This window comes from Rhizobium sp. CFBP 13644 (assembly GCF_014842165.1).
Lineage (GTDB): Bacteria > Pseudomonadota > Alphaproteobacteria > Rhizobiales > Rhizobiaceae > Agrobacterium > Agrobacterium tumefaciens_C.
Map to the genome: position 1 here is coordinate 1 of NZ_JACYVF010000012.1, position 84,408 is coordinate 84,408.

At 54.6% G+C, this 84,408-nt stretch carries 65 protein-coding genes and 4 pseudogenes; 49 read left to right on the forward strand and 20 right to left on the reverse strand.

Going from position 1 to position 84,408, the window contains the following annotated elements; all coding sequences use genetic code 11:
* Positions 1-240 precede the first annotated feature (240 nt).
* Positions 241-573, reverse strand: a complete 333-nt coding sequence (locus tag IFT53_RS21595; RefSeq protein ID WP_192067897.1) for a hypothetical protein — start codon at positions 571-573, stop codon at positions 241-243.
* A gap of 962 nt (positions 574-1,535) precedes the next feature.
* Between IFT53_RS21595 and IFT53_RS21600 the strand changes: the two genes are divergently transcribed.
* The 3 genes from IFT53_RS21600 to IFT53_RS21610 all read left to right on the forward strand — a co-directional run bounded on the left by IFT53_RS21600 (position 1,536) and on the right by IFT53_RS21610 (position 4,875).
* The gene (locus IFT53_RS21600; RefSeq protein WP_192067899.1) at positions 1,536-1,922 is read left to right on the forward strand and encodes a hypothetical protein; all 387 of its coding nucleotides are present in this window, start codon (positions 1,536-1,538) and stop codon (positions 1,920-1,922) included.
* 907 nt (positions 1,923-2,829) lie between these two features.
* A complete protein-coding gene (locus tag IFT53_RS21605; protein ID WP_192096962.1) occupies positions 2,830-3,360 on the forward strand; it encodes a hypothetical protein in 531 nt (176 codons plus the stop codon).
* A gap of 810 nt (positions 3,361-4,170) precedes the next feature.
* Positions 4,171-4,875 carry a hypothetical protein gene (locus IFT53_RS21610; RefSeq protein ID WP_192067903.1) on the forward strand — a complete coding sequence of 235 codons (705 nt, stop codon included), beginning with the start codon at positions 4,171-4,173 and terminating at the stop codon, positions 4,873-4,875.
* A 1,075-nt stretch (positions 4,876-5,950) separates the two neighbouring features.
* Here IFT53_RS21610 and IFT53_RS24105 read toward each other — a convergent pair.
* The gene (locus IFT53_RS24105; protein ID WP_192067905.1) at positions 5,951-7,021 is read right to left on the reverse strand and encodes an NAD/NADP octopine/nopaline dehydrogenase family protein; all 1,071 of its coding nucleotides are present in this window, start codon (positions 7,019-7,021) and stop codon (positions 5,951-5,953) included.
* A gap of 913 nt (positions 7,022-7,934) precedes the next feature.
* Here IFT53_RS24105 and IFT53_RS21620 point away from each other — a divergent pair.
* The 5 genes from IFT53_RS21620 to IFT53_RS21640 all read left to right on the forward strand — a co-directional run bounded on the left by IFT53_RS21620 (position 7,935) and on the right by IFT53_RS21640 (position 17,054).
* A complete protein-coding gene (locus IFT53_RS21620; RefSeq protein ID WP_192067906.1) occupies positions 7,935-9,941 on the forward strand; it encodes a hypothetical protein in 2,007 nt (668 codons plus the stop codon).
* Between the two features lie 1,011 nt (positions 9,942-10,952).
* Positions 10,953-12,296 carry an MmgE/PrpD family protein gene (locus IFT53_RS21625; RefSeq protein WP_192067908.1) on the forward strand — a complete coding sequence of 448 codons (1,344 nt, stop codon included), beginning with the start codon at positions 10,953-10,955 and terminating at the stop codon, positions 12,294-12,296.
* 280 nt (positions 12,297-12,576) lie between these two features.
* Positions 12,577-12,732, forward strand: coding sequence for a hypothetical protein (locus IFT53_RS21630; protein WP_192067910.1), 156 nt, complete (start codon positions 12,577-12,579; stop codon positions 12,730-12,732).
* A gap of 1,266 nt (positions 12,733-13,998) precedes the next feature.
* The gene (locus IFT53_RS21635; RefSeq protein WP_192067912.1) at positions 13,999-16,143 is read left to right on the forward strand and encodes an AAA family ATPase; all 2,145 of its coding nucleotides are present in this window, start codon (positions 13,999-14,001) and stop codon (positions 16,141-16,143) included.
* Positions 16,143-17,054 carry an HNH endonuclease gene (locus tag IFT53_RS21640; RefSeq protein WP_192067913.1) on the forward strand — a complete coding sequence of 304 codons (912 nt, stop codon included), beginning with the start codon at positions 16,143-16,145 and terminating at the stop codon, positions 17,052-17,054. Before IFT53_RS21635 ends, IFT53_RS21640 begins: the two co-directional genes overlap by 1 nt.
* A 493-nt stretch (positions 17,055-17,547) precedes the next feature.
* On the opposite strand, the gene IFT53_RS21645 is transcribed toward IFT53_RS21640, so the two are convergent.
* The 3 genes from IFT53_RS21645 to IFT53_RS21655 all read right to left on the reverse strand — a co-directional run bounded on the left by IFT53_RS21645 (position 17,548) and on the right by IFT53_RS21655 (position 19,123).
* The gene (locus IFT53_RS21645; RefSeq protein WP_192067915.1) at positions 17,548-18,453 is read right to left on the reverse strand and encodes a DUF4238 domain-containing protein; all 906 of its coding nucleotides are present in this window, start codon (positions 18,451-18,453) and stop codon (positions 17,548-17,550) included.
* 205 nt (positions 18,454-18,658) lie between these two features.
* Positions 18,659-18,829: a restriction endonuclease gene (locus IFT53_RS24220; RefSeq protein ID WP_192067917.1), complete on the reverse strand. Its 171-nt coding sequence runs from the start codon at positions 18,827-18,829 to the stop codon at positions 18,659-18,661.
* A 42-nt stretch (positions 18,830-18,871) separates the two neighbouring features.
* Positions 18,872-19,123: a hypothetical protein gene (locus IFT53_RS21655; RefSeq protein WP_192067919.1), complete on the reverse strand. Its 252-nt coding sequence runs from the start codon at positions 19,121-19,123 to the stop codon at positions 18,872-18,874.
* 512 nt (positions 19,124-19,635) lie between these two features.
* Between IFT53_RS21655 and IFT53_RS21660 the strand changes: the two genes are divergently transcribed.
* Positions 19,636-27,180: a CHC2 zinc finger domain-containing protein gene (locus IFT53_RS21660; RefSeq protein ID WP_192067921.1), complete on the forward strand. Its 7,545-nt coding sequence runs from the start codon at positions 19,636-19,638 to the stop codon at positions 27,178-27,180.
* A 124-nt stretch (positions 27,181-27,304) separates the two neighbouring features.
* Here the strand turns inward: IFT53_RS21660 and IFT53_RS21665 are convergent, their stop codons facing one another.
* The gene (locus IFT53_RS21665) at positions 27,305-28,465 is read right to left on the reverse strand and encodes an RHE_PE00001 family protein (RefSeq protein ID WP_192067922.1); all 1,161 of its coding nucleotides are present in this window, start codon (positions 28,463-28,465) and stop codon (positions 27,305-27,307) included.
* A gap of 188 nt (positions 28,466-28,653) precedes the next feature.
* On the opposite strand from IFT53_RS21665, the gene IFT53_RS21670 reads away from it, so the two are divergent.
* Positions 28,654-29,802 (forward strand): tyrosine-type recombinase/integrase, encoded by a 1,149-nt coding sequence (locus IFT53_RS21670; RefSeq protein WP_192067924.1) that lies wholly within the window; start codon positions 28,654-28,656, stop codon positions 29,800-29,802.
* 719 nt (positions 29,803-30,521) lie between these two features.
* Entirely contained in the window at positions 30,522-31,295 is a 774-nt protein-coding gene (locus tag IFT53_RS21675; protein WP_192067926.1) for a restriction endonuclease, read from the forward strand.
* Positions 31,296-31,698: 403 nt separating this feature from the next.
* On the opposite strand, the gene repC is transcribed toward IFT53_RS21675, so the two are convergent.
* The 3 genes from repC to repA form a co-directional block, all read right to left on the reverse strand.
* A complete protein-coding gene (repC, locus tag IFT53_RS21680; protein WP_192067927.1) occupies positions 31,699-32,913 on the reverse strand; it encodes a plasmid replication protein RepC in 1,215 nt (404 codons plus the stop codon).
* Between the two features lie 171 nt (positions 32,914-33,084).
* Positions 33,085-34,044, reverse strand: coding sequence for a plasmid partitioning protein RepB (gene repB / locus IFT53_RS21685; protein ID WP_192067929.1), 960 nt, complete (start codon positions 34,042-34,044; stop codon positions 33,085-33,087).
* A gap of 102 nt (positions 34,045-34,146) precedes the next feature.
* Entirely contained in the window at positions 34,147-35,343 is a 1,197-nt protein-coding gene (gene repA / locus IFT53_RS21690; protein ID WP_192067931.1) for a plasmid partitioning protein RepA, read from the reverse strand.
* Between the two features lie 366 nt (positions 35,344-35,709).
* On the opposite strand from repA, the gene traI reads away from it, so the two are divergent.
* From traI to trbI, 12 genes are read left to right on the forward strand one after another with little or no spacing between them, the layout of a single operon-like run.
* On the forward strand, positions 35,710-36,345 hold the full coding sequence (traI, locus tag IFT53_RS21695; protein WP_192067933.1) for an acyl-homoserine-lactone synthase: 636 nt from the start codon (positions 35,710-35,712) through the stop codon (positions 36,343-36,345).
* The gene (gene trbB / locus IFT53_RS21700) at positions 36,342-37,313 is read left to right on the forward strand and encodes a P-type conjugative transfer ATPase TrbB (protein WP_192067935.1); all 972 of its coding nucleotides are present in this window, start codon (positions 36,342-36,344) and stop codon (positions 37,311-37,313) included. Before traI ends, trbB begins: the two co-directional genes overlap by 4 nt.
* On the forward strand, positions 37,303-37,707 hold the full coding sequence (gene trbC, locus IFT53_RS21705; protein ID WP_192067936.1) for a conjugal transfer pilin TrbC: 405 nt from the start codon (positions 37,303-37,305) through the stop codon (positions 37,705-37,707). The genes trbB and trbC overlap by 11 nt, the downstream gene beginning before the upstream one ends.
* Positions 37,700-37,999, forward strand: coding sequence for a conjugal transfer protein TrbD (locus IFT53_RS21710; RefSeq protein ID WP_192067938.1), 300 nt, complete (start codon positions 37,700-37,702; stop codon positions 37,997-37,999). The genes trbC and IFT53_RS21710 overlap by 8 nt, the downstream gene beginning before the upstream one ends.
* A 9-nt stretch (positions 38,000-38,008) precedes the next feature.
* Positions 38,009-40,471 carry a conjugal transfer protein TrbE gene (locus IFT53_RS21715; protein ID WP_192067940.1) on the forward strand — a complete coding sequence of 821 codons (2,463 nt, stop codon included), beginning with the start codon at positions 38,009-38,011 and terminating at the stop codon, positions 40,469-40,471.
* A complete protein-coding gene (gene trbJ, locus IFT53_RS21720) occupies positions 40,443-41,252 on the forward strand; it encodes a P-type conjugative transfer protein TrbJ (RefSeq protein WP_192067942.1) in 810 nt (269 codons plus the stop codon). The genes IFT53_RS21715 and trbJ overlap by 29 nt, the downstream gene beginning before the upstream one ends.
* Positions 41,249-41,476, forward strand: a complete 228-nt coding sequence (trbK, locus tag IFT53_RS21725) for an entry exclusion protein TrbK (RefSeq protein ID WP_192067943.1) — start codon at positions 41,249-41,251, stop codon at positions 41,474-41,476. Before trbJ ends, trbK begins: the two co-directional genes overlap by 4 nt.
* On the forward strand, positions 41,470-42,660 hold the full coding sequence (gene trbL / locus IFT53_RS21730) for a P-type conjugative transfer protein TrbL (protein WP_192067945.1): 1,191 nt from the start codon (positions 41,470-41,472) through the stop codon (positions 42,658-42,660). Before trbK ends, trbL begins: the two co-directional genes overlap by 7 nt.
* A gap of 17 nt (positions 42,661-42,677) precedes the next feature.
* Positions 42,678-43,340, forward strand: coding sequence for a conjugal transfer protein TrbF (locus IFT53_RS21735; RefSeq protein WP_192067947.1), 663 nt, complete (start codon positions 42,678-42,680; stop codon positions 43,338-43,340).
* A gap of 17 nt (positions 43,341-43,357) precedes the next feature.
* The gene (gene trbG, locus IFT53_RS21740; RefSeq protein WP_192067948.1) at positions 43,358-44,212 is read left to right on the forward strand and encodes a P-type conjugative transfer protein TrbG; all 855 of its coding nucleotides are present in this window, start codon (positions 43,358-43,360) and stop codon (positions 44,210-44,212) included.
* Positions 44,209-44,685, forward strand: a complete 477-nt coding sequence (gene trbH / locus IFT53_RS21745) for a conjugal transfer protein TrbH (protein WP_192067950.1) — start codon at positions 44,209-44,211, stop codon at positions 44,683-44,685. The genes trbG and trbH overlap by 4 nt, the downstream gene beginning before the upstream one ends.
* An 11-nt stretch (positions 44,686-44,696) precedes the next feature.
* The gene (gene trbI, locus IFT53_RS21750) at positions 44,697-46,019 is read left to right on the forward strand and encodes an IncP-type conjugal transfer protein TrbI (protein ID WP_192067952.1); all 1,323 of its coding nucleotides are present in this window, start codon (positions 44,697-44,699) and stop codon (positions 46,017-46,019) included.
* 78 nt (positions 46,020-46,097) lie between these two features.
* Here trbI and IFT53_RS21755 read toward each other — a convergent pair whose 3' ends face one another.
* Positions 46,098-47,750 carry a Na/Pi cotransporter family protein gene (locus tag IFT53_RS21755; protein WP_192067954.1) on the reverse strand — a complete coding sequence of 551 codons (1,653 nt, stop codon included), beginning with the start codon at positions 47,748-47,750 and terminating at the stop codon, positions 46,098-46,100.
* A gap of 253 nt (positions 47,751-48,003) precedes the next feature.
* Between IFT53_RS21755 and IFT53_RS21760 the strand changes: the two genes are divergently transcribed.
* The 12 genes and pseudogenes from IFT53_RS21760 to IFT53_RS21815 all read left to right on the forward strand — a co-directional run bounded on the left by IFT53_RS21760 (position 48,004) and on the right by IFT53_RS21815 (position 59,108).
* Entirely contained in the window at positions 48,004-48,813 is an 810-nt protein-coding gene (locus IFT53_RS21760) for a DeoR/GlpR family DNA-binding transcription regulator (RefSeq protein ID WP_192067956.1), read from the forward strand.
* Between the two features lie 57 nt (positions 48,814-48,870).
* Positions 48,871-50,436 carry an ABC transporter substrate-binding protein gene (locus tag IFT53_RS21765; RefSeq protein WP_192067957.1) on the forward strand — a complete coding sequence of 522 codons (1,566 nt, stop codon included), beginning with the start codon at positions 48,871-48,873 and terminating at the stop codon, positions 50,434-50,436.
* A 58-nt stretch (positions 50,437-50,494) separates the two neighbouring features.
* Entirely contained in the window at positions 50,495-51,442 is a 948-nt protein-coding gene (locus tag IFT53_RS21770) for an ABC transporter ATP-binding protein (RefSeq protein WP_192067959.1), read from the forward strand.
* Positions 51,439-52,455 (forward strand): oligopeptide/dipeptide ABC transporter ATP-binding protein, encoded by a 1,017-nt coding sequence (locus IFT53_RS21775; protein WP_192067961.1) that lies wholly within the window; start codon positions 51,439-51,441, stop codon positions 52,453-52,455. The genes IFT53_RS21770 and IFT53_RS21775 overlap by 4 nt, the downstream gene beginning before the upstream one ends.
* Positions 52,455-53,372: an ABC transporter permease gene (locus IFT53_RS21780; protein WP_192067963.1), complete on the forward strand. Its 918-nt coding sequence runs from the start codon at positions 52,455-52,457 to the stop codon at positions 53,370-53,372. The genes IFT53_RS21775 and IFT53_RS21780 overlap by 1 nt, the downstream gene beginning before the upstream one ends.
* A 1-nt stretch (position 53,373) precedes the next feature.
* Positions 53,374-54,240, forward strand: a complete 867-nt coding sequence (locus IFT53_RS21785; protein WP_192067964.1) for an ABC transporter permease — start codon at positions 53,374-53,376, stop codon at positions 54,238-54,240.
* A 15-nt stretch (positions 54,241-54,255) separates the two neighbouring features.
* Entirely contained in the window at positions 54,256-55,059 is an 804-nt protein-coding gene (locus IFT53_RS21790) for a glycerophosphodiester phosphodiesterase (RefSeq protein WP_192067966.1), read from the forward strand.
* The gene (locus IFT53_RS21795) at positions 55,052-55,858 is read left to right on the forward strand and encodes an inositol monophosphatase family protein (protein ID WP_192067968.1); all 807 of its coding nucleotides are present in this window, start codon (positions 55,052-55,054) and stop codon (positions 55,856-55,858) included. The genes IFT53_RS21790 and IFT53_RS21795 overlap by 8 nt, the downstream gene beginning before the upstream one ends.
* 80 nt (positions 55,859-55,938) lie before the next feature.
* Entirely contained in the window at positions 55,939-56,469 is a 531-nt protein-coding gene (locus IFT53_RS21800; RefSeq protein WP_192067969.1) for an NUDIX hydrolase, read from the forward strand.
* A 37-nt stretch (positions 56,470-56,506) separates the two neighbouring features.
* Positions 56,507-57,496 carry a DUF4432 family protein gene (locus IFT53_RS21805; RefSeq protein WP_192067971.1) on the forward strand — a complete coding sequence of 330 codons (990 nt, stop codon included), beginning with the start codon at positions 56,507-56,509 and terminating at the stop codon, positions 57,494-57,496.
* 100 nt (positions 57,497-57,596) lie between these two features.
* A pseudogene (locus tag IFT53_RS21810) lies at positions 57,597-57,977 on the forward strand (hypothetical protein); the annotation flags it as partial.
* Between the two features lie 393 nt (positions 57,978-58,370).
* Positions 58,371-59,108 carry a response regulator gene (locus IFT53_RS21815; protein WP_342365859.1) on the forward strand — a complete coding sequence of 246 codons (738 nt, stop codon included), beginning with the start codon at positions 58,371-58,373 and terminating at the stop codon, positions 59,106-59,108.
* Positions 59,109-59,573: 465 nt separating this feature from the next.
* Here IFT53_RS21815 and IFT53_RS21820 read toward each other — a convergent pair whose 3' ends face one another.
* Positions 59,574-61,595, reverse strand: coding sequence for a sensor domain-containing protein (locus IFT53_RS21820; protein ID WP_192067974.1), 2,022 nt, complete (start codon positions 61,593-61,595; stop codon positions 59,574-59,576).
* 245 nt (positions 61,596-61,840) lie between these two features.
* Between IFT53_RS21820 and IFT53_RS21825 the strand changes: the two are divergent.
* Together IFT53_RS21825 and IFT53_RS23870 are read left to right on the forward strand one after the other, a co-directional pair.
* A pseudogene (locus IFT53_RS21825) lies at positions 61,841-62,561 on the forward strand (DDE-type integrase/transposase/recombinase); the annotation flags it as partial.
* Between the two features lies 1 nt (position 62,562).
* Positions 62,563-62,763, forward strand: a pseudogene (locus IFT53_RS23870) (integrase core domain-containing protein); the annotation flags it as partial.
* Between the two features lie 110 nt (positions 62,764-62,873).
* Here IFT53_RS23870 and IFT53_RS21830 read toward each other — a convergent pair.
* The gene (locus IFT53_RS21830) at positions 62,874-64,568 is read right to left on the reverse strand and encodes an ATP-binding protein (RefSeq protein ID WP_192067977.1); all 1,695 of its coding nucleotides are present in this window, start codon (positions 64,566-64,568) and stop codon (positions 62,874-62,876) included.
* Between the two features lie 458 nt (positions 64,569-65,026).
* Between IFT53_RS21830 and IFT53_RS21835 the strand changes: the two genes are divergently transcribed.
* The 6 genes and pseudogenes from IFT53_RS21835 to IFT53_RS21860 all read left to right on the forward strand — a co-directional run.
* A complete protein-coding gene (locus IFT53_RS21835) occupies positions 65,027-65,398 on the forward strand; it encodes a hypothetical protein (protein ID WP_206758584.1) in 372 nt (123 codons plus the stop codon).
* A gap of 4 nt (positions 65,399-65,402) precedes the next feature.
* Entirely contained in the window at positions 65,403-66,791 is a 1,389-nt protein-coding gene (locus IFT53_RS21840) for a VirB4 family type IV secretion/conjugal transfer ATPase (RefSeq protein WP_192067981.1), read from the forward strand.
* Positions 66,788-67,267: a type IV secretion system protein VirB5 gene (locus IFT53_RS21845; RefSeq protein WP_192067982.1), complete on the forward strand. Its 480-nt coding sequence runs from the start codon at positions 66,788-66,790 to the stop codon at positions 67,265-67,267. The genes IFT53_RS21840 and IFT53_RS21845 overlap by 4 nt, the downstream gene beginning before the upstream one ends.
* 148 nt (positions 67,268-67,415) lie before the next feature.
* Positions 67,416-68,303, forward strand: coding sequence for a type IV secretion system protein (locus IFT53_RS21850; protein WP_192067984.1), 888 nt, complete (start codon positions 67,416-67,418; stop codon positions 68,301-68,303).
* A 430-nt stretch (positions 68,304-68,733) separates the two neighbouring features.
* A complete protein-coding gene (locus IFT53_RS21855; RefSeq protein WP_192067986.1) occupies positions 68,734-69,792 on the forward strand; it encodes a pilus assembly protein TadG-related protein in 1,059 nt (352 codons plus the stop codon).
* A gap of 70 nt (positions 69,793-69,862) precedes the next feature.
* Positions 69,863-71,116 (forward strand): annotated as a pseudogene (locus tag IFT53_RS21860) (lactate dehydrogenase); the annotation flags it as partial.
* Positions 71,117-71,315: 199 nt separating this feature from the next.
* Here IFT53_RS21860 and IFT53_RS21865 read toward each other — a convergent pair.
* Positions 71,316-71,705, reverse strand: coding sequence for an XRE family transcriptional regulator (locus IFT53_RS21865; protein WP_192067988.1), 390 nt, complete (start codon positions 71,703-71,705; stop codon positions 71,316-71,318).
* The gene (locus tag IFT53_RS21870; RefSeq protein WP_192067989.1) at positions 71,698-72,069 is read right to left on the reverse strand and encodes a type II toxin-antitoxin system RelE/ParE family toxin; all 372 of its coding nucleotides are present in this window, start codon (positions 72,067-72,069) and stop codon (positions 71,698-71,700) included. Before IFT53_RS21870 ends, IFT53_RS21865 begins: the two co-directional genes overlap by 8 nt.
* Before the next feature lie 936 nt (positions 72,070-73,005).
* Here IFT53_RS21870 and IFT53_RS21875 point away from each other — a divergent pair.
* Positions 73,006-73,314, forward strand: a complete 309-nt coding sequence (locus IFT53_RS21875) for a DUF736 domain-containing protein (RefSeq protein WP_037102212.1) — start codon at positions 73,006-73,008, stop codon at positions 73,312-73,314.
* A 43-nt stretch (positions 73,315-73,357) separates the two neighbouring features.
* Here IFT53_RS21875 and IFT53_RS21880 read toward each other — a convergent pair whose 3' ends face one another.
* The 5 genes from IFT53_RS21880 to traC all read right to left on the reverse strand — a co-directional run bounded on the left by IFT53_RS21880 (position 73,358) and on the right by traC (position 76,945).
* The gene (locus IFT53_RS21880) at positions 73,358-73,636 is read right to left on the reverse strand and encodes an HU family DNA-binding protein (RefSeq protein ID WP_192067993.1); all 279 of its coding nucleotides are present in this window, start codon (positions 73,634-73,636) and stop codon (positions 73,358-73,360) included.
* A 44-nt stretch (positions 73,637-73,680) separates the two neighbouring features.
* Positions 73,681-73,986, reverse strand: coding sequence for a WGR domain-containing protein (locus IFT53_RS21885; RefSeq protein WP_192067994.1), 306 nt, complete (start codon positions 73,984-73,986; stop codon positions 73,681-73,683).
* Positions 73,987-74,471: 485 nt separating this feature from the next.
* Complete coding sequence (gene traG, locus IFT53_RS21890) at positions 74,472-76,442, reverse strand: Ti-type conjugative transfer system protein TraG (protein ID WP_192067996.1); 1,971 nt, start codon at positions 76,440-76,442, stop codon at positions 74,472-74,474.
* On the reverse strand, positions 76,429-76,644 hold the full coding sequence (gene traD, locus IFT53_RS21895; RefSeq protein WP_192067998.1) for a type IV conjugative transfer system coupling protein TraD: 216 nt from the start codon (positions 76,642-76,644) through the stop codon (positions 76,429-76,431). The genes traG and traD overlap by 14 nt, the downstream gene beginning before the upstream one ends.
* A 4-nt stretch (positions 76,645-76,648) precedes the next feature.
* Entirely contained in the window at positions 76,649-76,945 is a 297-nt protein-coding gene (traC, locus tag IFT53_RS21900) for a conjugal transfer protein TraC (RefSeq protein WP_192067999.1), read from the reverse strand.
* 269 nt (positions 76,946-77,214) lie between these two features.
* On the opposite strand from traC, the gene traA reads away from it, so the two are divergent.
* The 5 genes from traA to IFT53_RS21925 all read left to right on the forward strand — a co-directional run bounded on the left by traA (position 77,215) and on the right by IFT53_RS21925 (position 83,487).
* A complete protein-coding gene (gene traA, locus IFT53_RS21905; protein WP_192068001.1) occupies positions 77,215-80,517 on the forward strand; it encodes a Ti-type conjugative transfer relaxase TraA in 3,303 nt (1,100 codons plus the stop codon).
* Positions 80,514-81,041 (forward strand): conjugative transfer signal peptidase TraF, encoded by a 528-nt coding sequence (traF, locus tag IFT53_RS21910; protein ID WP_192068003.1) that lies wholly within the window; start codon positions 80,514-80,516, stop codon positions 81,039-81,041. The genes traA and traF overlap by 4 nt, the downstream gene beginning before the upstream one ends.
* Before the next feature lie 16 nt (positions 81,042-81,057).
* Positions 81,058-82,227 (forward strand): conjugal transfer protein TraB, encoded by a 1,170-nt coding sequence (locus IFT53_RS21915; RefSeq protein WP_342365860.1) that lies wholly within the window; start codon positions 81,058-81,060, stop codon positions 82,225-82,227.
* Positions 82,228-82,240: 13 nt separating this feature from the next.
* Positions 82,241-82,867 carry a TraH family protein gene (locus tag IFT53_RS21920; protein WP_192068006.1) on the forward strand — a complete coding sequence of 209 codons (627 nt, stop codon included), beginning with the start codon at positions 82,241-82,243 and terminating at the stop codon, positions 82,865-82,867.
* A gap of 314 nt (positions 82,868-83,181) precedes the next feature.
* The gene (locus IFT53_RS21925; protein WP_192068008.1) at positions 83,182-83,487 is read left to right on the forward strand and encodes a transcriptional repressor TraM; all 306 of its coding nucleotides are present in this window, start codon (positions 83,182-83,184) and stop codon (positions 83,485-83,487) included.
* Between the two features lie 60 nt (positions 83,488-83,547).
* Here IFT53_RS21925 and traR read toward each other — a convergent pair whose 3' ends face one another.
* Positions 83,548-84,252, reverse strand: a complete 705-nt coding sequence (gene traR / locus IFT53_RS21930; protein WP_192068009.1) for an autoinducer-binding transcriptional regulator TraR — start codon at positions 84,250-84,252, stop codon at positions 83,548-83,550.
* Between the last annotated feature and the right edge of the window lie 156 nt (positions 84,253-84,408).

Genomic DNA, 84,408 nt, shown 5'->3' on the forward strand with positions numbered 1-84,408 from the left:
GGAACACCGGTTACCCATCACCCGCACTTGGCCTACCCTCTGCAATCCCGGCCAGCGCCGGGCAGGCCAAGCGCTGATCGCATACAGGGGGTCAAAATTGGACGCCGATACGGGGTCAATATTCAACGCCGATTGACAGCTAAGCCACTAGTCTGACCTGGCGCCTCGGCAGATATGTATGTGAAACTGCGCATCCCGGATAAAACTGCCAACATTCGAAAATGCTATTCTAAGCGATGATTACAACGCGTCAGCTGCGCTGCACAGCCACTCAATCACCCTCTCGACATTTCTGACATTGCTATCCCTCACATCCATCACATGTCCCTGCTCAACCGAAACATTGAAGTCTTCCGGGTCAAGACCAAATGCCTTCGAAACGACGACAAGATGATATCTCTTCTTCCACTCTCGCAAACTCTTAACAGCATTGAACGCTTCCAGGTATCGCTCTGCCGTATCAGTGCTAGAAAGCCTCAACAGCTCTGAACCTCCATCACGACCAAAGGTCTCCAAATTATCTGCAATAACATGCAGAAAGAGGTTCGCTCCCTGTCCAAGGAGATGGGACATGGTCTCAGTCGTGTAGCAAGCGACGGAGACATTCGCGTCATTTTGAAGTCGCTCTAGGTCCACCTTCTTTCGGCTGCTCTGCAGCAAATTGAAAGGTAAAATGCTTATGACCAACTATCACACATCAGATCGTGAAAAATTGTCGTCCCAGACAACTTACATTTCCCTGCGACAACGCAGCAAGCACACGCCGGCAGACAGCCTCATCGAAGATTTTTTTGCCGTCCATGATCGTAGAATTGGTGACCGTTTCTTCTGGTATAGGTCGGTGACAGTAGTGTGAAGGTCAGATGTGATCTGAGCTTCCAAAGGCGATTGCGCATGTGGTTTTATATTGCACTGTGCCCTGCCTCATGCCGCATCGAGAGCGCATGCGTGATCCAGAAAACTGCGCCAATACGAGCTGATACGAGGTCCCTTAACCGATCGTATGATTTCCTATTAGAACTTGGCAGATGAAAGGCTGTGTTCAGCCAAATACCTGTTTTTATTTTTCTTTTCGTCATAATGTGCTCACTGTTTGGAACACTGAGCGAGATGATCAAAGCGCCAAGAAATTTAGCGCCTTCGCCGTATCTGCAACCTATCAATATGCCGCAGGCAGCAGCTGAAAACTAGGCAGCAGCGCCGGAATCAGAATGATAGGCACGCTCAAAATCGCGCATCGAACCAGTCCCATTTCCACAATCCATATGGCGGCCACATTACTGAGACCGATATGCGCTTAGAGCAGAAATAAAGACCAGGATACAATCCGCAAGCCCGCACCCGCAAATCTTCGCATCACCTGTATCCGTCCTCTCTCTCACCGTCAGAATGGCTCGCAACACCGAAGAACTCGTACAAGACTTTATAATGCGGGAGTTTTTAAATGAGGTTCAACTCAGACAGATAGTCAGCGATCCGACGAAGGTACGTGATTACGACAATTCCTCAGATGTCCGCTGACAATACAGGTCCTTTTGGTCATCGAGGACGAACTGTTTGACAAAGACAAGGGAAGCCATGAAGCAGTCAAAGCTTGCGCCATCGAATACCCTTCCCACATTGTGATCTTCAGCGATAAGGACCGAAAATTCGTTGGATTCCCGAATGTCATCGCGGATCACGGAGCGACACAACGCTACGCCGGCGTTAATCAAACGAATATTCCTCGCAGAACAGCAAAGGCACACTACATCAAAGAACACTACCCATCAGATGCGATCGTGGTGTTTCTCCACCAGTCCGAGATCGAATTTCCGCGTACTACGTTTGACTGTTGGATGCAGGGATATGACAGCTTGGAGTACTTTTTTAACTGGCTGGTCGAGCTCAAAATTTCGAGCGAGGGGAGCTCGAGCGGATAAATAGTTTTAGCTATTTTAGAAGTCTGTTCGCGTGCAATCCTTACCCATACATCCACTGGGTCTAGTTCCCTTCTCTCGTGACATGTTGGGCGGCCATTAGCCAAGCTGGCGATGAATGAACGTGAACGGAAGCGTCGTCCGCTTGGCATTAGTCTATTGGTTTGGCACCGCTAGTGCTGTCGTATTGTTTCGGAACGCAAGTCACAGTTTTCAGCTCTGCTTGGCTTTCCTTCCTGTCCGTTACCATGATAACGGCACGCCACCATAACGGAAGCGTCGACTGCTTCGGGTCAGACTATTGGCTTGGCACTTGCTAGTGTCGTCGTGACATTTCCGCCAGGCACGCCACAGTTTTCAGCTCCGCTTAGCTTTCCTCCCTGTCCGTTACTATGCAACCATAACGGAAGCGTCAACTGCTTCGCGTCAGACTATTGGCTTGGCACCTGCTAGTGTCGTTGTGACTTTTCCGCCAAGGACGCCGCAGTTTCCAGCTCCGCTTGGCTAACGGCTAATCTCTTTCAGTCGGAACGACTTTAGCCCGACATAGTCTATATAAGCAGCTCTGCGTTCGGTGGGAAAACCCCTTATCATCAAACTCAACTCAGTGAATCAAGGGCTCATACTCGATCATGGCCTACCGGAGCACCACACCATACCCGCGTGTCCACCACACTGTGGACGAATGGGATTACGAAAACACCAGCGAGACAGACGACCACAGCTTTGTTATGGACTTGAAATTGCTTTCAGAATCGAAGAACCTCAAAGAACTTATTAGGTCGAAAGAAGTGAGTACCATTCTAGAGCCACAGAATCTCGTACCCTAACACTGCACTAGATCTATCTTCATGCTTCTGGATCCGCATTCTGGCCTGCTCACACACCGTTCCCTGCAAAGGAAATGAAGGTGCTACTTCAATCACTCCATCCATGCGCCTACTTCCAACAAACAACTTTCATCGGCCAAGTCTGCGCAGCATTTTTCAAGGTCGTTGTGAGCCAAAGTGGCTATGGATTCGAGTACTGCAAGGATGAGACGTACGCAAACGATGTACCCGCCCGTCCAGACGGCTACCGAGGCTATGTCGAGGCATACAGAGACTACGAGATCCGAGCGCAGGACTATCAGAGAAAGGTCCACATCGCCGTCATCACTCACCCTGAGTACAGATCACTCATGAAGATAGCTGACATCTCAATTGTCTTGTGCACCCTCCCGCCTGACGACGACAAGTACAAGCAAATCCACTTACCCCATGACGTTCCTGCGTGGGCGGTGTTTTATAAGGTTCACGAAATGGTGGCTGAGGCACGGGCAGAAGTAAAAGCAGAAGCAGGAGACGCACTGGAGAACTTGAAGAAGGGTCTTAAGGAATTCCTACCTTTCATGCAGCTAAAGGGAAAGGACGAGGACGTGAAAGAGAAGATTGAGCAGTAGATACTTTGAGTGCTGTCGGAACCAATTTTCATTTTTGTTTGAGATGCGTCCATAGGTGAATGTTGACGGAAGATTTGAGAGAAAACCTTTTAGTGCCCTATACGACTATCTTTAATTTCCCACATAACCAAAAATACATCTGTATACATGACTTCAAGTAAGTGCCCAAGCACAGTGCCAAGAATGCCAATGAGCTAATGCACGCCAAGGACTTATGCCAAGTTTGACACGTCAGCTAGGGCAGATATTCCCTCCGAAAGCTGAGACATGACGCACTTGGTGACGCGTGGTGGGTTTCTATCTCCGTGGTGTGACGCCCTCACATGAAATGTGTGACGCATCTGGCTTGGCAGCTGACCGAGTTTTATTGATCTCTGCATGCAGTCATCTGCTCTGCTCGTTACTGCCTAATCTCAGTTTCACGGCTTGCGCCTAGTAGGGTGCCGATAGGTCAAACCAGTGGGCAAAGCCGCTATGTGGCTTGGACCCTTCGTTTTTTGGATGGCGTTTGAAGATCGTGAGCGCATTATGACGAAAAGGCTGCGAAAACAGGTTTGTGCTGAACACAGCCCCTCAGCTCGCAAAATTCCTGCACATGGAATGTGTAACGCATCTGGCTTGGCAGTTGACCAGTTTTATTGGTTTGCGCATGGATGTGACGTATTTAAGTGTGTGTCGCTGCTGCCTAAAAAGTGGATGTTTACCCACCTTCCCATTGCCATTTAAAACTGCACCTCCTGCGACCTCTCCTTGATAAACTTCGGTGACTTCCTCCCGTGAGCACTTTGACTAAATTATCACGATCAGACAATGGCTCGGACAAAGCAAACGGTACGATATGTCTCTCTCAGTGTGTATGCATATTCTAATCAGTCAAAGCGTGTTTACCACGTTAAGAATCTTACCGCGGTCCTCCGCAAGCGCTCTGGAAATACGGTTCTGGAAGCGCTGAAAACGATCCGCCGTCACCGCCGCCACCCGCTTGTCCTTCACTTGAGCTCAGAAGAGCCACAGCCATCGAAAGCATGGCTCAAGCAGTTCAACTGCGTCGTCGACGAAAGTGACCTCGATGCCGCCCGCTCAACGTTTCGCGCTTTCGTTCACGATCATCAGCAATCTGCTGTCTGGTGTGAGGAGGCTGAGGACGACTGCAAGCTCGTATTCGATACGCTTCGGGGCTCGCAGCAATTCACGGAGCTGTTTTTCGAGGCGCGAGAAGTGGCAGCACACCTTATAGGCGAAAAAACTGGACTCATTCTGGAGGAGAAGGCTGATTATCCGCAACAACGCACCCTCTGCGTCAGAATGAAGAGTTGGCGTGAGCTACACGCTAGCAAGCGATGGAAGGGGTACTCCAGCATCTGGGTTCGGGGAGATCACTGCAAGGACAGTGGCCCTGGATATGGCTCGCTCTGCCTTGCTGACCAATCGATGGAGAATCTGGCACAGTTAGCGAAAAAAATTGAGGAAGGTAGACCGTGGATGGCTCGGCGAACGCGCCCAACGAAGAATTGAAATTTTGGTATTTGGTATTTCCGCAATGAACAAAGTTCTCAATCCATCACAGTTAAAAATGCATCGTTGACATTATTATTTCATATGGTTTCAGGGTGATTTAAGTGCATTTTTACCTAGATGTTTTATGTAGCGTACGTGACAATATTTTAGGGCTCGGATATATTCTAGCTAAATAAAAATGCATTTTGTCACGGCCCCTGGCTTGCCTCCAACGAAATTTCGAGTTCCACTAGACAGTTAAACAAATGCAGCAAAATATCGTTGCCCTGCATCCAACAGTCGAGCGTAGCATTCGGAAATTCTGTCTTCGACTGGTGGAGGACATCATGATTGCAACAAATAAGGGTTTTCCTTGATGTAATGGGCCTTTGCAGTACTACGGGGTATGTTTTTTTGATCCACCCTATTATGCCGTCGCGTTGATCCATGTTCTGCTATGATCCTTGGAAACCTTTCGAATTGTTGATTTTGATCGCTGATGATCACGATGTGAGAGGCAACTTCCGATTGGCCATCATTGCTATGCGCCAGGGTGATACGTGGCCTACAAATGGATTGTGAGACATATGTGGCTCGGCAAAGGCAGGCTTAGTTCGAGTGTTTACGTAGTCATTTATTCTAAGCGCTGCTGCCTAGTTGCAGACTCACGTAGCCTGCGCCTTCCATGGCACGTCGAACAGGTAATCTTAGGAGGCATATATAGGACAAATTTAAAGTATTCTATCTTGTGATAAAATTATTACTTATGTTGCCGACCCAGCTTTCATTCTGATTTCATTTATGTTGGTTTGACCTGCCGATATAATCACGAGTAGTTCTCGGAATTGAATGTTTATCGACTAACTTATTAGAATAATAGTAAGTAATGTATGCATTTGTGAGTTTCAAATACCGTGAAATGACAATTGGATCTTCAAGATCGCGGTGTTAATAATCAATTCACTATGTAGCATTTTTTATAGCGGTAAAGACAGTGATATATATTTTCTATTTATGATTTCAACGAAAAGAACGTGAACATTAGACGGAACGGAAGGCCAGGTTTTTCGTAACTGCAGTAGCTCTGACAAACTCAGGCGACGATGCCCAGAATCTCATCAACCGAGCAGCCCTGGATGCCCAAGGCGGTGAGGTTGCGTCCATCGTGTATGTAGTTGGCATTGTTGCCAGTCGATGCGAGGAGAATGAGCGCATCGATGTTTGGGGTTGCGATGTTGGCTTTCTTTCCGAACTCTGCCCAAGGAACTAGGAGGAAGGGAATGTCTTCGATGATGTAGCGATGCTTCATGTGGGTTGGGGCGCCTTTGGTCTGGTTATGGGGAACAGTGTCGTGGGCAAAAGTCGAATACTTCTCGGCGTTCATGTCGTACCAAAGGTTCAAGACCTCGATGACAGAGGGTACGGCGATGCCGTATGCTCGTGCAACCGCGCGGCGTTCTTCGTCGACGGCTTCGGTAATTTCTCCAACAAAAGGGGTCATGCCTTCACGGTAAAAGTGGAAGTCGCCTTGGGTTGATTCGATGCGCCCTGCATTGAGGATCGCAGCAGGGGGATGTCCGACACCATTGGTGCACATGAAGCCAATCTCGAGTACATTCTTGCGCCAATCAAGGGGCTGAGGGAAGACGGCTGCGGCGGCAGTTTTCTGGTCATCACGAATAGCGGGGGGAAAAGCGGCGATTTGAATGACGCGCTTGGTGCTCTTGACGAAGACTTTGTCGTCGACCAGGCGGCATCCATACGGAGAGGTAGCTGTCTCGAGGATCATCCCAGCTTGCAGCCCGTCCTTCCTCGCTGCGAGCGAGAAAAAGGTGCCTGGGACAGTGATGAGCATATGCTTGCTCAGGTCGTATGGCTTGAGAGCGCTGATGATCTCATCGTGGCCGCTGGCCGGGACTGTAACAAGGAGGATTGCCGCAGAGTTAACGCAGTCGGCTATGCTGGCAGTCGTTTCGGGTTCGAAAGTTCCCTGCACAACGGACTCCTTGATGTTTTCCAGACGACCGCTGGCTTGGATCTTGTTGAACATGGACCGATGATCCTCGTGCGCCCACATGATCACCTCGTGCCCGCGGGCCATGAGATCAACAGCAAACGAACAACCAAGGTTGCCAGTGCCGAGAATTGCGACGCGGATAGACACTAATCGCGGGTTAGTAAATCGTTAATGTGTTTAGAAAGTCTGCTTACTTTTGAAGGCTTGCGTGTTTGGTGAAAGGTATTGAAAATGTAGTATCGATGGTATCAAGGTTTGCGATGAAGTGTGTTTGGTTGACAAAGTATGGGCTGTTCAGGCCATCTATTTAAGCTCTACGGCTTTGGTTCATTTGAGGAGTTGACAATGCGTTGAGACAACGTGTCATTTCTTGAACAGCCAGTGTTCGCTGCGGCTTTTTTTTAATTGGTCCACGTAATCGAATGGGCTGCTGCCTAACCTTGGCACGGAGGCAATACGACGCCAAGCTGCGGCTGACTTGAGGGGTTGACAATGCGTTGAGATAGCGTGTCATTTCTTGAACACCCACTATTCACTGCGGCTTTTTTTTAATTGGTCCACGTGATCGAATGGCTGCTGCCTAACCTTGGCACGGAGGCAATACGACGCCAAGCTGCGGCTGACTTGAGGGGTTGACAATGCGTTGAGACAACGTGTCACTTCTTGAACAGCCAGTGTTCACTGCGGCTTTTTTTTATTGGTCCACGTAATCGAATATGTTGCTGCCTAACCTTGGCACGGAAGGAATACGACGCCAAGCTGCGGCTGAGGTGATGCGTGACGCATTCACCCACTCCCTCGCAAGATCGAGATTAGCGCACGCTACCAATGGATCAACGAAAACCATTGTGTGGAGCAGTTTCGTAAAATTTAGGAATAACGGAGCAATTTTGGTCCGATGGGTAAGTTCCATCATCAAGCTTGAGCTACAAATAGTTTGTTAATTCATTCACATTCTTTCCTCATTATTTGCTCCATTCAATCCATTCACAAACAGCCCATATCCCTAATTCCAATCAATCTCGTTCGTGCTCTCAACGTACGCTCTTCATCAATCATCATGTCTTCGGTCGATGCCAACGCCGTCAAGCCTTTCGAGGTTCTTCAAAACATCCTCAATAAAGCTGCTCAGCTCGTCATCAACGCAGCGACTGATACCACCCACATTGACGATGCGAACCCATTCCAAACCAAAGCGTTCTGCGACCTGCTTAAGCCGAAGGCTGATACGAAATTCAACCCGAAGCTGAGAGCGATCATGAGCACTTATTTCGGAGACCTCAAACCTGAGGATGAAACCACTGTTGCTGCCCTGATCGCCTATTTTGACGGTGACAACGAAGAATATCTCAACGAACAAGCGCGCATTCAATATCGCGCTCTCGACGCTCTGCACCGAAAGCTTCAAACCATCGTTGACAAGATCCCACAAGGCTCGCCCCAACACGCTAATGTGCAGCAATTCATTGCCAGCCACATTGATGCAGTCGAAGCTGACCTTGCCTCCATTGAAGAAGGTCCGTCATTCGCTCTGAAGGCCGGCTCGACAAGCCTTGGTGTCATCATAATTGCTTGGCTCCAATTCATCGCTGTCAACAAGCGGGACACCTCGTTTCAACCTCTCCGCATTCCAAGCAACAACCGCACGATCAGCGTTTTTTTGGGCATGATCTACAGCCGGACGGCCAATTGGAAGACGCTTGCCGACATGTTTGTGCAGCGAGTGATTGTCCCCGCCCCGACCCAAGTCCTCTACACGGTAGCCATCTTCGAGGAAGCCTTTTACGGAACTTCGACGTATAAGGGGATAAATTTGGGGAGTTCGATTGCTCTCGTTCTTGGTGTAATGGGACTCCAAGAGTTCCAGGAACACGGCGAGAAACAAAAGCGAGAGAAAATCGCAGGTCTTCTTCGTGAAGCCGGAAATGACCCTGAGGCCGGCAACCTTCACCGGATCGCCCAAGAGCTGGATATCGAGATTAGTGACCTCAAGAAGCTAGTCGAAATGCTGACTTTGTTGAAGGCGGAATTCAAGGTCGATCACGCTACTGGTTCGCTCTTTGCACGACTGATGGGCGAGTTCAGTCAGCTCATTGCGGGCCTAACAACCGTCGCTGGAGACGATTCTTCCGCGGATGACAAGGACGACCCTGATCGAATGGAGAAGATTGGCGTCACTACGTTGGGCGGGATCATAGCAGTCATTGTTACATCCTCAACTGGTGACAACGATGCTGCCCTGGGGATCAATGTCACGTGGGCAATCTACTTCCTCTACCGTTTGATTAAGTCAACTTGCAATAGGAAGCACGACACTGCCCAGACGATGCATATCCTCTCGCAAGCTGGTATCAACGTGATCTTCAATATTTTTTTTCACTCGATCCCATTGTTTGCTGGGGGCTCTGGTGTCTTCGACAATCAACGACTGCAAACGGCGATGACCGTCATCCTTTCTGTGCTCGCCGGGACGATAGCCCACAAGACGGGTCCATTCCTGGTGCCATACATCATGCCAGTCATTCGCAGCGTTTTTGCAATGATCCACATGCTGAAAGCCAAGCTTCCGTCCGTTCGATCTCACGCACGCGACAAGGCTGACACCAAGTCATCGAAAGTGCAAAAAACGGATGCGTTCATCTTGCTCATGACAGCTCATCGCCATCAGGACGAAGTCACCGAAGCGGGCGACCGTGATTTTCAGGAGCCAGAGTGGGACAGCCTGTATGATGTGTTCTTGCAAGGGCTCGATCTACTGGAGGAAGTGGACCGAAGCCACTTAAGTAGCGGAAACCTTGGGGCAATCCCTCAGTGCGCTAAAGCCGACGCCTTTCTAGCGTTGTCTGGAATGGATCGGTCAAAGCTGACATCATACGATCCTAATGTCCGAGCCAACATGGCGGATATGTTTTCTGCCATGGACATTTCAGAGGATGTAAGCAAGCTCGGGACCCCCGCATCCTTGGATCGTTACAAGGCTTTCGATCTATGGATCTCGCGTCTGGTTGCTTCTGACGGGTTCCGTGGTTTCCTTAGGCAGACGGCAATGGTTGGATCTTCGATGTAATGGGAAGTCGTAGGTATTTTGAGATAGTATCTTGTTTTCAAATCTAACATTGGTTCCAATAATAATTTTTTCATGACCCAAAATTGAAAATGTATTGACGATTAATAATCGCTTTTTATCACTGAGCAGGAAAATAAGGGTGACCGCTAAGTACCTGAAAATAAAAGTTCTTTACAATTCAACTGAATGTTACGTTGAGGGTTGGCGTCCTGGCAATGATCCTTAAATACGTCATGCATACATCGACCATGGCACACACTTAATGCATCGGTTTCTGTTTGAACTAATGAGAGGGAACAAGCGATCACTGCAATTTCGGCGATCCCGACGCGTGGTGGAGAAATCCGCACTATTGATATCATCATCATCGACCCACCCGATCCTGCAAATCATAAAACTGGTGGTGCCCTTACGAGCGAAGTAACGCAGTCTTTCTGGGCGCCGTCATTCTTGGTGGAAGATCTCGTTTTAAACCTGCAAATGAAGCCTGCTCACCGTTCTTTACATTTGGAACCATGAGAATCGCCACGTAAACTTGTCTCAGCTCAGCTTAAACATCCACTCTCATCGAAGAGAAATCCCGCAAACTTGCTCAGTTGCAGCTCTCGCCGAGCCACTAACAACGCTACTCATTTCCGATGATACGAAGAGGGGAGCCAACGTATCACTAGCTTGACGCCTTCATTGCTTGGAAGGCAAATCGGCGAAACGCATCTGGTACAATGACGACGCGCCGAGCATTGTTGTCTCAGACTACCTCGGGCATCCAATCGTATCACATAGAAATCCCGCAAACTTGCTCAGCTGCAGCGCGAATAATTGCGCCCTAACCGGTTGCTCCTAGCGGAATTCTTCAAGACTTTCTCTGTTCTGATTGAGTGCCACTGATAAAGGTGGTCTCGCTTATGTATATAAACCACACACCTCGCCGCTCATGAAGCTCGTTTTTCAATCATCATATTTTCTGAAAAACTCTTCCTATTCAACATTTCATACCAGCACTATCACACCATGTCTGAAACGTTTTTCCCCCACGTCACGGAGCTCGCTAGCTATGTTGTCACTGCGGGCAAAAGTGCTCCTTTAAAGTCTGCTAGGGACGCCGCTCTGCAATGCGTATTCGATCTCATCATAGCAGCCGCAGTCGGTACTAAGGACGTTGGCCCGACCGCAATTCGCACCGTTTCGTCAACAATCTTCGGACCTGGAGAAGTTGCTATCTGGTTTACCGGCCAAACAAGCTCCGTTATCGGCGCTGCGTGGGCGAACGCTTCTTCTTCCGCGGCCCTTGATCTTGATGACGGCAATCGTTTTGCTCGCGGCCATCCAGGCGCTGCAATTATCCCGGTCGCGTTTGCAGTCGGTCTTGAAGTCGAGGCGACTTTCGAACAGATCCTCAACTCCATTGTGGTCGGCTACGAAGTCGGCGTTGCTGTAGGAAGTGCTAGAACGACTTACGGTAGCTCTGGAACCTGGACCGCCTATGGCGTTGTTGCGACCGCGGCCGTCCTTCGAAGCACACCGTTGGAACAGATTGAACACGCGTTTGCCATCGCTGGGGAAAGCGCTCCAATTCAAGCCTTTGCAGGTGGGCCTTCTCCAAGGGTTCCCGCCCCAGAGGGAGCTGCTGTCAAAGAAGGAATTCCCTGGTCCGTAGTTACGGGGTTGACCGCTCTCTACATGGCTGAAGCAGGTCACACTGGCCCACGCAACATACTCGAGAGCGCACGGCACTACACCTTTCCAAAGAAACTCGCGCTTGGCGAGGCTCTGCATATCTGCCAGACCTATTTCAAGCCGTATGCCTGCTGTCGCCACATCCACGCACCTCTCGAAGCGTTGCGCCAGCTCTTAATGCAACACAACATCAAGGCGACTGAAATCGACTCGATCGAAGTCAGAATTCATGGTGATGGAATGCGCATCTCCAACCGACCGCGTCCTGGAAATCTCATCGATGTGCAGTACAGCATTCCGTACTGTCTTGCCGCCGCGGCTCTACACGGATTCGAAGTTCTCACGCCTGTCACCTTCCATACGATTAAGTTGGAAGGTGCTAAGGAACTTGCCGCTAGAGTCTCTCTCTTCCTCGACGAACAACTACACAACCTTTACCCCAAGAAGATACTGGCTCAGGTCACCGTCGTCTGTGGGGATAAACGGTATGAATCCAAGCCGACTGCCCCGAAAGGTGAGCCGTTGATGAAGTGGGATGAACTTGAACAGAAGTTTCGTTCTGCAACGAGGTTTGTTGGCGATGAGGAGTGGCAGGACACTTTGATCGCTGCAATTCACGACACCCGTCGAGGCAGCTTTCGTCAACTGCAGAACTGCCTGGCGGCTACCAATTTGTGAGTTTCGAGTTTGATAAATCAATTAGGTTGATCAAGCGAAGGGAGGCGCGTGCGGCGAGAGTATCACACTCTTTTGAGGAAATACTCATGGCCGTTGTTCCGCCTCATGGCGAATTCCGGTCATTTCCCTATTAGGCTAGCTCAATCAATCTTCGCAAAATTGCGAAATTGCAATTCTTACCTTACTGTTAAAATCGTCGTGCGTTATTCAGTTACCCAGTCCAAAAATGCGAGCATCATTGAATAACCTCAGAACGTCAGTGATATACAAGCTTGCCCAGATGGTTAATCTCGTTGCAAGCCATGGTAAGCGTATCATCACCTTTGCCAATGGTCGCCGCAGCATTATTAAGCTGCTCAAGGCGATGCAGCCCGACTTCATCATATGCGAGCAGACGGGTGGCTCCGAGCTCATGCTCCTGAAAGCATGCCTCTAGGCAAGCATCGCCTACCAACGTGCCGATGTGATGAAACTCAAAGCCTCCATCCGTTCACTCGGATCCTTGAGCAAAAGCGAGGCCATCGACGCGGCAAATATGGCCGCTTATGGCTATGGGCGCTGGGCAAGACTGACGTTATGGCATGCACCAGCCCAAGTTGAATTTTCGCCGCTTGCGCGGCGCCGGCCGATCTTGTGGCACTCAAAGTCGCAGAGCAGAACAGGGCACCTGCGTTCGAAGCGCAAAAATTGTGACGATTAACGCGATGAAAGCAGACAAAACGACACAAGCGAGATCATGTCGTTGTTCTAAAAATCGAGCTAATAGTAAACAATTGGAGTGATTCTGCCCAAAAGAACGGCGACGCCAAACGAGCCTTCGCACCATAATGATCCTAAAAAAAATCAGAGCTAAAAACGAGCTTCGGCGCCTGCGAATCAAATGTTTACATCACTATATATCCTGCCACCCTAATCAAAGTTTCGACCAGATGACTCAAGCTCCGAGAATACCGCTACACTCAGCGGCACCAACGCTGATCCCGACCCTGAAGCCACCGGGATCGACTTCGTCGGAAACAATCTGCGCGGATAGGACACCCAATACGCGATAACCAACAGTTTTGGTTTTGGCGGGGTCAATGCAGCGAAATTTTTAAGCGGTAACCCAGTAGAGGTGTAAGTCGCTGAACTCCATCGGCTGATGAACATCTTCGCTTGCCGCAAGCAAGCCGACTTCATCGCCTTGAAAGGATTCGAACCGCTGTCTGCGGAGCCGAGTTCATAAGCTGTTGATTCACTTGAAAATTGTAAGCCTTCAAGAGCCAATGAGACGTCTTAGCAACTTTTCGATTTTGCTCGGCTAGATTGGGTTTCGGCGTGGTCTTTAACCCCGGCGCCGAAGGCTGACCCCAGTCAACCAGAAGACATGGCAATTTGATCAGCGCGTTAACTAGGTTCGACCGGGGTCATCCTTCCACCCAGAAAGGGGTCAAACTTCAACGCTCAACCACACTCGTTTGAGTTAATGGGAGGATGCTTGCCGCGTATGCCTGGAAAAGAGATGCGCGCTCAACCATAGGACTGTGACGTCGGCCTTCTCTACAGGTGACAGAGAACCGACTAAATTGCTTGGGCGATCCGGCCGCGTGCCTTGCACAATGAAATCAATCTACTCTTAATTGCGAATTAATTGAACCGATTGTATCCACAGGCCGGGAAGCATTCGGTTCGACTTAGTAGGTTCGATTATAGGGGATGGTACATGCGTTACGTCGACAGGAGCCGGTCCCCGATCCCAGAGATCCTAACCTCTGAGCGCGCCAAGGTTGCGCTCGATCAAGTTCATCAATTCTTGAAGCTGACCGACGTCGAGAGGGCGCAGCGGCGCGCACCATACGATGAGCGAATCATCTTCCGAACCGATGTTCGTCCGCGCTTGGAAGTACTTTTCTCGCACAAGTGCGCCTACTGCGAGAGTCGTGCCCCCTCGACAATCGACCATTTACGTCCGAAGTCGCTATATCCGTGGCTGGCCTACGATTGGGACAACATCTATCCGGCCTGTGCGGACTGCAACAATCGTAAAGGTGGTCACTTTCCAACCGCAGGTCTAAGATCGTTTCCGTATTCTACAGTACAAGAGGCACGATCAACCGAACAGGCACTTTTGGTAGATCCATGTTATGACGATCCAAGTGCCCATATTCACATTCAACGTGACGGGAGTTATCGAGCACTCTCGGAGAAAGGCCTCTGCACAATCAAAGTCTTTGGGCTCAATCGATCGCATCTATGTATTGATCGCCAAGAAATCATTCAGCAGATCGAGACAGAGCTCCAGCGGCAACCCGTTGCGCGGTACATTGAGACCTTCATTGATCCTAACGCGCGTTTTGCCGGAGCAGCGGCCCAATTTTTGGGCTCCGTGCTCAAGGCGGCGACCGGAATGCGCCCCCGCGGGAACATAGTAGGTCCATCTATGAAGGTTATAGAAAGCATACTGCGTCTCAGCCCTGCGGTCATATACGACGCACTGAACAAGCTCACAGCCGATCAAGTAGATGAGGCGCGAGTCCCTGAACGTCAGAGTGGTGGTTCCAAGCAAACATATATTCCCTCTACTCCGTCGCCAGCCGCGGTCAGTCAAATTGAAATCAGCAATTTCAAAGGTATCAACCGCCTTAAGCTGAAAATACCATCGCACAGACATGAAAGCGGATCGGCTGGTGCGCTGATGCTGTTGGGCGAAAACGCTGCGGGAAAGAGTTCCGTGTTGGAGGCCATAGCGCTAGCGATTTTGGGTGCTCGCGATGGTTCGAACCTTGTCTTGGCGGAAGATCTTCTTCGTCGAAAGGGCCGCCAGAGACTTGAGTTGGTCGACACTGAGGCGGCCACGGTCAAGATTACGTTCCACGACCGCACCGAACCCGCGACGCTCCACATCGATCCTCTTGTGCGCCGCCTGATAAGCACGCCGCAACCCCGGTCGGTCATTATCGGATATGGGCCGCGCCGATACTCAAAGGACGGCGCACGTTGGTCTAAAGTTAAATCCGCGCGCGTCCGAAGCCTTTTTCGTCCAGCCGTCGCTTTGCCGGACCCGACGGTCTGGCTACGCGACATTGCTATGAATGACTTGGCTCGTTTCAATGCGGTAGCTCGAGGACTTAGAGAAATCCTCGCTCTTCGGATGAGCGATGACCTTGTTCTCGATGACGAGATCGGCGTCTGTGTTCGAGTTCAAGGGCGACTTGAGCCTGTCAGTCGTCTGAGCGAGGGCTATCGTTCGCTCTTCGCCATGGCCGTCGACATAATGCGCGAGCTATTGCGTGATCAGCCTGAACTGGAAAGCGCTTGCGGCGTGGTCCTGATAGACGAGGTCGAGACACACCTTCATCCGCGTTGGAAGATGCGCGTGATGTCGGCGTTGCGACGTGCGATGCCCAACGTCACTTTCATCGCCACCACTCATGACCCTCTTTGTCTAAGGGGCATGGTCAATGGAGAGGTTGCCGTTTTGGTTAAAGACGAAATGCATCATGTCAGCGTGCTGGATGACCTTCCGGACATTACGGGCATGCGGGCTGAACAGCTTCTTACATCGGATTACTTCGGTCTCAATAGCACAGCGGCGCCCGAGGTTGAAGCGGATCTCGCCGACTATGTGGCCGCGCTTATCCAGGCTAAAGCCGGCGACCCGACTGCTGCCACCGAGGCGAAGCGCTTGGGCGATGGACTGCTTGGCACTTTGGTTCTAGGAAATTCTGCCGCCGATCAGGTTGCCCAACAGGCACTCGGCCGCTACCTCGCAGATCGTGAGGAGCTGCCCTCGATCGAACGATCAACTTCACGGAAAGAAGTCATCGAACGTATGCTCGACGCGCTTCGTAGACCGTTGGAGGACTAATGCGGTACGTCGACCGTTCCACCACTACTGCGCCAACCAGCCTTATGTCAGAGGACTGTGCGGGCGTCACCGAATACCGAAAAGCAAAGGCCTACTACGCGCAGGTGCCCGCACCTGACAAGGCTTATCCATTCAAGGCTTACAAAGGTGACGAGGTCAAACAAGCGCTACGCAACCTCTTCCATGGTAAATGCGCCTACTGCGAGTCGCGCTACGAAGCCGGCCAACCGGTGGATGTCGAACACTACCGACCAAAGGGCGGCATCCAAGAAAGACACGATCACCGAGGATACTGGTGGCTCGCCGCGGATTGGAACAACCTCTTACCGTCGTGCATCGACTGCAACCGACGCAGAGGGCAGGTCTCAGCGCCGCTAGGAATGTCGCTAACCGAGCTCGAAGCCGCCCTATCTAGTGTCGGAGACACAGAACCGGTGGGAAAGCAAAACTCCTTTCCCACCTTAAACGCCACTTGGGCCGATCCAGAAACGGATCCAAACACGATCGAGAGTCCTGCTCTGATAGATCCTACTCGGTCGGACCCAAAAAATCATCTCGTCTGGCCTCATGCCGAGGTTTCGGTCGTTTTGCCTCGGATCGATAGCCATGGTAACGAGTGTCCCCGAGCAACCGCGTCTATTCATATCTACGCTCTTAACCGGCTCGGCTTAGTGCAAAGTCGGCTTGAGATACGTCAGAAATTGGACGCTCACATACAGTCAATCAGGAAGCTAGCTAGGAATTCCATGAAGCTGAATGGTGACGATCGCGAGGAGGCGATGAAAGACCTCGATGATGAAATAATCGCACTTCGAACTCAGGCCGGAGCGAAGCACATCTTTTCAGCGATGGTGGGCGCGCGCCTTGCAGCATTCGAAGCTGAGCTTCAGGAGATTCTAACCGCAGGCTAGGTTTGGAGGGCTAGGAGCCTATCCGTCTCTCGATGGGGGGCTGCAGATTGAAGGTCTTACAGAAAGTCTTCACGACGATTTTCATTTACTTCCGCCGCGGCCAGACGATGGCTTTGGAGACAAAGTTGATGTCATTGATAGCCGTATCACGCCGCACAAGGCGAAGGTTGTACTGACAAATCGCGGATGCAGGTTTTCAGCTTCGTTCTCTTATAGCCAAGAGCAACTTCCGAACTGGCAGTGTGGCGTGCATATCAGTCGGGTTTGTTAGCGTTGAGTATAGAGCTGAGAACCGACCTGCGACCGCAAAAACGTTCAATGCTGCAGCCCGGTGAGACGAAGTCCGACGCGCTCGAATTCAGTCTCTCTTTTACCTCTGTCACGTAGATTTTGCACAAGGCAGTGACCAGACCTTCAAAGCTCTTGAACCAATATGAACCCTCGAAACTCAGATTTTTTGTTAGAATATTGATATGAAAGGTCTTTTCAGGTTTCATTCGTCCGTGGATCCCCCCCTGTTTTCGGCGGCCCTAAGCATAGGGGCCAGAATAGTAGGTGGGGGCTGTTTTCCCATTTCGCGCCGGACGTCAGCCAGATGAGCGCCGTCGACAGCATAAACGTATTTCCGCGCCTGCCCTACGATCAGCTTATTGATTTCTCGCACAATTTTACCCGGGCGCAAATCTGCAAATTGCTGAGCAAAATCAACAGTCGTCGCCGCGAGGAATAGCCGTGTTGGACTTATCGGAAGTGCATAATGCCCTGCATACTGCAACATGCCTTGCGTCAGCATCACTGGCCGATCCGATGTCATCAGCCGTCGTTTCACAGAGCTGGTATCAATAATCATCCAATGCATCCTTTGGAGAAGACGCAGGACTGGTGGGTGTTCGATGAAGGTCGTGATAGCGAACATCGCCGACCGTTCGACGTGCGTCGCATCATACTGCACCATCCAATCTTCAAAGAGAGCCGGGTCTTGCTCCTGTTTGATTGCGGCGTATTTCGACTGAAATTCCCGCTGTGGCGTCAAAATGAGGTCGGTGTAACTTTTCTTGAACGCGGCGACTTCTTCCGGATTGCGCAGCATCAGAGACAAGACAAATCGCGCCCAAGCGTTGCGGGTTCTCCCGCCTGCTGGCGTAATGTCCCCCAAGAGCAGATCACGAGCGTGGACTGCTTCATCATCGATAGGCGCCATGAAAGCGCTTTCCATTTTATGCTCGTCGGCGAAAGAGACACCCGGAAGCTTATATAAATCTACCGCATATCCTGTGGCTTTACGATGCATGCGCTTGCTAACGATGAGGCCATCAGTTCGCCGGTGAAATACTTCAAGCTTTCCATCGGCGCCTTGCCACGGCTTGAGGTAAAACTGCGGAATGTAGTGATGTTTCATAGTGCGCCATGCTCAACAAATTCTGTTAGTTGCTCCGTCTCGTGCTTAGTGCAAGGAGTTCGAAGACATCGAAACTCTGACAAGTAATCGTGTGGCTTCGGTACCTTCAAATCAATGCTTTCACTCCCTGCTCGGCGATTTGGCAGTCCGTCGAGCACAGACCCGATTATATGATCGGCACTCGCGCTGTATTCTTCGGAAGCTATTACGAAGAAGGCGGAAAGATGATCCTTGCCTCGGTCCCTATCTCCTGAAGCAGATAGAGCAGCCAACCGCCGTCAATTAGTTCGATCGGCTTATCCGATGCGAAATTGAATGCATCGGGCCCGTACCCGCTGGTAGTGACAAGAATGCCTCTGTTGGCCCCTTCGCTCATCGTAGTGGCATACCCTGGTTTTGCGCGAGGAGGATCAAGCGTCTAAAGGGGGCGACGCAGCAAAAGATCGATCACATTTAGACAATCCGGAAACGCTTCAACCGTCATTGAAGCAACTTCCGTCAAAGGAAAAAAATCGAGCGCCACTGATGTATCAGATGATACCTTGAGAAAGACCGGTCGGTTCAAATCGACCGAGATGTCAGCCAAGACACCCAAGTGAAAAACTGTCGGATTGTTAAAGCAAGCACCGTGAATGATCGTGCCGCATCCAAATGCTTCAATGTTGCGCACGAAAAACGGGATCCAACCGGATTTGTCCCAAGCTGTAGGCAAACTCCGCATTCGAGTTTTACCAGACCGTGTGAAAGGTGAATACTCGGGAGGCTTGTCCGTACAGGGATGTTTTGGCCACGGTGGACCAAAGCGGTCGAAATATGCTCCCCCACCTGATCTGAATGGAATAAAATACACATCCTTTCGACATTCGGGACATGTCGCATTTGGGCCGTTGAAATAGCCGGCCGCGGATTTAGGTTTCCAACTCTTCCAAACGAAACTTCGTGCTCGCGGCAAACCGCCATTCCCAAAGTTGCATTGACAGTTGCTAGCGTGGTTATTGCCATTGCATGTCATATAGGAACCGTCCGAAGGCGCGAATCAGGGCTTCTGCTGCTTGTAGATTGACATTACATCAAGATATCTGCGGATATCAGTTGCCGCGCGATCTCCCCCCTTGTTTTACACTCTGAAATCCGGGAAGCTCAACCCCCGGTATTTTACGCGCATTGATGGAACAGCATTGCATGTCAGCGAAGCAGCACGGCAACACGTTGGATGACCTTTTTGACCGTGCTCAAATTGTTGATCTCGCGCAAAGGCTCGGCCTACAGGTTGCTCGGCAGAAAACGGTACCAGTTAAAGCCATCTGCCCCTTCCACAAAGACAGTACTCCTTCCTTAAACCTCTATGAGCAGAGCTCACGTGTCGATCGAGCTCACTATCACTGCTTTTCATGTGGTGCGCATGGAGATGTAATAGACCTCGTGCGTGGCGTTAAGGGCTTAGATTTCCGTGGTGCCATCGAATGGATTGCTGAGGAAATTGGCGCACCGATACCCACGGCTGACAAGACAAGAGTTGATAAAAGATCGGCGACTACCAGGCTAACCGAGCTTCTAAAAAAACCGTCTCAAAAATTTAGAAATTTTGCCAAAAGCCGCGGCTTTTCCGAAGACTTCCTTCGCGAGAGAGGCATAGGGGTCGCTAAGCTCGATAGCCTTATAGAAGCTGGAAGGCATGATCGAGTGTTTGCAGAAGCATTACTCGAAGCTGGCTTTGCGACCGCGTCACAAGGGCCACAGACGCAATCCCCCGAATTGATTGCGAATCCTCTGAGAGGATTTTTCGCAGGAGAACGAGTAGTCTTCACAATAGAGGACGAACGCGGAGATGCTGCTGGTATAGCTGCTCGGTCGATTGGAGAAGAAAAGCCAAAGTATCTTTTCTCCCGGGGATTCTCGCGCTCTAGCACAATGTATGGCGCAAACGCAGCGATGAAGCGCGCGGCGGCCTTGCCAGTTGATAAGCAGAACGTTTTCGAAATCTTCGTCGTTGAGGGCATTCTCGATGCATTGAGATTGGAAAGCCTTGGCTTCGTTTCCGTTGCGATTTTGGGGTCGCAACTAACAAAAGAGCAAGCCAATCTTCTGGGGCGGATTCTTAAAAAAGCGGAGCAGCAATGGCCGCTCCGACGTGTGAACCTCTTCCTTGATCCAGATGAAGCTGGGCGCCAAGGCACAGATAAAGCGCTGCTCGAACTAATCGCCATTCAAAAAGAGAATGGCCCCTTTGATATCGAAGTTATATTACCTCGATCAGACACAAACTCAGATACCAAGTTAGATCCAGACGCCTACTTGCGCGAGATCGCCGCGCCCGATGCAAGCTTGCTGCTTCAATCACGCACCGATGCGATCTCAGCTCTAGTTGCTCGACGTGTTGGTCAGGAGCCCGCCAGCCTACAACTTAGTATTTTGCCTCCATTGGAGCGGGCGTCTGCCGCACGCCGCATTGTCAATGACGTAGACCCTATAGGCCTAACGATACTGCTGGATTTTACGCCAGACCGACACACTGATGCGTATGGTTGGAAGGAATTTCAGGCCCTAGTTCGCCGTTATATCTCAATCAAGGAAGGAGGGCGGCCTGAGATCACAGCAGTAGTCGGCGATCCTTCACCGGGAAAAACACCTACAAACGACGCCGCGTTAGTCAGATCATTGGAGTTAGCACGTTCTACGGCAAAACGGCGAGAATATCCGGTTGATGAAGCAGCTTTTGGGCGCCTGGAGATTGCTTCAACTGCATTATACCATATTCACGAAGCCAGATTACGAGAACCCTCGGGTCCCCGTGAGCCTTTCGCTGCACGCCATGTGCCGAAAGCGGATGGGAAGGTGCGGCTAAAATGCGGACCTGTTGCTGAAGATATTGTTCAACAGCAGTACCTCCTTCAAGGATTGCTGCGTACAGACGAAACAGCGCCAGAGATTGTGGAAGTGATACCAGCGGTCCGCGTACGAGATGGCGTTCGTCGTCTCACTGGACAGAGCGGTGAACCACTTAGCTTTGCATATCAGGTCGATATGGATATCGTAGATGGTATCTCACCTCCTCGTCGGGAGGGCATATTTCGTCCATATTATAATTGCTGGCGAGACTTCATCGGATTTATAGCCGACCGAATAGTCCGAATGCCTTATGACACCGTTCATATATTGCGGCTGGACATCGCGGGGTACTATGACAACCTGCGACGAACTCACGTGCGAAATGCGTTACTCAAACCGATACTTACCGCATGCACACTTGCTAACCAGGCGGCTGCAACGCAGCGAACATTTATGCCTCTTGTCGGATCGGAAAAGATATCAGACCCGAGCACACTCACCGAAAATATTCTAGATCTAATTTCAGAGCATTCATTTGGGTTTCAATATCGCAACCCTGAGAACGGCGAAGTACTTTTTGCCGCACCGGATGTAGGAATTCCGCAAGGCCCCGATCTTTCAGCATACATCGCAAATGTTGCTTTGTTTGAACTGGATTCCATAATTGCAGAGGAAGTCACTCTGTTGGATGACAGAGCGAAAAAGCTTTCCGGCAGCGAGGATGCCGTTGGAGCAACATATGCACGCTATGTAGACGATATGGTTTTGGTCTGCGGCGACGGAGCTACCGCACGCAGACTTCAGCGAAAAATTGAAACCTACCTGTCTCAGAAAGGCTTAAAGCTCAATCGAAAAAGTGACCCGCCTCCGCCAATGACAAAGGCCGAGGCCAGGGGATGGGTTACAGAAAATAGAAGTGCAGTGGGTTTTTCTGGCCCACTGGATGAAATTGCGGCGCAGGCTTTTTTTGACCCATTAGGTGACGCCGGCGACATCGCACCGGATCGAAAATTCGCGTTGGGACTCCTTCACGACGCCGGCCTAAACGCCCCGGCAATTTATACACAATCAGAGCCCGGTCGTGAGGTGAATGAGCCCCGGAGTCGTGCATTAAAAACAATTGAAACAGCACTAAGTGCCTCGGACTTGCGCCATAACGATCGTGTTAAGGCATATGGCTACTTATGGCGGATAGCGCTGGCCGACAGAGATGACGTCGGCGCGATTGCCACTCGTTTTTGTGAACTTATCGAAACGCATGAACCGAACGATCCGGACCTGCACAGCGCATACTACAGGGCCTGCGCAACGTTAGATGCAATTGAAAGTCTTCTAAGGCTTTCACCCGCAATTGATGACGCTACGACCTTGGAGATGCGGCAACAACTAATCTTACGCGATAAAGTGGCGACCCTCGATATAGTGGCACTTATCGATATTGTCGCAGGTATCCTCTTCGCAAAAACAGCAGATCCAATTGCGCTCGGAGAAAAATTCCTAAGCCGCTATGACATCGTACTACAGAAGACAGCAATACTTGCGGCGGCTTTAGGGCATGTGGGGCTTAACGCAGATGGAAATGGCAGAGCCATCCAAGATGGTGGACGTACAATTGTACGTGGCCGACAGCCGGCAGAGCTTGGATCGCTGTGGGCTTCATTGCGACATTTCACATCACAGCTAGAATGGCCCAGAACGGAGTTGCCGGAAGACGGCACTGATCGAGATGCATCGGCTTTTCGCGCTATGCACTGGAATATAGCTGAATGGCAGCGGTGGGCCGCAAGCAATGACGCAAATTTTGTGCCTGAGGAGCTTTCCTTTGCACCGCCTATTTTGAATGCCGGCACTAGATTTCTGATCACGGCGCAAAAAATTCAGGAAATCTGGACCAGCCTTGATGAGGCGGTGGGGAATCAGGAGCGCGACGAAACAGCTGTTAGCGCTGTGATAGCGCTCATCAACATTAACTTATCTCGTCTAGCTTCTCTACTTGAGCATCGACCAAACCTAGTGGTTCTTATGCTGGGTGGCGACAGCGAGAATTCGTTAGAACGATACCGCACCGTTCTCCCTCGCCCCCCTGGCATTACATCATCGGAATCCCTGTTTCGCCGGGAAAACCATTTCATACATGTCGCGTTGGGAAAAGCTATCGATCAGCCACCTTCCCTATGGGGACTGGATTTTGCGGAAGATCGGTCGATTGAAGTTAACGGCACTGCGATCATTCGGATTCGAGAAGCTGAGCTACCGGATGGTTTCAGGCCGCTGCTAGAGTCGTCTACGCTCGGGGCGTCAGATGAAGAAGCCGATCCACGGCGACTTACCAGCATGTATCGATCATTCATAAAGGTGTTGCCGCAGCAACGACAAAATGACTCCGTACTTCTTTTAAGCGCCTATTCGTTTTTTGTTCACGATGGCGGCCAGCACCAATCCAGTTATCACATAATTTCATGGACTGCGCCTCAAGAAAAAGCAGATGATTTTGCATCCTTGAGACTAGGTGACGCGCTTGTTCCGAAAGCAATATTTCGAAATGGCGCTTTATACTGGCGATTTGGTTGGGCACTTTGTGATGCTCTTGAACATTCCGATAACGTTGTGAATCCAGAAGATACTGCAGACCACCCTCAGAGTCATCCAAGTCAATTAGCCCATGCTATTGTTCGCAATAGCTTTTCTCGATTAACCGGCGTGGACTCCTTTGGGCCTGGGAACATCCCAGAAACCGGCTTACCTTCTCGCATCGAGCGCTCTCTATCTATGCTCGATGCCTTTGGAGAGGCGAAAGGTAACGGCCAATGGACCGCTGAAAGTCTTGCCGTAGCGGCAACTGTAGGCTTGGTTGTCTATGCTGATGGCATGATGATAAACGAACGGGTCGAACGTCCTGGAGAGCCATGGCGTCCAGGAGGGCTGTCCGGGCTTCTATTGCGTTCGGCGCGTCGTGGCGCCAGAGGTGCTTACCGCGCGTCATCCCATTGGCGAATTGGATCACCGCCAATCGCAAGGTTGCGACGAACAACCTCCGCTTGGCTCGCATTAGCAAATCGAGTTTCTTTTTATGTGGCGCAATGCTCTGACGATGTCAGAGAGACGGCCTCAACGCTTGTAGCAGGATGCCGGCTGCTTGCCATTCACAATGGGCTAAGGGCGTTTGTCCGTGACCTCGTGAAAATTGGTGGTGACGCCTTAATTTCCGGAATCGAAAGTCTTCCAATCGACGTAGACGAACTTGCAAAACAAATCGGCCAAGATGCGGCTCTCGTTGAAAATAGTGATGCGACGTCCGATACCCCCAGCCCGAATTGGAAATCCGATTTAGGCGTAGAAGTTAGCTCCCTGCTAAATGCATTCAATGATGAGATTTATGGGAAACAGCAAAGTTCCATAACACCGCTCGGTTGGGCGGTACTTGCCGGCTCTCTCACTCGTGGCCTGTCAATCAGTACCACCGGAGACAACCTTTTCAATGCCGTTCGCCCTGCATTGATAGACAGTAATCAGCCTGTCGTATCCGCTGCGCTTGATAGAATTTTCGCGGTTCTTTTGAAGGCGGTGGATGTTCCTCCGTCAGTGAAAAAAGGACAGGTGGATCCCGCTCAAGTATTTAAACCCTATACAGTTACAAGTGCCGAAGAGTGGGATGCGGCACTCCAGGCTCTAGTCGATCTGGATGAAGCCGTGGGCATCGAAACGCAAGAGGTGGTGCTTGGTGATGATCCCATTCGCCAGATATCGAGCGGGAATAGTTTTGGCATAAGATTGCCTAATTATGGCACCCGCGAACTCCCAGCCTACGCAATTACAAGGGACTGGCTTCGCAGTGAGGACCGGAATGTCGAAAACATCCTAAGTGATGGCAAGCTGCTTTTTCCCGTTACCATATCACTCCATAAATCAGAAGTTGTCGGCCTTTCAATGCTCTCTGAAGATCTAGCCATGTCGGCTTTTGGTTCAGAGAGAGAGGTTCCGACACCAACTCTAGCTAATATTTCGGACGCCGAGCCAACCGGTTCTACGCCACCAGATTTGAGCTCCCTTGACCTCGACATCGGCACATCTGAACGCGCGATTGATGAAGATGACATAGGACAACCCACAGAACCCGCGGCAATCGCCCCCGTTCTGGGCAAGCCCAACGAAACTGTGGAGCTTGACAACCTTCTGCGCATTCAGCGCGATGCCTGGTCACAGCGAGCTGAACGGTCACCTCGTCAGAAACGCATAGCATTTCTGCAGTGGGACGTCGCGGAAACCTACCACTACCAAACAGACCGTTCCATCGCTGATCTTGAAGAGCATAGAAGGAAAAGACTGCTCGAAGCCGTGCTCGACGCCTGCAGACATTTCCAAGTGGAGGGTCTAGTCCTACCTGAATACAGCGTTACGCCCGATACCCTTAACTGGCTCTACAGCGAACTGGACAAGCGTGAATTCCCACAAGCTGTTTGGGCGGGTACTTGCCGCGTTCCGGCTCACCAGAAGCTAGTTCTTTTCTCAGAAGACCGTTCGGCCAAACTGCCATCCCCTGGAACGCGCGCTTTGAGAGTGGTGGAGGTCGCAGAGTACGAGGCACCAACATTCGATAGATCGACCAAAGGCTTTCACACAGCAGAGCCTCTGGCCGCGATCCTTGCATGTATATTTAAGACCCAGAGATTGGATAGCCGAGGAACTAGCTTCAGAGCACCTGACCTAAGAAGCGTCGAGGTATCGTTTCGCACAAAACGCCACCCGTCTATTGCGCTTGAAGAGATCATCAGAGTGGAAAGCACCGATTGGGCACCATTGTTGGCAAACCTCTTCTGGGGGCACATGCATCTGGAATCCTACACTGCCGAGCTTATTTGTGCGGAATTGTTTCTCCATTCTTCTACGAGCAACATGCCTGGACTTCTCAACGCAGTTCATGAGCTTGACCAACGATTGCGAGGCGGCTTTAGAAACTCCTCCAGCTCGTTTGCAAACAAAGCTGAGATCCGCGAATTCCTGTACCAAGAGATTGAAGCCTTTGCGAAAGCGACAAGCTTTGACTATCAGAAAGGAGAGGTTCACGCTGATTTACGCCGCTCGGTCTTGATTGTCCCTGCGATGACAACTCGGTCTGCGGATTATCACATCTTTGGGCAGAACCAATTCCTTGCGTCGGGCTTGATTACGGTCTTTGCAAATGCAGCCAAGCCAAACGGTGTAGGAGGATCTTGCGTTATTGGACCGGACGGATGGAAGAAGCTGGATAGTAAGCTCACGCCATATGGGGAAGTTGGACCAGGCGTTTACAATATTCATCAAGGCGAATTTGGCCCTCTCGGAGAAGCAGAATCTGCATTGACGATAGTTGACATTGACCCCTTGCACACGGCCGATCAGAAACCGCGTCCTCAATATCAACCACGGCCACTTCAGCTCGTCGCTCACCTCCCGCTATTGTTCACAACTGAAGCTACAAAAGATGGGCGGAGAAACAAAAAACCAGAGGAGTCGGTAGCAGCAGGGTTAGAAAGCCCTCCCGAGTACCCTAGCGGTGAGCGTGTGCAACGTCGTCGCCATCACCCTCTCTTCAACGACCCTTTGCCAGGGCAAATGACACCTGCTTATACGAGACCAGCACTTACGTTGCCCGAAGCACTTGCTGCCTTTTATGAGGTTGCTTTCGAGGATTGCGAGAACAAGAAGTATGATAGCGGCAGGGTGCGTCGTTATCTACAAATTCTAGAGAGCTTTGCCGATGACCCCTATTGGCTATCAAGACGTCGTAATGAGTTATTGCATGCCTCTCACAAAATTCCGCCAGGAGCGCCTCCGCCGGCGTTGGTAGACTGGATATATGTCGACGATCGTTGGACAGTTCAGCACGGCGGCAGCACTGATGAAAAAGTCCAAAAATAGATAACTACATATATCCGATCTATCATAATTTCGATTTCGAAAGTTAGCAGACAACAAGGCTTCAGTCTGCGGATTTGTAGGAACGGTCTTAGTGAGAGCACCTGTCTTACGTTAAGATACAACTTTAAATTACACCCCACGCCCGAAACCTCCGCCTCCCCGTCATCTCCCGCAAGCCCAATTCCTCAACGATCCGCAGCGCCGCCCGCGGCGTGAGGCCAAGGTCTTTGGCGATCATCCCGGCCGACACCAGCGGTTTTGCCATCACCAGCTCGATCATTTTTGGGAGTTTTGACGACGTCCGCTTCCCGACTAGTTTGCGCTCCATCATGGTTCGCGCCAGCGACAGCCGGTCATGCTCTTTCAGTCCGAGTTCTGCGGCCGCCAACACACCATGAGCAATGGACAGCAGTCGCGTTTCCCGGTTGCGATGGCGACGACGGTCGACGGGGATGGTTTTTAGGCCCAGATTGATGGCGGCCAGATGCGCACCGGTGGTGACGCCCGCCTGCCGCAGGATTGTTGCGCACAGAAGCCGGCCAAGCCACGGCGCATGCTGAAGCACCTCCAATTCATTCCAGGCATCGAGGGCAATGATCGCCTGCAGCACCGGCGGCAAATTTTCGGCCTGCCGCACTATACCATGCCATTCCTCCAGCCGCTCATCCTCATCCCAATCGAGATCATAGAGCATTGGATTTTTTTCACCGGCGCGGCCGGCCGCCGATTTGCCGAGACGCGTTGCGTTTTCGATGGCGGCGTCAGAGCGGGCGAGCAAAGCGTCGATGGCAGCGAATTCGTCGTCAAGCGCGCTCGTACCATTGTCCTCGTTGCCCTCCCCTGCTCCGTTCCCAATGTCGGGCAGCGCGTCGTCGTCAGCCACGACGGAGGACTCATCACCCAAAGACGCAGCAGGAGCGCCGGCGACAAGGTCGTGCCCGCGCAGGCTACGGAGGCCGTTGGGTGACAACGCCCAGCTTGGCGGCTGGGTAACTATCCGTCGCCGGGTACGCAACACGTCACGGGCGATGGTGAGTTCGTGGGTCGGGGTGCGGATATCTTTTGTAGCGTCGTGAAGGACGAGGTCTTCGAGATGGACGAGTTCGCCGTCGATCCATAGAGAAGAACAGGCGTCGGTGAAGTGCGAGCGTTCGACAAAGCCTTCTCCGACCGGCGAACGGGCGATCCGTTCGTCGAGACGCGACAATGCGGAAGCCGCATCCGAAATCGGTCGCAACAGCGCGGAAATGGGCAATTTCGTAAGATCGTAAACCATTGAAATCATGGTAAATCATTTATTAAACGGACGCTACTAGATATTTGATGTCCGTCACATCGTATGGTTTCGGGTTATATGTCTAACCATCGATAAGTACCTCTTATCGATGGTTGTTGATATCAAGCCGCAAATCAGACAGAATCCCATCAAAGCAGGGCCCTCACGTCCGCAAAACCAGTCATTCCGGAGCCAACGTGGCCAAACCGACAAAATCACAGACATCCGTCGAGCGGCGCGCCGAAGAGCTCGACACCATCGCGTCCGTTCTGCCCATTGACCGTCGTGACGAACTTGCCGAACTTCTGACCGACCAGGACATCGAAACGCTGCGCCACCTGGTCAATGCCGGTATGGGTGCCAACACGCTCAGGGCGCTGACATCGGATCTCGCCTATCTCGAAGCCTGGGGATTGGCATCGACCGGGCATTCTCTTGCCTGGCCGGCGCCCGAAGCACTGCTGCTCAAATTCGTCGCCCATCACCTGTGGGACCCCGAGAAAAAAGAGACCGATCCAGATCATGGGATGCCAGCCGCGGTGGATGACAAACTGCGAAAGCAGGGGTTTCTCAAATCCATCGGCCCGCACGCGCCAGCCACCGTGCGTCGGCGTCTGGCCAACTGGTCGACACTGACCAAATGGCGCGGCCTCGATGGCGCCTTCACCTCCCCTGCTCTCAAGTCGGCCATTCGCCACGCCGTGCGGGCCGTCCCCCGGACGCGTCGCCGCAAGAGCGCCAAGTCGGTTACGGGCGACGTTTTGGCAAAACTGCTGGCCACCTGTGCCACCGAAAGCCTGCGTGATCTGCGTGACCGGGCGATCCTGATGGTCGCCTTTGCGTCTGGCGGCCGTCGGCGCAGTGAGATCGCCGGACTTCGGGTGGAACAACTGACCGTCGAGCAACCGATCGAGATGCCGGGCGGCCCTCCCCTCCCCTCACTTGCCATTCATCTCGGCCGGACCAAAACAACGTCCGGTGAGCAGGACGATACCGTCTATCTCACAGGCCGGCCGGTGGTGGCTCTGAATGCTTGGATAGCGGCCGCCAATATAGATAAGGGCAGCATCTTTAGGGGGATTGGGCGTTGGGGCACCGTGTCAAAGCGAGCGCTCGATCCGCAGTCGGTCAATGCGATTTTAAAGCAGCGGGCGGAGATGGCAGGGTTGGAGCCGGGGGAGTTTTCGGCGCACGGACTGCGGTCTGGTTATCTGACGGAAGCCGCCAACCGCGGCATCCCCCTCCCCGAGGCGATGGAGCAGTCCCGCCATCGTTCGGTGCAACAGGCATCGAGCTATTACAATAACGCAACGCGGCGAAGTGGGCGAGCAGCTCGCATGCTTTAGCTATTTCATCTGCTGAAATGACCCGTCGCTATCAAGGGGTCGGTTCCGGTAACGGGCGAAACGACACGGTAAGCAATTGAACCGACGTTCATTTGATAGGTGTTTGAGCTGATTTCGCCGCACGGCCGCCTTTGGGCAACCTTCTTGCATATGACAAAATTCGCCCCTTCGCTGTGTCCCTTTGATCAGGGTTTATGTTGCCGTGGCTCTCTGATACTGCCCGCGTGTTAGGAGTACAGTATGCAATTTCTAATTAGATCAGCAGAGCCATCCGACGTTGAGGGCATCTTTCAAGTTAGAACCTCGGTCGGACAGTGCGTTGATTGAAGCGAAAGTCCGGTGTTGGCGCATTATCTCACCGAGGCTGCCAACCGTGATGTTCCGCTCCTCAAAGCAATGGAACAGTCGCGCCATCGATCAGTCCAGGTTGCGTCCACCTATTATAGCAATGCGACATGACGCACGGGGAGGGCCGCGCGCATACTCTAGTGGCTTGGAAGTGGGCGACTGGCAAAGGACGGCTTATGTTTTTGGACAGACTTTGATATTGGACACAGGTGTGCGTAAAAGAGGTGGGAAGCCTAGTGACACAGATCCATCGACGACTTCTGCACACGAGCCTACACAATTACGATCATGCCGAGTTCGAAGTCGATTCGCCATTTTTCTCGCAAGCCCTCCAAGCACATCGTTGTCCCTGTTGCGCAATTGGCCTTCAGATGTTTGAGCATGAATTGGAGACGAAACCACTGAAGCCAGGATACGGCCAGGTTCGATGGTTGCACCTTGAGATATGCCTCGCCTGTGGCTGGTGGAATTTTCGCCAAGACCATGAATCATTGCCATTTGAGGGACCTAGGGAGGTTTCCAGGTCTACATGGTGGGAACTTACCCATGCGCTGCAGAGCGAGATTAATTTAGGTTCAACCACCCTCCCCCTCGAACTGATCAGAAAGCACCTTCTGCGGCGTTGGGAAGATCGGAAGTTGATTTCCGCCCAACAGGCAGAGGATCTCGTTGCCTCGCTTTTACAGGAGCATCATGGCGGTCAGGTGATCCGAACCACAGCTAATGCAAACTCCCCCGACGGCGGGATCGATCTGTATCTCGCTTGTGGTGATGACGGCACGGTTAGACGTGCAGTTCAGGTGAAACGTCGAATAGCGACGGATACCGAACCTGTTGACGAAGTGCGTAACTTCGTTGGTGCGATGGTTTTGACTGGGTCTGACCGTGGAATTTTCGTCACTACTGCCTCCCGCTTTTCTAAAGTTGCGCAAGGTGTGCCGGACCTTGCGAAGGAGGCAAAATTCAAACTCGAGCTCGAACTCGTGGATGGTGAGCGTCTGTTCGAGATGCTCCGAGCAACGAGCGCGACGATGACTGCCCAACTTCCTCCAAGGGTAGAGCCCGATCAGGAGTGGCTCGGCGGTAATGGGCGGCCGATTCTCGCCCACGAGCTCTTCAATGGTGACATCAGAGATTGGGCCTGATTCGTACATCAATATTCCAAGGCCTAATTGAAAATCGACCCCGAGGTGGGACTGACTACGTGGTCGCACGATGTCAAGAACCCGCCCGCACGGCTCCGGAGATCGGGATCCTGCCATAGCCGCTCAATTCGCAGCTATATTTAGATTCGGCGTCATGGGCCAGCCATTTCGTCCTACCAATAATGACATTGGACCTAATCCCATTTCCCAGAGAGTTGCCAGCCGGAAACTTTTTACAGCGAGGAAAATATCACAGTAATATCAGCCGCTTCACGCTCTGGTCGTTAGAAACTGACGTTTCCCGGCCGCTCGGAATGGAACGACTTGAGTCGCAAATTCGACAAAACGCCTCTCTGCCGTACGGCGTTCAGCACTTTTGGAGGGTCTTTTCTTTAAACGTCATTCACGCCGACCGCTTTCCGGCTTCCCCGTTCAACCGCAGCAATGCCATCACCATCGGCCCGAGCGAAAACTCTCCACGCGCCGCCCGGTTGGTGAGATCACGCAGATATCCGCCGGCCGAATTGATGTGCCCTGCCCTCTCCAGGATACAGGCAATCGCAACCGCTGCATTTTCAGGCCCCATGGTTTCGCAGGCCTCCTGATAGGCCGACGGGCTCACACCCAGCATCGACCTCACCACGACCGCGGCTGACATCAGATCGCGCCAACCACCCACAGCGCCGGCCGGACCATAGTCGACAATCTGTGGGCATGCCTTCAGCACAACACCCAGAGGAAAGGCCTTCAGCGTCTCAGTTTGAGGTTCGCGTCTCTTGCTCGGCTTTTCGCCATGCTCTTTTTCAGAGCTAGGTTCAAGTTCATTGAAGGATTCGGGTTTTGAATTCTGTATGTGCTGCTCAATATGAGCATCATTGGTGCTATTAAATTCTGATTTTGACTGCATATCCAACAGATTAAGGATTTCCTCGCGCAGGAGCTCGAGTTCATCGAGGATACTGGCGACGTCAGCAATGGTTGGAGAGCGTGGAATGCGGGAAACGAGGTCGATGTACATGGCCTCGATCGCCATCCAGTCACCGTCAGCCCCCTCCTCTATTGCCGCAGTAATGAGCTTGCGGACATCCCGGCGGCAGATTGTCAGGTTCTCTTTCGCATTACGGAATGCGGAACGAGCAGCAACAACCTTCTGCGCGATAACAGCAAGCTCTTCAGACCGGGCAAGAATTGGCGACAAATCGAAGCCAAACGCATTCTCGATCTCGCCGGCACCGTTCTTCCTCGCGTAGCGCTTGCCGTTGGCACTATCCTTGCGAACGATAAGGCCCGCGTCGACCAGAAGCGCCAAATGTCGGCGCAGCGTAGCGCCTGCCATGCCGTGGGCTCGAAGGATCAGTTGCGCGTTTGACGGAAACACAACGAGCTGCGCGTCTTGGCGCAATTCATTCTCCGGGTAGAAGCTCAGAAGCGCGTCGAGCACAGCCAGGCTGTTCGACTGCAAGCCGAGCTCTTCTCTCGCTTCCGAGGCGTCACGGAAGACTTTCCATTTTTCGACCGTTTTACCAGCCTTGATATCATTTGTGGCCACTTGCCGCTTCACCAAGGCGAGCGTCATTGGCCGCCGCCCAAAGGGCGTCGTCACACTTCCTGTCTGCATTTCTTTCACCTCTCAAAAGGCAAAGAAAAGGCTCTGCCGAACTGGCAGTGACTCTTGACTGTGATTCCGGGAAATGCGATTCTCTAAGCGACCAAACTGAGAGAGGCCTTCTGGAACACTGTTTCGGAGGGCTTTTTCTTTGCTCTAACGATCCTTTCGTTGCTGATTCGCCTACTGCTTCGACTGCTTGAACGAAGCATAGATTTCTGGAAGTGCCGACATCAGGTACTCCGCGAATTCCGGAGCTGCTTTTTTGTCGATCATTAAAGTCAGTGTACGCTTGTCTTGCTTGTATCGAGCAGCCTTCGTGCCATCTTCAGCTTTCCAAACCTCTGCTTCAGCCTTCACCGACTTTTTTTTCTTGGGAGCAACAGCTTCGAATACCCGAGCGAAACGCTCGTCAGAATTCAAGCTTTTCACCGCGTCGTCTTTGAGCAACGCACGGGCAGTTTCCGCTGCGCCGTCTTGTCCTAGACGGCCTGACAATTCGTACCAACGGTCCCGACCGGTCTTCGGGGCAGCGCCAATCAAGCGGATAATATCTGCGGGAAGTTGCTTTGCAGCCTGGATCAAGCGGGAAAGATTGCTTTTATCAACTGCAAGCGCCGCCATGATGACTGGTCGCTGAAATCCACTAGCTTCAAGCTCTGCGGCGTATAGGGCGCGCTCGATAAAGGAAAGATCCTGCCGAGCGCTGTTTTCTTGCCCTTGAGCCAGAACCAACTCGTCATCCGACAGAGCGCGAACAGCGGCTTTCACCTGGATACCGGCAGCCTTGACTGCTTTCAGGCGTCGACGTCCGTAGGCAATCTGGTATCGACCTTCAACAGACGGGTGAGGGCGGACAAGGATAGGGACCTGCTGCCCGTGCTCCTTTATGTTACGAGCAAACTCTTCAAATTGATCGGCAGACTCTTCCAATCGATCCGCCACGAGTGGCGCGTCGATGAGATCCGGATCAAGTTCCGTAAGTGATTGAGACTTCAAAAGCTCAATGGAACGCGAAACAGCACCAATCGCGCCACGTGGGGAATACTGCGGAGTAGCAGCATCCTGCGCGGCAATGTTCTCGGAGTTTCCGGCTGGCAACTTTAGTCCACCCAAGTCGGATAGCAAGTGTTTTCTAGCCATGAGTAGCCCCCTCGGGTGTCGCGGTTGGCATCCTAAAATGAGAGGCTTCTCGAAAGTTTCCGGCTGACAACTTTTGCGCTTTTACGCGAGATTCTGTCGTTCTCATTTGCGCCCCCATGCGCTTTCAATGAGCTGCGCGATTTCAGTGTTTACATTGTCGAGCGACTCCATCGCACGGTCGTAGGTCGCGCGTGTAAACTGGTCACGGCTGACTTCATAGAGCGTCTGCTTGGTAATGCCCGCGTCGGAGATAGCTGTGCTCTTCAACATTGGATGGTTGAGGACATGGTCACCAAACATTGTCCTCATAAACGACACCATCTGGTTCTGAGGACCATCACCGGGCTCATAGCGGGTGACGAGGTACCTCATCCAGTCGTAATTCATACTTCCGCCTGCATCGGCGACGACGCTCAGCAATTCCGACGTCATTAAAAGAAACTGGCACATGGACATTACGTCCAGCATCTGCGGATGAACTGTGACAAGAACGGCGGTCGCTGCACACAGAGCGGAGATGGTTAGGAAGCCGAGCTGCGGAGGGCAGTCTACTACGACGACATCATAGTCGTCTGCGACTGAAGCAATCGCGTCGTCCATGCGCGTGAAGAAGATGTTTTTCCGATCGTTCGAGCCCAAGACTTTTGCCGTATCGTGCTCGAACTCCATCAGCTCAAGGTTGCCTGGCACCAGATCAAGGTTGGCGAAGTAGGTCTTCTTGATCACGTCCTTCAACGGACGACGCTCAGCATCATAGCGCATCGCACCGTAAAGCGTCTCATTGTCCTTGACGTCGAACTCCGGCTGGAAGCCGTGAAGTGCCGACATACTGGCCTGCGGATCAAGATCAATTGCAAGAACACGATAGCCGTTCAGGGCGAGATATTGCGCCAAGTGCGCAGCTGTCGTCGTCTTTCCGCTGCCACCTTTGAAGTTGACGACTGTGATTACTTGCAAGTGCTCTTTGCCGGAGCGTTTGGGTGAATAGCGCCGATCGTTTTTCCCGGTTAAGTCCAGGTATTCTCGAAGGGCCTGGATTGTTTCGACAGTGTACGAGCGGCGGTTATTGTTGCCAATTTCGGGTTGGGGACCTTTACCCTCGAGGGAGAGGTGACGAAGGTACCCGTCGTTGACACCGATAAGCTTTGCGGCTTCCGTCGAGGAGAAGGAACGCAATGTTTTACGCGCCTCTGGGGGGTACAACTTCACACGGTGTTCGTGCAAAGCACCTGAGAGGTCGCGCGCGTGGGCGCCGATCAGTTTATGAATAGCCTTCTGAAGCTGCGCCGAATTTTCCACGACTTCCTCTCGTACACACGGTAATTGTCGTAAACACACCTATTTACCGTGGATAAATCATCCGATTCCAACATCGTTTGCAAGGTATTTAAAGTTAATCAATAGTTAACGCGTTTTAGCCGGATTTAGAGCTTATTCAGATTCAGTCATATGAATCTGTCACTTACATCTCTTTCCGCATGTGAATCTCGTCAGGACCAAATGCAGATTTGCACATGAATCTCGTCTGCATCGCTTACGACTCGCTCACATTCTAGGGGAGGGACGAGCGACTCGCTAGAATCACCTGAGGTGCAAATCTGCACATAGGCACACGCCCACAGAAATGATTTTTGTCCGGATGACCTTGTTCAACCGGAGATCATCATGCGGATATTAACCATCGCACCCGACCAGTACGAGCGCCATCGCAACTTCCTGAGACAAATGCACCGTCTTCGCGCGACGGTATTTGGCGGACGTCTGGGCTGGGACGTTTCCATTAATGCGGGAGAAGAACGCGACCAGTACGACGATTACAAGCCGACATACCTTCTGGCAATTGCCGATAGTGGAAAGGTGGCAGGTTGCGTTCGTCTGCTTCCAGCGTCTGGCCCGACCATGCTGGAGCGGACGTTCCCCCAGCTTCTCGTTACGGGATCGCTTTACCCTCATTCCGGCATGGTCGAGACTTCGCGCTTTTGCGTCGATACCTCACTTGCCTCGCAGAGGGAGGCAAGCCAACTGCATTTTGCGACGCTCACCTTGTTCGCCGGTATCATCGAATGGTCGATGGCGAGCGGCTACAGCGAGATCGTCACGGCGACCGATCTGCGTTTCGAGCGCATCCTGAAACGAGCAGGGTGGCCAATGCAGCGTCTTGGTAAACCGGCTTCGATAGGCAACACCATCGCCATCGCCGGAAGCCTACCAGCCAATCGCGCCAGCTTCGCGCAGGTATGCCCTCCGGGCTATCAGTCGTTCCATCGGACCGACGGAGTGATAATCAGGAGCGCTGCGTGACCCAACTCCGCTCTCATCCTCGCCTGGTCCGCAAACTGCAGGGCGCGCTTGGTGACCAACTGTGCATCGCCCTCGATGACGCGACCGTCGTTGAGATCATGCTCAATCCGGACGGCAGGCTGTTCATCGAGCGGCTTGGGCACGGCGTTGCACCGGCCGGCGCAATGAGCACCGCCGCAGCCGAAGTCGTCATCGGCAGCGTCGCGCATGCCCTGCAGTCGGAGGCCGACGACGAGCGGCCGATCATCTCTGGCGAACTTCCGATTGGTGGGCACCGCTTCGAAGGGCTATTGCCACCGGTGGTATCCGGACCGGCGTTCACGATCCGCCGTCGCGCTTCCCGCCTAATCCCGCTGACCGAGTATGTGAAGTCGAAGGTGATGACCGAAGCTCAGGCATCGGCCATTCGAAGCGCGATCGACGCTCGGATGAACATCGTCATCTCGGGTGGCACGGGATCGGGCAAGACCACATTCGCCAACGCCATCATCGCCGAGATCGTCACTGCGGCCCCGGACGATCGGATGGTCATTCTCGAAGACACCGCCGAAATCCAATGCGCGGCCGAGAACGCCGTGTCTCTGCACACCAGCGATGCCATCGACATGGCCCGCCTGCTGAAGAGCACGATGCGCCTGCGTCCCGACCGCATCATTGTCGGCGAGGTCCGCGACGGCGCGGCCCTGACGCTCCTCAAGGCCTGGAATACCGGCCACCCCGGCGGCGTCACCACGATCCATTCCAACACAGCGATGTCAACCTTGCGCCGGCTGGAACAATTGACGGCGGAAGCCAGCCAGCAGCCGATGCAGGAGGTGATCGGCGAGGCCGTCGATCTCGTCGTTTCCATTGAACGAACGGGGAAGGGGAGGCGGGTCCGCGAGGTGATCCACATCGAAGGATACGGCAACGGACGCTACCAGACCGAACACTACGCGCATATCGATGAGGACAGCCATGTCGCATAAAATCTCTTTCCTTCTAAACCGCGCGACGCTTGTCGCCATTTTTATCGGCTTTAGCGGCTCCGCACTCGCTTCCTCGGGCGGAGGCGGTCTTCCCTGGGAATCGCCGCTGCAACAGATCCAGCAATCGATCACCGGACCTGTCGCCGGGTTCATCGCGCTGGCCGCGGTCGCCATTGCCGGCGCCATGCTGATCTTCGGAGGCGAACTGAATGATTTCGCGAGGCGGCTTTGCTACGTTGCACTGGTGGGTGGCGTCCTGCTCGGGGCCACACAGATCGTTGCTCTCTTCGGCGCGACCGGTGCCTCGATCGGCGAGGATCACGCACAGGCCGAGCAAAAAACTCTCGAACCGAAGACGACGCCGGCCACAGTAGGGGAGGGGGCTCATGGCTGAGGCCGGATCTTCTCTGGCACGTTCGCGGGTACACCGGGCACTCTCCCGGCCAAACCTGTTGATGGGCGCCGACCGCGAGCTCGTGCTGCTGACGGCGCTGGCCGCCATCATCCTGATCTTCGTCGTTCTGACCTGGTACGCGGCACTGTTCGGCATCGCGATCTGGCTGGTCGCAGTCGCGGCGCTGCGCATGATGGCCAAATCCGATCCGCTGATGCGCCGGGTCTATCTTCGCCACATCTCCTACAAGACGTCTTATCGCGCGACGTCGTCGCCGTGGCGCAAGGTCTGAGGGATTGTGATGGTCGCCCTCAAATCATTCCGCCATTCCGGACCGTCCTTTGCCGATCTCGTTCCCTATGCCGGCCTCGTTGATAATGGCGTCATCCTGCTGAAAGACGGCTCGCTGATGGCCGGCTGGTATTTTGCCGGGCCGGATAGCGAAAGCTCGACCGACGCCGAGCGCAACGAGGTCTCGCGCCAGATCAACGCCACCCTTTCGCGGCTCGGCTCCGGATGGATGATCCAGGTCGAGGCCATCAGGGTGCCGACCGGTGATTACCCGACCGAGACTGAATCCCACTTTCCCGATCCCGTCACACGCGCCATCGACGATGAGCGACGAGCGCACTTTCAGAAGGAGAGGGGGCATTTCGAGAGCCGGCATGCACTGATCCTGACCTGGCGACCACCGGAGCCGCGACGCTCCGGTCTGACACGTTATATCTATTCGGATGTCGCAAGCCGCTCCGCCACGTACGCCGACAAGGCACTCGAGAGCTTTCTCACCTCCATCCGGGAGGTCGAGCAGTATCTCGCCAATGTCGTGTCGATCCGCCGGATGATGACCCGGGAAACGCCGGGCGGGTTCCGCGTCGCGCGCTACGACGAGCTCTTCCAGTTCATTCGTTTCTGCGTCACCGGAGAGAACCACCCAGTGCGCCTGCCGGACATCCCAATGTATCTCGACTGGTTGGTGACGGCCGAGCTGCAGCATGGCCTGACCCCAATGGTCGAGAACCGTTTTCTCGGTGTGGTGGCGATCGACGGGCTGCCAGCCGAGAGCTGGCCAGGCATTCTCAACACGCTCGACCTGATGCCACTTACCTATCGCTGGTCTTCCCGCTTCGTCTTCCTCGACGCCGAGGAAGCACGGGCAAGGCTCGAACGCACCCGGAAGAAGTGGCAGCAGAAAGTCCGGCCGTTCTTCGATCAGCTGTTCCAAACCCAGAGTCGCTCGGTCGATCAGGACGCCATGCTGATGGTGGCGGAAACCGAGGACGCCATCGCCGAAGCCTCCTCCCAGCTTGTCGCCTATGGTTATTACACGCCGGTCATCGTCATCTTTGAAGACGATGCGATCCGGCTCCAGGAAAAGTGCGAGGCGATCCGCAGGCTGATCCAGGCCGAAGGTTTTGGCGCCCGGATCGAAACGTTGAACGTCACCGATGCCTTTCTCGGCAGCCTGCCCGGCGTGTCCTACGCCAACATTCGCGAGCCGCTGATCAACACCCGCAATCTCGCCGATCTTATTCCGCTTGATTCCGTCTGGTCGGGCAGTCCAATCGCACCTTGCCCGTACTATCCGCCGGCCTCGCCACCGCTGATGCAGGTGGCATCGGGATCGACCCCATTTCGGCTCAACCTGCATGTCGATGATGTCGGACATACGCTGATCTTCGGCCCGACCGGTTCCGGCAAATCGACACTGCTGGCGCTGATCGCCGCGCAGTTCCGACGTTATGCCGATGCCCAGGTGTTCGCGTTCGACAAGGGCGGCTCGATGCTGCCTCTGACGCTGGGCCTTGATGGCGATCACTACCAAATCGGCAGCGATATCGGCCCGTCGGCTGGTGGCGAGGTGAGGGCACTTGCCTTCTGCCCGCTCGCCGAACTGTCGACCGACGGCGATCGGGCATGGGCCTCCGAGTGGATAGAGATGCTGGTGGCACTGCAAGGTGTGACCATCACCCCGGACTATCGCAACGCCATCTCCAGGCAGTTGGCGCTGATGGCGGAATCCCGTGGCCGATCGCTGTCGGACTTCGTTTCCGGCGTGCAGATGCGCGAGATCAAGGACGCACTGCATCACTATACCGTCGATGGTCCGATGGGCCAGTTGCTCGACGCCGAGCAGGATGGTCTGGCGCTTGGCGCGTTCCAGTGCTTCGAGATCGAGGAGCTGATGAACATGGGCGAGCGCAATCTCGTCCCCGTTCTCACCTACCTGTTTCGGCGCATCGAGAAACGCCTGACCGGCGCGCCTAGCCTGATCATTCTCGACGAGGCCTGGTTGATGCTCGGCCATCCGGTGTTTCGCGACAAGATCCGCGAATGGTTGAAGGTGTTGCGCAAGGCCAATTGCGCCGTTGTGCTCGCCACCCAGTCGATTTCCGACGCGGAGCGCTCCGGGATCATCGATGTGCTGAAGGAATCCTGCCCAACGAAAATCTGCCTGCCGAACGGCGCGGCGCGCGAGCCGGGAACTCGTGAATTCTATGAGCGCATCGGCTTCAACGAACGGCAGATCGAGATCGTCGCGACCGCCATTCCCAAACGCGAATATTACGTCGTGTCCCCGGAGGGCCGAAGGCTCTTCAACATGGCGCTCGGTCCAGTCGCGCGCTCGTTTGTCGGGGCGACGGGCAGGCAAGACCTCAAGCGCATTCGCGCCCTGCATTCCGAACACGGGGCTTCATGGCCTCTCCACTGGCTCCAGCAAAGGGGGATCGCCCATGCCGAGACACTTTTCCCGACCGAATAACATGGCACGCGCCATTGCCGTAACGGCCATCATTCTCCCCGCTATGCTCCCGGCTTCTGCTCAGGCCGGCGGCGTGACGGGTCAGGCGACCGAATGGACACAGATCGCTAACAATACTGAACTGATCTCGCTGGTCGGCAAGTCGGCCGAACAGGTCAACAACCAGATTACCCAGATCTCGCAGCTGGCCGAGCAGATCCAGAACCAGATCAAGATCTACAACAACATGCTGCAGAACACCGCCCAATTGCCAAACCACATCTGGGGTCAGGTCGAAAGCGACCTGAAGAACCTGCAAAACGTCGTGGCGCAAGGGCAGGGCGTCGCATTTTCGATGGGCAGTATCGACGACGTGCTCAAGCAGCGTTTCCAAAGCTTTGCCGAGATGAAGAGCAACCTGCCCGATGCAGCAAGTTTCTCATCGACATACCAGAACTGGTCCGACACCAACCGCGATACGATAGGAGGCACCCTGAAAGCCGCAAACCTGACGGCGGACCAGTTTTCGAGCGAGGAAAGCACGATGTCGTCGCTGCGGTCGATGTCAGAGACATCAGACGGGCAGATGAAGGCGCTGCAGGTCGGGCATCAGATCGCTGCCCAGCAGGTCGCACAAATGCAAAAGCTGCGGGGCCTCGTTGCTAGCCAAATGACCATGATGGGCACCTGGTTTCATTCGGAACAGGCGCAAAAGGATCTCGCCCAGGCGCGTCGGGAACAATTCTTCAGCGGAAGCGAGCATGACATCCGCGGCGGGCAGACGATGGAGCCCCGCTGGTGAGCCCGCGTCTTGTCATCATCCTTGCTGTCGTGGGGATCGTCGCAATCGGTCTCGGCGTCGCCAGATGGATCGTTCAGCCGCCTGCGGCACGCCTGTCCGGAGCGGGCGATACGTCACCGCAAGCTGCATCCGACGCAGACCGCCGCGCTCACCGAGAGAAGTTCTTTGGCGGTGGTGCCAACCGCGACATTCGCGGCGGCCAGGAGATGAAGCCAAGATGGTGATCGTTCCTCCCTCCCGGCGCATCGAGCGCGCCTTCGTCGCGATCGGCCTCGTCCTGATCGCGAGCACGCCGGCATTGGCACAACAAGGTCAAGTGCTGACGACCCTGGAGAACTCCGTCGTTGCGGCCGCGAAAGGCTGGGAAACGACTGTGATGAAGGCTGCGCGTTCGCTGTTCTGGATCCTGGCCGGCATCGAGATCGGCATCGCCGCGGTCTGGCTGGCGATCAGTGCTGCTTCGCTCGACAGCTGGTTCGCAGAGCTCGTGAAACGCATCATGTTCATCGGGCTGTTTGCCTTCATCCTTGACCAGGGGCCTGCCTTCGCCAAGGCTGTCGTCGACAGCCTCTACCAGATTGGCGCTGGCGGAGGGTCGGCCTCGCCCGCCAACATTTTCGACGCCGGCATTCGTGTCGCGACCAAGATGTCCGAACAGGCGAAGTTCGGACTGTGGGAAGATAACGCGCTCGCTATCGCCGCCGTCTTCGCCATGGTCGTGGTCGTCGTCTGCTTCTCGCTCGTTGCCGCCATCTTCGTCTCGGTTATGGTTGAGATGTATGTCGGCCTGCTTGCGGGCATGATCATGCTCGGACTGGGTGGTACGTCCTATACCAAGGACTTTGCCATCAAATATCTGGTCTATGCCTTTTCCGTCGGCATGAAGCTGATGGCGCTGGTGATGATCGCGAAAATCGGCTCGGACATCCTGCTGGGCCTGGCCGAGGCCCCGACAGCCACATCAGAACAGTTCATCACGACGTTGGCGATCGCCGGCATCTCGGTCGTGGTCTTCGTCATCGCCATGTATGTGCCGCCAATCCTTCAAGGCGTGGTCCAAGGCGCCTCCGTAACCAGTGGCATGGAAGCCATCCGCCATGGGGGACAGGCGGCATCTTTTGCGGCGGGTGCCGGCTTTCTGGCGACGGCAGCAGCCAGCAGGGGTTTTCAGGCAGCAGGCGCGGCGAGGGCAGGGGGATCGCCCCTTGGTGGTGCCGCCATGCGGGGCATGGAGGCAAGCATCGGCGGTGCGGCAGGTGCGCTCAGTTCGGCCGCGAAGGACAAGGCGATCGGGTCGCCCGGAGCCTATGCCGGATCGCTGCTGGGGCTTGCCAATGCCAAACTCGACCAGCAGCCGGGTCGTCCCGCATCGCCGCCTCCACCGCCGCCCTTTAACGAGACCAAATAACTGGAGGCCGATCCGCAATGGCCGGACAAAACATGCCCGAAAATCCCTATATCGCCGCCCGCAACGAATGGAACGAGCGCTATGGATCCTACGTGAAGGCCGCCGCCGCATGGCGCATCGTCGGTATCGCCGGCATGACCATGGCCGTGATCGGCTTTGGCTATGCGCTGTACCAGAGCACCCAGGTCAAGCTCGTTCCCTATATCGTCGAGGTCGACAAGCTCGGCACGGCCGTCAATGCCGGCTACCCGCAGCAGATCGAATACGCAGATCCGCGTGTGGTACGTGCCACCCTCGGCAGCTTCGTCTCGAATTTTCGCAGTGTGACGCCGGATGCGGTCGTGCAGAAGCAGTATATCGACCGAACCTATGGGCTACTGAGGACATCCGATCCAGCGACCGAGAAGGTCAATGCCTGGTTTCGCTCGAACTCACCGTTTGAGAAAGCGAAGAACTCGACGGTGGCCATCGAGGTGAACAACATCGTCGCGCTGTCGAACCAGAGCTACCAGATGGACTGGACCGAATTCGAGCGCGACCGGCGCGGCAAGGAAACCGCCGTCCGCCGCTTCCGGGGGATCGCAACCGTGACCCTGACGCCGCCGCAGGACGAGGGTGTCATTCGCTTGAACCCCATCGGTCTTTATCTCCGCGACTTCGACTGGACAGCACAGCTTTGAAAGGCATGGCCCCTGATATGATCACCCTACGCACAAGAACACGGGCCACGCTGAGGGGCGCTTTCGCCTCGGGACTGTTGGCGTCTTCAGTGGTCGCTCCTCTGCATGCATATGCTGCCGATAGCGTCACAGCCAACGAAGCAAAGGGCATGGGTATCTCTACCCAGTGGCGCGGCTCGCGCGGTCTGGTGACCAAGGGTGCCGACGGAAAGGTGCTCTTCCTTTACGGCGAGGTACAACCCTCCGTCGTCTGCTCGCCGCTGCAGGTTTGCGATATCGAGCTTCAGGGCGGCGAGGTCGTCCGAGACGTGCTGGTCGGCGACACTGTACGCTGGAAGGTGGAGCCTGCGACATCAGGGGCTGCCGGCGGCCAAGCCATCCACCTGATCGTCAAACCGTCGGAGCCGGGTCTCGTGACCTCGATGGTGGTGACAACGTCGCGTCGCACCTATCACATCCAGCTCAAGTCTCATTCGATCCAGTATATGGCGCGTGTCGGGTTCGAATATCCTGAAGATGTTTCGACAAAGCTTGCCGACATCAACGCGAGGCTGGAGGCAAGCAGCATCCCGGGCGCTGGTGTTCCCGCCGAACAGTTGAACTTTTCCTATTCGGTCTCGGGCAAGGCCGGCTGGCGGCCGACACGGGTCTATTCCGATGGGCTCAAAACCTACATCCAATTTCCTCGTTCGATCTCCGGCCAAGATGCGCCCGTTCTGTTTGTCACATCTGGCGGGCAGAACCGTATCGTCAACTATCGGATGAAGGGCGACATAATGGTCGTCGATTACCATGTCGATCGTGCGGTGCTCGTGTCTGGTGTCGGTTGGAAACAGGAAAGGATCATCATCAAGCGGGGAGGGCGGTCATGAACATCCCTCTCTACCATTCGCGCGCCTTGCAACCCCTCCGCAACCTTGCCGCAGCCTGCGCCCTAGCCGCCCTTCTTTCCGGATGCCAGTCGACCGAAACAGAAGGGCTCGTTTCCAGCACCGCACCGCCGGATATCTCCGGTCCCGCCGCCAGCGCAATCGCCGGCGATATGGTCAGCCGCCTTGCCGAACAGATCGGGCCGGGAAAGGCGACCGTTGCGCTGAAAGCGGATGCCTCACCGTTCGGACAGGCGCTGGAAACAGCCCTTAAGGGATGGGGATATGCTGTGATCACCGACCAGAAGACCGATAGCGGCGCAACCATCATCCCGCTCGCCTATGTGATCTTGGACGTCGATGGTCAGGTGCTGGCCCGTCTATCGACAAACAGCGTCGAGCTCGGCCGCGCTTATTCCGTCACGGCAAGTGGCGCGACGCCCGCAAGCGCCGTGTCGCTCATGCGGCGCGGGTGAGGGAGGATCACATGGTGCAATCTCTCAATCTCGGCGGCGCGCCAAACAGTCAGGCCCCATCCACTATCCGGCGGATCAACCGTCTGCCGATCATCGTCATTGTCGTCTTGGCGGTCACGTTTCTTGGCGTAATTTTTTATGGGCTCGCCTCGCGCGGGCTTTACTTCGGCAAGGACACCGGCCCGGAGACCAGTTCAGGCAACCCGGCCTCGACCTATGCCGACCAGATCAAACGCGGCGTCACCGATGGTATTATCGGCGAGCCGCAGCAGCAGACCATCTTCCAGCCGACGCCGGTCGAGACGAAACAGGTTGATGAAAAGGCCAGCAATCCCTTCACGCCGCAGCCAGGGCAACGCGAGGTGCCGCAGCGCGGTCAGGACCTCGAAGCGGAAGCCGTCTGGCGGGCTCGTCTTCTTCGAGAACAACAGGAACAGGTTCTGCGTGAGCAGCAGCGCCAGCGGATGGCCCGCCTGCAGGCGAACAACGCTGCCTATGATGCGCCGCTTTCCATCGATCGCGGCAAATTGGGCTGGCGTGCTGAAACGCATGATGCGACCGCAGACACGGCGGCAAGAGCCGCAACGACTTCAGCGAACGCGGCAAGTGGTCCCGATCTCTATGCGGCCGCGTTGCGCGCCGGGCTCGGTGGTCAAAACGTTGATCCCAATGCGCAAGCCGCCAAGGAAGACTTCTTCAACGCCGATCTCAAGGACCTCGGCTATCTGCCGAGCCGTGTCGTGCCCCAACAATCACCCTTCGAGCTAAAGCGCGGTTCGGTCATTCCGGCAACACTGATCACGGGGATCAACTCCGATCTTCCCGGCCGGATCACCGCCCAGGTGAGCCAGAGCGTTTACGACAGCGCGACAGGCCATCGTCTGCTCATTCCGCAAGGAACGAAGCTCTTCGGTCGCTATGACAGCAAGGTGTCTTTTGGTCAGAAACGCGTTCTCGTCGTGTGGACAGATATCATCTTCCCGAATGGATCGACGTTGCAGATCGGCGGCATGTCGGGAACTGATGCGCAAGGGCATAGTGGTTTCAGCGACAAGGTGAACAACCATTATTTGAAAACGTTCGGCTCGGCGGTGCTGATTGCTCTGATCGGGACTGGTATCGACATGGCCGTTCCGGAAAGTTCGACGCTCGCGACCCAGGACACGGCCTCGGATGCGACGCGGCGGAATTTTGCAGAGACGTTTGGGCGGGTTGCGGACCGGACAATCCAACGGAACATGGACGTTCAGCCAACGCTCGAAATACGGCCCGGCTACAAGTTCAATGTGCTTGTCAATCAAGACATCGTTTTCCCGGGAGCCTTCAAAGGCTGACCATCGGCTGGGACAGTCGACAAGGATGGCTCGATCTAGCGCGGTCGTGCCCGATCAGGACATCCAACCCTGGAGAGCTTAATCTGCCGAAACCCTGACAATGAGGCGGCTTTCACCAAGAAGCCCCTGCTCATCCATGATCGGGTGGGCGACCGACACAATGTGGGCGTTGATGCGCTTGAGATCCCGAAGAATATCGAGATGAAGTGAGCTCGTCTGAAGGCTATCTGCGCGACCGTTCCTCAGCCGCTCCAGGTGTCGCTCGGAAGATTGTTTTTCCATGTTTCGAACTTCAACCTTTCTCTCCATCAATTGCTGGGCGAGATTGAAGTCACGCGTGATCAGGATCGTTTGCGAAATTCGCAAGTTGTCGATCGTCAGCTTGAACAACTGCTGTAGCTCGGCGAAACCATCGTCGGAAAACTTCAGCCCCTGGGCAACCTTCCTCCGCACTGCCGGCAATAGGCCCTTCTCGATGATGTCACCAATATGCTCGAGGTTGATGGCATAATCGATGATGACGATCGACTTGCGCCCTTCGTCCTCTGAAAGACCTGTCCGTCCGAGCTTCGACAGATAGACCTTGATCTCCTGCTGCAAGCGATCGACCCGAGCTTCTAGTGCGGGGATCTCGCGAAGCCCGATTTCGTTGTTATGGTCAAACGCGTCGGATGCTTTCACCAGCATTTTCTCAATCACGTCCCCGACACCGAGTACCTCTCTGGCGGCGCTGGAAAGTGCCACGACCGGCGTCGAGAGTTCCGCTGGATCAAGATATTTTGGCGCGTCTCCCGATTGCATCTGTTCGGGTACCAAGATCGTCATCCAGCGTGCCAATAGCCTCGAGAACGGCCAGGCAAGCAGTGCGAGAAAGAGGTTGAAGGCGAGGTGCACATCGACCGGCAGCTTTGTCGCGGCGAGGGGGACCATCGCAAGCAAATCAGCCGCTACCTGTGCCCCAGGGAGGGCAATCAGACAACCAGCGGTGCGCACGATAAAATTGCCAAGTGTCACACGTCGTGCCGCACCGGAACCTGACAAAGACGCAATCACCGGTGGAACGGCACCTCCGAGATTGGCACCAAGCACCAATGCGACGACAAGTCCACCAGAGAGCATGCCGGTCGACGATAATGACAAAATCAGGATAACCGCCGCGAGGCTAGACGATGACAGTATGGCGATCACCGCCGAAAAAATCATTGCTACCGGCCACGCGTTGTCAAGCAGCCCGATGAAGGCAGCAAGCGCAGGCGACTGACGGAGGGGCTCGGTCGCACTGCTCAAGAGATGCAGCGAAAGCAACATGAGGGCAATTCCGATTAAAGCGGTGCCAGCGCCCTCCCGTGCCGTGGAATTACTTCTATAGAAGAAGATGCCGACGAACAGCAGAACTGGCGAAATCCATTCGATTCCTGTCGCTACTATCCAGGCCGTTACGGCTGTTCCAACGTTGGCGCCAAGAAGCACCACCTGGGCCATCCTTGGTTTGATCAGCTCGCGCTCGACGAAGGACGACACCATCAGCGCGGTTGCCGTTGAACTTTGCAACGCGACTGTCGCGACAAAACCCGACGCGAATGACCGAAGGCTTCCCTTGGTGCCGCTAGCCAGTCCTGTACGAAGCTTCGCGCCAAGCGCACGGGTCGCTCCATCCTTGACCAGTGCTAGCCCGAAAAGAAGCAGCGCCACCGCTCCGAGCAAATTTATCATGACGACAGTGGAATTCATTTTTTTGAGCTCCGTTCGATTTCGAGTTGTCTGGCGTGTCGGTTCAGCAAGACGCGATCTTTTGCCGTCTGCGAATGTAGAGCTCTAAGATGCAGCCCTCACTATGATCGATATCGATCACTGGCTCAAGTGTTCTCGATTTTGCGCTCGTGATCATCTCGCTCAGACAATAAGTTTGTCTTCTATAATGTTGCAAAGCAGCATGTTTTGTCATTAATCTGTCATTTGACAAAGATAGATAACAATCATACGAATGATCGAATTAGATCACCTTTCGAAGAGAGACACCGTGCTTACAGCCGCTCAGGACCGCCAGGCAAAAATTGCAGACCTGCTTCGCGAGGAGCAGTTTGTCGCGATCAATACGCTGACTGAACGTTTTCAAATCTCGCTGGCAACGGCGCGACGCGATCTTGGCGACCTCGAGCAGGCCGGCGTACTTCGCCGGACGCATGGTGGTGCGGTTAGCGTCAATCAGGTCGGTCAGGACCCAACGCATGCTGCGCGCGCCATCTCGCGCCAATCAGAAAAGGCAGCCATTGCTGCCGTCGCCGCGGGGATGATCGCCGATGGTGACGCAGTCTTTCTCGATGCCGGAACGACCGCACTCGAGGTCGCCAAGATCCTGTCGGCTCGCAAGGGTCTGACGCTGATCTCCAACGGTCTCGATATTGTAGCCGAGCTCTCCCGGGGCGAAGGCAACACCATTTATTCCGTCGGTGGTGAGTTCACCGATACGAACCGCTCCTATCGCGGACCGCATGCGGAAAGCTTCATTCGCCAGTTCAACGCCGACAAGCTGATCCTCAATGCCAGCTCGATCGATCTCGATCGCGGCCAGATCTGCACATCGACACCGATGAACGCCAGCGTTCAGAAAGCCATGATCGAAGTCTCGAGCCGTGTGATCGTGGTCGCCGACCACTCGAAGTTCACGAAATCCAGCCTGTCGGTCACAGCAAAAATCGAGGACGTCGGTGTGATTATCACTGACGTCGGCACCAGGACCATCATCGACACGGTGCCAGAAAAATTGCGGAGGAAGTTCGTGATCGCGAACTAGGGCTCGATGTCCCCGCCAATCCGTCAATAGAAACTTGTTAAGTCCGGGAGAGGACCGATGGTAAAAACTGATCGCAGAAATTTCCTAATTGGCGCAAGCGTTGCCGCGCTCGCATCAACCACCAGTCTGAAATTCGCCTTTGCAGCGGATCGCCGCGCGTTGCGGATCGGCGTCAACGGCCTGCCGAGTTCGCTTGAGCCGATCAACGGTATCAGCAACACCGGTCCCCGCATCATCAACCAGATCTTCGACACTCTCATCCGTCGCGACTATTTCGCTGACGGCGCAAAGGGCAATGGCATCAAGCTGGTGCCGGCACTCGCCGAAAGCTTCGAGCGCATCGATGACAAGTCGGTACGCTTCAAGCTGCGTCAAGGCGTTAAATTCCACAACGGCGCCGAGATGACGGCCGAGGACGTAGCCTTTACCTTCTCTTCCGAACGTCTATGGGGTGACGAAGCAATCAAGACCGTCCCGAACGGCCGCAATTTCTCGCCGAACTGGGATGAGCCAGTCGTCGAGGACAAGTACACCGTCGTTTTGCGGACCAAGACGCCGTCCTATCTCATTGAAAAATTTCTCGGCTCCTGGCTGGGTCCCATCGTTCCGAAGGAATATTACAAGAGCCTTGGCGCGGTCGCCTTCGGCAACAAGCCGATTGGTACCGGTCCGTACATGTTCCAGGAACTAGTTGCCAACGACCACGTCACGCTAGAAGCCAACGACGCTTATTGGGGTGAAAAGCCCACGGCCTCGAAAATCACCTATCAGGTCGTCGCTGAACCGGCGACACGCGTCGCCGGTCTCATCAGCGGCGAATACGATATCATCACCACTTTGACGCCGGACGACTTGGCGCTGATTGATGGATACTCGGACCTCGAAACACGGGGCACGCTGATCGAGAACGTCCATATGTTCACCTTCAACATGAACCAGCCGATCTTCCAGAACAAGACGCTCCGCCGGGCTCTTGGCCTCGCAGTCAACCGTCCGTTGATGGTCGAAGCGCTCTGGAAGAAAACCGCGTCCATTCCGAACGGTTTCAACTTCCCGCACTATGGGGCAAGTTTCGATCCGAACCGCAAAGCGATGGAATACAACATCGAAGAAGCCAAGCGCCTGGTCAAGGAAAGCGGCTACGACGGCACTCCGATTACCTATCACACGATGGGTAACTACTACGCAAACGCCGTACCGGCGCTGATGATGATGATCGAGATGTGGAAAGCGGTTGGCATTAACGTCGTGCCTAAGATTTACGCTCCGGGAACGACACCTAAGGATCCCGACATCTTCATCCGTAACTGGTCGAATGGCCAGTGGCTGACAGATGGGCTCACGACCCTGGTATCCGAGTTCGGTCCTGGCCGAGGCATCCAGAAGCGCTGGGGCTGGAAAGCTCCTGCCGAGTTCAATGAACTTTGCGACAAGGTTGCTCAGATGAAGGACGGAGAAGAGCGCTCGGCCGTCTTCAACCGCCTGCGCGATATCTTCGAGGACGAGGCTCCTGCCGTGCTCTTGTATCAGCCTTATGACGTCTATGCCGCGCGCAAGGATGTCCAGTGGAGCCCTGTCTCGTTCGAGACAATGGAATTCCGCAAAAACCTGAACTTCAAATAACGACGAACAGACAAAAATGGCAGTGCGCATCCGTGCGCACTGCCCCTGGGAGGGAAGAATGTCTACTTTGTTGAATGTCCGTAATCTCGTGGTCGAGGTTCCGGCACAAAAAATCAAAATCATCGACGACGTGAGCTTCTCGCTGGAGGCCGGGCAGACGCTTGGTCTGGTCGGAGAATCCGGCTGCGGCAAGAGCATCACCTGTTTTGCCGTTGGCAACATGCTTCCTCGCGGGATCGCCCAGACGGCTGGCTCGATCGATTTCGGAACGGATCCGGCGACAGTTGGTAAGGTCGGAAAACCGACCATCGCGATGATTTTCCAAGACCCTACGAGTAGCCTCAACCCGGTCCATACAATCGGCTATTACCTTGAATCGGCGCTCTACCGCCATCAGGGCCTAAGAGGCAGTGACGCTCGAATGGAGGCCATGCGTCTTCTTGAGCGGGTGGGTATTGACCGGGCCAAGAGCCGGCTTCGTTCGTATCCGCATCAGTTTTCCGGTGGCATGAACCAGCGGGTGATGATTGCTCATGCCCTTGCGGCCAAACCCCAGCTTTTGATTGCAGACGAACCAACGACAGCGCTGGACGTGACGATGCAGGCACAGATCCTTCATCTGCTCGAAGAGCTGAAAGCTGAAACCGGCATGGCCCTGATCATCGTTTCGCACGATCTGGGTGTCATCGCGCGTTTGGCCGACCGGGCAGCCGTGATGTATTGCGGAAAAATCGTAGAGACCGCACCGGTCGCTGAATTGCTGGACAGGCCAGCGCACCCATATGCGCGCGCGCTTATCGACTGCATGCCGAGCATCGATGCGGCCGATCTCGAGCCGCCGGTTCCCATCCCGGGTTCGGTCCCGCTTCTCGATAGCCTGCCTGAAGGCTGTTATTTCCATCCTCGCTGTTCTCGCGCGAGCGGTAAATGCACCGCTCGCTTCCCGGTGCCTGCAAGGATCGGCCTCGCCCACGAAGCCGCTTGCTACCATCCGGTGGCCGCATGACCACACATCTCCTTCAGACACGCCGCCTGTCCAAGGCGTTCAGGCACAAGACTGGTTTCTTCGCCAAGCCAACCAGCCAGTTCGCATGCAATGCCATTGATCTGGAGCTCGCCCCACGCGAGCGGTTGGGGGTTGTCGGCGAGTCCGGTAGCGGTAAGTCCACGCTCGGCCGGCTTCTCTTGGGACTGACCCCGCCAACCAGCGGTGACATCTGGTTCGAGGGTGTCGACCACAAGGAACGAAACTCACAGGACTGGAAGCAGTTTCGCATCAGAACATCGCTCGTGCAGCAAAACCCATTGTCCGCCCTGAATCCGCAGATGACGATCGGTCAGCAGGTTGCCGAGGGCCTCCTGGTGCATCATGTGGCTGATCGGTCAGGCGCCTATGAACGAGCCGCAGCCATGCTTGGGCGTGTCGGCCTGTCGAGTGCGATGATGGGCCGCTATCCCCACCAGATGTCGGGCGGCCAGAGACAGCGCGTGGTTATTGCTCGTGCTCTGATTCTCGATCCCAAGCTCGTCGTCTTCGACGAGGCTGTCTCTGCGCTGGACGTTTCGGTGCAGGCGCAGGTCGTCGCATTGTTGCGCGAGCTTTGGCAGGAGCTCGATCTCGCCTATGTCTTTATCACACATGATCTTCGCATCGTTCGTCATCTCGTTGATCGCATTGCCGTCATGTATCTCGGCCGTATCGTCGAAACCGGAGATATAAAGTCGGTTTACCAGTGGCCACGCCATCCCTACACGCGCGCGCTTCTGGCTTCCGTTCCGACAATGGACCCAACCGTTCGGAACATTGAGCCGCCGATCAAGGGCGAACTCGACGCCTCAAACGTCGCGCAGGGTTGTGCGTTCCGTTCGCGCTGTCCATTCGCAATCGATAGATGTGCGACCGAGACCCCCGTCCTTCGACCGGTCGCCGGTCAGCAAGTCGCATGCCACCGGGCAGAGGAATTCCCGCAGTCGATCACGTCGTCCCCAGAAACCGCACCGCAGAAGGAGATCGCGTAATGGGAGCGTTTATCCTAACCCGTGTCGTCCGGGCTCTTATCGTCCTGGTGGCGACTGTGACAGTCGTTTTCGTCGTTATTCGCCTGAGCGGAGACTCCGCGCAGCAGATGCTTTCCGACACGGCGAGCCCGGAGGCTCTGGCGGCATTTCGCACAAAGTGGGGGCTGGATCGAACGATCTTCGAGCAGTACATGATCTATGTCGGTAATGCGGTGCGCGGAGACTTTGGCACGTCTTATGCCGACGGCCGCGAGGTCTTCGAGGTTGTCAGCGAGCGAATTCCGAAGACGTTGCTTCTGACGGTATCTGCCTTCTTCCTCAGCATGTTGATTGGCATTCCCGCCGGTATCCTTGCAGCGGTGCGCCGCGAGTCCGCTGTCGACAAGGGTGTCATGGCAGGAGCGGTGCTTGGCTACAGCATCCCGAACTTCCTGCTCGGGCTGGTGTTCGTTTTCGTTTTCGCCGTCTGGCTGCGCGTGCTCCCGAGCTCCGGGAGTTCGTCGTGGAAGCATATGATCCTGCCGGTAGCAACGTTTGCCCTCTTCAATGCGGCGGCGATTGCGCGGTTCATGCGTTCAACGCTGATCGACGTGCTGGGGCAACCCTACATAGCCGCTGCGCGCGCAGATGGGATCCCGAACTGGGAGATCATCGTCCGGCATGCTTTGCCGAACGCTGCGATTCCGATGGTAACCACGCTAGGTTTTACTGCCGGTGGTCTGCTGGGCGGCGCTGTGCTCATCGAACCGGTCTTTGCGTGGCCAGGCCTAGGTAGCGGGTTTGTCGCCGCCACCAGCAGTGGTGACCTCTCGGTTGTTCAAGCGATGATCCTGTTGTTTACCGCCTTCATGGTGACCATCAATCTGACCGTCGACGTCCTCTACGCGGTTCTCAACCCCAAGATCAGGAAGCAGTGACATGACGACAGCGACATCATCGCGTTCGTACACGAGCGCCATTTGGGCCCCTTTCCACCGCATGCCGATCAGCATCGGCGCGTGCTGCACATGGATCGCAATCGTCATCTTCATCGGCGTTTCGGCGCGATGGGTGGCGCCCTTCGACTACCTCCATCAAGACCCTCTAGCCCGCTTTGCCAAACCGTTTCTGTCCGCCGCCCATTTTCTCGGGACCGATTACCTTGGCCGAGACGTGGTCAGCAATCTTCTGGTCGCAACCCAGACGACGCTGATGATTGCTATCATCGGATCGATCATCTGTGCTTTGGTCGGGACCAGCCTTGGTCTGCTCGCCGCCCACTTCGGTGGCTGGGTAGATAATGCGATCATGGGGTTTTCCGACGCCATGGCGTCGATTCCCTTTATCATCGTCGCACTCGGCGTATTGGCAATCTTCGGATCCAGCCCCCTCCTGTTCGTGTTCCTGGTCGGGTTTGCAAACTGGGAGCGCTACGCTCGCCTGACACGCGGGTTGGTTTTAAGCGCCAAGGAAGAGGGCTATGCGGAGGCCGCCCGGATCGTCGGCGTTCCGCCGATGCGCATTTATCTGCGCCATATGCTCCCGAATATCGCCGGGCCGCTCATCGTGCAATTCACGGTCAATTTCCCGGAAATCATTCTGCTTGAAAGCGGCCTGAGCTTCCTCGGCCTTGGCATCCAGCCGCCGGCGACGAGCCTGGGCCTAATGGTGGCAGAAGGTCGGAATTATCTGGCGATCGCATGGTGGCTGGCTGCGTTCCCCGGCGCCTTGATCGTGCTTACGACCCTGTCGATCAGCCTGCTCGGCGACTACCTCCGCGACCGTCTCGACGCGCGCCTCCGTTAAACGAAAGGAAAAAAAATGAACCCGCTGACAATGACACCAAAGACGATGCGTGTCGCCGGCCACCGCGGCCACAGTGAAGGTGCGCCGGAAAACACGTACGCCGCATTTCGCAAGGCGCTCGAATATGCCGGACCCGGCGTGACATGCGAAACCGATCTGCGTATCACCGGCGACGGCGAGCTCGTCCTGATCCACGATGAGACCGTGGATCGCACGACCGACGGCCACGGACTTGTCAACAATATGACCTATGCCGAAATCGAGACCTTGAGTGCCGGCCGCTGGTTTGATGGGGAATTCGCGGAGGAACGGGTGCCGCGTCTAGCCGACGCCCTGCAGTTTGCTCGTGAGCATGGCATAATCTACCAGCTCGAATTGAAGACCTACGGTCAGGACGATGTCTTCTTCCCAAGGCTGAAGGCGCTGATTGAGGAGCTGGGCTGCGCCGATTTGCTGCAGTTTTCGTCGTTCGATTTCGTGCAACTGCGCGCATTAAAGAAAGCGATCCCGGACGTTCCAACGGTCGGCCTTTCTCATTCCCGTCTGATCGACCCGGCGGCGATTGCCCTTGAGGCAAACGTCGACGCGATCAACCTGGAGATCCATCATTTCCCAAGCGGCGAGGCACGCCAATTGCACGAAGGCGGCATCGCAACTTTCCTGCACGTGCCACCTCCAAGCAAGCTGAAGACCCTCAAGACCTATGGCGTCGATATCGAGGCTAACGTCGTTGAATGGATCCGCGAAGGTCAACTCGACCAGTTGATCAGCAACGATGTGTCACAGGTCGTCCGGCTAAAGGACATGGCCAATGCATGATTCGATTACGAAGGCCTCGGTCGAGACAATCATCGAAGGAATCGCTCGGGAGGCGGGAAATCTTGCCCTTGAACAGTTTCGGTCGCTGGCATGTCTGCCCGTCGAAAAGAAGGGGCACCTTGATCTTGTGACGGAGGCCGACAGGCAGGTCGAGGACTTGTTGATCGCGCGTCTCAAACAGGCCTATCCGGACGACGGTATCTACGGAGAGGAGCGCGGTGAACTCGCTGGGACGTCTGGTCGGATCTGGGTCATTGACCCAATCGACGGAACCTTCAATTTCGTTCGAGGCGGCGACAACTGGGCGATCTCAATCGGTCTGTTTGAAAACCGCCGCCCGACCTTCGGAGTGATCTACGCACCAGCTCGCGACCAGATGCTGGTGGGTGGCATGTCGGTTCCCTCACAGCTTAACGGGAAAGCGTTGTTACCGCTGCGTCCGCTCGACATGTCGCAGGCGGCCATGAGCTTTGGCATCCACCCGACAGTGGCCACGGAAGATCGCGTCGAACTGATGCGGTTCATGTCAGATGAGCTGCGCATCAGCTTCCGGTTCTGCGGGTCGGCGACGCTATCGTTCATCTCGGTCGCACTGGGTGAGACCGACGGTTACCTCTCTCTTGGCGACTCGACATGGGATGTCATGGCGGCTTTACCGATCCTGGCCAATCTTGGCGTCTCGCACACCATCGACTGGGACAATACCGACCTGTCGCAGAAGCTGCGGTTTGCATGTGGTGGCGATGAATTTGTCAGCCGGCTTCAGCCGCTCCTGCAGAACGTGGCGGCTTCCGCGTAATTGTTGGCAAATGACTGAAATCTGGTGCCGCGCACGGTCGCGGCACCCAGAAGCCACAGCATGAAAGGGTTGATCACGCCATGGCCGGTGAGCTTTCAAGGCAAACATCGCTGTCTCAGCGCGCGTGCGTTACTGACAAGCTTTCTCATGGCCACCTCAGGATGCAGTATGCGGCGATTTGCTATCGCCAAAATAGCAGCGACGGATCGATCGAAGTTCTTCTGATCACGAGCAGGGATAGCGGGCGCTGGGTCATTCCAAAGGGGTGGCCAATGCGGAAGAAGAAGCCCCACGAGGTTGCGCGTCAGGAAGCATGGGAAGAGGCAGGCGTGCGCGGGCGCGTGCGTAAAAAGGCATGGGGCCACTACACGTATATGAAGAAGCTCAATGACGGTGAACTAGTGCCCGCCATAGTCCTGGTTCACTTGCTTGATGTGGCGCAAATGGAAGACGACTTCCCGGAGCGCCATCAACGCAGACTCGCATGGTTCATGCCAAGCATCGCTGCTTCGGCTGTGGAGGAGCCAGAACTGAGCGGGCTCATCACCAAACTCGAACTACTCAATTCAGACGAGGGTCGTTCGTGCCGAGTGCCTGAACCATCGAGATGATCACCTTCCACGCCGACAATTTTACAAGGAGCATGAAATGAACATAGAGCTATTGAAGCGCAGCGCGGACCTGCGTTCGCTCGCGGACATACGCCTTGTCACTTTGGAAGATGGCCCGGGGCGCGGTCAGCGTATCTTGGTCGCCCGAAACGCAGCCGGCGTTGCGTTTGAAGTCGCCGTCGATCGCGGGTTCGACATTTCGAGCCTGTCTTTCAAAGGGACGAATATCGGCTGGCACTCACCAACGCAGATGGCATTTCCGGCCCATGATCCGGGATCCGAAGACGGATGGGGGTTCCTGCGCAATTTCGACGGCTTCATGGTCACATGCGGCCTGGACCACTACAGTCGTCCGCACCAGGCTGATGTGCGCCACTACAATCACCCGCACATCAAGACGAGGAATATGCCTCTCCATGGACGGATTTCGACAGAAAAGGCACGATTGCTCAGCTGTGGTGTGGACGCTGAGACGCTCGTCATCTCCTGCGAAGGAATCGTTAGGCAGGCGAGCGTGTTTGGCGAAACTCTCGAGTTGCGGCGCAGGATCACACTCCCGATGTTCGAGTCGGAGTTGAATGTCGAGGACACGGTAACGAACCGCGGCTTCCGTTCAACGGATCATGCCATCATGTATCACGTCAATTTCGGTTACCCTTTTCTGAACGACACCCTCACCGTCGCTGGCTTACCCGATCCGCTACTTTCGGAACTCAACTCGCAACCTCCCATCCCGTCCGATGATTTCGGCGAAAAGGTAGATGTTGTCGATAGTCGTATCTCGCCACATCAGGTCCCTGTCATTCTGCGGAACGAAAAAACCGGCGTCGCCGTGTCGTTCGCCTACAGCCAGGCGACGCTTCCCAAACTCGGTGTGTGGCGCGCCTTTCAATCGGGTATATTCGCTCTCGGAATTGAGCCCCGAACAGACCTTCGTTCCGGGAACGATAACAACCTCGAACCTGGTGAAAGCCGAAGCTACTTGCTTCGTTTTGGTCTTGCTGATTTTCAGACCGGTGATCCATGAGTGTCGGAGTCAACGCAGGCGAGGGCATCGTGACGGTCTTGATAAGTCGCGCTGGAACGATGAGACCGCACCTCATGGTGGCGTCGATCCACGCCAGGATTTGCACGTCCCGGCTGTCGCACGATCATCGCGACCGTGTTCTCAGTACCGAGAGCTTCTCGACAACCCGAAACGGGTTTCGCTAGATGCTTGCCTGGATGAGCTCTTTCAAGAACCTCCAATGCGTTGGAAGCGAATGCACCCTCAGCTACGGTGCAGGGTTACTGCGCTACATACGGACAACGACATGAATGGGGCTATCGTTACAGAACTCGCTCCAGAACTGCTTTCTAAAACCGCGATCGACCTGATCAGCGCGGCCGAGTCCCTGCTCACTGCGGGCGAAACCTCCGATCGGCTGAGATTCGAGGCGAGCTTCGCGGCATTGTGCAGCGTCAGCCCATTCCTGGTTTCTTCCGGGAAAACGGTTCGGCGCAGGTTGGGGATAGTTCGACGGACGGTGTCATCCTCATCATCGCGATGGGGAGGCTTATGCTCGATGCACGCATGCACGACTACGTGGCGCAATGAGTCGTGCACAAAAATCGAAGCTCGAGGCTGGTTGCTGCCTCAGACGCCACATCGCCCGCGTATGTTTCGCCATCATTGTGCCGCGGCACAGTAAGCCAATATACCAGTAAGCAGTTCACAAATATAGCTGTTTAAGTGCGCTTGTGGCGGCGATGCGTATATATGAGAGGTTTGTGCAACACGAATATAACAGACTACAACATATGTTGAGCGTGGGCCGAGGGCCATCAGAGCCCAGCAACTTTACGTGTAATACAGCAAATTGATGAGCGCCCTAGAGGTGTTCCTACGGGAGGATTATCAAGTGAAGCACATACTCGTCGTCGACGATGACGCAGGAGTGAGGACTTCGATTACTCAGAACTTGTCGATACATGCTATGCGAGCAACTTGCGTTTCCTGCAGCCAGCAAGTTTATCGGGTTCTTGGTTGTGAATCAGTGGATGTCATAGTCGTCGATCTGAATCTCGGACATGAGGACGGTCTCGACATTGTTCGAAGTTTGGCTGCGCGGTCAGATGTCCCAATCATAATTATCAGCGGTGACAGACTTGAAGAGGCCGACAAGGTCATCGGCCTTGAATTGGGTGCAGTAGATTATATTGCCAAGCCATTTGGCGAAAGAGAATTCTTGGCCCGAATTAAGGTCGCGCTAAGAAGCCGCACGTATATGAGCCCAAAAACGAAAGATCGAAGGACGTTCTCTTTCTCAGACTACTCGTTAAATTTGAAACAACGGCGTCTTCTTGCATCAACCGGTGATGAGATAAAACTTACCGCGAGCGAATTCAATCTCCTCGTTGCTTTTCTTGAAACGCCGAAGGACGTACTTTCACGGGAAGATCTTTTGTCTGCAAGCCGAGTTCACCAAGAAGAAGTCTTTGATAGAAGCATCGACGTGCTCATTCTTCGCCTGCGCCGTAAGCTTGAAATAGACTGCTCGAATCCTCGCCTAATCTGTACCGCTAGGGGCGCCGGATATTATTTCAACTCAGAAGTTGAGGTATCCTACGGAAGGATCGCCGCAACTGCCGTGATATGATACTGCACTCAAGAGACGAAAATTTTCGGCATTCCCCCCACACGAGACGACCTCCTAGAAAATAAGGATGTGCTTCGATTTTTCTATCAATTACCTCTCCGCTGGGGGTTAAGCTTCGTCAAAATCAAATACATTTCTAATCCTGCGTCCAAATCTCACAGTGCATAAGAGATGCGGCCGATTAGTTTTGGCCGTCATAGAACCTGAACCAAAAATATCATGCCCAAAACCATATAATTCACAACTCGATGCGCGCTCGGAAACAGAAAAAAGGCTGGCGCAAGATGTGGACCATCCATAGTAGAGATGCACCAGTCAATATGGCAAAGAGAGAGTCATAGCCAAGCTACTCCTTACGTTCATTTGCGCCACTTAGTACAGGGAATGCGCTACTCAGACTCAAATGCGTACAAATGCTGGGACGTAATCGAGTGAGATAGCCGTTACAAAAAACTAGGCGTCTCTCTACCCTAACAATTCTCTAACACAACCATAAGTAGCGCCTTGACTTTGTTCCTCTCCACCGAAATATATTGACTCAAGGTCTAACGGTCGGCCGAAGAGAAATCCCTGAAATTCGTCGAGTCCTTCGGTAAGTAGGAAGTCTCTCTGCCCTGCAGTCTCAACACCCTCCGCAAGAACCGGAACTTTGAGACTTTTGCCAAGCGCAAGGATTGCCCTAATAAACGCTTTTGCATGTCGGGTCGTATCGATACCTGCAACGAAGCTGCGATCAAGCTTGATGCGGTCGAACGGAAATGCCCTAAGTGTTTCAAAGGAAGAATAACCAGTTCCAAAGTCGTCTAAGGCAATTGATACGCCAAAGGCTTTGATCTGGCGGAGGATATGAAGTGCACGTGTTCGATCCGCCATCAATGCTGTTTCGGTGATCTCGAGCTCCAGTCGACTCGGCGCGAGTCCGCTCGTCATCAAGATTTCGCGGATGCGATCAACTATTTGGACGTCGCCCAGCTGCAGAGGGGACAAATTCACCGCAATCCGATGAGGGACGGACCATTTTGCAGCCTCGGAACAGGCTTTATCCAAAACCCAATCGCCTAGAGGAATAATAGCGCCGCACTGTTCAGCGATCTCAATAAACCTGTCTGGGGCAATCAGGCCCATAGTCGGGTGTCGCCAGCGTAAGAGTGCTTCGTACCCAGAGGTGACGTTTGTATCCGCAGTCTTCTGGATTTGGTAGTTCAAAAAGAACTGCCCCTGCTCCACACCGTCCCAGATATCTCCAGCAAGTTTCAAGCGCATCCGCTCAACTTCGTCGAGCGAAGCATCAAAATAACAAATTGTTTCCCCAATGCGGGTCTTTGCCCGATACATTGCGAGATCGGCATTTTTTATGAGAGATTCGCGATCCTGGGCATCGTTCGGGTAAACCGCAACGCCAATGCTTGCACCAGTTACAACTTTGCCATGGGGAAGAAGCATAGGTTCGGTGATGTGCCGCTGGATGCGAGCAACAAATTCCTTGAGCTGCATGTCGTCAACATACGTTTTCATTGCAGCGAACTCGTCCCCGCCGAAGCGCGCAACTACCTCGTTTGCCCCAATATCAGACACCAGTCTATCAGAAATTGTTCTTAGAACGACATCACCGGCGGAGTGCCCATAAGTATCGTTTATATACTTGAAGCGATCGAGATCGATGCCGATCACTGCGACACGCAAACCCGCCTTCGACTTCGCCGCAGAAAAAACCTCGGACTCAAGCATCTCGATAAAACATCTACGATTAGGAAGTCCGGTCAACGCATCATGATTTGCAAGATGTGCATACTGTTTCTCGTTCAAGTGTTGCTCGGTAATGTCGTTTATTGTGACAATACGCTCACCTTCTGGGGTATCTATAAACGTGCTACGCATCACTCGTCCCGACGATAGCCGCAGCAAACCAGTCCCCTCAAGAAGAGCCCGCAATGGTTTGTATCTCTCATCTGTTGCTATTGAAGCTGACGTTGCAAGGAGGGGAGGCGAACAAGCATCGGTTTCCACAACGAGCTTTTCAAATTGGCGATTATGGAAAACTGGCTCGCCACTGCTGGCGAGAACACATACAGCGCTTGGAATGTGATCCAATGCCAAGCTTTCATACCTCGAACGTTCAAAACGCTCATCTGGGTGAGATACAAAGAAAAAACCGACCAACGGGCCATCTTCCAGCTCGCCACCGACAAGTACAATACGCGCCGAGGACGAGCTACCTTCCAATGCAAGGTGACATGTTGAATATCCGCGCCGCCGTGCGGCTAAAAGGTTCCTCGCCGGAACGCCCTCTCGTTGTGAAGATGGGCTAAACAGACAAGAAAAATTCTGGCCAAGCATCTGGCTACTCATCCAGTCGTTTTGTTGCGCGACCGGCTCCCACGCTAAGAATTTACCGCTCGGTGAAATTTTAACGATCGCGTCCGTCAGCGTGCCTAAAGCGATCTGGCCTGGACCTTGACTGGCTACGGTAGATAAACATGCGTCCATGATAATAAAATCCTAGATGGTATGATTGGCTCTACGAAATCTACGGAGAACCTATCTAATAGTCGTTTCCGAAAACGGAAATATTGTTTTGCTCCAGGAAAATATTGGCTACATCAGTATTTAGTTTATTTCAAATATAATCAGAATGTTACATTGTTTTTATGATGCTCTGATCCGCAAAAACTGGACCGTTCGTAACTGGAGTTTTCCGCGGTAATTTCCCGACTGGGAAAAGGAGCGGAAGCATGAAGGCATCGAAGTTCTCGGACGCCCAGAAGGCGTTCATTTTAAAGCAGGGTGACGATGGTGTGCCTGTGGCCGAAATCTGCCGGAAGGCGGGAATCATCCAGGCGACGTATTTCAATTGGCGCAAGAAATATGCGGGTCTGTTGCCCGACGGGATGCTGGTGGATTGGGGCATATCGATCCGACGGGCCTGCAAGGTCCTGATGTTCGACACGTCGACCTACCACTACAAGTCCCACCGCACCAGACAGGGGCCACTCGAACGACGCATCAAGGAGATTTGCGAGACACGCGTGCGGTATGGCTACCGCCGTGTTCATGTGCATTTGCGCCGTGATGGCTGGAAGATCAATATGAAGAAGACACGCAGGATTTACAGCGAGTTAGGCCTTCAGCTGCGTAACAAGCATCCGAAGCGCCGCGTGAAGGCAAAGCTTAGACACGATCGACAGGAGGCTGTCGGACCGAACGATGTCTGGGCGATGGACTTCGTTCACGATCAACTCGCGACCGGCAAGAAGTTGCGCATCCTGACCGTGGTCGACACGCGCTCGCGCTACTGCCCGGCCGCCGCTTCACCTATCGCGGCGAGGATGTCGTCCAGACCCTCGAAGGCATCTGCCGTAAGACTGGCTATCCGAAGACGAACAGGGTGGACAATGGCAGCGAGTTCATCTCCCAAGACCTCGACCTGTGGGCCTATACCAACAATGTCACCCTNAACAGCTTCATCGAGGCCTTCAACAGCACGCTGCGGTCCGAATGCCTGAACGCCCATTGGTTCCTAACCCTCGCGGATTCCAGCGAAAAGTTGGATACTTGGCGTCCATACTACAATGAGGAACGTCCTCACTCGGCGATCAGATATGACGTCCCGATCGCCCTGCATAATCCCGGTGGCCCAACCAGCCAGTCATCGTGATCAGAGCCGGAAAACTCTAATATCCTGCGGTCCAATGTTGGGACTCTGTGCACTTTCAGTCGCTCGTGTAGGTCACCAGCAATTAGAGGTTGTCAAATAGACAGTGCTACTCATCTGGGCTTGTCAATACATCTCGACAACGTATCCGCTAACACTTGGGAGGATAGCGGCCTTATAAAAAGATGAGCGTGCTCCAAATCTTCAATTACGTTGAGGTGACTGACAAGAATTAGCTTACCACTCTTCTTATCTTTCATCGAATGCACAAAATGCTGCACTTCAAGGTCGGTGGTTAGATCTGCAAAAACGACGTCCTCGACGTTTCCCTTGCTAGTCCAAGACCTAAATTTCTCAACACTCTCGAAGCCTAGCACCTCATACCCTAACGCTGCTATTTTCTCTTCATACAGTTCCCTGGCATCTAGATCTTTGCACACAATAGCAACGGTTTCGCCACGTCCTGTGGGAACGTGACCTAAGTTAAAAAACGAAGATAGCACTCCGGGTTGTCGGCTCGCAATTGGCAGACTAATGTCGAAGCGCATTCCAGAGCCAGCGGTCGACGAAACATCGATGTAGCCGTTGAGAGCCCTGATCTGACGCAGCACTGTTGACAATTCGAAGCCTGTTCTCTCAGTCCGGGCTGGTTTCGTTGAGAAAGGCGTGAATATTTGCCCAATTATTATATCCGGTATTCCTGCTCCTGTATCCTCAACCGATATCTGCGCGTAGGCTCCGGGAGGGATAATTCCCGTTAGTACGGTTTTAGCTTCGCTGACGACGCTATTTTTTAGTGTAATTTTTACGCCTCCAGGTCCTGCTATAGATAGGCAAGAATTTCTGCAAAGACTCACTAATACGCTTTGTATGTCTAGTGAATTTGCCTCTACGTTTGAAGTTTCATCTAATAAATATATTTCTAGGCCAATTCGACTTGGTAATAAATTCCTGATAAAATTCTCATTTCTAATAATAAAGCTATTGAGATCGATAGGCTGTATCATGCGCGCGCTATCTCTGCTTGTTGCCAGAATATGCTCAATGATAATTGTCGCTCGCCGACCCGTCTCCATCACGAGCGCCAACTGGCCGTCGGCTGCTTTCTTACTTATGGACATCAGTCCTCGTTCCGCATAGCCGAGAATTTCAGACAACGTATTGCTAAACTCACTCGCAATAACGTCAGTCAATGTCTCTAGGCTTGATACCAGATCGACACCTTCTAGTCTTTGCTTCATGTCAACCAGCTCCATCGCTTTCCTTTCGGCCTCAACATTCTGGACGAATCGTCGCGTTGCCGTGCGCAAGAATAGGAACGCATCGGACGACTGCTGTTTTTTCTTACCTTCAAGCTCATAACTGACAACAACAGTAACTTCGTCCCATCTATAGATCAGTATACTTCTGTCACGTTCAGATGATGCCGGAAAAGATGCTGACCGGAAAGGCTCGCAGAAATTTTCTTCCTTTGTAAGCGCCAAGGCGTCCAACGCTGAAAACCCTTTGTTGCAATCCGCCGTCATAAAGTGGTCGATCACTAACTGCTTTGAAGTGTCAACAACTGTCACCGTCAAATTTTTCGCAGGCAAGACCTCCGCGATCGGAGAGAACTTCGCGGCTGGCCGATAGGTGTGATCTGTGCTCATTCGAATGGGCAGCGGTCCTGAAGAAGCAAACGCGTCATCTAACCGGTCTAAGGCTGTTTCCCAGTTTCTAAGTCTCATAATTTCAGCCGTTTTGGCGCGTGCACGGAATGCCTGAGCTAGAGTGAAGAGCAAAGTGATTCCCAAAAAAGCACCAATCATCGAACAGCTCTCCTTGCGCTGCGTTCAGGATGGGAGGAGAGTAGAATAACGCACAGCGCACAAAGAACAGATCTCAATTTTGCAGCATTAGCGCAATAAAATACAATATTAAATCAGTATTTTTATAAACAAATATCAACCTCCCCGCCAAAGACAATATGATTAATGATCATATATTTATCAATAGGCGTTAAAATATTTTTTTGACCAAAAGTGGATGCTAGTCCTTGCTTAAGACAATTTTGAAAACCGCCTTAAGGGCATCTCAATGCAATTTCCGCATTGCTCCGCGTTTAGAGCACCCTGCTAGAAAATATTCAAATAGAGATATTTCGAATGAAGCATTCCATGTTTCAATGATAAATGTAATCAAATTGCTGCTTATTTAAACGTGAAAGAAACGTTACCGAGGTAATAGACGCTCACAGCATTCTGGAGCTCAGTTCTGACCCATGCAAATGGCACTTTACACTATCGGCTTGAATATAGCCGCGCTGCATGGTGAAGACGAACATCAATTGACAAAAAAAAGTGATTTTTTTGTCTTACCCTTGAATTTCGCGCCACGCGTGAATGCAATCACACATATGAAAAATTCGTCGGTAGACAGTTCGTTAAAGGTACCGGCGGACAACGACGAGTTGGTAGGCCGCAGGGTATTATTCTTTGGCGGTGAAGAATCTGGGGAAAGTGGCAGGGGACTTGTAAAGCAGCACCGGTCGATAGACTTCGGCGTTCTCAAGATTGTTTCCAGCGAGTTTTCGAGTTTGGGTCTGACAGCTGAAACGGCAGCCTATCATTGTAGCCCGATACGCACGGTCCGGAGATAATTTGATGCAGAGTGCCAGCGACCGATCGGGCGAGATTTACCTTCCGTATGTAGGTCATTTGAGCGATCAGGTCATGCTTCTTGAGGACGGCTCAGTCATGGCTATGGCTCATTTCCCCGGGATCATTTCCGGACTAGAAGACGAAACATCTCGCAACGCGCGCTACCGTGCCTTAAACGCCCTGTTCGGCGATATTGCTGACGACAACGTCACTATCTGTGCTCACTTCGTTCGCCATGATGCCTCGGCTATCATCCATATGGTCAACTTCAGCAGCCGCTTTGCGGAACACCTGAAGAGAGCTTTTTCAAGGGCAATTCCGGAAGGGAATTTGCTACGTAACGATCAGTTTTTGACACTCATTGTTTCCCCGAGAAACTCATTCGGGAAGTTAAGTTGCACGATGGTGCAAGAGTACAATGAGGCGAACAATGATCTGAAGTCTCTTATCTGCGAGCTCGAGAATCTCTGGCATGTGATTGTCGGCGTCCTTGGGGCGTATAGCGTTCGCCGTCTTGGTGTTCGACAGAAGGACGGTGTTACCTTTACGGAGATAGGCGAGGCGTTACGACTGATTTTGACGTGCAATTGTCTCCCCGTCGCGGTTACTAGCAGCTCCATTGGTCCATGGAGGTATACGCCCCGGGTATTTCGCGGAAGGGGTGGTGTAGAAGTTCGATTGCCCAGTGGAACTCACTTTAGATCTATATTTTCCGTTCAAGAATATCCCGTCAGGAGCAAGTCTGGAACGCTCAATACGTTACATTTAAGTAATTTTCCCCTAGTGGTGAGCCAAAGCTTTGGATTTCTGGCGCGTTCGCAGATATGTGCTAAACCATGCCTCAAACTTAGCCAAAGCTTGAGGCATGGACACGAAGCTCCCATCCAATCGAACGAATGGGCGCAGCCTGAAAACGCGCTCGCCAGTAACGAGTTTGTCATGGGCTCTCACCACCTAAGCATCTGCATTTATGCTCGCGACATGAAAAGCTTGGCAAATCGGAGCGATTGGGCTCTCGCAAAGCTAATCGATGCCGGTGCTTTGGCAGTTCAGGACAGGAGCGGTATAGAGGCTGCCTATTGGTCTCAGCTTCCTAGTAACTGGCGCTGGCGTTGGCGCGAGCGACCCGGTGCCATCACCTTCAAAAATTTTGCGGATTTTATATCTTTCAATACTTGCCCGATGGGTTCGCCTGTTGAGGAGCGGGGCAGCGTGACATACGGCTCAGATCTGTCTCATATGCCCAAATTTGTCGGGGTAGTCTTGTGTCATTTAAGCAACGTCAAACTTGTTGACACGTTGGGGAAGCTGTTCGGAGAAGTCCCTGCATTCTGGCTGGATAAATTCATGACCAGATATGTTGAAGCCAAGGCCAAAGGATTAAGGTCATGAGCAGGAAGATTGTTCATCTTTTGATCGCAACGATGTGTTTTGGAGTGTCCAGTGGCAACAATGCCGGAGCAGAGATTGTCGGTTCCTATCCAACTAATCTCTCCCAGAACTTTGCTCAGGCGCTGTCCGCCGCCCCAAAGCTTGAGCAAATAATTACCATGGTGATTATGCTGACGGCGTCTCATGGCGTGAGTGGACTGCTTGGTCGGCTCAACCAGCCTAACCAGTATCCCACTACAAACCATCTGACCAACCAGCTTTTTGATAATGACAATCCTGCTTCTGCAGTGGCGCGAGCTGTCGCGCAGGATAACAATCGTCAAATCATCGGGACGGATTCCAGCGCCGATCTGCTCAAGGTCCAGATTGCTGGGTTAGCAAACTCAGCGGGGATTGCCGCTAACAATCTTGATACATTTGATGATCGCTTCCGCCAAAACACTGAGACGCTTCGCCAGCTTTCTGCTTCTTTGTGAACACTCAAGCGACTAACCACTCGGTCATGCCGGTTGCACGTGCCTCCCGACACGACGAATACGCCAGCAAACAAACTAAATGCGTCACGGCAGCTCTCTTTGTGCGCTAAGCCTGCAAAAGTCGCTAGTCTAAATTGGGAGACAAGAGGTGAACTTCACCATACCGGCGCCGTTTACGGCGATCCATCTCATTTTTGATGTTGCATTTAGCCAAGGCCTGGAGGCTATGCTTGGAAACATACAAAGTGCTTTAGCAGCGCCGATGGTAGCATGCGTTACGCTTTGGATCATTATCCAAGGCATTCTCGTCATGCGGGGTCAAATCGACACTCGAGGCGGAATTACGCGAGTAATCTTGGTAGCAATTGTCACGGCGCTTGTTGTCCGTCAGGCCGACTATCATATGTACGTAGTCTCATTGTTTGAAGAGACCATCCCAAATTTTATTCAAGAGTTCAGTGGGAGCGGACTAGCACTCGCGACCATTCCAACGCAGCTAGACACAATGTTTGCAATGACGCAGGTTGTGTTTCAGCGCATATCAGCTGAGATTGGCCCTATGAACCAGCAGGATCAGCTATCATTCCAAGGGGCTCAGTGGATATTTTACGGATCGTTATGGGCGACATTTGGTGTCTACACAACCGTAGGCATTCTTACAAAGGTCTTACTCGCTATAGGACCAATCGTCCTCTCCGGCTACTTATTCGAAAAGACACGCGAAATGGCGGCTAGATGGCTTGGCCAACTGTTGACGTATGGTTTGCTCCTTCTCTTATTGAACGTCGTCGCGACGATCGTCATCATCACGGAAGCAGCGGCGCTTGCCGCTATGTTAGCGGTTATTTCCGCTGCTAACACGACGACCGCGAAGATCATCGGTCTTTACGAACTTGACATGCTTTTTTTAACCGGAAATGCGCTCATTCTCGCCTTACCTGCTATTGCTGGAAATATAGGCGGCAGCTACTGGGCTGGCGGAAATACGCCTGCCGAGAGCCTTAAACGGCGTTTTTCTGTCACCACACGTCACTAAAGCAACCCAAGATCTCTTTTTCGTTGCCTTCTTGCTCATTCTGCAGCTTCGCCACGCGAGTCGAGTTTACCAAACTTGCCCTCAAACTTTATCCAGTTTTGAGTTTCTGAACTGCACCCCATTTCGACCGGACAGTCGGCATAAGCAGAAAGCTACAAGCACAGGCTTGAGTTAAAAAGTAAAGTTGATACTGAATTCATATATATTATTGGCAGCCTATATCCTCTGCCAGCGCGAAAGTATTATTAATACTAAATTACAATTTCTTTAACTATAATTTCGCTGAAAATTATGGAACAGGCAACTAAAATTTATTGAACAATTTCAGTTGAAACAATTCAATTCGAATATATCATAGATATATAATATTGATGGCTAAAGTTTCTGCTATTTATATCTTCTGAAGATTATTGAGCAGGGTTTGTCGGTCGTGAGTATTTTCTCCAAAATATCCTTTTTGTCTAATTATTTTTCCTTGTCATCTAGAACCAAGGACGCCGAACCCAGATCGGAGCACTCCTCCACCTTCGTCTTTAAGAAGATTTCGCCTTTGGGGATGGGAGATTTCGTAAAAGACGTGAGGGGCAATTTCGGCATCCTCACCGCCCTTTGCGCCACACCGCTCATTGTCGTAGCTGGAGGAAGCATAGACTTTTCTATGGCAACTGTTGAGCGGACAAAATTGCAAGGCTACGCTGATGCCGCGGCTCTTGCGGGAGCAGGGATTTATGACGGGACAAACGCTAAAAGTGCGATTGGAACCGCAAAAAGATTTCTTGGAAGCCTTTCTGAAAAGACAGCCTACGAGGTCTCAATGACCGCCAACAACATCCATATCACTATCAAAGGAAGCTCGCCTAATGCATTTCTTGGTTTGATTGGTATGGACTCAATGCCCGTGAGCGTTGCTGCGTCAGCGACAGCGCCCGTCTTGCCAAAATCCGTTCTCTTGAAGCCTTTAGATGCGACGGGTTTCTTTTTCAAACAAATTTCTATTTTGGTCAGGAGGCCAGGGGCTACATTAGACACGGTGGTTGGAACAGTTACATATCAGCCCACGACGCGTAGAGACGATGGTCGTGGCAAAATGACCGTGCTTCCGCAAGAAAAGTTTGATCTTGGGAAATATAGTAAGTTAATACTCCGTATGGACGTAAAATGGGACGGATGCCCTCTAGGATATACATCTGATTTGACAAAGTGGGACGTCGTGTGCACGAAACTGGAAGAGCGGGATCCGGGATACAAAAGTAGTTTAGCTTACAACGCTGTAGTTCGCACGGATGATCCGACAAAGAGTCACCATTTGTTTGTTGATAATACCCAGCTACCAAAAGGGGTGATAAGTCCACTTGATAATCTTGTCGAATGTAATCGAGTCGCAAAACATGCCTGGGAGGATGGCGGATCTTGGTTGCGCCAAGACTTCTTTTATACCGTCCAAACGACCTGTGCCCCAAATGGGCAGTTCGTTTGGTTAACCAAATGAATTGAATTGTCCTGAGTCCGCTTGACGGGTTGACGAGTTGACGAGTTAAGTTAACGTTGCTGCTGGGGTAACCGGAGAGGACAAGTATCGCCGCAAGGACGGCAAGGCCTTCTCCTGATCCGGCGCGGGGCAACAGATCTTCTCCGATCTCGGCACGATCGATGTTGAACCGACCCGTAGCTTTTCCGCCCATCGCTGGATCCGCGATGAGCTCGTCCGCCTTGGCATACCAGCATCCGAAATCGCCTTCGTGCAGGACTACAAGAAGTCGGAGGCTAAGTAGCGGCTGTTCAGCGACTTCAATGCCGGCAAGGTTAGAGTGCTGATCGGATCGTCGGAAACCATGGGCACCGGCGTCAATGTACAGGCTCGGCCCAAAGCTCTCCATCATCTTGATGTTCATTGGTTGCCATCGCAGATCGAGCAGTACGAGGGCCGCTTTATCCGCCAGGGTAACCAGCATCACGAGGTCGACGTTTTCGCCTAGGCAACGCTCGACAGCCTCGACGCCAACATTTGGCAGAAAAACGAGGGCAAGGCTCAGTTCATTGCGGCGGCCCTGTCCGGCGATACCAGCGTCCGCTGGCTAGAAAGTATGGGCGAGGGGCAGGCCAACCAGTTTGCAATCGCCAAGGCCGTAGTCTCTGGCGACGAGCGTCTGATGCAAAAGGCCGAGCTTGAGGCCGAGATTGCTCGTCTCGACCGGCTGCGGGCAGCCCATATCGACGATCAGCACGCGATCCGCCGACAGATCCGCGACGCCGAACGGGATATCGAATTTTCCAGCCGCCGGATCGAGAATGTGGGCAACATCTACCGTCTCGTCCGAACCGCGGGCGATGCGTTCACAATGCCGCTCGGAAGCGGGGAGTTCGACGAGCGCAAGCTTGCCGGCCGCGCGCTGATAAAAGAGATCCTGACGCTGGTTCAGCTTCAGCAGGAGAAAGAGGTGATCATCGCCACCATCGGCGGCTTCGATCTCGCATATCACGGCGAACGGTTCGGCAAGCACGGTTATCGCTACGACACTTTTCTTCAACGCACGGGTGGCGATTACGAGATCGACCTGGCCGTCACCACGACGCCGATCGGTGCCATCTCCCGGCTCGAACATGCACTTGGTGGGTTTGGACATGAGCGCGAGAGCTATCGCAATCGGCTCGCCGATGCGAAACGTCGCCTCGCCTCCTACACACCGCGTGTGGGTGAAAGCTTCTCATTCGAAGTCGAGCTTGAACTTAAGCTAAGCCAACTGGACGAGATCGAGCAGGATCCGGCAGCAACCGCAAACGAACCAGGGGAGGATTGCCAGGAAGCCACATAAAAAACGACAAATTCACTGTCACTTGAAACGGGGTCGACCATAAACATCTATCGGTCATCACCCGTCTCGATGGCTTGCCTCACAGTGGCGATTGCCGCGCGTTCGAAGCTGTCCGGGTTGGAAGGGCGCTCCCCAAAAGGGTCGAGCGCCCATTCGTTTTCAAGTGCGTGAGCACTTTTGCCATCTTGCCTATTTTTTATCAGCCTGTCAGGCTACGGAGCGGCGCTTTTTTGGCACGAGATGTCGCTGGGCTTTCTTTTAAGACAGGCCCGGCATCATCATCGAACAAGGAGGACAGGACGACTGGATGCCGGTCCGGAAAACGAGCCACAAGTTCCAGAGTGCCGCCCATGGCCCCGACATAACTTCGCAACGTGGACAAAAGCAGGTCGCTCCGCTTCTCCAGGCGTGAAATATTTTCCTGTTTCACACCGAGCGTTTCGGCCATACGGACCTGGGTGAGGTCGCGCGCCTTGCGCAGATCCTGCAGTGTCTGGTATTCCTCGAGCCGCTCGGTGCCCAGTTGTTCGAGCCGTTCGCGGCGTTCCGCAGGAAGGCCCTGAAGGACGTCATCCAATGATCTAGCCATTCTTTTTCTCCTTCATTGCTTCGAGGTGCTGTGTCAATCGCTGATCAGCTTTTGCGATCAGCACTTTATAGAATCTCGTCTGACTACCGCCCGATTTGTCGCCTGCCACTAGTAGGATTGCTCGGCGCTCGGGATCGAACGCATAAGCCAGTCGCCAAACGCCGTCTGCAGCTTTGAACCGTAATTCTTTCATATTCGCGTGTGCCGAACCCTTGAGCGTATCGGCGTAGGGACGACCAAGTTGCGGACCGTAAGCTTTCAGGAGCGGCAGTGCCGCAAAGATTTCGTCCTGCACCTCTTCCGGCAGTGCTGAAAACTCCGGGTCGAACTCGTCGTGGAGCAGAACTGCCCATTCCTTCTTCATAATATGATCTCGGAGTTATATGCTGTCAAGGTTATATTTTGGAGTGATTCTGTGCTGAATCCAAGCTCAACATCTTACAGACCTTGGTGCGAATGGCCAATCGGGTTCGGGCAGATTTAACACGAGGGTAAAACGGAGAGGGGAAAGAAGAGGATAGGAACCCCGTTTGCAACGACGGTCCAACGGCTGCCGGTTCCCTCAATCGCGCCGGTCGCCGAGACCCGGCCAGCTTGTCTCGCAAGGCAGGTCTGCTCCTGCGCAATTGCAGCCGGGCCCGTCTTGCGGTTCGGGAGATGAAGCCGCGCCGCTTGCGGACCTCACACAAAGCCAGAACTAAACTCGGTAAAGTCGATTGAAGGACAGGTTGCTCGTCGCGATCCGGCAGTTGGTGGCTTTAAGAAACGGTTTGCCCTGCGGAAACCATCGAGCGGCTTGAATCCCTGATTGGTTTGGGGTTTGGTCCGTCTGACCATGGGAGCGGGAGTGAGCAGGCCTCAGTCTTGGCATAGCACCACAACCAACGACGCGAGAAAGCAATGCAGCGTTACCGGCAATCTCCCACATGCTGTCGTTGGCTCCGACCATTCGATCCGGGCTGTTGGCGCTATGCACCCGTTCCCATTGGTCACCACCAGAATGATGCCATTTGCCGTAATCCTTGATCCGTCCACTGGCACGTCCACTGCGGTCTCGATGGGGCATGTCTGACCAAAGACCGCCTCGCGATGCTTGGCTCGATCGGCATCCGCAACGGCCGGCTCGTTTTCTTCCCCTGTGCGCTGAAGCGCCCATTCCTCGCGGGCCAAGAAAGCCTCTCCTTTGGCCGTCCTCCACTCCGTTTCGGCCTTTCAGGTGCGGGCCGATCGTCTCCAGTCCTATCGACTGCCATCGAGGCCGCGATGGACGCGGCCCGAACAACCGAAAAGGAATACGACAATGGCAACCATCGGCTCTTTCACCGCTTCCGGCAACGGCTTCTCCGGCACCATCAAGACCCTCAACCTCAACGTCAAGGCAACCATCCGCGCCGTCGAGCGCACTTCCGAAAAGGGCCCTGACTACCGCATCCTCGCCGGGGCTACGGAATTCGGCGCAGCCTGGAAGAAGACCTCGAACGAAGGCCGCGACTATCTCTCGGTCAAGCTCGACGACCCGAGCTTTCCGGCCCCGATCTACGCAACGCTGATCGAGGTCGAAGGCGAGGAAGGCCTCTCCCTCATCTGGTCCCGGTCGAACCGGGACTGAGACTGGATGCCCCGCCGCAACGCGGGGCTCTCCACTTTCTAAATCACTTGTTCAGTGCATCCTTGAGCGCCTTGGCAGGCGCGAAGGTCAGCTTTTTCGAAGCTGCAACAGTCATCTTTTCTCCGGTCGCAGGATTGCGGCCCTCGCGCTCAGGCGAAGCCTTCACCTTGAATTTTCCGAATCCGGGGATCGAGGTTTCGGCGTCGGAGGCTGCGGCATCGGCGATGGCCTGGAACACGGCCTCGACAATGCCTTTGGCCTGAACCTTCGTCAGGCCGTTGTCGGTGGCGATCTTGTCGGCGATTTCATTGGTGGTGGTCATGGGATTCCTCGCATCTTGTTGTCAAAGACAAAATCCGTGCCAGCTTATGATCGAATTGTCATTGGCCACGATAGGGATGATGGTGAGATCCGCTGGATGTCCACAGGTCGTTTTGGCCGATAACCCCGTTTGCGCTTCTCGCGAAGCACGTCGAGGAACAGGTTGATGGCCTGGCTCTCATTGTCAAACAGGTGTTCCATCTGTTGCCCGCGCGTTCCGATCCGCCCCCAGGCGCGCACAAGCGACACTTCGCCAAACAATGTCGGCTGAACGGCAAGTGCGTAGAACCGCGCCATGTTCTTCTCCGGCGCGATACGTTCGACATAGAGGTGGTAGGGCTGTGTGATCATAAGAGCAGAATCGCGCGTTCCGATTCCGCCGTCCAATGAGAGTTTTGAATCGAAGGGACATCATCGATTCACAACGTTGATCCGTGCGCCGGTCTCATTCGCACCAACTCCGGCGCGATCCTTGCCACTTCCGAGCCAGGCCTTCGGCGACGAGAATGTCGCCGACCGATCGTCGCTCCCGGTAGACGATTGAACGAGAGCGGACCGGAATTGAGGATGTCGAGCAGACGCTGTTTCGCCGCAAGACCTCGCTCGAGTTCGCGCTCACATCTCGGCGAGCTGAGCTCCGGCGCGTTGATGTCGGCGATCCTGATCTTGTTCCCGCGAAACCAGAACGTATCGCCGTCCACCACGCAGGTGGTCCGTTGCCCGCCTCCGCAGATAGAGAAGGCTTCGCTCGCTCTACTTGGCGACGCTGAGGCAACAGATGCGAGGAAGCCAGGCTAAGGGGGATAGCGTGGCAATTGCCGTAAAAAGTTTCACTGTCATGTCTCTTCATTGTCTATATTCGGAGCGGACTTATAGCTTTTCACACCGTCCGTGGCTTGTTTGTGAAACCGGTTCTCACCGACGGACATGCTCATGTCCTTGCGTCTGAACCAGATGGCGCGACCGCATCTGAGGGGCGGATTGCCTGATGTGAACACGATCTGCTCGTCGGCACGCATGCGCAGCACCTCATGCGGCAGGATCAGTGGCCGGCGGCTGAGCTGCCGGGAACGTGAGCGCGAAGATCCCTTCATCCCAGACGAGCGGTTTGTCTGGTCGACTTCGACCGTCGTATCGCCGCAGCGTTTCGAGATATAGTCGGCCGTATCAGGATCGTTGATCGCAGCAAACGAGATCCACGATGCGGATTCGAACCATTTGCTCGTCGCGTCCCGCCCGCCATAGGCCTCGCGCATCTGGCCGATGGACTGGAAGATCATCGTCAGCGTGATGCCATATTTGCGCCCGGCGTCGCGCGCGGTCTCTAAGATGCGCAGATAGCCGAGCCTGGCGACCTCATCGAGCAGGAAGAGAGCGCGACCTTTCACATCGCCGTTCCGATTGTAGATGGCATTGAGCAGCGATCCAATAACCACACGTGCCAGTCCCGGATGGGCTTCGAGGACTTTTAGATCGAGCGCGATGAAGATGTCTGTCTCGCCTTTGGCGAGATCGCCGGTGGAGAAACTGTCGCCAGAGACGAGCGCGGCATAGTTCGAATAGGAAAGCCAGTGCGTCTCCTTCACCGCATTGGCGTAGACCCCGGAAAACGTCTCCGGCGTCATGTTGACGAAGACCGAGACGTTCTCCTTCACGAAGTCTGACTCCGACTGTTCGTAAATTTCCGTCAAACGTCCCCGCAGCTTGGGCTCCGGCTCCGAGAGATTGGCTCTCACCCGGCGCAACGTCTGGTCTTCCTCGTTCGTGTGACCGGACAGGCAGACGTCGGCGATGAGGGCCGTCAGAAGCTGCATGGCCGACTCGCGGAAGAAGTCGTCGCGCGCAGAGGTCGAGCGGGGATTGTCTGTCATGATCCACGTTGCGACGGCGACGATGTCCTCTTCTTTCGTGCTGCCATGTCGCCCAATCCAGTCGAGCGCGTTGAAGCCGACGCCTGACGCCGAGGGATCGAGAATGATCACCTTGCGGCCAGCCTTGCGGCGATGCTCTGATACCATCGGCGCGACCTCGCTCGACGGATCGAGGACGACGAGACCGCCACCCCACTTGAGCGCGGTCGGGACCGTTACCGACGTGGTCTTGAAACCGCCGGAGCCGGCGAAGACGATGCCATGCGACGAGCCGAAGGAGCCGTCGAAGCATAGGAGCGGGCTCTTGCCTCCCGCCCCCCAGGTCGACGGATCGTCGGCGCGGAACGACACAGCCGCAACGCTATCGCGATCGACACGATACCGTTCACCGACAACGATGCCGCCGGGATCGGAGAAAAGTTCTGCAGCCTCCTGCACCTTCATCCAGTCGGCCTCGCCATGCACCGCTCGCTTTCCCCCAATCCGCCGTGGTGCGGCTTTGGCAAAAGCGGCATTCCCCTTCATCGCGACGCGCAGTGCGAAGACGCCGGCGAGGAACGTTGTCGATGCGCCCAGCATCGTTGCGGGGTCCGCATATCTGAGCACGGATTGACCTTTCGGGATGTCGCCAGCGATCCCGGCCAGGCGTACCCCCTCGCGTAGCACCGCGATCAGGATTGCCACACCATTTCCGCTGACGACGCCCCATCCTGCAGCCTTGATACCTGCTGCACCATTTGCCGCGAACAGAAAGATCGTGCCAATTGCAGCCGCAGTGGCATAGGGCAGCGCGAGGCCGATGCGCCCGAGCATCAGCTTGGCCTGCGCCGTCTTACTGAGCGCGGCCAGCCAGTGTTCGATCCCCGGCATGAAAACCACGACGACGATCATCGTCGTGGCCGGGATGACGGCGAGGAACACTTTACTCGCCGTCATGAGCGAACGCCTCCGCGCCTATCACTGTCAGGCGCGATTGCTCAGGATCATCGCCCTTGAGGCGGCGACTGGCATCGATCAGCAGGCCGAGCAGCAGTGCCCGTTTCTCATAGCGCAGTCCTGCCCTGACGATGAGGCCACCGAGCTCGATTTTTTCGCGCGTGTCTTTCTTCCGTGCGTCGGTCATTATTGTGCGGGCCATGCGTTCAAGCCTCACCAGGCCCGCCCGCAGGCGCGCCAGTTTCGATCGTCGTAACCGTCTCGCCTGCGGTCCTGCCGTCACCGGCATTTTTCTTTCCGGTCGAAGGCGCCTTACCTCCGCGAAACCGCCCAGTGATCTCTTCGAACGCGGCCTGTAGCTCGGTTTCCTCGATCTCGATCTCACCCAGGCCGGCCTTCAGCGCGATCCGGCCGATGCGCTCGGCCTCGCGTGTTTCTGCTTGTCTCAGCTGATCCTGCAATCTGGCGATTTCTTCCCTGATCTTCGATGATGGTTTCTTCATTCCGGTGGCATCTCCCTGGAAATCTTGGGCGTCTGTTCCGCTGCAAGATTTCCCTAAAAGCACTTCCGAAGGAATGTGCAGATCTGCACGTCGGCAAGGCCGACACTTTGGAGGATGATCCCGCCGTTCCGAAGGAGCGGATCCAAGGGCGCAATTATACGTCGCTGATGCGACGTGCTTGCCCACGGCCCTGGCGGGGCCGTCGTAAGGTTGCCGCTCGACCTGGCTGCTCTTTGGGAACGAGGTTCGAACCGGGAGTGTTTTACGCCGTGGCCATCGCCCATTTCTCAGCCAGCATCGTCAGCCGCGGCAGAGGCGCAAGCGTAGTGCTGTCTGCGGCCTATCGGCACTGCGCGAAGATGGAATACGAATGCGAGGCCCGTACCATCGACTACGCTCGGAAAGAGGGGCTTGTGCATGAGGAATTCATGCTTCCGGCCGACGCGCCGAAATGGGTCCGTGCGATGATCGCCGACCGCTCTGTCGCCGGAGCTTCGGAAGCCTTCTGGAATAAGGTCGAGGCTTTCGAAAAGCGTTCCGATGCGCAGCTCGCCCGGGACCTCACAATAGCTCTTCCGCTGGAGCTCACCCCGGAGCAGAACATCGCGTTAGTTCGCGACTTCGTGGAAAAACACATTCACGCCAAAGGCATGGTTGCCGATTGGGTCTACCACGACAATCCAGGCAATCCGCACATCCATCTGATGACGACATTGCGCCCGCTGACCGAGGTCGGGTTCGGATCGAAGAAGGTTGCGGTCAATGGCGAGGATGGCCAGCCGGTCCGCACGAAGTCCGGCAAAATCCTCTATGAGCTCTGGGCCGGATCGACGGATGACTTCAATTCCTTACGCGATGGATGGTTCGAGCGGCTGAACCATCACCTGGCGCTCGGCGGCATCGATCTCAAGATCGACGGCCGTTCCTATGAAAAGCAAGGCATCGAGCTGGAACCCACCATTCATCTCGGCGTCGGGGCAAAAGCCATCGAGCGCAAGGCGCAGGAGCAGGGCGTCCGGCCAGAGCTTGAGCGCATCGAATTGAACGACCAGCGGAGGTCGGAAAACACCCGCCGCATTCTGAACGATCCAGCCATCGTGCTCGATCTGATCACGCGAGAGAAGAGCGTCTTCGATGAACGCGATGTCGCCAAGGTTCTGCATCGTTATGTCGATGATCCGGCTGTCTTCCAGCAGCTGATGTTACGCATCATCCTGAGCCCGGAAGTCTTGCGTTTGCAGCGTGACACGATCGAGTTCGCGACCGGAGAAAAGGTGCCGGCCCGTTATTCGACCCGGGCGATGATCCGGCTGGAAGCGACGATGGTGCGGCAGGCAATCTGGCTGTCGAACCGGGACGGTCATGCTGTCTCTGAAGCTGCTCTGGACGCAACGTTCCGGCGGCATGAGCGGTTGTCTGGCGAGCAGAAAACCGCAATCGAGCGGATCGCCGGTCCCGCCCGGATCGCCGCCGTGGTTGGACGCGCCGGCGCAGGCAAAACCACGATGATGAAAGCTGCCCGCGAGGTGTGGGAATTGGCCGGATATCGTGTGGTCGGTGGCGCGCTGGCTGGTAAGGCAGCGGAGGGTCTGGAGAAGGAAGCCGGGATCCAGAGCCGTACGCTCGTGTCATGGGAGCTTCGCTGGAACCGTGGTCGCGACGTTCTTGATGACAAAACCGTCTTCGTCATGGACGAGGCGGGCATGGTCGCCTCAAAACAGATGGCCGGCTTTGTCGATACCGTCGTCAGGGCAGGCGCAAAGATCGTTCTGGTTGGCGATCCCCAACAGCTCCAGCCGATCGAGGCGGGTGCTGCCTTCCGCGCCATCGTCGACCGCATCGGTTATGCCGAACTCGAGACGATCTATCGCCAGCGCGAGGACTGGATGCGCAACGCGTCGCTCGATTTGGCGCGGGGCAATGTAGAAAAGGCGCTGACCGCCTATGAGGCCAATGTCAGGATCACGGGAACGCGCCTCAAGGCTGAGGCAGTCGAACGGCTGATCGGTGACTGGAACCACGAATACGATCAGGCGAAGACAACGCTGATCCTCGCGCATCTGCGCCGCGACGTTCGCATGCTGAACATTATGGCCCGCGAAAAACTCGTCGAACGCGGCATTGTCGGTGAGGGACATGTCTTCAAAACGGCTGACGGTGTCAGGCAGTTCGACGCGGGCGACCAGATCGTTTTCCTGAGGAACGAAGGTTCGCTCGGCGTCAAGAATGGTATGATTGGTCATGTCATCGAGGCCGCACCGAACAGGATCGTTGCTGTGGTCGGAGAGGGTGATCAGCACCGGCAGGTCATCGTCGAGCAACGCTTCTACAGCAATCTCGATCATGGTTACGCCACCACGATTCATAAGTCGCAAGGTGCAACCGTCGACCGTGTGAAGGTGTTGGCAAGCCTCTCCCTCGACCGGCATCTGACCTACGTGGCGATGACCCGCCATCGCGAGGATTTGCAGCTTTACTACGGCCACCGGTCCTTCGCCTTCAATGGCGGCCTGGCCAAGGTACTCTCCCGAAGACAAGCCAAGGAGACCACGCTCGATTATGAGCGCGGAAAGCTTTACCGCGAGGCGCTGCGGTTTGCGGAACGTCGCGGGTTCAACATCGTCCAGGTGGCCCGCACGCTCGTGCGCGACCGGCTCGACTGGACGCTGCGCCAGAAGACGAAACTGGTCGATCTCGGCAAGCGCCTTGCCAGCTTTGCAGAGCGTCTCGGTCTGCACCATCCCCCGAAAACCCAAACGATGAAGGAGGCCGCACCGATGGTCGCAGGCATCAAGACATTCCCCGGTTCCGTCGCCGATACGGTGGAGCATAAGCTCGACACTGATCCAGCCCTCAGGAAACAATGGGAAGAGGTCTCGACCCGTTTTGCTTACGTCTTCGCCGACCCCGAAACCGCCTTCAGGGCGATGAACTTCGATGCGGTGCTAGTGGACAAGGAAACGGCCAAACTGGCGCTTCAGACGCTGACGACCGCCCCTGCGTCGATCGGACCGCTGAAGGGCAAGACCGGCATTCTTGCCAGCAAGACTGATCGTGAGGACCGTCGCGTTGCAGACCTCAATGTTCCTGCCCTGAAGCGCGATCTTGAGCAGTATCTGAGAATGCGCGAGACCGCCTTGCAGCGGCTGCAGGCTGACGAGCAGGCATTGCGTCAGCGCGTGTCGATCGACATCCCGGCACTGTCGCCGGCAGCACATTTGGTGCTGGAGCGCGTGCGTGATGCGATCGACCGCAACGATCTGCCAGCGGCTCTTGGATATGCACTCAGCAATCGCGAAACCAAGACTGAGATCGACGGGTTCAACCAGGCGGTCTCCCAGCGGTTCGGGGAGCGCCTACTGCTCACCAATGCAGCGCGCGAACCCTCCGGAAAGCTCTTCGACCAACTCTCCGACGGGATGCAGCCGCAGCAGAAGGAGCGTCTGAGGCAAGCCTGGCCGATCATGCGCGCGTCCCAGCAACTGGCCGCTCACGAGCGCACCGTCCAGACCCTGCGGCAGGCCGAGGATTTGCGTCTCGCCCAGCGCCAGACGCCGGTGATGAAACAGTGAGGCGGCGGCTTCTCCTGTTGCTGGCCGGCTTGGGCGGGGCGATCGCCGCTCTGGCGACAATCGCCTATATGGGCGGCTTTCGATTGAACCTGACGCCGAGCGAGCCGTTTGGACTCTGGCGTATCGTGACCCTCCAGCGTCCGGCCAAAGTCGGCGATCTCGTGTTCATCTGCCCACCGGCGACCGCGTCATTCGAGGAAGCACGGCGCCGCGGCTATGTCAGGCCTGGCCTCTGCCCCAGTGGCTTTGCGCCGCTGATCAAGACAGTGGCGGCACTTCCCGGACAGCACATCGAAATCGGCGCTGATATCACCGTCGACGGTAAGCCTCTTGCCTCATCGATCGTCCGAGCCAGCGATGGCGAGGGCCGGCCGATGACGCCGTTCAAAATCGGCATCGTGCCACTGAGACATCTGTTTCTTCACTCATCCTTTGCGAGCTCCTATGATAGTCGCTATTTTGGACCGGTTCCCGACACGGGCCTTCTCGGCCTGGCGCGGCCGGTCCTCACTTTCGAACCATAACTGGCGGCGATCCTGTGTGCTCATCGCCGTATCTGTCGTTTGCGGCTGGACTGCCTGGAGCGGTCATGTGCTGGCCCTTCCTGTCGCTGTGTTGTTTCCGGCGCTATGGGCGATGTCGCCATCACGGCCGACGGCGTTGCTCGTGTCGGCCGGATATTTTCTGGCCGCCTCGCGTGGGATCCCGCAGGGTGTCGCCAACTTCTATGCCGCCGATCTTTTGCCTGGGCTTCTGCTCTGGACAGTTGCTTCGCTCTCCTTCGCCGGCGTGCATGCGGCGCTCTGGAAGGGGCAACCGAAAGGGACGTCTCCGGGAGAAGGTCGAACGGGAATGGCAATGGCGGCTCGCTATCTGGCCGCGGCGATGCTCTTAGGCCTGCCGCCCTTCGGCATAACCGGCTGGGCACATCCGCTGACTGCTGCAGGTGTGCTCTTTCCGGGATGGGGATGGTACGGACTGGTCGCGATGACAGCCGGCCTCGCGATAATGACATCGCGATATTGGCCGGCTACCGCCATCGTCCTGGGAGGATTGTGGCTCTGGTCCACTGCCACGTGGACATCACCTGAACTACCCGAGGGATGGAAGGGCGTAGACCTCGAACTGGGCGAGATCCTCGGACGAGACGGCTCGCTCGACTATCACCGTGACCTGATCGCAACGGTGCGCGCGGCGGCATCAGTGAAAGCCCGGCTCATCGTTCTTCCCGAAAGTGCACTGGGCTTCTGGACGCCGACCGTGGCAAAGCTCTGGAGTCAAAGCTTGCGAGGCTCGGAGCTCACTGTGATCGCCGGCGCGGCCGTCATTAATCCGGGCGGCTATGACAATGTCATGGTGGAGATTTCGGCTGACGAAGCACGAATTCTCTATCGCCAACGCATGCCGGTCCCGGTGTCCATGTGGCAGCCATGGCGGTCATGGACCGGGCAGGGCGGTGGAGCTCGCGCCAACCTCTTCGGCAATCCAGTTGTGCAAAGCGACGGCCAGAAGCTCGCCGCGCTCATCTGCTACGAACAGCTCCTCCTTTGGCCGGTCCTGCAGGCGATGCTACATTCCCCCACCGCAATCGTTGCCCCGGGCAACGGATGGTGGACCGCAGGAACGTCGATCGTCGCCATTCAAAACGTCAGCGTGACGGCCTGGGCAAAGCTGTTCGGACTGCCCGTCGTCACGGCGTTCAATATATAAGGAGATATTCGCGATGGTCGATGCCGCTCTCATCAAGGAATGCAGCGATCCCGGCCTGAAGCCGGCGATCGTCGAACAGTTCATCGAGCGGGCAGGATCTCAGGATCCATTAGAGGTCACGGTCCGCTCCGGAAACCGCGTCATACCGGTGCCCAGGCCGAAGACGGCGGAGGAGGCGTTGGCGCTTATCCGAGACAACCTCGGTCGCAATACCGTTCGAGTCGGGATCACACAATATCCTGGCGGGCTCGGCATCATGGAGACGGGCCAGTTGAAGCCAGACCTGGTCGATGCTTGCGAGAACATGCGCATGGGTACGGCACTCTTCGCCAAGGTCTATCGGATTGTGACCAAATGGTATGGCAACCCGACCGATAGGCAAGTCCTGCCGCAAGTGTTCGACGATGCGATCATCGCCTGGCAGACGGGATATTTCGAGGGAACGGCGGTGTTTCGCGCGGAAGATCCAGGTAATGTAAAGCTCCCCGAGCCGAAGCCGGTTCACCGCGATGATGCCGACACACAAGATGACCTTCCTGATAATGAAAGCCAATCCGAGGTGCCAGCCGAAGCTTCAGCATCCGATCCAAACAAAGCTGGGATCAGGATCGACCTGTCCGGCATTGGCGCAAAGCGTTGACTTCGCTGTATCTGCAGATCTGCACGGCAATTGTTTATCCATCACCCTAGCGAAAACAGCTTTTGCCTATTATAAGAACGGGCAGGGCAGTACGCGCTGCCCGGGGGTGTGGAAACCCTTCCTAGCGGTTGGCGCCGGCCGATACGGCGCCAGAATCCTCTGACCATTTGGCCGGGGGCCTGTGACGTATGTCCAGGCGCCTCGGTGCTAAAGGTCTCAGGACTGTCTAGGACGGTTTCCAACCCCCGGCTTGGGATCAGAGATTAACGTTTGCGGGGGCGCACCGCAGACAAAATCTAAGGGTTGGATCACCAATGAATCTGAAAGAGTCAGCAGTAGACACATGTGAACTGCGCCCGGTGATCGGGCTGACGTGCAGCCTCGCCAAGGCAGACGTCGAGACGCTGACGGTCAATGCCATCCGGCTGCACAGGCAGCGCGTCGAGAAGGCCGATCAACTGTTCCAGGCTTTGCCGGAAGACTACAGAACGGGCAAGGCCACGGGCGGCGTTCAGCATCTCAACTACATCGAAGCGATGATCGAGATGCATGCACAGATGAGCGCGGTCAACACGCTCTTGGGCGTTCTTGGGTACATTCCTAAGATGGCTGCGAACTGATCTGGATTTATGGGTCAAGCCTGCTGCGGCAAAGACCGAGTGGCGTCGGTCACAGGTCCTTCAGATCAGCTTTTTACGGATTGCGAGCGCGACAAGTTGGGCTTTGCTGCGGACTTCGAACCGCTTCATAGTTTCGCGGAGCTTGACACGGACGGTGTTATATTTGATGCCTTCCACGTCAGCGATTTCCTCCATCGTCATGCCGACAGCGATCCATCTGAGATAGGTCGCTTCCTTTGGATTGAGCCACGCGCTATCTTCCACGGTCGGAGTTGTCTGAAGGCAAGCGATGCGAGCATGGAGTTGTCCGACCGCAGCGGCGGCCGCGACCGCGTCAATCTCGCGGTCGAGGTCGATAGCTAGCTTTTCCGACGCTAAGGTGAACATCGACATCGAGCCGTTGGCCGTCTTAATGGGAACGGTGACACCAGAGCGGATGCCGAAATCGGCAGCGCGCGCGTAGAAGGAACGCTCTTCCTTCGATAACCTTGCACGATCCTGTTCGGCCGACCACGCAAAAACTTGCTTTCTGGACCTCGCGCGTTTGACGACCGGATCGAGCTTGTCGAAGTTCTTATCCAAATACGTCGACCGCCACTCGCGGTGATAGTTGGTAACTGCGATGCTATGCTTATGCTGGACGTGGAGATAGGCGTAGCCAGTGAAGCCGAAATGCTGGCTAAGGTCCGCGAGGCCTTGCGAGAGGATGTCTTCGTCGCCGTATATCGCGGCAAGATCAGTCAGCTTGTCCAGCCAGTGCTGCATTTGTTCACTCCGTTTTGGTGGTCAGGTGGAACAGGTCATGAGAGCCCCTCGACGTTCATATTAGAAATCAACTATTGTCAAAGCTGGTTAGAGCTGCGACGCCGCTGGCCCGTTAGAAATGCGACACTGGCACCACCGATCAGCCCCCGACCGGAC

Excerpts from the sequence above, each read along its gene's own strand:
- IFT53_RS21595 (WP_192067897.1), bottom strand. The coding sequence starts at position 573 with ATGTCCCATCTCCTTGGACAGGGAGCGAACCTCTTTCTGCATGTTATT.
- IFT53_RS21610 (WP_192067903.1), top strand. The coding sequence starts at position 4,171 with ATGGCTCGGACAAAGCAAACGGTACGATATGTCTCTCTCAGTGTGTAT.
- IFT53_RS21620 (WP_192067906.1), top strand. The coding sequence starts at position 7,935 with ATGTCTTCGGTCGATGCCAACGCCGTCAAGCCTTTCGAGGTTCTTCAA.
- IFT53_RS21625 (WP_192067908.1), top strand. The coding sequence starts at position 10,953 with ATGTCTGAAACGTTTTTCCCCCACGTCACGGAGCTCGCTAGCTATGTT.
- IFT53_RS21630 (WP_192067910.1), top strand. The coding sequence starts at position 12,577 with ATGGTTAATCTCGTTGCAAGCCATGGTAAGCGTATCATCACCTTTGCC.
- IFT53_RS21635 (WP_192067912.1), top strand. The coding sequence starts at position 13,999 with ATGCGTTACGTCGACAGGAGCCGGTCCCCGATCCCAGAGATCCTAACC.
- IFT53_RS21640 (WP_192067913.1), top strand. The coding sequence starts at position 16,143 with ATGCGGTACGTCGACCGTTCCACCACTACTGCGCCAACCAGCCTTATG.
- IFT53_RS21645 (WP_192067915.1), bottom strand. The coding sequence starts at position 18,453 with ATGAAACATCACTACATTCCGCAGTTTTACCTCAAGCCGTGGCAAGGC.
- IFT53_RS24220 (WP_192067917.1), bottom strand. The coding sequence starts at position 18,829 with ATGAGCGAAGGGGCCAACAGAGGCATTCTTGTCACTACCAGCGGGTAC.
- IFT53_RS21660 (WP_192067921.1), top strand. The coding sequence starts at position 19,636 with ATGTCAGCGAAGCAGCACGGCAACACGTTGGATGACCTTTTTGACCGT.
- IFT53_RS21665 (WP_192067922.1), bottom strand. The coding sequence starts at position 28,465 with ATGATTTCAATGGTTTACGATCTTACGAAATTGCCCATTTCCGCGCTG.
- IFT53_RS21675 (WP_192067926.1), top strand. The coding sequence starts at position 30,522 with ATGTTTGAGCATGAATTGGAGACGAAACCACTGAAGCCAGGATACGGC.
- repC (WP_192067927.1), bottom strand. The coding sequence starts at position 32,913 with ATGCAGACAGGAAGTGTGACGACGCCCTTTGGGCGGCGGCCAATGACG.
- repB (WP_192067929.1), bottom strand. The coding sequence starts at position 34,044 with ATGGCTAGAAAACACTTGCTATCCGACTTGGGTGGACTAAAGTTGCCA.
- traI (WP_192067933.1), top strand. The coding sequence starts at position 35,710 with ATGCGGATATTAACCATCGCACCCGACCAGTACGAGCGCCATCGCAAC.
- trbC (WP_192067936.1), top strand. The coding sequence starts at position 37,303 with ATGTCGCATAAAATCTCTTTCCTTCTAAACCGCGCGACGCTTGTCGCC.
- IFT53_RS21710 (WP_192067938.1), top strand. The coding sequence starts at position 37,700 with ATGGCTGAGGCCGGATCTTCTCTGGCACGTTCGCGGGTACACCGGGCA.
- IFT53_RS21715 (WP_192067940.1), top strand. The coding sequence starts at position 38,009 with ATGGTCGCCCTCAAATCATTCCGCCATTCCGGACCGTCCTTTGCCGAT.
- trbJ (WP_192067942.1), top strand. The coding sequence starts at position 40,443 with ATGCCGAGACACTTTTCCCGACCGAATAACATGGCACGCGCCATTGCC.
- trbL (WP_192067945.1), top strand. The coding sequence starts at position 41,470 with ATGGTGATCGTTCCTCCCTCCCGGCGCATCGAGCGCGCCTTCGTCGCG.
- IFT53_RS21735 (WP_192067947.1), top strand. The coding sequence starts at position 42,678 with ATGGCCGGACAAAACATGCCCGAAAATCCCTATATCGCCGCCCGCAAC.
- trbG (WP_192067948.1), top strand. The coding sequence starts at position 43,358 with ATGATCACCCTACGCACAAGAACACGGGCCACGCTGAGGGGCGCTTTC.
- trbH (WP_192067950.1), top strand. The coding sequence starts at position 44,209 with ATGAACATCCCTCTCTACCATTCGCGCGCCTTGCAACCCCTCCGCAAC.
- trbI (WP_192067952.1), top strand. The coding sequence starts at position 44,697 with ATGGTGCAATCTCTCAATCTCGGCGGCGCGCCAAACAGTCAGGCCCCA.
- IFT53_RS21755 (WP_192067954.1), bottom strand. The coding sequence starts at position 47,750 with ATGAATTCCACTGTCGTCATGATAAATTTGCTCGGAGCGGTGGCGCTG.
- IFT53_RS21760 (WP_192067956.1), top strand. The coding sequence starts at position 48,004 with ATGATCGAATTAGATCACCTTTCGAAGAGAGACACCGTGCTTACAGCC.
- IFT53_RS21765 (WP_192067957.1), top strand. The coding sequence starts at position 48,871 with ATGGTAAAAACTGATCGCAGAAATTTCCTAATTGGCGCAAGCGTTGCC.
- IFT53_RS21770 (WP_192067959.1), top strand. The coding sequence starts at position 50,495 with ATGTCTACTTTGTTGAATGTCCGTAATCTCGTGGTCGAGGTTCCGGCA.
- IFT53_RS21775 (WP_192067961.1), top strand. The coding sequence starts at position 51,439 with ATGACCACACATCTCCTTCAGACACGCCGCCTGTCCAAGGCGTTCAGG.
- IFT53_RS21780 (WP_192067963.1), top strand. The coding sequence starts at position 52,455 with ATGGGAGCGTTTATCCTAACCCGTGTCGTCCGGGCTCTTATCGTCCTG.
- IFT53_RS21785 (WP_192067964.1), top strand. The coding sequence starts at position 53,374 with ATGACGACAGCGACATCATCGCGTTCGTACACGAGCGCCATTTGGGCC.
- IFT53_RS21790 (WP_192067966.1), top strand. The coding sequence starts at position 54,256 with ATGAACCCGCTGACAATGACACCAAAGACGATGCGTGTCGCCGGCCAC.
- IFT53_RS21795 (WP_192067968.1), top strand. The coding sequence starts at position 55,052 with ATGCATGATTCGATTACGAAGGCCTCGGTCGAGACAATCATCGAAGGA.
- IFT53_RS21800 (WP_192067969.1), top strand. The coding sequence starts at position 55,939 with ATGGCCGGTGAGCTTTCAAGGCAAACATCGCTGTCTCAGCGCGCGTGC.
- IFT53_RS21805 (WP_192067971.1), top strand. The coding sequence starts at position 56,507 with ATGAACATAGAGCTATTGAAGCGCAGCGCGGACCTGCGTTCGCTCGCG.
- IFT53_RS21820 (WP_192067974.1), bottom strand. The coding sequence starts at position 61,595 with ATGGACGCATGTTTATCTACCGTAGCCAGTCAAGGTCCAGGCCAGATC.
- IFT53_RS21830 (WP_192067977.1), bottom strand. The coding sequence starts at position 64,568 with ATGATTGGTGCTTTTTTGGGAATCACTTTGCTCTTCACTCTAGCTCAG.
- IFT53_RS21835 (WP_206758584.1), top strand. The coding sequence starts at position 65,027 with ATGGCACTTTACACTATCGGCTTGAATATAGCCGCGCTGCATGGTGAA.
- IFT53_RS21840 (WP_192067981.1), top strand. The coding sequence starts at position 65,403 with ATGCAGAGTGCCAGCGACCGATCGGGCGAGATTTACCTTCCGTATGTA.
- IFT53_RS21845 (WP_192067982.1), top strand. The coding sequence starts at position 66,788 with ATGAGCAGGAAGATTGTTCATCTTTTGATCGCAACGATGTGTTTTGGA.
- IFT53_RS21865 (WP_192067988.1), bottom strand. The coding sequence starts at position 71,705 with ATGGCTAGATCATTGGATGACGTCCTTCAGGGCCTTCCTGCGGAACGC.
- IFT53_RS21870 (WP_192067989.1), bottom strand. The coding sequence starts at position 72,069 with ATGAAGAAGGAATGGGCAGTTCTGCTCCACGACGAGTTCGACCCGGAG.
- IFT53_RS21875 (WP_037102212.1), top strand. The coding sequence starts at position 73,006 with ATGGCAACCATCGGCTCTTTCACCGCTTCCGGCAACGGCTTCTCCGGC.
- IFT53_RS21880 (WP_192067993.1), bottom strand. The coding sequence starts at position 73,636 with ATGACCACCACCAATGAAATCGCCGACAAGATCGCCACCGACAACGGC.
- IFT53_RS21885 (WP_192067994.1), bottom strand. The coding sequence starts at position 73,986 with ATGATCACACAGCCCTACCACCTCTATGTCGAACGTATCGCGCCGGAG.
- traG (WP_192067996.1), bottom strand. The coding sequence starts at position 76,442 with ATGACGGCGAGTAAAGTGTTCCTCGCCGTCATCCCGGCCACGACGATG.
- traD (WP_192067998.1), bottom strand. The coding sequence starts at position 76,644 with ATGGCCCGCACAATAATGACCGACGCACGGAAGAAAGACACGCGCGAA.
- traC (WP_192067999.1), bottom strand. The coding sequence starts at position 76,945 with ATGAAGAAACCATCATCGAAGATCAGGGAAGAAATCGCCAGATTGCAG.
- IFT53_RS21920 (WP_192068006.1), top strand. The coding sequence starts at position 82,241 with ATGGTCGATGCCGCTCTCATCAAGGAATGCAGCGATCCCGGCCTGAAG.
- IFT53_RS21925 (WP_192068008.1), top strand. The coding sequence starts at position 83,182 with ATGAATCTGAAAGAGTCAGCAGTAGACACATGTGAACTGCGCCCGGTG.
- traR (WP_192068009.1), bottom strand. The coding sequence starts at position 84,252 with ATGCAGCACTGGCTGGACAAGCTGACTGATCTTGCCGCGATATACGGC.